This window comes from Isoptericola sp. Y541 (assembly GCF_059445465.1).
Window position 1 is genome coordinate 227,521 of record NZ_JCAIUJ010000004.1, and the last position, 114,585, is coordinate 342,105.

A 114,585-nucleotide genomic window follows, 5' to 3' on the forward strand; every position below is an offset into this window, starting at 1 on the left:
GGCGTCGCGCTGATCAACATCGCGGTCTACCTCGTCGTGTGCCTGCCGCTGCTGCTGTTCCTCCCGCTGCTGATCGCGCTCCTCGTGGAGAAGAAGATCCCCGGGATCGGCTTCTTCCGCACCATGTTCTACACGCCGGTCGTCGCCTCGGCGGTCGTGGTCGGCCTCATCTGGAGCTGGCTGCTCGACGAGCGCGGCGCGATCAACGGCATCGCCCAGAACCTGGGCTTCATCACCGAGGCGATCCCGTTCCTCACCGATCGCTGGCTGCTGCTCTTCAGCGCCATCAGCCTGACGGTCTGGAAGGGCCTCGGCTACTACATGATCATCTACGTCTCGGCGCTCGGGAGCGTCCCGCGGGAGCTGCACGAGGCGGCGGCCATGGACGGCGCGGGCACGCGGCGCCGGTTCTGGGCGGTGACCGTGCCCAGCATCCGCAACACGATGTTCCTCATCGGCGTCCTCATCACGATCGGCGCGCTGCGGGTGTTCTCGGAGCTCTACGTGCTCGGCGGGTCGGGCGGCGGCCCCGGCGGCGAGGACGTGTCCGTCGTGATGCTGATCCAGATGTACACGCGCGGCTTCAACGGGAACCTCGGCTACGCGTCGTCCCTGTCGGTGCTGCTGTTCTTCATCACCCTGATCCCCCTGATCGTGACCGCACGCCTGCAGAAGAAGGCCGACTGATGGCAACGACGCTCGAGACCCCGAACGCACCGGCCCCGGCGCCCCGGCGGCGGCGCGCCCGCGGCGGCTTCGCCCCGGACTCCGTGGGCACCCGCGAGCTGATCGTGCGGTACGCCCTGCTGCTGGTCGTGCTCGTCATCACGGTCGGCCCCTTTCTGTGGCAGCTCTCCACCTCGCTCAAGGGCCCCGCGGACGACGTCTACAGCCGGACGCCGGATCTCATCCCCTCCGACCCGACGCTCGCCAACTACGTCGAGGCCGCCCAGACCGTGCCGATCCTGCGGTTCGCGCTCAACTCGGTGATCGTCGCCGCACTCGTCGTGCTCGGGAACGTCGTCGGCGCCACGATGGCGGGCTACGCGCTCGCACGCCTGAAGTTCCGGGGCCGCGGCCTCGTCGTGGGCGTCATCTTCGGCACGATGCTGCTGCCCGCGGAGGCGACGATCGTCGCCCAGTACCTCACCGTGCGCGACATGGGGCTGGCCGACACGCTCCTCGGCGCCGCGCTGCCCGGCATGGTCGGGATGATCAACATCCTCCTCATGCGGACCGCGTTCCTGTCCGTCCCGAAGGAGCTCGACGAGGCGGCGCTCGTCGACGGCGCGAACGTCTGGCAGCGCTTCTGGCGGATCGCGCTGCCGAACGTCAAGGGCATGATCGCCGTCATCGTGATCTTCGCGTTCGTCGCCGCGTGGGACGACTTCCTGTGGCCCCTGCTCGTGCTCTCGACCCCCGAGAACCTCACGCTCACCGTCGGCCTGCAGTACCTCGCCGGCGCCTTCTCCTCCAACCAGCGCGTGATCTCCGCCGGGACGATGATCGCCTTTTTCCCGGTCGTCCTGTTCTTCCTCCTGCTCCAGCGGCACTTCTTCCGAGGCGTCGCCGCTGGTGCCATCAAGGGCTGACGCCTGCCGTCCTCGCCGCGTGCCGACGACGGCGCGCGGCGGGGTGGTCCAGCCTGCCCCCCACCCAAGGAGAGGTATCCATGCACCCAGCTCGGAGCGCACCCCCGTTCTCCCGCAGGCCGGCCTCCGCGATGCTGCGGACCGTCCTCGCCCTCGGCCTCGCCGTCACCGGCGCCGGCCTCGTCGCCCCGCTCGCGTCCGGCGCCACGTCCGCCGACACGTCCGCCGACACGTCCGCCGACACGCCGGACGCCTCCACCAGCACCGTCGTCACGGCCCCTGACGGGGCGCAGTGGGCGATCGACGGCGACGACGTCGCCCGCGGCGCGGGGATGCTCGTGCGGTACACGCCCGACTACGGCTTCTCGACCTTCACGAACGCGTGGGGCGCGGAGGCTGTCGTCGTCGAGACCTCGACCCCGAACACCTACCGCGTGACCGAGGTGGGCTCCGCCGACACGGGCACGGGCGGCGACCACGACGTCCCGGCCGACGGGTTCGTGCTCAGCGCCGGCCCCGCCGACGAGGACGACGCGGAGCCCGATCCCGTCGAGTTCCTCACCGAGCACGTCGCCGTCGGCGACGAGCTGACGGTCACGCGCCCGACGGCGACCGACGCGAGCAGCGAGCTCAGCGTGGTCGACCCCACCCCCGAGACGAACCCCGAGGGCGCGGAGTTCCCCGGCTACCGGGGCGCCGAGCAGCTCGTCCGGTACACCCCGGCGTTCGGCGCGCAGACCGGCACCAACGCCTACGGCGACGAGCTGACCGTGCAGGACGGCGTCGTCACCGCGCTCGGCTCACAGAACTCCACGATCCCCGCCGACGGGTACGTGCTGAGCGGCAACGGCCTGGCCGCCGACTTCCTCACGGCCAACTCGATCCTCGGCGCCCGCGTCGAGATCACCGGCTCGACCGTGCGCATCCGCAGCGACGTCGGGGTCGTCCTGGACGGCGTCGCCGCGGGCGTCGAGGCCGCGCAGGAGACGGTGGAGTCCCGCTACGACGAGTACGTCGACGGCGACTTCGACTCCGCCCGGGCGAGCCTGGACCAGGCCTCCGACCTCCTCGACCAAGCCCGCGAGGCGCAGGACAGCGACGACCAGGTCGCCCTCTTCTACGCCGACGAGGCCGCCGAGGCGGCCCGCGCCGCGACGACCAGCTCGATGCCGAGCCGCGTCGCCCAGGCGCGCGGCGTCTGGTACCAGGCGTCCGAGACGACCCCCGAGCAGATCCGGGCCACGATCGCGGACATGACCGAGGCCGGCGTCAACGAGCTGTACCTCGAGGTCTTCTACGACGGCTACACCATCTACCCGAGCGACGTCGCCGTCGCCGCCGGGCTGCCGGCCCAGCGCCCGCAGTTCGAGGGCTTCGACCCGCTCGCCGCGTGGAAGGCCGCCGCCGACGACGCCGGGATCTCCCTGCACGGTTGGATCACCGGGCTCGGGGTGGGCAACGACGGCGACGCCGGTGTCGGCGCGATCGGCACCGCGCACCCCGACTGGCTGGCCCAGCCGCAGGACGCGGCGGACTCCGACGAGCCGACGCCGTCGGCCAACGGGTTCTACTGGCTCGACGTCGCCGACGACGAGGCGCGCACGTACCTGCTCGACGTGCTGGCGGAGATGGTCGAGCGCTACGACCTCGCCGGCATCGACCTCGACTACATGCGCTACCAGGAGGCCGAGGAGTGGACCGACACGTTCGGCTACTCCGACGAGTCGCGGGCAGCGTTTGAGGCCGAGCACGGCGTCGACCCCGTCACGCTCACGCCGGACAGCGAGCTCTGGGACACGTGGACGACGTTCGTCGAGGAGCTCGAGAACGCCATGGTGGCTGACGTCTACGACCGGGTGAAGTCCGTCGACGCGGGCGCCGTCGTCTCCGACGCCCCGGAGATGGGCAGCGAGGCCGCGAAGATCGACCAGTGGAGCGACGACCTCGACGTCGTGATCCCGCAGGCCTACTACACGACCAGCCTCGACGCGATCCGTGCCGACGTCGACCGGGTGACGACCGTCATGACCGGCGACCAGCTCGTCTACACCGGGCTCAGCTCGATGATCTCGCGGTTCGGCGCCGACGCGACGGTGGACCAGACCCAGGCCGCGGCCGACCTCGACGCGGGCACCGTGATCTTCTCGTGGGGCCAGGCCGGCTGGTCGCACGTCGCGGCGCTGTCCGCCGGGCCGTGGCGCGGCGAAGCCGTGTCGCCGGGAGAGCACCCCGTGGACGCGGCCCGGGCCGTGCTCGCCGACGCGCGGCAGAAGCTCGCCACCACGTACGTCGACCGTGGCGGCGTCCGGCGGGCCCAGGCGGTCTCGCTGCGGGCCCGCATCGCGGCGGCCGAGAAGCTGCTCGCGGGCGGCAAGGTCACCGACGGCGAGCTGCGCGGCGCCGGCGCCCTCCTCGCGACCCTCACGGAGGACGTCGCGCGCCAGGCGGACGCGGGCCGGATGGACTCCGGGGTCGCCGCGCGCCTCACTGAGGGCCTCGGCGACGCCGGGAGCTACCTGCAGTACGCGCAGCGGAGGCACATGCGATGAGGCACCGCCACGGTCACGCTCGAGCTCGCGGCCACCGGCCTGGTGCGGCTCGGCGCCCGCCTGACCAACGACTCACCATCCTGCACCTCACCCGCACCCCGAAGGAGTCCTGATGATCGACGCGTGGTGGCGACAGGCCGTCGTCTACCAGATCTATCCCCGCAGCTTCGCGGACGGGAACGGGGACGGCATCGGCGACCTCACCGGTATCCTGTCGCGCGTGCCGTACCTGACGTCGCTGGGGATCGACGCGGTCTGGCTCAGCCCGTTCTACCCGTCCGCCCTGGCCGACGGCGGCTACGACGTCGACGACTACCGGGACATCGACCCCCGGATCGGCACCCTGGAGCAGTTCGACGAGCTCGTCGGGCGGCTGCACGCGGCTGGCATCAAGGTCGTCGTGGACCTCGTGCCCAACCACTCGGGCAGCCGGCACGAGGCGTTCGTCGCGGCCCTGGCCGCCGAGCCCGGCTCCCCCGAGCGCGAGCTGTACCTCTTCCGCGACGGGCAGGGCGAGCACGGCGAGCTGCCGCCGGCCGACTGGAAGTCCCTCATGGGCGAGCCCGCGTGGACCCGGGTCGACGACGGCCAGTGGTACCTGCACCTGTTCACGCACGAGCAGCCCGACTGGAACTGGGCGAACCCCGCCGTGCACGAGGACTTCGAGAAGACGCTGCGGTTCTGGGGCGACCGGGGCGTCGACGGGTTCCGCGTGGACGTCGCGAACGCCCTGACCAAGCACCTCCCGGACGAGCTGCCCACACAGGCCGAGATCGACGCGCCGGGAACCTTCCCCGCCGGCGAGCACCCGCTGTGGGACCGCGACGACCTGCAGGACGTGTATGCCGAGTGGCGCACCGTCTTCGACACCTACGAGCCCCCGCTCATGGCCGTCGCGGAGGCGTGGGTCGCCCCCGAGCGCCGGGCGCTGTACACCACCGGGAAGGGGCTCGACCAGGCGTTCAACTTCGACCTGCTGCGCTCCCCGTGGGACCCCGAGAAGTTCCGTGCCGTGATCCGCGACAACCTCGAGCTCGCGGCCCAGACGGGCGCGCCGAGCACGTGGGTGCTGTCCAACCACGACGTCGTGCGGCACGCCACCCGCTACGGCCTCGTCGGCGAGGGCGACGAGAACGACTGGCTGCTCAGCGGGTGCACCTCGCCGGTCGAGGACCGCACGCTGGGACTGCGCCGGGCCCGCGCGGCGACGATGCTGATGCTCGCGCTGCCGGGGTCGTCGTACCTGTACCAGGGCGAGGAGCTCGGCCTGGCCGAGGTCGGCGACCTGGCGGACCACGAGCGGCAGGACCCGGTGTTCCACCGCAAGGGCGGGGCCGAGATCGGCCGCGACGGCTGCCGCGTGCCGCTGCCGTGGACCACGGAAGGTCCCTCGCTCGGGTTCGGCGACGCCGCGCCGCACCTGCCGCAGCCCGCCTGGTTCGCGGGCTACGCCGTCTCCGGCCAGGAGGAGGATGAGGCGTCGACGCTCGCCCTGTACCGCCGGGCGCTGCGGCTGCGCCGCAAGCTCCAGGCCGCGGAGCGGCTCGAGTGGCTCGACGCCCCCGAGTCCGTCGTGGCGTTCGCCCGCCCGGGCGGCTGGGCGTCGTTCACCCACTTCGGCGACGAGCCCGCCCAGCTGCCACCTGGGCGGGTGCTGCTCTCGAGCGACCCCGCCGCTACCGACACCGGCACCCTCGCGCCGAACACCACCGTGTGGCTCGAGCTGACCGGCGACGCGCCGTCGACCGGTGCCGATCGCACGAACCGCTGACCCGTCGAACGACAGGAAGTCCCCATGCAGATCGCCTGGCTCCCGCTCGACGAGCGCCCGGTCAACGTCCGGCTGGTGGCGGACGTCGCCGCCGTCGCCGGTGCCCGGGTCGTCGTCCCGCCCGCGAGCGCGCTGCCGCGCATGCGCGCCCCCGGCGACGTCGACGCCCTCGCGGCGTGGCTCCGCGAGGCCGGGGCGTCGCCCGACGTCGACGCGGTCGCCGTCTCGCTCGAGATGCTCCTGTACGGCGGGCTCATCGCCTCCCGCACCAGCACCGACGGCGCCGCCGCCACGCTGGCACGCCTCGACGTGCTGCGCGAGCTGCGGGCGCAGCGACCGGCCCGACCCGTGTCGGCCGTGACCGTCGTCATGCGGGCGAGCGACTCGTACCTCGCGGACGAGGAGCCCGCCTACTGGGCGCAGCACGGCCGCGACCTGCACGCCCTGGGCGCCGACCTGCACCGCCGGTTCCTCGCGGACCAGGCCCTGCCGGACGTCACGCCCCCGGGCGGCACGCCCTCGGCGCACGGCGGGGACGCGATCCCGGACGACGTCCGCCGGGACTTCCTGCTGCGCCGGCTGCGCAACCACACGGCCGGGCTCGCCGCGATCGGGCTCGCGGCCGAGGGCGTCGTCGAACCCCTGCTCGTCACGGCGGACGACACCGCCCTGCGCTCGGCGGGCTCGCTCGAACAGGTGTGGCTCGGCCAGTGGACGAGCGCGCTCGGCGCCGGGGACGCGATCCGCATGTACGCCGGCGCCGACGAGGTGGGCGCCGTCCTGGTCGCGCGCGCCTTGGGCGAGCTCGACCCGCGGCCCGTCGGTATCCGGGTCGTGTGCGCCGCCCCGGACGGCCTGGCCCGCACCCCCCTGTACGAGAACGCACCCGTAGGCCGCGGCGCCGACGCGCAGGTCCGCGCGTCGGGCAGCCACGTCGCCACGGGCGACCAGCGCGCGGACGCCGTGCTCGTGGTCCACGCCCCCGACCTGGCGCAGGGCGACTGGCGCCGCCGGGTCCCGGACCTCGACGCGCCGAACCTCGACGCACCGGATCACGACACGCCCGGCGGGGCCGCGCGAGCCACCCTGGACGCGGTGCGGGCAGCCCTCGACTCGGGCCTGGACGTCGGCCTCGCCGACGTCCGGTACGCCAACGGCGCCGACCCGGTGCTCCTCGAGCTGCTGCGCGAGGCGGACCTGCTCACCGAGATCGCGGCGTACGGCGGGTGGAACACCGCCGGGAACACGATCGGGTCGGTCGTCGCCGCGCTGCGGGCGACCGTCGTCGGGAAGCGTGCCGGCACGTTCGACGCCGAGGCCGCGCGGCGGCTCGTGGTGCACCGGGTGCTCGAGGACTGGGGGTACCAGGCCGTCGTCCGGACGGCGCTCGCCGCACGGTCCGACGTCGCCGCGCCCGAGCAGGACGAGCAGGCCGAGGCCCGGTACGTCGACCTCGTCCGCCACGAGCTCCAGGCCATGGCCGACGCCACGTTCCCGGGCGTGCGGCTCGAGTCCGTCCACCTGCCGTGGCACCGGACGTTCGAGGTCGACTTCGACGTGCGCCTGCCGCGGGCCGAGGGCCCACGAGGCGAGACGGGCACCAAGACGGGCACTAAGACGGGCACCGAGACGGACACCGCGTGACGCGGGTGGCGATCGGCGTCGACGTCGGCGGCACCAAGACCGCGGCCGCGGTGGTCGACGCGGCGGGCACGGTGCTCCGCTCCGCGGTCGTCGCGACGCCCGCGGAGCGCGGTGCGGAGGCGGTCGTCGGCGCCGCGGGCGCCCTCGCGCGCGACCTTGCCGCCTGGGCCGGCGAGCAGGGCGCCGACGTCGTGGGCTGCGGCGCGGGCGTCGCGGGCGTGGTCGACCGCCGCGGGGTGGTGACCTCGGCGACGGACAGCCTGCCCGGCTGGGTCGGGACGCCCGTCGCCGACCGCCTGCGCGACGCGACGGGCCTGCCGACGCGGGTCGTCAACGACGTGCACGCCCTCGCGCTCGGCGAGGCGCGCGTGGGGGCGGCGCGGGGCGCCGCGAGCGCCCTCGTGGTCGCTGTCGGGACCGGTGTCGGCGGCGCGTACGTCCGCGACGCGCAGCTGGTCGTGGGCCGCACCGGCACGGCCGGCTCCATCGGGCACCTGCCCGTCGGGCTCGGCGAGGGCCGGGCCTGCCCGTGCGGCGCGGCCGACCACCTCGAGGCCTACGCCTCGGGCCCGGCGATCGTGGCGCGCGTGCGCGAGCGCGGCGGGGATCCGCGCGACCTGCGCGACGTCGTGGCCGCCGCCCGGGCCGGCGACCCCGTGGCCGCTGCGGTGCTCGCCGAGGCGGGCACCCTGCTCGGGCTCGGCGTGGCCGGCCTGCTCAACGTCCTCGACGTCGACGTCGTGGTGCTCGGCGGCGGCGTCCTGCACGCGGGCGACCTGGTCACCGGCCCCCTCGAGCGCGCCGTCGCCGCCCACGCGCTCCCCGGCCCGGGCACCGCCACGATCACGGTCTCGACGAGCCTGGCGCACGGCAACGTCGTGGGCGCCGCGTCGCTCTGGACCGCCGACGGCCCGGCCGGCGAGGACGGTACGCGCTACGCGGCCCCACCTCCTATCCTCGCCTCATGACGCCCGACGCCGCCGTCCCGAGCGCGCCACGACGACCGAAGTACGTCGAGATCAAGGACTCGCTGCTGCGGACGTACATCGACGACAAGCCGGCGGGCAGCCCGCTGCCTCCCGAGCGCGCGCTCGCGCGGGACTTCGACGTCACCCGGCCGACGGTGCGGCGCGCGATCGACGAGCTCGAGTCGGACGGCATCGTCTATCGCGTCCAGGGCGGCGGCACGTACTCACTCGGCCCGTCGATCGCCAAGTCGCTCCGGCTGACGTCGTTCAGCGAGGACATCCGGGCCCGTGGGCGGGTGCCGAGCTCGGAGCTGCTCGACGTCAGCGTCCGGCCCGCCGGCGAGGCGTCCGGCCGGAGCCTGCGCGTGAGCCCCAGCGACCTCGTCACGGTCGTCTCGCGGCTGCGCAAGGCCGACGGCGAGCCGATGTGCATCGAGACGGGCACGCTCCCCGCGGACCGGGTCCCGGGGCTCGAGCAGCACGACCTCACCGGCTCGCTCTACGCGATCCTCGAGCAGGACTACGGCATCGTGGCGAGCCGCGCCGAGCAGACGATCGAGGCGACCGTGCTCGACGGCACGGCGGCGGACCTGCTCACCGTCGCGCCGTTCTCCGCGGCGCTCCGCGCCAGCCGCACGTCGTTCGACCTGCACGGGCGGCCCGTCGAGCATGCGGTCTCGACCTACCGGGCCGACCGCTACTCGCTGCGCTTCGCCGTCCGCCGCGACTAGCGCTGGGGCGCCATGGCTGTTCCGTGCTTGGATCGATCGACCCGACCGAATGATCGATGTGGAGCGTGCGATGGCGAATGACTCCTCCCCGTCCGAGCCGAGACGAGCGGTCGTCGCGGGGTGGAGCGGGTTCATCGGCCGGGCCGTCGTCGACGACCTCGCGCGGCGCGGGTACGACGTCGTCCGCGTGGGTCGCGCCGGCCCCGACGCCCCCTGGTCCGACACCGGCGCGCTGGCCCGCCTGGTCGACGGCGCCGACCTGCTGGTGAACCTGGCCGGCAAGAGCGTCGGGTGCCGGTACACCGACGCGAACCGGGCCGAGATCCTGCGCTCGCGCGTCGCGACCACGCGGGCGCTGCACGACGCCGTCTCCCGCGCGGCCCGGCCGCCCCGGCTGTGGCTCAACGCCAGCACCGCCACGATCTACCGGTATGCGCTCGACCGCCCGCAGACCGAGGACGGCGGCGAGCTGGGCGCGGGCTTCTCCGTCGACGTTGCGCGGAGCTGGGAGCACGAGCTCTTCGCGGGCGACCTGCCGGGCACCCGGCGGGTCGCGCTGCGCATGGCGATCGTGCTGGGCGGGCCGGCGTCCGACCTGCTCGCGCGCGTGGCGCGGCTCGGCGTGGGCGGGCCGCAGCTCGACGGCCAGTGGTTCCAGCACCGCCGCTACCGCGGCATCGGCGACTCCCCCACCGGCGGCCCGGTGCCGATGCACCGCAGCGGCGGCCGGCAGAAGTTCTCGTGGATCCACGTCGACGACGTGCTGGGCGCGGTGCGCTTCATCGACGACGACGCGTCCCTGTCCGGCCCGGTCAACCTCGCGGCGCCGCACCCCGTCGACAACCGGACCCTCATGGCGGAGCTGCGCCGCGCGGTCGGGATGCCGCTCGGGCTGCCTGCCCCGCGCTGGCTGCTGGAGCCCGCGCTGTGGGCGCTGCGCAACGAGTCCGAGCTGCTGCTCAAGAGCCGGTGGGTGCTGCCCGCGCGGCTCGAGGAGGCGGGGTTCACCTTCCGGTGGCCCGACCTCGGCCCGGCGCTCGACGACGCCGTGCGGGGCACGCGCGCGGGCACAGGTGTGGGCACAGGTAGAGGCGCGGGTGTAGGAACAATGGCGACAGCTCCGCACGCGAGGCCAGGAGGCCCCCGATGACACGTCCCGCGACACATCCCGCTGACCCGCCGACGGACGACGCCGCGTTCGCGCAACGCGTCCTCGACGACGGCCGCTATATGGTCCTCGCCTCGGCGGACGCCGAGGGCGTGCCGTGGCCGACCCCCGTCTGGTTTGCCCGCGAGGGCCGGGAGCTCGTGTGGGTCTCCCGGCCCGCGACCCGCCACTCGACCAACATCGGGGCGCGAGCCGCGGTGGGCGTCGTGGTCTTCGAGACCCCCGTGCCCGTCGACGGGCGGCCCCGCGCGGTGTACGCGGAGGCCGAGGCCGGCGAGGTGCCGGACGCCGACCGCGAGCGCTGCCTCGGCATCTTCGACCGCCGCTCCCGCGCCGAGGGCCTCGGCCCCTGGCCGGTCGAGCGCGTCGTCGCGCCCGCCGAGCTGCGGCTCTTCCACGCCGTCGTGTCGCGGTTCTTCGTGCTCGAGCCCGACCGCGACGTCCGCCGCGAGGTCGAGCTCGACGGGTAGCTGCCGGGCCGGCCGCCGCCGCTCACGCCGTCAGCGCGACGACGGCGACCGCGACCGCCAGCAGCACGTCGAGCACGCAGCAGAACTCCGCCAGCGACCGGCCGACCACGCGCCCGGTGCGGTGGTGGTACGCGTCCCACGCCGTGTGCCCAAGCAGCCCGACGGCGACGACCAGCCCGCCCGCGGTCACGTCCGCGCGGACGGCGAGCAGCGCGGCGGCCCCGAGCACGAGCATCGCCGCGGCCTGCAGCGGCAACGACCACGGCGGCCGGGCGTGGCCGAGCGCGAGCCCGAGGACCGCGAGCACCACGGCCAGCCCGATCATCCAGACCGTGGGGTCGAGGTCGGTGAGCTTGGCGAGGCCGATAAGCACGAACGTCACCCCGAACGCCGCCCACCCCGCGCCGGGCCGCCCCAGGGCGGCCGCCGCCAGGTAGACGAGCCCCGAGGCCGCGAGCACCGGGGCGACGTCGCGCGCGTCGGCGAGCCCGTACATCGTGCCGGCCGCGACCAGCACGCCCAGCGCCGCGGGCCACACCCTGGCGAACGTCGAGCGCCGGGCGTCCGCGGGCCTCGTCAGGCCGCGCGCCTGGTCCTGGGTCATGGTCGTCTCGCTCCCGAGTGACTGAACAGTGTGGTTGAACCGCGTGTGGTGAACCGCTGACGATCGAGTCGATAAACTGTACATTCGCGTTCGAGTTAGTGGAAGGGTCGGCCGATGACGACACCCACGCCCGCGACGGGCGACCTCCGGCCTGCGACCGCGCACGACGCCGGGGCCGTCGCGCACATCTGGCGCGAGGGCTGGGCGGACGCGCACCTCGGCCACGTCCCCGAGGCCCTCGTCTCCGCGCGCACCCCGGCGTCGTTCGACCGACGGGCCCGCGACCGCGTCGCGGACACCACCGTGGCGGTGCGCGACGGCGCCGTCGCCGGCTTCGTGATGGTCGCCGGCGACGAGGTGGACCAGCTCTACCTCGACCGCGCGGCGCGCGGCGGCGGCCTCGGCGGCGCGCTGCTGCGCCGCGCGGACATGTTGATCCGCGCGTCCGGGCATCGCCGCGCCTGGCTCGCCGTGGCGACGGGCAACGCCGCGGGACGCCGCTTCTACGAGCGGCAGGGGTGGGTCGACGAGGGCCGGTTCGCGCACCGGGCGCCCGTGCCCGGCGGGGCGGTCGAGGTGGACTGCCGCCGGTTCGTCAGCCCGGAACCCTCGGCCTGACGTTAACCTGGCCACCCCTGTCCGATATTGGAGGTGCCCGGTGGCCGCGACCCCGGCCCAGACCCCGCCCCAGACCCGGTCGAGCGAGCGGGCCGGTGGTGGCCCGGATCGCGCCAAGCGCGCCGACGCCGTCCGCAACATCGAGGCGATCGTCGACGCCGCCATCCGGTTGCTGGCCGTGGATCCCGACGCGAGCGTCAACGAGATCGCCAAGGCCGCCGGCGTCGGCCGGGTGACCCTCTACGGCCACTTCGACTCCCGGGCAGCCCTCGTGCGCGAGGTCGCCGACCGCGCCATCGCGCAGACCGAAGAGGCGCTGGCGCAGGTGGACCTCGAGGGCGACCCGCGCGACGCCCTCGGCCGCCTGTTGGTGGCCAGCTGGCACCTGACGCACCGGTTCGGGGCCCTCGTCGTCGCGGCCACCCAGGCGCTGCCGCCCGAGCAGATATACCGCGCCCACGAGGGACCCTTCGCCCGCGCGCGGAGCGTGCTCGAGCGCGGGCGAGCCGCCGGCGAGTTCCGCGACGACATGCCGCTCGACTGGCAGCTCAGCGCCGTCCAGGCGATCCTGCACGGCGCCTCCGCGGCCGTGCACCGCGGCGAGATCAGCGCCGACGACGCGCCGGTGCTCGTGCGCGACACGGCGCTCGGCGCCCTCTCCGCCTGACGCCACCCTCCCTGCCCCCGGCGGACGCATGAACCCCTTGTCGAACAGAGATGTTCGAGTTAACGTTACTTGGACACCCATGTTCGGGTTATCGAAGGGACCGCCATCATGACCGCGCCAGAGAAGACCGCATCGGAGCCCTCCGCCGCGCCCGACCCCCGGCGCTGGCGCATCCTCGGGCTGCTCGGAGTCGCCCAGCTGATGCTGATCGTCGACGTCACCGTCGTCGCGATCGCCCTGCCCGACATGGGCGCCGACCTCGGCCTCGACCGCGCCGGGCTGACCTGGGTGGCGAGCGTCTACGCGCTCGTGTTCGGCGGCCTGATGCTGCTGGGTGGCAAGGCGGCGGACGTCGTCGGCCCGCGACGCATCGTGCTCGTCGGCCTCGGGCTGTTCACCGCCGCCTCACTGCTCGCGGGGCTGTCGGGCAGCGCCGAGCTCCTCCTGGTCGCCCGCGCCCTGCAGGGCGTCGGCGCCGCGGCGATGTCCCCCGCGGCGCTGTCGGTCATCGTGCGCACGTTCAGCGGCGCCGAGCTCTCCCGCGCCCTCGGCGTGTGGTCGGGGCTCGGCGGTGCGGGCGCCGCCGTCGGCGTCCTCCTGGGCGGCGTCCTCACGTCGGGCCCAGGCTGGCCGTGGGTGTTCTACGTCAACGTCCCCGTCGGTGCCGCCCTGCTCCTCGCGCTGCTCCGCTGGGTGCGGCCGACGCCCGGGGCGGGCGGCCGGCTCGACGTGCTCGGGGCGGCCCTCGCCACCCTCGCGACCGGCTCCCTGGTGTACGGCCTGGTCGCCGCCGGCGACCAGGGCTGGCTCAGCCCGCACACGCTCGTCGCGGTCCTCGGCGGGCTCGTCGGGTACGCGCTGCTCGCGGTGCGCCTGCGGACCGCCGCCGCGCCGCTCCTCGACCCGGCGATGCTCGCGCGGCGACCGGTGCTGCGCGGCCTGGGACTGATCTTCGTCGCCACCGCGCTGATGATCTCGGTGTTCTTCCTCGGCTCGTTCACCCTGCAGCAGCTGCACGGCTACAGCCCGCTGGAGACGGGGCTGACCTTCCTCCCCGTCGCGGTCGCCACCATCCTGGGCTCGACCCTCGCCGGGCGGGCGCTCCCCCGCTGGGGCGTGCGCGTGGTCTCCGTGGTCGGACTGCTCGTCGCCGCGGCGGGTCTCGCCGCGGCCGCCGGGATCTTCTCGATGACGGTGCTCGTGGTGGGCATCAGCGTCGCCGGGTTCGGCGTCGGCGCCGTGTTCGTCGCCGCAGCCGGCAGCCTCTTCTCCGCCGTGGCGCCGCACGAGGCCGGCGTCGCCTCCGGCGCGCTCAGCACCTTCCACGAGTTCGGCGCCGCCACCGGCGTCTCCGCCGTCTCCAGCGTCGCCGCCGCGGCGCTGCTGGAGCCGGGGTTCGACGCCTTCGCCACCGGCTATTGGTTCGCCGCCGCCGTCGCCGTCGTGGCCGGCCTGCTCTCCTTGGCACCGCCCCGCGCTCCGGCGGAGTAGATCGCCTACCCTCGGGGGGTGCGAGTACGTGCGATCGACCTCGTGGACGTGCTCGTCTACCTCGTGGTGCTGGGCGCGTTCATCCAGCTCTTCCCCCAGGTCGTCTCCGAGTCGTTCCTGATGTCGCTGCTCACCGCGATCCTGCTCAAGGTCGTGCTCGAGCTCGTGGTGCGGGCGAAGGCGAGGGCCGTCGCCCGCATCCGAGCGGCCCAGACCCCCGCCGGCCGCGTCGTGAGCACAGTCGCTCTGTTGGTCGTGACCGCCGGCAGCAAGTTCCTGGTGCTCGAGCTGACCGACCTGGCGTTCGGCGACGCCGTCCAGCTCGGCGGGTTCTTCCAGGTGACCGGGCTGATCGTCGCCCTGATGCTCGCCCGCGCCGGGACGCGGTACGTCCTCGAGCGCAGCGATCGGCCGGAACCCGCAGCCTGAGAGAGGTCGCGGCCACGCAGGTATGTGTGGGACTCGCTAGCGTCGGCTCATGTTCGACGACTTCCGACTGGAACAGGTCACGCTGAGCGAGGTCACTCTGCGCGTGCGCCACGGCGGTGAGGGCACGCCGGTGGTCCTGCTGCACGGGCACCCCCGGACCCACACCACGTGGCACGACGTCGCCCCTCGGCTCGCGCGGGAGCACACCGTGGTGTGCCCCGACCTGCGGGGCTACGGGGAATCGACGCTGCCCCCGGACACCCCCGACCACGCGCAGTCCAGCAAGCGGGCCATGGCTCGGGACGTGGTCGAGCTGATGGACACCCTGGGCCACGACCGGTTCGCCGTGGTGGGTCACGACCGCGGCGCCCTGGTTGCCTTCCGCACCGCCATGGACCACCCCGGAAGGGTCACCCACCTGGTCGTCATGGACGGGCTGCCGGTCGTCGAGCACCTCGAGCGCGCCGACGCCCGCTTCGCCCTCGCCTGGTGGCACTGGTGGTTCCTCGCCCAGAGCGACAAGCCGGCGGAACGCGTGATCAACGCCGACCCGGACGGCTGGTACCGCACGCCGCCGCCCGAGGACGTCGGGCCGGAGAACCACGCCGACATCTGGGCAGCCCTGCAGAACCCCGCCGTGGTTCACGGCATGTGCGAGGACTACCGCGCGGGCCTCGGGATCGACCGTCGCCACGACGAGGCCGACCGCGACGCGGGGCGCCGTGTCGGCTGCCCGACGCTCCTGCTCGAGTCGGCCCACGACGACCTCGACATCCACGGCGATCCCGCCGCCATCTGGGAGCCGTGGCTCCAGCACCCGATCCAGCACCGCGTGATCGATTCCGGTCATCACCAGGCGGAGCAAGCACCCGAGCAGGTGGCCGACGCGCTGCTCGGGTTCCTCGGTCGCCGCCCCTGACCGAGGGTCAGCCACGCCTCGCCGCACTCTGTTCGGCGAGCTTCTGCAGGAACTTCGGGAACCGGCCCGCGCCGAAGTCGTAGTAGCGGGCCCACTGCGGCGTGATCGCGATGCGCGCCATCTGGTCGTACATCTCCCGGCAGGCCTGCTCGAACTGCGCGGCGGCCTCGTCGTCCATGCCCTTGCGGGACGCAGCGAGGTACTCCTCGGCCACGCCGTCGACGACCCGGATGTCGACGCGCCCGCGCACCGACAGCGACCGGGCCGCCGTCCCCGAGTCGCCGGCGTCGATGGTCAGCGCGGCCTCCGGGCGAGCCGCCAGCGCGGCGACCTTGGGCGCCGTCGGGTGTGTGGCGATCACGAACTGCCCGCCGGTCCAGAAGAAGCCGACCGGCACCACCCGGGGCGTGCCGTCCTGCGCGACGTAGGCGACGTGCGCGGCCGAGGGCGAGTCGAGCAGCTCCCCCGCCGCGGCCAGCTCGCTGTCGATCTCGTGCTGATCCATGACTGCGTCCTCTCCGTCGGGTCGGCGCCGGTCGCCGCTCCCGTCCCTGGGACGGAGCCGCCCGCGCGTTCTCGACATCGTTCTCGACATCGAACCGCATCCACGACGTCCCCACCCACGGCGCAGTGCGCGTTGAATGGGGCCATGACCGGGCGCCGCGCAGGCGCCGACCGCGAGCACATGGAAGGCAACGACATGACGACACTGGCCATCATCGGCGCGGGCCCCGGGCTGGGGCTGTCCGTCGCCCGACGCTTCGGCCGCGAGGGCTTCTCCGTCGCGCTCGTCGCGCGGAACGCCGCGAAGCTCGACGACCTCGTCGCCCGGCTGCACGACGACGGAATCACCGCCGCCGGGTTCGTCGCCGACGCGCGCGAACGCGCGGGCCTGACGGACGCCCTCGATCGGGCGGCCGTCGAGCTCGGCCCCGTCGAGGTGCTGCAGTACAGCCCCGTCCCCGCACGCGAGTTCATGAAGCCCGTGCTCGACACCACGGCCGACGACCTCGCCGGCCCGCTCGAGATGTCCGTGCTCGGCCCCGTCGCCGCCGTGCAGCGCGTGCTGCCCGGCATGCGCGAGCTCGGCCGCGGCACCGTCCTCTTCCCCAACGGCGGCAGCGCCGTGCGCCCGCGCGGCACCCTCACCGGCACGTCCATCGCCTTCGCCGGCGAGAGCGCCTACGCCCAGCTGCTGCACGACGCGCTCAAGCCCGAAGGGATCCACGTCGCCCAGCTGATCATCCCGCTCGGCATCGGCGGTGGGGAGCCCGACCACGACCCCGACGTCCTCGCCGACCGGCTGTGGGGCCTGCACGTCGAGCGGGGCGAGTTCCGCACCTTCGTGCGGCCGCTGGAGTGATCTGCCGGGTGCTCAGCCCAGCTGGTCAGCGGGGCGCAGCAGGATCTCGATGACGACCAGGTGGCGCGAGCCCGCGAGGGCGAACGCGAGACCTCGGCGACCTCCTCTTGCTGCACGGTGGCGGCGTCATAACCCCGCTGCACGGCCTGGCGGGCTCACCCGGGGCACGGACGAGATGTGGATCGTCTCGTCGGGTACCGAAATCGTTGATACTCCGCGGTCCCGCCGAGCCAGCCGACGGCGCCCGCCAGCGTGGATTCAGTCGGGCAGCGCCGACTCCGCCGAGGTAGTCCCGACTAGCTCCAGCAGCGCCGACTCTCGAAGCTCGCGTTCGGGGTCGGCCTTGCCGTCGACGAATGCGAGACCTTCCTCCTGCAACACCTCGACAGGGTCCCGGTCGTCGTCCGTGTCCGTCCATACGAAGCCCGGCGAGACGGAGCCGTCGCCCTTGAGGACGCGGTAGCCGTTCGCGCACTGCGGGCACTGCGGGCACTGCGGGCACTGCGGGCACTGCGGGCACTGCGGCAAATGATTGCCCACCGCTTGCGGAGCAGTGCCGACGGCGGCCGCTAGGCTCCCGTAGGTAGTCCAGCGCCCCCTCGGGTAGCTCCTCCAGGATCGCGTGCAGCCCCGACCAGTCGTACCGCGTGCCCGCGCTGGGCTTCTCCCCCGTGAACTGCGCCCGCACGTCGTCCAGGTGGCGACCGTCGGCAAGGCGCCAGAACTTCCAACCGTTGGTCGCCCACCCGCGGAGCGCCCTAGCGGCGCCGGAAGGCGATGAGTACAGCTGACCGTCGACTGCGATCAGCCCGTCGGCGCGGATCACGGCATCGTGGCTCTGCCACTCGCCGGGGCGTGGCGTGATCGGCGTGTTCGGCTCCAGCAGTCCTGCCGCGATCAGGTGCTTGAGCTCGACCCAGTCCTTCGCTTTCGCCTGCGGGTCGACGACCTCGCCCTGATGGCCCTCCGGCGTCGGCCACACTGCCAGGAGCACGCGGGTCAGCTCCGCGGTGCGGGCGTCGATCGCCGCCTCGTCCCAGTCCCGGTCCACGGCATCGAGGATGAGGCGGCCCGTCATGTTGATCGTGTTGTGCTTCAGGAACGCGGTGCGCTTCTGCACCCACCCGGAGTTGGAGACCTTTGGGTTGAGCCGGTCCGTCAGGAGAGTCAGGTTGCCGAGCCGGTGGACGTGCGCAGCACGCTCCTGCTCGGCCTCGACTCCGTCGACCGGCCAGTGCTCAGTCCACTTCTGCGGAAGGACGTGCTCGATCGGGTATCCCGTCCGGCCGAGCTGTGGTTGCTTGGTCTCCGCGCGGTACTGGTCCTCGATCGCCTCCAGGAGCATGCGGAGCCGTGCCCTGCGGAAGTGCCGGTACACCGGCTCGATCGCGAGCGCTCTGCGAACCTCGTCGTCTCCTGGCCAGTAGGTGCTTGTGACGTTCAGCCGTGTCAGGTGTGCGACGACACGTTCCGCAAGCTCCTCCGCAGGGTCTGCCGAGTGGATCTTGATGACCTCGGCAACGACGCGCCCCAGGTCGGAGTTCGTCAGTCGCAGGAGGATACGTCGGATGACCCAGCTCTCGGCCGCCTCCACCACCTCGTCGATGGCTGCGGCGCTGAGTCGGCGAGACGGGTCGTTCACCCAGATGAGCAACGGCTTGAGCACCTCGATGCCGTTGGCGCTCATGCGATAGAAGGCCAACTCGACCCGGTCGAGCTGGCGATTGGGGTCCTGGGCGGCGAGCGTCCACGACTCGTACTGGAGCGCCTGCCCCTTGATGGTCGGCAGCAGGTCCGCCATCGTCTGCCCCGACTCGTGCTCGACGTAGTGCTTGAACCGAGTGAAGGTGGACTGCGGGCTGATCTCCTCGCCGGTCCGCGCGACGAGCCACTGGTTCATGAAGAGCGAGCTACGTCCGATGAGGTAGCGCCCGACGCTGACGTCCTTTTCCCAGAACTTGGACTCGAACGGCCAGTCCTCGCTGTAGGCCTTGCCAGTGTCACCACCTTCGCTCCGCAGCCGCTGGAAGACGTAGTTGCGGATCCGGTCCGCAGCCGTCAGCGGAGTGCCTCGGGCGTTGAGGGTCTCGAAGATCTTCTGCGAGTTCTCCGCCGCCGTCAGGTCGATCGTGACGAGCTGTAGCCCACGGGTCAGCACCGTGGCCAGCGCATCTGCACGAAGTGCGAACTGCGCATCCTCCGGGTCACCGAGCCACTGATGGACCTTGCTCGCAAAGTATTGGTGCGCACGTGCCAGCTTGGACTCGGCGTGCTTCAGGTCGCCGTACGCAATCGGGGCATCGGCCGACATGACCTCGTCAAAGGCCCCACGGTCACGGTTGGCGTGCCGGAGCTTCAAGCCGCTCTGGCCCTGCTGGACGTAGATCGGGTCATTGTGCGTCAGCCGCTGCAGCTGCGCCGACAACACCTCCGAGCGGGCGTCATCGAGCACGGTCCCCGCGGCGTCCATCACGAGCTGGAGCGTCGTCAGGCGCTGCTGTCCATCGATCACGTCCCGCGCGGCGATCGTCCCGGTCGCGCTCTCCTGTGCCTGCACGACGATCGCACCGAGGAAGTGCGTCACGTTCAGGTACGGCTGACCGAGCCGCAACTCGGCCACCCGACGGACGTCCTGCCACAGCGGCTCCCACTGCTCCGCCTCGTCCCACACGTACGGGCGCTGGAAGAGCGGGATCGCGAAGTGTTGCGGAAGGCCGAAGATCTCCATCGGTGTCCGGACGAAAGTCTCCACGGGCACCATCTTGCCGCGGTACTCGCAGAAGCGCCCGGGAGGATGGCGCGGACAGGTGATGCCATCGCGTGCCGCCCGCGGTCCCTGCTTCAATGCTGGCCTTCACGAGCTTTCAACACGTCGGCGGGCCTTCATACGACTCGGTAGCTGTCACCCCGTGCAGTGACTCGGCCTACATGTTCGAGCCGCGCGACCGCTTGGTCCGTGATGCGCCGCACCTCCGCTGTGGTCTTCCAGCCGAAGAAGCGTGCGACCTCGCGTGCGATCTGATCTCGTTCGCCCACGACGGCGTCTCTCACGACGTGAAGAATCACAATCTGAACCTCCTGCGACGGCACCTGGCTTGGCTTACGCGTCGAGGCAGAATCGGCAGGGTATCGAGGTTCAGTGAGCACTTCGCCCCGAACTGTAATGAACCCGTCGGACTCAAGGGCAACCCCCACCCCCCTGATCCTGACGCCGTCGATCGCACGTCGCACGTTGTCCTCAATCAGCGAACCGATCCTGCCAATACCCCAATCACTACGGAGGCGATCGAACGCCACAGAAATGTGCATGGGTGCTTCGACCGCAAGGAGACGTTGAAAATAGACGCGCATGGCAGGACGCGCTTCGACTGCGCCGGGCTCGTACCGGCTACGGGCCGGCTCGGTGAAGATCATGTACGGACGACCCCAGTCGGGCGGTGCGTCAAGGTCAACTTCGTCGAACTCGGGGACCCGTGCTTGCGGTCGGACAAGGCTGGTCGGCATGCCAGCGTCAGAGGTGGCCTGCTCAATTGCTGAGCGCAGCCGTTGGATTTGTTCAGCGCGTTCACGTGCCCAGCTGATGCCCCAGATCCTGTGGATCCGCCATCCGAGGCGCGTCAGGACCTCTTCGCGGAGGCGGTCACGGTCGCGGGCGACCTTCGAGGAATGATAGGCAGCACCATCGCACTCGACGCCAAGGACGTAGCGGCCCGGCTCCAGCGGGTGCCGCACACCGATGTCGATGCGATATCCAGCGGTGCCGACCTGAGGGACAGGCTCGTAGCCAAGGGCGATGATCTCGCGGATGACGTCTTCTTCGAACGGACTCTCGGCGTCCCCGAGACTGTCTGTGAGGTCAACGGCGAGTGCAGGCATACCACGCTGGGCGAAGTCGATGTAGCGGGCAAGTGCGCTGACGCCGGTGTTAGTGGATGCAAGCTGACCCGGGTGGAAGGAACTGATGACTTCAACACGCTGCCGAGCCCGTGTGATGGCGACGTTCAGCCGGCGCCACCCGCCCTCCCGATTGAGGGGTCCGAAGTTGGTCGTCATCTTGCCGTGCTCATCGGGCCCATAGCCGATAGAGAAGAGGATGACGTCGCGTTCGTCTCCCTGGACGCTTTCCAGGTTCTTGATGAAGAATCCGTCGAGACGATCATGGGAGTTAAGCAGGTCCGCCAGCACGGGGCTGCCGACCGATGTTCGCTCCATCGCGGCGAAGATCGCATCTTCCTGGGCGGACGAAAAGGTGACGACCCCGAGGGAGAGGTTGGGGTGCTCCGTAGCATGGAAGAGAATGCGTTCAACGACTTTATCCGCCTCGGCAGGGTTGTCGCGCGACGTGCCACGACGGTAGGTTCCGTCGACAACGATGGACTCGATGCCGACGTCGGCGCCTTGTTCGCGGGCGCTTGGGAATGTGAAAAGCTCGCCCTTGTAGAAGCGGTAGTTGGAGAATGCGATGAGGCTCTCGTGCGCGCTGCGGTAGTGCCACGTGAGGGGCAGCGATGGGAGTGCGCCGGCCGCCTTGCATTGGTCGAGCACGGACTGGAAGATGTCGGGATCGTCTTCATCGTCGCTCTCTTCATCCTGCAGGCCACTGGTGAAGAAGCTGGTCGGAGGCAGCTGCTTGACGTCGCCGGCGACGATCAACTGGTTGCCGCGGTAGATGCAGTTGACGGCGTCGGACGGCAGGACCTGGGATGCTTCGTCGAAGATGACGACGTCGAACCGCATGCCGGCCGGCAGATACTGCGAGACGGCGAGCGGGCTCATCATGAAGCAGGGCTTGAGCTCTTGGGCAACCTCGGCGGCCTCGCCTAGTACCGTGCGGATCGGCTTATGGCGGGTCTTGAGGTTGGCCTGACGCTGGATGAGCTGTGCGCCTCTGCTCGCCGTCGACTTGGGGCGCCGCGCGTTGCATGCCGCAACGACCTTGTTGTGGGCCTCGTGGACGAGGCGCTGGTCGAGTTCACGGAAACGCTCCACGAGCGCATTGCGGTCATCCGCACGTAGCCGACTCAAACGGTTGTCGGCCGCAACCGTGGCGTCGACCCAGGCCTCGAGGACTGCGCGTTCGATCGCGTCCTGGACGTCGCCGGCGGCGGCCTGTTCAGAGGAGAGCTCCTCGACCAGCGGTGCGCAGCCGTAGTCACGGAACCACTCGCTCCAGCGCTCGTAGGCGGCCCAGTGCGGAATGTCGCGAGTCGCGGTGTGGGCGAGCTCGGCGAGGTATTCGTGAGCCTGGTCGAGGTCACGGTCGAGGTCGGTCCGTAGCTCGGTGACGCGACCGCTGGTGAAGTTGGCCAGGAGCGACTGAATGGCCTGTGCCCAGGTTTCGACGACCGAAGCGAGCTCAACCGAGCCGATCGACGGTGCCCACAGCCGTTCGGCGACGCCCCGAGGGACACTGCCGTGGAGGTATTCGCGGACGGCATCGGCCCAGTCGAGGGCATGCTCGAGGCGGGACCACTCGGTGGCGAACGCGTCGTAGCCGGGGCCAAGTGCGGCAGCGTCGTCGTCGTAGCGGTCGAGGATGGTCGCTGTTGTGCGGGCGATCTCACCCGCCGCCGTCAGAGCTTTGCGGGCCTCGTCGATAGTGAGATCGCGTTGCGCGGCCACCGCCGCTCGTTCGACGGCGGCGGTCGATTCACCGTCGGTGTCCGACAGCTGGAGGGCCGCTTCCGCAACGTCGTGCGGCGTCTGTCGTGCGGCATGGTCCCGGGACTCTTCTCCCCACGCAGCCGCGAGTGTGTGCCACACCGTGAGCCGGGCGTCGAGACGTTCAGCGATGCCGACGAGGTGGGGATCGGGGTTACCGGTGGTGCTGAGCTGGCGCGCGAGGGCATCGGCGTTGAGGTCTTCCCCCACGATCCGCAGGGCTCGTTCTGCGATCTCGATCGCGGCGCTGACTCGTGAGAAATCGGTCTCGGCACGCCGGTAGTAGCCGCCCAGTCGCGCGGCATGATCGGCCTCGGCTCGAGTGAGGGTGGTCTCCGACTGCTGCCAGGAGATCGCATCGGGCAAGGCGGAAATGGCTTGTTTGTCGGCCTTGCCTCGCACGGTGATGGACTTCAGCAGGCGTCGGTCGGCACGTGCGGCACTCGACCAGCGGTGGATGCCGACATGCGTCTGGGTGAGGCGAGTGTGGAGCGCCCGTAGATCGGTCGACAACGCCGAGGCAGAGAACTCGGCGCGGGTGGCGTTCTCCCAGGCGCGAACGAGATCGACGAGTCTGCCGAGGATGTCGGCGGACTCGTGAACCGAGGTAGTGAGCGCTGGGTTGAACCAGGCGGCCTCGGGAAGTGTCGTCTGCATAGCGAGGCGCGCGAGCGCGACAAGGTCGACGATGCGAGTGATGGTGAGCCGGTCGGGGTCGACCCCGAGGAGGTAGGCGAGGCGGCGGCCGTCCTCGGTGATCGCGGCGAGCGTGACCGGGGCTCCGAGCGCCGCGTCAACCGCTCCGCGAAGCTGGGACGCGGTCGTGTCCGGCGTCGGGCGCCAGAGGTCGTTGGGTGCCTCAAGTACGTCCAGATACATCACATCGTCGGGCTTCAGCTCCGTCCATCCCGGCCCGACGGACCGCTCGATGACGGCTGTCGCTCTGGCGTGCTGCTCGACAAGTTCGTGCGCATCACGCAGACGCTGTCTGACGATCCCGAGGTCGTCCGTCGTCAGATGGGAGACCTGACTGGCTGCGGACCGTTCTTCAAGCAGTTGCAGGAGGAGGACGCGGTCACTTGCCGCGGCCGTAGTGCCGGGCATGGACACTTCGAGGTCGTCGTCGACCGCGCGAGATCGCGTGGCAAGAGCCCTGGCCGCGTCGGCGGCCTGGGAGGCGAGCTTGCGTAGTTGATCGGCGTCACCGGGGTCGGCATACTGCGTGAGCCCGCGCCACAGGAAGTCGTCACCACGCTCGACGGGGGCCCATGCGCGGCCGAGAGCCGCGGCGCCATTGCGCATCTCGGCGAGGTCGTCCGCCGTCAGTGCGCCCCACTGCTGCCCCGCCGGAAGGCGGAAGCCGCTCATCCGATGAGCGAGCGCGATGCGACCCAGCGCCCAGTGAATGCTGCGTCCGACGCTTGGCCGCACCTCGTTCAACGCATTGGCGTAGTCGCTGAGCTCGTGTCGGGTGCGCTCGAGCTCCTTGGCCTCGATCGACGACAGCGCCGCACCGGCGCGTACGCGCTCCTGGAGTGCTCTACCCATGGTCTGCGCGAACTGCTTGCGGGTAGTGGCGCTGCTGTGCAGCTCCAGAAGGAACGGGCCGAGACCCACGTCGCTGAGCCGGTTGCGGACGACGTCGAGCGCGGCCGCCTTCTCACTGACGAACAGGATGGAGCGCCCGCTTGCCATGAGTTCGGCGATCATGTTCGCGATGGTCTGGCTCTTGCCAGTCCCAGGGGGTCCATCCATGACGAAGCTGCGGCCGTCGCGGGCGGCGAGGATGCACTTGCGCTGGGATCCATCAGCGTCCATCACGTTGTGGAGCAACTCGGGCGGCGCAGCGTTGTCGAGCTCATCGTCGCTGATCGGATCGAACACGAACGAGTTGGCAGAAGGGGAGTCGGGACCGAGCGCAACGAGCTGGACGAGGCTGCTGGCGACTACCTCGTCGTGGTGCTCACGCAGGTCCTGGTAGATGGCTTCCTTGTGGAAGCTGAAGGTCGTGAGAACGAGTCGCTGGTGGACCTCCCAGGAGGCGAAGGCCGCGACTCGCCCGCGTACTGCCGCGAGAACGGTGTCGACGTTCAGGTCGTCGGGATCAACGGCGTCGAGCGTGAGCCCGAAGTCGTTCTCCAGCTTGAGGGCGAGAACCGGGTTGAGGACGACGTCGTCCTCGGTCCTGGTGAGTGCGTACGGCATGTCGGCTGCAGTCCGGCGCAGACGCACGGGGGCGAGAAGGATCGGGCTGATCACCTCCTTGCCGTCCTGCGGGTCGACCCAGGCGAGCATGCCGATGCCGAGGTAGAGGGTCCAGATGCCGCGGTCAGCGAAGGTCTGCTGGCTGTGCTGGTCGAGTCGCCGAAGGCTGGACTTGAGCTCGGTCTCGTTCTTGCCCGTGACGGTGAGTTCGCGTCGCGCGCCGCTGGTTCGTTCGTCGTCCAGGGCAACGCGCACGTCGCCCTGTTCCGTCATCCGGAGAGCTTCGCCCGGATGGGGGACAACGATCTCAAGTGACGCCGACTTGGTGTGCTTGAAGTACAGGAGTCGCTGCCGGCGGTCGAGGGTGACAAGCTCCCGGCGCCAGGTCTCAAGCTGACGTTCGAGCCGTTTGCCGAGCTCGGTGTTGACGGCCGACGCCGACCTGTTCGTCATGGATCGATCCTTGATCGTTCGGGCAACATTCGCACGGCCATGGTGAGCAGCACCTGGATGTCGTCATCGGCAAGTCCGGGGAGGAGATTGAGCAGACGCTCGCGGGGGCCCGTGCCGGGCGGCTCCTGGGGCGGCAGGTCAGATTCCGTCGCCGACTCGACGTCGAGGGTTTCGGGGGTGGTGTCCAGGTGGTCGAGGCCGAGGGGCAGCGGCTCGGCGTGGACGATGTATAGAGCCTGGGTGCACCTGGTCATCGCGGAGTAGAGAGTTCGGCGTCCGTCGTCTGATCCACCGACGATGGCGGCTGGCTCTACGACGACGACGGCGTCGAACTCGAGGCCCTTGGCGAGTCGTGACGGCACCATGCTGCATGCGTGGGCGAAGTCGCCATCGCGACCGTCACCGATCTGTCCCTTGCCCCGGACGGTCTGCAGGATCTCGTCGTAGTGAGCGTCGGGTACCACGATGCCGACGGACATCTCGAGGGCGCGCGCCTGATCGGCAGTTGCCAGGACAGCCTCGGCGAGTGCGAAAGGTTCCGCACGGACGACCTGCGGCACGATCCGTCCCGCGCGGATGGACCTCGGGGCCTGCAGCTCGGACGAGATCAGCGGAAGCTGGCGCGCCGCGAGGTCGAGTGCCGAGCTCGGCACCCGATAGCCGATCGACAGGGTCTCAATCGTCGGCTCGGCGTCATTGAGATGCCGGCAAACCTGGACCCAGTTGTCTTTGGCCCACGTCGTGCGGGCCTGCGCCAGATCGCCGAGGAGTGTCATCGAACCGGTAGGGCATCGGCGCGCGAGGGCGCGCGCTTGCATGGGTGAGAGGTCTTGGGCCTCGTCGACCACGACGTGGCCGTATGTGACCGGTGGACCGTCGAGCATGGCGGCGAGCTCGTCGAGGCAATACAGGTCCGCTTCGGTCCAGCGCTCATCGGCGACACTCAACGAAGTCTCGCGAGACAGCGCCGCGCGTTCATCGGCGGTCAGGATGCCGTTCGCGGCATCGACGAGCCATGAGCGGGTGGCGTAGAGCGTTCGCAGAAACTCTTCAGGGCTGAAGGTGGGCCAGAGCCGGTCCAGCGCGTTCTGGAATGCCGAGAGGCGCCTGATCGTCGAGTCACTGGCCACAGCTGGCCGCCTTCGGCGCCGTTGTTCGGCGATGTAGGCGTCGTGGATGGCCTGCCCGAGAGTTTCTCTGAGCACCGACCGTGCGCCGTTGTGCGGAAGCGCTCGGCCGCGGACATCGTCTACGAGAGCCATGACCTGGTCGGCGGGGAGGGTGACACGATCCGCTCCGACCGCCAGCTCGAGGTCCTCGTGGGGGGCACCGATGCGTTGACGCAGGGCATTGGCAAGGACTGTGGCGACACGATCGGAGCCCTTCACCGCCTCTGCCAGCGGGGAATCGGGGGTACTGGCTCGGGCGTCCCCCGCGTAGAGGTCTGGAAGTCGGACCTGCAGGACGTCGTTCACGCCGAGCAGTGGCAGCACGCCGCTGATATAGCTGAGCAGCGTGGTCGACGGAGCGACGACGAGCATGCCGCTCTCACGCAGTGCGACGTTGTTGTACGCGAGCCATGCCGCACGGTGGAGGCCGACGACTGTCTTGCCGGTACCAGGCCCACCCTGGACCACGAGCAGCTTGTCCATTGGTGCGCGGATCACGGCGAACTGCTCAGCTTGGATGGTGGCGACCACGTCTCGCATCGCGCCGTCGCGCGAACGTTCCAGCTCGGAGAGCAGCGCATCGCTGATCGCTGGCGCCCCTATGGCGTTCCCCGCGCCCGGCCCGAAGACCTCATCGACCAGTCTGACAATCCGTCGGTCCTCTTCGACGAAGGTCCGCTTGAGCGTCAGCCCGTGCGGCTCGGCCGTAGATGCCTCGTAGAAGGGCGCTGCGGCCGGCGCGTGCCAACTGATGACCTTGAGGTTCTTCTGTTCGTCATAGACGCGTCGCCGGCCGATGTACAAGGAAGCGTCCGCGGCATCGGCGCGACCGAAGATCAGCGCTCCGGTGCCCTTGGACTGCCGCAGAATCTCGAGAGCGCGCCGTAGGGCCCGGGCGGATGCGCGATCACCCGGGACGGCCGCCGCGATGCTCGACTCGGCGTCGGCCAACCCGCGCTCCAGCAGGTCGTAGGAGCTGTCGAGGTACGCCTGCTCATCCGCGTGCGCGGGATGCACCACGGTCATGTCTGCTCCTTGTCGCCTCACAGGTCGCGCAACTGCTTCTCGCGCCACGCGTACGGACGCTGGTAGTCCGTGACGAGTACCAGCTTGTCATCGAGAACGCTCTTCAGTGTGTGGTGTTGCTCTGCCACGATCACTCCTCATCCTCGATGCTTGGTCGTCTCGTTTCTACCTGGCCCCTACCTAGTCGGCTCAGAGCGCTTCGAACGGCACATCCCTCGCCCAGCGCGTGAGGAGGACCGCTAGATCCTTGATGTTCTGCGTGCGGGACCCCGGCGCTTCGCTGGTTCGCGCCTCGAACAGGCCTGTCCCCCACCAATCGTCCCCGATGGGAATGCCCATCCGGCCCGACAGGCCGCCCATGAGCTTCCGCATCCTCCGGTCGCCCGCAGGCGAGACGACAGGGACACCGGTCCGATCTTCTACCGCGACGTCGTGGTACGCGCCTGCGAGGCCGCGAACGATCGTGGGGGACGAGAGCAGACTGTGCCCGCGGAGTTCCGATGGCGCCCGCTCCCTGTCGGCAATCCGGCGGAGGTCCTCGAACTCCTCGCTCAGCGCGTCGAGGAAAGCGGTCGCAGCTGTCAGGATGGCGGTCTCATCAGCGTCCCTCTCCCGTTTGGCCGTCATCGTCCGTCCCAGACCGAGCGCAACCGCGGCGACGACATCTGTCACGTTCTTCCCTGAGATCCAGTTCTCGTTACGGCCCCGGACTGTGTCCGACTCGAGCTCCACATGGTCCTTGAGAAGGGGATGATCCTCGATCAGTGCTTGAGCGACCCTGTTGATGACCTTGCGACGGTCGAAGGATGCCGTCAGCGACTTCGTGATCCCCTTGGCGTTCGTCGCGATGTCGTGGAAGTACTGCTTGTGGTCGTCGAGGGTCACGCCCTCGAGTACTTCGACCGTCACGTACTCGGTCCGGAGCCGCTCTCGTTCCTGATTGAGTCGCGCGATCACCTCCGCGGCCTCGGCGCTCTTCGCCGCCTCTCCGCGGTCGTCGGCCTGCAGTTTGACCTCGCGCGCCCGCCGGGACTCGTCGGCGACACGCTTCGCCGTCATCGCCCAGCCGAGGATGCGATGCTGGCCGTCGAGGATCTGCAGCTCCGATTCCGAATTGTGCGGCAGGCGGAGGATCCCGAAGTCGACGCCTGAGACCGTGGACTGCACCTCGAAGTCCTCCGAGAGTGGGTACGTGGTGTCCAGGAGCAGCGGCGGGGTCGCCCACTTGGCGTTGATGCGCCAATAATCCGAGAAGTCCGAGGCACGCTTCGGACTGACTTTGCGATTGCCCTCAAAGGGCTCACCGGGGTCGGGTAGGGGCAAGTGGGTCGGGATCAGATAGATCGGCAGCGCGACGACGAACAGGCTCTTCCCCGCCCGGATGTAACGCTGGGCCAGCAGCTCCTTCCGGTCGTCGTATCCGCTGAGGTTGAACTCGCGCATCGTCATGCCACCGCTCCCCACATCGCTTTTCCGATCTCATCCTCGAGCGCCACTGGCGATCGCTCGGTCCGCCGCACCGGCGTACAGGGGGACTCGTGTAGCCGTGGCGTGTCGGGGTCGACGTCGTGACGGCCGTCGAGATAGTCCTTCAGCCCGAGCGACCGCGCCGGCTCCCCGAGCTCTGTCATCGTCTTCTTCTCGATCTGACGGATCCGTTCACGGGTCAGGCCGACAGCGGCGCCGATCTCCTCCAGCGTCTTCGGCTCACGACCCGACAGACCGAATCGCATAGCGATGATGCGCGCTTCACGATCGGTCAAGGTATCGAGCAACTGCGCGGTCTGGTCCCGCATCAGGTTCGACGACACGAGCTCGCATGCGCTCATGTCCTCCTCGTCCACGAGAAGGTCCCCGAACTCCACCCAGTCCGCCGACTCCCCGAGCGTTCGTCGCCCGGTGGGTGCGAGTGCCGAAAGGGACAGCACTGGCTGGCGATAGCCCCTGAGACGCTCCACGTCGCCGGTCGACATGTCGAGCACGGCAGCCACGGCTTCGGAGGAAGGCGCACGTCCGAGGGCATCCCGCAACTCCCACTCGACCTTCGCGATCCTGTCCATGCTCTCCACCACGTGTACAGGGATGCGAATGATCCGTCCCCGGTCCGCGAGCCCGCGTGTGATGGACTGCCGGATCCACCACGTCGCGTAGGTGGAGAACTTGTTCCCCCTCGTGTAATCGAACCCTTCGACCGCCCGGATCAGACCGACGTTGCCGTCCTGGATGAGGTCGAGGAAAGGCATCCCCCGGCCGGCGAAGTGCTTGGCGATGGAGACGACGAGGCGCAGGTTCGCCCTGATGAGATGGTCTCTCGCCCGGCAACCGTCGCCCGCTATCCATCGGAGGTCGCGGTACAGCCGTCGCTCGTCCGCCGACGATCTCGTCCTGTCCCAACCGGCGAATTCCCGGAACACGCGATCCTTCGCGTACAAGCCTGCCTCGATCCGCGTCGCGAGTTCGATCTCCTCGTCGGCACTCAGGAGCGTGACCTTACCGATCTGCTTGAGGTAGTCCTTGACAGGGTCGACGGTCGCGCCGGCTGAACTGATCTGCGGACGCGGCTCATCATCACCCTGCCCGACGTCACCATCGTCGAAGACGACGTCCCAGATCACGGGGTACCCGTCTCCGCGACGGACCGCGCTCGGCACGACATTGCGGGGCGCGCTCTGCACGCGAGATGCGGCGGTGTTCGCCGGCGGCTCCTGGGGCGTGACACGGCCGCCGTCTGCGGTGCCCGAAACGGTTGTCGCGACCGGTGCTCCATCGCCCAGCTGACGCAGACCCCCGAGCGCGGTCTGGGGAAGCTCGAACAGAGTCTCGACGACGGGTGCCGACTTCTCCCACGACGGCTTCGCGAGCGCTCCCCGCGCCATCCCCTGTGGCTCGTCGACAGCGGCATCGGTAGCCTCGCGCCAACGTCCGAGCGCGTCGGCGATGGCGCGGACGTCCTGACGACGAGCTCGAGGACTCCGGGCGTCGCGGTTATCCCACGCCCCGGAGTCCCAGAGATGGTCAGGGACGGGTCCACGCGTGCGCTGCCCGACTGTCGACAGGAATGCCCCGAATCTCTCCGCGGAGGAGCCGCTGGCGGCCAGGGAGTCGTCACTCATCTCTATCACCTGAGCGGCGAAGAACTCAGCCACGCCCTTCAGGAAGGTGACCGAACCCGTCAGGCTGGTGGCCCGGAGCTCCGAGGCTGTGATCGCGCCCTCTGCGACGTCCTGCAGGTCGTCGAATGCGTCGAAGAGCAGGTCGAAGAAGTCCGTGGCCACGGAGAGGATCGCGTCCTCGCAGTACCGATCGGCTACGGCGGCCGTCGCCGTCGCGAGACCCAGTGCCACTCGGACGATGGCGACGACCTGGGCGAGAGACAGGACCGCACTCGAAGCGGAGGTGACCCGATCCGTCTCGCGCTCCACCAGTCCCGACAACGAAGCATGTTCCTCGATGAGTCGTAGCACCGCGCGATTGACCGGATCGGATCGGTCGAAGGCTGCCGTGACGGACCGGGTGATCCCCTTGGCGTTGCGGGCGATGTCGAAGAACCACTGCTTGTGGTCCTCGAGCGACGTCGCGTCGAGGACCTCGACGGTCACCTGCTCCTCCCAGAGCCGGGTGCGCAGCGGCTCGAGCGCGCGCATGGCGTCCATGGCGGCATTCGCGGTACCGAGGTCACCGCCTGCGGCCGCGGCACGGTAGCGCTCGGCGACGACCTTCGACCTGTCCGCGAGGTCACGCAGTAGCAGGGCCCACCCGAGGACACGGTGCTGACCGTCGAGGATCTGCAGCCCGGTCTCGTCCGGGGTCGGCAGCCGGAGCCTTCCTGCCTCGAGCCCTCTGGCCGGGAACTGCACGTTGAACCAACGCCCGAGATCCTCCGAGGTGTCCAGAAGCAGGGGCGGGGCAGCCCATTTCCGGTTCTCGTTCCAGTAGCGGCCGAATTCCCGCGCGCGCTTCGGATCGACGAGCCGGTTTCCCTCCCATCGCAAACCCGCGTCGGGAATCGGGACGACGTCAGGGATGGTCGAGATGGGCAACGCGAAGACGTACAGGTAACCGTTGGCGCGGCGGCTGCGCTGCGCGATGACTTCAGTGGCGGACATGCACCATCCCGACGAACGACCAGTTGGTGCCGCGACAGTACGTCCCACCACCGACATTCCTGAGGTGGCCGCAGGCTACGACATCGCGAAGTCAGTAACCGACGACGAGGACGCCTTGCAGGTCGAGCCGGATGCCAGGGCTCGAGCGCAGGTCGTCGAGTTCCCGGAGCACGGGATCGATAACGGTGGTCCCCTTGTATGTGACGGGAACCGCGAGAACAAGCCAGTCCACTGGTGGGGAGGCCGCGGCGGCGAGCAGCGCGAAGAGCGCTCCGTGGTTCGCGGCTGCCCGGCCTGCCTGGATGCTCACTGCCGTTCCTGACGAGTGGGTGAAATCCAGTTCCTTCGCGGCCAGGGTCCCGCCGGCGTCGGCGGAGAACCCTCCGGAACGTAATCCGTGCTCCACGACGGCGCACACCTCAGCGCGCCGGATCCCGCCGCGGGCGTCGCGACGGGACCCCATCGCGACAGCCCTGGACTCCAGATATCCGACGACGTCGGTGACGTTACCGGGTACGGGTCCGGCGGTGAGGTCGAAGCTGAGTAGATGCGACACGGGCAGAGCTTCGCATACTCCGGAGCGCGCTCATGTCAGGCGTCGAAGGCACTCAGGACTTCTCGACCCAGCGCCTTCCCGAGCGGGATCGGAACAGCGTTACCGATCTGTCGCGCTATCGCGGCCTTCGATCCGACGAACTTGTAGTCGTCGTCGAATCCCTGGATGCGCGCCGCTTCGAAATGCGTGATCGCCCGGTTCTGAGTCGGGTGGAGGTACCGCCCCTTCTCGGGCTTGAAGAACTCGGTACGGATCGTCACCGAGGGCTTCTCCCAGACAAGGCGCCCCATGACGTCCCCCGAGCCCGTGCGGTGCTTGCGCCAGCAGGGAGCCTTGAGCTCCTCAGGGAGATCGAACCGCCCACCCCCGTAGGGGATCACACGGAACCGCTCGAGCGAGAGGTCGGTGTACGTCCGCCCGACGTGCAGGTCCGACGCCTTGAAGGCACCCGGCATCGTGCGCCCGAACCGCTCGACGGTTCCCGGCGGTAGGTCGAGTTCGGCCGCGTGGCGAGGAACCACTTGGCGGCCGTCCCCCTCGAACGCATCGCGGACGGTCCGATACGTCTCGGGAATGTGCGTGGCACGCGGCATCGCCACGGCCGAGGCGTCCTTGTGCCGCCCGAGTACGACGACGCGCTTGCGCACCTGGGCCGCGCCGTGGTCGGCGGCGTTGAGCACGCGGGCTTCGAACTCGTAGTCCTCGAGCGCGCCACCGGTGGCGAACGCGTCGGTGAACACGGAGAACTGCGGTGACTTGAGGAACGCCGGGACGTTCTCCATCACGAAGTACTGCGGGCGAGCACGACGGACGGTCTCGGCGTAATAGCGCCAGAGCAGGTTGCGCTCGTCGTCGACGTCCTGCTTGCCGAGGGTGGAGAACCCCTGGCAGGGCGGCCCTCCGACCACGACGTCGACCTCGGGCACATCTTCCTGCTCGAGCCAGGTCTGGATGGGGCCGCAGTGGACGACGTCGCCGTAGTTCGCCTGGTAGGTCGCCGCCGCCTCCGGTTCGAGCTCGACCGCACGAACAGTCCGAAACAGGGACGATGCCGAGTGCATCCCGGCGGTCAGGCCACCTGCCCCCGCGAACAGGTCGAGTACGCGCAGGTCACGCTCGTCGGACACGGCGTGGTCGGCTGCGACGTCGGCGCGGGAGGATACAGGGGTGGCCACGCGACGGAACACTATCGGGCCAGCACACGTGTTCGATACCCGGCGCGCCGGCGAGGAGATCGACGTGCCTCACATCGCACCGGAACGCCCGTCGACGACGCCCCAAGTGTCGGCCCGGACGTCCCGCCAGGCCCGCAAGGACACCGTGCCGGAACTCGCGCTCCGGCGGGAGCTCCACCGCCGCGGGCTGCGATACCGCGTCGAGTACCCGGTCCCCGGTAGACCCCGGCGTCGCATGGACATCGCTTTCACCCGGGTGAAGATCGCGGTGTTCGTCGATGGCTGTTTCTGGCACGCCTGCCCGGTCCACGGGACCTCGCCTCGGTCGAACGGCATCTGGTGGGCGGAGAAGCTGACCCGCAACATCGCGCGGGATCGAGACACCGATGCCCATCTCGCGGGCCTGGGATGGACCGTCGTCCGCGCGTGGGAGCACGAGGTTCCCGTGGACGTCGCCGACCGGCTCGAGGCACTCGTCCGCCACGGCCCGAACGTGTTCAATCGGGCGCATGCCGCGGACCGGGAGCATCCGACACCGCGTCCCGAACGATGACGGAGGCCGCAGGTGCCCACACTCCACGACGACCGCGCCCGGTGGGTCACGCAGCTCTGCTCGGAGACGCTCACTCCCCTCGGCGACCGACACCGCCACCTCGCGGGCATGGTCCGTACCGACCTGGGGCCGACGACGGTGGTCGCGTCACACCTCGCCGTGCGTGCGGCCGAATGGGTGACGCAGAGCGGCGACCTGCGCGACGTCGCCGACCGCGTGGTCGCGACGCACGTGCTGCGCCCGGAGTACGCCGGGCGTCGCGAGGTCGACGAGTTCGTGGCCGCCGTGGAGTCCGCCGTCGCGGGCCGGGGTCTCGGGGGCACGGATCGCTGGGATCTCCCGACGCACTCCCGGACGCTCGCAGAACTCTGTTGCACCCATGGAGATCCGCGTTGGTCGTCCGACGATCTACGACGGTTGCTGGTGCGCCACTGGAACGTGGTCGACCCGCAGGGCGTCGAGTACCTCGTCGGTCTGGGACGGGACCCGCTCCAGGGGTTGCGCACGCTGCCGGAGAAGATGGACGACCTCCCAGACGGCCTCCCTCGGGCGATGATCGCGCAGTGCTTCGTGAACGACGAGGTCCATCGGCGACGTGAGACGGCGATGTCCGCGCAGCACCTCGACGGTGTGGAGCACCTCCGTCGACTCGCCGTGGACCTGCACACGCTGGGACCCACCATGACGATCTTGCGGAACACGGTCGAGGACACGGCCTACACGGTCGCGGCCCGGCGCGCGGCATCGGAAGCACTCGAGTTCGTCCGGGCACACCACCGGGCGCTCGGTACGGCGCTGAAGGACCTGACGATCCACGAATGCGATCGCCTGGACGCGGATCCCGAGACCCATTTCCGACGCGCATGCATGGACGCTTTCGCGGACCGTGACTGCTACTTCGGCGACATCGGGCGGCTCCGGAGCTACCACGGCACCTTCGGGGTCCTGCCGTGGTGGCAGATCCCGGCAGACGACGAGAGCGTCGGCGAGCTGTCGGAGCTCCTGGCGACCGGTAGCGCGCAGTTCGAATTCTCTCTGGACGAGGAGGAGTTCGAGGTGTCCCTGGCCGTCGGCCCGGCGGGCGGCGGGCTCTGCTACCAGTTCGTCTTCGAGCTGTGGCGCTCGGTGTCGGCGTGCGAACTTCTCCACCTCGGGCTCGTGCGGTCGGTGGGGATCGATGTCGACGTGCAGCGCGGCGACGGTGTCGAACGATTGGGATCGACGTGGCTCACCGTCCCGTCGGGACTCGCCGAGCGCCTGGTGGACCTCGCCACGATGGCGCTCCGCGCACACACGGGGCAGGAGGCCGAGGGCTACGCCGACTACCGAGAGGTCTACACCGCCCTCGAGGTCGACCTGCTCGAACCGCGGAACCAGACCTGGTCACGCCTCGGTGGGCAGCGGTTGGTGGAGGTCCCGCGGTTCACCTACTGACCTTGCACGTGGACGACCGTCCCGGCTCCGGCCGGGCACCCGGCACTATGCCCCCTTTTCACCCGTTCCGCGGTGGGCGGCAACCGGTCCCCGCCATACGATGAGTGCCACTGTTCGCCGCGGCATCGGACGAAGCGCGGCGGGGTGACGCCGTCCCCGACCTGGAGCACCACACCGATGACATCGACCGCTGTACCCACGTCGGACGCGGGCGCCCCGCGCCGCAAGCTCATCGAGGTGTCGCTCCCGCTGGAGGACATCAACCGGGAGTCGGCGCGGGAGAAGTCGATCCGGCACGGCCATCCGTCGACGCTGCACCTGTGGTGGGCTCGGCGCCCGCTCGCCTCGGCGCGTGCGGTGCTGTTCGCGCAGCTCGTCGACGACCCGTCGTCCCACCCGGACCGGTTCCCGGACGAGGCGTCGCAGAAGGCGGAGCGGGAGCGGCTGCACGACATCATCCGGCGGCTGGTGGTGTGGGAGAACGTCGGCGACGAGAAGCTCCTCGCCGAGGCGCACGCCGAGATCCTGGCGTCGACCGACGGCAACCCGCCGGCGATCCTCGACCCTTTCGCCGGCGGCGGCACCATCCCGCTGGAGGCACAGCGGCTGGGCCTGGAGGCGCACGCGAGCGACCTCAACCCGGTGGCCGTGCTCATCAACAAGGCGCTCATCGAGATCCCGCCGAAGTTCGCCGGCCGCAAGCCGGTGTTCCCCGGCGCCGCCGAGGAGCGCATGGGCGACTGGCCGCGCGCCACCGGCCTTGCCGAGGACGTCCGCCGGTACGGCGCGTGGATGCGCGACCGCGCGCAGGAGCGCATCGGCCACCTCTACCCGAAGGCGACCATCACCGACGAGAAGTCCGGGACGTCCACCGAGGCGACCGTCATCGCATGGATCTGGGCACGCACCGTCACCTGCCCCAACCCCGCCTGCGGCATCGAGATGCCCCTCGTGCGGTCCTGGTGGCTGGGCAAGAAGAAGGGCAAGGAGGCGTACGTCGTGCCGACCGTGGTGGACGACGCCGATACCCCGACCAGACGCCGGGTCGAGTTCTCCATCGGTAACGACAAGGCCAAAGCGCCATCGCCGACCGACGACGGCACGGTCGGCCGCACAGGTGCTAACTGCGTTGCTTGCGCGACCGCGGTCCCACTCGAGTACGTCCGGGCCGAGAGCCGCGCGAAGCGTATGGGCGCGGAACTGATGGCCGTCGTCGCGGAAGGCAACCGATCGCGTGCGTACGTGGCGCCGACTGCTGCTCATCTGAGTGCTGCCGCGGTCACGAAGCCCATGTCCGTCCCGCAGGGAGAGATCTTCGACTGGCCCGGGCGGATCAACGTGTTCCGCTACGGGATGACCCAGTGGGCGGACCTGTTCACGAATCGACAGCTCACCGCGCTCACGACGTTCAGCGACCTCGTCGGTGAGGCGCGCGAGCGGGTGCTGGCCGACGCCGTCGCCGCGGGCCTCCCACACGGCACCCGTCTCGCCGACGGCGGCACCGACGCCGAGGCCTACGCCGACGCCGTCGCCACCTACCTGGCCTTTTCACTGTCCAAGCTTGCGGACCGCGGCTCATCGATCGTTACTTGGTTCCTTGGCCGTGAGTCGACTCGCAACACCTTCGCGCGCCAGGCGATCCCCATGACCTGGGATTTCGTCGAGCCCAATCAGTTCGCGGAGGGCACTGGAAGTTGGCACGGGGCCGTCAAGTGGACGACCGAAGCACTCGATGGTGTCGAGACCCGGGGACAAGTCGCTTGCGTTGAGCAGGCCGATGCATCGACCCGGAGCTATGCGAACGTTGTCGTGTCGACGGACCCGCCCTACTACGACAACATCGGGTACTCCGATCTCTCGGACTTCTTCTACGTCTGGCTCCGCCGCTCGCTCCGAACGATCCACCCGGGTGTCTTCTCGACGATGCTCGTGCCGAAGGCCGAGGAACTCGTCGCGAACCCCTACCGGCACAATGGGAGGGAAGGCGCGGCCAAGTTCTTCGAGGACGGGTTCGAGAACGTCTTCGCACGGGCCCGGGAGTCGGCATCGGACGACTATCCGATCACGGTCTACTACGCCTTCAAGCAGCAGGAGCTCGAGTCCGAGGGCGTCGCCTCGACGGGCTGGGCCACCCTCCTCGAAGGCATGATCCGGTCGGGATGGACGATCACCGCTACCTGGCCGATGCGTACCGAGCTCGGCAACCGCATGATCGCCTCGGGCACCAACGCCCTCGCGTCGTCCATCGTCCTGTCCCTGCGTCCTCGCCACGCGACCGCGTCGGCGACGAGCCGCCGCGGGTTCCTCACCGCGCTGAAGGCAGAGCTCCCGCAGGCCCTTACGGAGATGCAGCAGGGCGCGATCGCGCCGGTCGACCTTGCGCAGTCGACCATCGGCCCGGGCATGGCGATCTTCTCCCGGTACAGCCAGGTACTGGAGAACGACGGCAAGCCCATGACTGTCAAGACGGCGCTCGCGCTCATCAACCAGGTGCTCGACGAGGTGCTCGCGGAGAACGACGGCGACCTCGACACCGACAGCCGGTTCTGCCTGAAGTGGTACCTGCAGTACGGCTGGGCGGTCGCGCCCTACGGCGAGGCCGACGTGCTCGCCAAGGCCACCAACACGTCGGTGGACGGCCTCCGCTCGGCGGGGGTGCTGACCTCGGGTGAGGGCAAGGTGCGACTCGTGCGGCCCGCGGACCTCCCGATGTCGTGGAACCCGGCACTCGACGACCGCATCTCGGTGTGGGAGGTCACGTGCCACCTGGCGCGGGTGCTCTCGGACGAGCAGGGCGGCATCGAGCCGACCGCACGCCTGCTGGCCGCCGTCCGCGACCGCGGCGACGTCGACCTCGAGGCCGTCCAGCTCCTCGCGTACCGGCTGTACGAGCTCACGCAGGACAAGCGTCCCGAGGACGCCCGCCTCTTCAACGCCCTCGGTGGAGCATGGGCCGAGCTCACCTCGGCCGCCGACACCATCGCCCCGGACGCGAACGTCCAGGACGAGTTCGACCTCGGAGACGACAACTGATGCCCACCGTGAGCAACCGCGAGTACGTCGGCCGCGCCCTCGAGATCCTCGCCGGGGCCCTCGACCCGTTCATCGAGCGCGTCGTCGCGCCGCACCTCCCCGACGGTGTCACCGACTGGGCGCGCGTCGTCGAGGCCAAGGACGCCGAGGCCGGCAAGAGTCTCGGCACCTACGAGCGCACCGATCCGCAGGTCCAGTTCCGGATCATCACCGAGCGCATGGGAGCGCTCGGCTTCCTGTTCACCAAGGCGCTGTCCCGCACCGAACAGGGCTATGCCGGCGAACTCCGCCAGATCCGCAACGACTGGGCGCACAACAAGTCGCTCACTGGCGACCAGGCGCGGCGCGCCCTGGAAACCGTCGAGCTCCTGCTCCGCCCCACCGGCGCCGTTCGCGAAGCCGACGAGGTCCGCTCGATGCGCCGCGAGGTCGAACGCGCAGAGTTCGAGAAGGCGACCCGTCGCACCACCCGGTCGGCCTCCACCACCGTCAACACCGCGGACACCGAACTTCCCTCGTGGCGCGACGTCCTCACGCCGCACGACGACGTCGCGAGCGGCGACTTCGCGTCGTCCGAGTTCGCGGCCGACCTCTACCGCGTCGCGGTGAAGGACACCGGCGGCAAGGCCGACGAGCCGTCGACGGAGTACTCCGACGCGATCGAGTTCTTCCGCCGCACCTACCTCACGGACGGCCTGCGCGAGCTCCTGCGCCGCTCGGCCGCGCGCCTGGCTGGCGACACCAACGCCGACGCGGTCATCAACCTCCAGACCACGTTCGGCGGCGGCAAGACCCACTCCATGCTCGCGGTCTGGCACCTGTTCTCCGGCCGGCCGCTCAGCGAGTTCCCGCAGGAGGTCCAGGACGTGCTCCACGGCCACCACGAGGGCGTCGTCGGCACGCCGGTGAAACGGGTGACCATCGTCGGCAACGAGATCTCGCCCGGCCAGCCGACGGCCAAGCCCGATGGCACCGTCGTCCACACGCTGTGGGGAGAGATCGCCTGGCAGCTCGGCCACGAGGCCGGCGACGGCACCGCCGGGTACGCGTACGTGGCCGAGGCCGACCGCACCGGGACCAACCCCGGCGGTGCCCTCCGCGACCTCTTCACCGCGTTCGGCCCGGCGGTGATCCTCGTCGACGAGTGGGTGTCCTACGCACGCCAGCTCAACACCCCGCGCATCCTGCCCGACGGCAGCCGCGCGCCGCTGCCCGGCGGCGACTTCGACACCCAGTTCACGTTCGCCCAGTCGCTCACGCAGGCCGCGGCCGCCGTGCCCGGCATCCTTCTGCTCGTCTCCGTGCCGGCCAGCACGCGACTCTCTGACGGCGCCGCCGGCGACGAGGACACGGCGTCCGAGGCGTCCGACCTCGAGGTCGGCGGCGACTTCGGCCACGAAGCCCTCGCCCGCCTCGACAACATCGTCCGCCGCGTCGCCTACCAGTGGGCGCCCGCCGCCCGCGACGAGTCCTACGAGATCGTCCGCCGGCGCCTCTTCCGGCAGCCCACCGCGGATCAGGCCAAGCTCATCGCAGCCGCCGCCCGCCGGTTCCGCGAGTTCTACCAGCGCAACACCGGCGAGTTCCCCACCGAGGTGACCGAGCAGGCGTACGAGGCCCGCATCCGTGCCTCGTACCCGGTGCACCCCGAGCTGCTCGATCGGCTCTACGCCGAGTGGTCGACGCTCGAGAAGTTCCAGCGCACCCGCGGCGTCCTGCGCCTCATGAGCGCCGTGGTCCACCAGCTCTGGGTCTCCGAGGACAGGTCGCCGCTCGTCATCCCCGGCACCGTCCCGCTCGACTCCGCAGCCGTCCGGCGGGAGCTCGTCCAGTACCTCCCACATGGCTGGGACGCCGTCGTCCAGAACGACATCGACGGCGATGAGTCCGTCGCACGTCGCATCGACCGCGAGCGCCCCAACCTCGGCAACCGGTCCATGACCGTGCGCGCCGCTCGCACGGTCCTCATGGAGTCCGCGCCGACGGTCGCCACCACCCACAAGGGTGTGGACCGCAAGCGGCTCGTGCTCGGGCTCGCCCTGCCCGGCGACGTCGTCGGCAACATCGGGTCGGCGCTCGGCGCGCTGCAGGACGCGTCGTCGTACTTCTACACCGGCGACGGTCGGTTCTGGTACGACACCCAGCCCTCGCTGAACCGCACCGCCGCCGAGCGCGCGCGCCACCTCGACACCGCCCGGGTGTGGGAGGAGGTCGTCGCGCGACTGCGCCGGACCTCTCCCAAGAACACCGTCGAGTTCGCCGGTGTCGTCGTCGCGCCCACCTCGACCGGCGACGTGCCGGACGAGGACGCCGTGCGACTCGTGATCCTGCACCCGGAGCACACGCACAACGGCAAGGACACGAGCAGCGCCGGCAGCCGCTTCGCGCTCGAGCTCCTGCAGAAGCGCGGCAGCGCGCAACGCACGATGCCGAACATGCTCGTCATGCTCGCCCCCGATGCCACGCGGTGGAAGGAGCTGGAGTCCACCGCACGCTCCTATCTGGCGTGGAGTTCGATCCTCGCGGAGAAGGCGCGGCTCGACCTCACCCAGACCAACGAGGCCCAGGCGCTGCGGCAGGTCGAGTCCACCAACCGCACGGTCGACGACCAGATCCTCAACACCTGGATCTGGGGACTGCACGCCACCCAGCCGGACCCGGGCGCACCGTTCGGCGTCGGGCAGCAGAAATGCGACGGGCAGGCGCGCCACGGGCTCGCCCAGCGGACCGGCGCCAGGTTCGTCAAGGAGGACCTGCTGCGTGTCGACGTCGCGCCCGCTCTCGTGCGGATCGACGTCAACGAGTTCCTGCTGGCCCGGTGGAATACGGGCAAGATCCGATTCGGCGAGCTGTGGGAGTGCTACGCCCGCTACCCGTACATGCCGCGCCTTCGGGACCGACACGTTCTCGTCAAGGCCGCGCACGACGCGCTGTTCGACGCCGGGTTCACCGCGCAGGGCTTCGCCCTCGCCGAGTCGTACGACGAGACCTCCGGCAAGTTCGGCGGGCTCGCCGTGCCGATCGAGGACGTCGAGTTCCGCACGATCACGGACGACACCCTGCTCGTGAAGCCCGACCTCGCCGTCGCGCAGCGGCGGGCCGACGAAGCGGCGAAGGCCGCGGAGTCCGTCCCGGGCGGCGGATCGTTCGCTGCCGGAGCGAGCGAAACCGGAATGGCCACCCCTGCCGTCGGCTCCGGACCGGCCGGCCCGGCGCCGGTCGCGCCGCAGGTCGTCAAGAACGTCCGGTACTCGGCGAAGGTGGAGCTCGACGGGTCGGCCGACCTGTCGTCGGCGCTGCGGAACGTCGTCGACGAGGTCCTGCTGCACCTCCAGCAGGCCGGACCCGATCTCCTCGACGTCACGCTCGACATCCGGGCGGAGAAGAGCGACGGGTTCGAGCAGCAGACCGTGCGGGTGGTCGCCGAGAACTCGCGGCAGCTGAAGTTCACCGTGACGAGGTTCGAGGACGCCTGATGGTCGTTGCCGGTCCGCAGCCCGTCTCGTCACGACGGGTCGACCCTGACCCGTCGATCACGTCCGCGATCGGCCGGCACCACTCGCTTGCCACGGCCGTCGCCGATCTCGTCGACAACTCGATCGACGCCGGCGCCCGCAACGTGCTCGTGCGGTTCGTCCTCGCGGACGGAGTGCCTCGCGGCCTGGAGGTGATCGACGACGGTCGCGGCATGGACACCGCGGCCATCGACGACGCGATGACCTACGCCCGCAAGCGGGCCTACGGGCAGACCGACCTCGGACACTTCGGGATCGGGCTCAAGGCTGCATCTCTCAGCCAGGCGGACGCGCTCTACGTGTGGTCGCGGCGGTACGGTGCGCCGGCGGTCGGGCGGCGGATCCTCCGGTCGACCATCGACTCCGGGCCCGTGGTCGACTCCTATGACGCGGAAGACGCCCAGGAGCGTCTGCAAGGCACCGAGGTCGATTTCTCCCTCGACACCGGCACCGTCGTCGAGTGGGCAGACGTCCGGACGTTCCTACGCAGCGCCGACCGCGAGGAGCACCGCCGCTGGCTCGAGGACCAGGTCGACCGGCTGCTCTTCCACCTCGGCCTCGTGTTGCACCGCATCGTCGCGCGCGGCGACGTCCGGATCACGATCGAGGAGTACGACGTCGACTTCGGCGCCGGCGCTCCGCGCGTCGTCGAACCGCTCGACCCGTTCGGCTACGACCGCACCCCCATCTCCGGCTTCCCCATCGAGCTGAGGGCCGTCCTCCCCGACGGAATCGCCCGTGCCACCGCGCACGTCTGGCCGGAGCCAGAACGCAACAAAGTCGGTTTCACCCTCGACGGCAAGGGCCCGCTGGACTCCCAGGGCCTCTATGTGTACCGCCGCGACCGGCTGCTCCACGCCGGCGGCTGGGTCGACCTCACGCGACGCTCCCGCGAGCTCGAGTTCGCTCGGGTCGCCCTCGACATCACGCCCGAGACCGAACACCACGTCACCATCAACCCGGAGAAGACGGGCGTCGTCCTCGACGCGACCCTCAAGGATGCGATCCTCACGGCACGTGCGGCCGACGGCACGTCGTTCGCCGACTTCCGGCGCGCCGCCGAGACCGGGGCGAAGGAAGCGCGCAAGCGCCAGGCCCGACCGGTCAGGGTGATCGAACCCCGTGGCGGTCTCCCCGGCGACGTCCTCGACGCCTTCGCCGAGGCGGCCGAGTTCGACCTCGACGAGCCCGCCGTCGAGATCCGCTGGAGCACCCTCCCCGAGGACCGGTTCTTCAAGGTCGACCGGGATGCCGGAGCGCTCGTCCTCAACGTGCGGTACCGCACCGCCGTCGTCGGGCAGCGCAGCCTGCGCCGGGACGACGCACCGCTAGTCAAGAGTCTGCTGCACCTACTGGTCAACGAGCATTTCGCCGGTGCGTACCAAGGGGCGAGCGCCCGCCGGTACGAGGCCACTTGGCAGTCCATCCTGGTGGCCGCGGCGAAGGCGCAGGGCGAACAACTCGACGGAGGCGACGAGGCATGACCGAGGCGGACGACAGGCTGAGCCCGGAATCTTTGGAGCACTACTTCAGGCTCGGGAAGACCTCCACCCACACCCTGACGACCGCGCCCCGTTGCATCCTGCGCATCGACCCGCGCGGCGAGCGACTCACCCTCCGGACCCCGTACGACGGGACCGAACCCGCGCTCAAGGGGTTCCGGCACGTCGAGGTCGACGTCATCGACGACGACGACGAGACGTGGTCGACCCTCAGCGTCGACGCGACCGAGATGCACTACGAGGCGTACAGCCTGCTGTTCTCGGTCACCGAGACGATGCGCGGGGGCGCCAACTTCGCCTCGGCCGCCAACTCCGCCGTCACCAATCTGAAGTCACTCCTCGCCGCCCGGCAGCGCCTCAGCGAATCGCAGCAGCTCGGACTGGTCGGAGAGCTGCTTGCCCTTACCGCGCTGCTCGACCGCGCACCGGAGTCCGAGGTGCTCGACTGGTGGCTCGGGCCCGCCGCAGAGCAGCACGACTACGCGTTCGCCGACTTCGACGCCGAGGTCAAGACGACCCTGTCCGAGCGTCGCCGGCACATGATCTCCGGGACCGGGCAGCTACGGCCCAACCCTGGCCGTCCGCTCTGGCTCGTGTCGATCCAGCTCACCCGCGCCGGCGGGGGCGACGGGCCCTCGCTGACGAGTCTCGTCGCCGGGCTCTACGACCGGCTCGCCGACCGTTACCGTTTCGCTGAGGCACTCCACGGGCTCGGCTGGCGCGACGAGGACGCCGACCTCTACGAGGCCTCCTACATGCTCCGCAGTGCACCCACTGCCTACGAGGTGGATGACGACTTCCCCGCCGTCACCGATGCGCGGCTGTCCGCCGCTGTCCCGCGCGCCGACCTCGTCGCCGACCTCTCGTACAGGATCGACGTCACCGACCTCACGCCGGGCATTCCTGGTGCACCGCTCCGCATGTTCCTCGAGCCGAAGGACTCCGACAGATGAACGACGCCATCACCGACGCCGTCGTCCGCACAATGCGCAGCATGGACGGCTTCCCGCCCGTGCCGTTGCTCGACGAGGTCCTCCACCACCTGCGGCGATCCGGGGAGACACTGACCGAGGCCGAGCTGGTCGAGGTCGTGACTGCGAGCAACCCCAACGACAAGGCCCGGCTCGCGTTCCACAGCCAGCTCATCCGCTGGGACGCCGCCGACGGGGAGGGTTGGACCGAGGGTACCGAGCCGTCGACAATCGTCCGCCGCGACGTGGTGTTCCGGTTGCTCGGCCTGAGCGGCGATGCGCGGGCCGCGGTCGACGACGCCTTCCCCCTCGACCTCGGCGCAGTCATCATCGCCGACAAGCCCGCCGACTGGGACCCCTGGTACACGGACGAGCTCGCCGCCGATCACGGCTTCTACTGGACCGGATACCGGCGCGTCCTCGAGCGCAAGATGAGTGGCGAGGCCGTCCAGGAGCTAGACCGTGTCACTCGCGAGGTCGTCCGCCGGCTCGCCGACCCCACCCGCAAAGAGCCCTACCAGTCCAAGGGGCTCGTCGTCGGGCATGTGCAGTCGGGCAAGACCGCGAACTTCACAGGAGTGCTCGCCAAGGCCGCCGACGCCGGCTACCGGCTCGTCATTGTCCTCACCGGCACCATCGAGCTCCTTCGCGGGCAGACCCAGCGACGCCTCGACATGGAACTCGTCGGCGAGGAGAACATCCTCGGCGGGCGGGTCAAGAGCGACCCCGACCAGGTCAAGGACATCGACTACGCCGGTACAGGCGACCGGGACTGGCAGGACGGCAAGTTCCTCCGGTACGGGAAGTACCCCCACGACTTCGGGCGCCCCGCCATCCGGCGCCTCACCAACGCTGCCGGCGACTATCGCAGTCTCAAGAACGGCCTGGGCTACCTGGACTTCCGGTCCGAACGCCTTCCCGACCCCGCCAAGAGGCTCTACGACCCCGCGAACCTCTACAGCTCGGACATCCGGCTCGCCGTCGTCAAAAAGAACTCGACAGTCCTCAAGAAGCTCGTCGCCGACCTCAGGGCGATCCGCGCCGACCTCACCGAGATCCCGACGCTGATCATCGACGACGAGGCCGACCAGGCGACGATCAACACGAAGGACCCGCGCAAGGACAGCCCCGAACGGCGTGAGCGGACAGCGATCAACAAGCTCATCGCCGAGCTGCTCGGCGAGTTGCCTCGCGCCCAGTACATCGGATACACCGCGACGCCTTTCGCCAACGTGTTCGTCGACCCTGATGACGTCGACGACGTGTTCCCCAAGGACTTCATCGTCAGCCTCGACCCGCCCGCCGCATACATGGGCGGACGCCAGTTCCACGACCTCGACCGTGACGTCGACGACGAACCCGGTGGCGTCGCCGACTCGAACGAAGCCGCCTTCGTCCGCGGGCTGTACGCAGACCTGGACAACGACGACGCCCTGCGCCGCGAGGAGATCCGCAACGCACTCGACGCGTACGTCCTCAGCGGGGCACTGAAGCTCTACCGGAAGTCCCAGGGCTACGACAGCGACTACCGACACCACACCATGCTGGTGCACGAGTCCGTCCGGCAGGCCGATCACGCCGAACTCGCTGCCACTGTCGAGGACGTGTGGCTCCGCGCCGGCTATTCCTCGCCGGACGGGATGCGGCGACTGTGGGAGCTGTGGACGGGCGACTTCCAGCCCGTCCAGGAGGCTCGGGCTCCAGAGGCACCAGCTCCTCCCGACTTCAGGACGCTGCGACCCTTCGTCGGCCAGGCCACCAGCCGGATCCGGGCGGGGCTGCGTCCCGTCATCGTGGTCAACGGTGCCGCCGAGAGGGACTACGTCCAGGAGGATCTCGACTTCCAAGGCGGTGACGTCTGGAAGATCCTCGTCGGCGGCGCCAAGCTCAGCCGCGGGTTCACCGTCGAGGGCCTGACCACTACCTACTACACGCGGCGTACCACCGCTGCCGACACCCTGATGCAGATGGGCCGCTGGTTCGGGTACCGGCCGGGCTATGCGGATCTCGTGCGGCTCTACATCGGTCGCAACGTGCCCGGCCCGCGGAAGGGCACCACGGTCGATCTGTACAAGGCGTTCGAGGCGATCGTGCGGGACGAAGAAGACTTCCGCGAGCAGCTCCGCCAGTACCAGGGCTTCGACGACGACGGGAAGCCCAAGGTCCGTCCGATCGATGTGCCGCCTCTCGTTTTCCAGAGTCTGCCGTGGCTGACCCCGACGGGCCGGAACAAGATGTACAACGCCGAGCTCGCGACGATGGGAGTCGGTGGGAAGACACAGGACTTCCCGAAACTTCCCGAGCCCAACGAGGCTGTCAACGAGCGCCACTTCGCAGCGGTCCACGCTCTTCTCGACGCGGTTCCCGTGAGGGAGGCCGAGATCGGCACACCGGGTTGTGGCGAGTTCTTCGCAGCGGAGATCGCGCAGGTCAGCGACGGGCGGCGCCGTGTCGAGTCGATCGCGGATGCTCCGTACCGGGCTCGCTATGGCATCGTCTCGGCCGAAGCGATGATCGAGGTACTCCAGAAGTTCACCTGGCACAAGACGTACTCGTTACGCCCGACCATCTCCTTCATGGAGGAGTCGATCACGAATGGAACGCTCAAGGATTGGGCCGTGATCGTGCCAGACCTTGCCCGCACACACCGAGCTACCGGGAGCAGCGGCCCAGTGACCATGCGGTTCGACGGCTACGGTATCGATGTGCTGACCCGCATGAGGCGCGTGCGCGAAGGGAATCCATTCTCCGGAAGCTCCAGGAGACAGCGAGCATCCATCGAGACGGTCTCACGCGGACTTCTGGCACCTGACGTCACAGGATCTGACAAGATCGCAGCGGAACTCGACAAACCGCGCTATCAACACATCCGCGACGATCTCATGAGAGGCGTCGACACGCGTGGCGCCATGCTCCTGACATTCGCTCGGGACAACGACGGCAAGGACATCCTCTTCGACACGTCGACGTCGCGTGGAATTGCAACGCTCTTCTCGCTATCGATGCCATACAAATCGTCGCCGAGCGGGCGGATCGGATTCCAAGCCCGCAAGCGCGGCGCGGGGGTCACCATCGATATCACGTAGTGCCCGTCGGATGCGAACATATGCGCCGCGTGGAGCTCTCTGACGAACCAGACCTCTGGGCAGAGAGTCGATAAATCTTGGCGGGCCACGGCCTCAGGAAGTCTCAGGACTTCACGGACGGCCTATCACCGAACATCGTGCCAGTCATTGTGTCGCGTCTGCCGACCGGACCGCGTCAGGCGGTGTCTCCTATGTCGTACCGGTAGCTCAACGCGGTCAACGCCCGTTCTTCGATCAACCACGGCCGCGTCACGACCAACTCGCCGCCAGTCGCGACAGGCGGCTCGCACGACCGATCGAGACTGATCCGTCGAACGATCGCGAGAGCGTTGTTCGGGTACTGAACTCGGTGCAGCTCGACCTCGTTCTTCGTCAGGACAACGGCTTCACCGCTGGTCGTGGTGCCCTTCACCTCGATGTACAGCCGCTCGTCGTCACGCCGACAGTCAAGGTCGTACGAGTCCACAGCTCCGACATCGGCTACTTGATAACCGAGCGCCTCGAATTGTTCGATGGCCACGCGGACTGCCCGCTCCTCGATCGCGCGGCGCTCAGCGGCCGAAGTGAGCAGAGCTCGACGAGGTGGCCGTCCAGCTGCTTCATCAGCCAACGCTTCGGCGTCAACGACGTCTGCAGATTCACTTGTGCCATCCCAGACATAGCCAACCATCGCATAGGCGAAGTCGCCTCGTCGATCAGTTCGGATGTCACTTCCCGACGTTGCGCGCGCTCTGAGATACGCCTCGGCGCCAGTCCCGGGAGTCATCACATTCACTCCCCCGGGATCGGCGTAGACCGTGCACACCAGTTCACCGATGACGGCACTCATGGCCGTTCGCGACGCGACCTTCTTCAACGGCCGATTGACCGGACGCAGCGAATCAGCAACGTCAGCGCCGAACACCACCCTGAGGGTCGCGTCGACGACGGCTGCCGTCGCGCTGTACCCGGCGCGAGCAGGCACAGCGGCTTCTGCGTCCCGCAACCACTCGAATGTCATCACCACGGCGCTTACGCTACTGCGAGGTGCTCAATGTGAGGCGAGGCGGCGTTCCAGAATTCACCCGCGGTCGCGCACGGGTGTTCATCGCTCCGGGTGGGCGGCTGCCCCAGCGCTCTGCAGTGCACACCTCGATGCCGGCCGAGCGCAGTTCAGTCGTTCATCACTCGCGGGAGCCAGCCATGCCAGTGAAGCCCACCCTCCTGTTCCTGCACGGCGTCGGGTCCGGGGACCAGGAGGACGGATGGAAAGCCGCCCTGGAGGCGACGATGGCCGACTTGGGTACCCCGGCCTGCATGGGGTGACGGTGATCGCCCCGAAGTACCCGAACGCGTTGCACGGCGTGGACGAAGACGAACCTCTGCCCGCCCTGACGGTGAAGGCCCTGACCGGGGATGCGGCCAAGCAGAACCGTCGCGACTTCGAGCGTCGCGAGTGGGCGGTCGAAGTCATGCTCGGGCAGCATGACCCCGGTGCTGCATGGTTCGGCGGCGACCCGATCGCCGGGGCGTCTCTCAGGCTCTCGAAGTTCCGGCAGGCCTCGAACTACCTCAAGGCTTCACGTCCGTGCCCACGTCCTGAACACGATCCTCGCGAAGGTGCCGCGCTCGGGTCGGCTCGTCGTCGTGGGCCACAGCCTGGGATCGGTCATCGCCGCGGGCCTGCTGCGCCGGCTGCCCGTCGACGTCGAGGTGGTGGGCATGGTGACCATCGGCAGCCTGCTGTCCAGCTCGCTCTTCCACGTCGACGGGGTGCGGGAGGCACTGAAGGAGCCCCCCGACGAACCTGGGTTGGTGGGTCAGCTTCTGGCATCCTGCGGACCCGGTGACGACCCACCGGGGCGTCTCGTCGGTCTTGCCGTGGATAACCGACTACCGCGTCGACGCGCGGGTGGACCACCGCGTGCACGACGCCGCGACCTACCTCTCGAGCGAGTCGGTGGCGCGTGCAATCGGCAACGCCCTGCACGGGTCGTTGTCCAAGGAGTTCGCCGTCACAAAACCCGGCGTCGACGTCGCGGTCGACACCCCCGAGACCCTCATGCTCCTGGAGTTGCGGTACGCATTCCTCGTCGAGACCAAGCTCGACGGTGCCCGGAAGGTCCGCTACGCCGAGGCGCGGCGCCATGTGCAGTCCACGGCGGTCGACGCGATGGTCGCACGCAGGGAGCAGGAGGACAGGCCGCTCCCTCGCGCCGTGGCCGAGCTGGCGGTCGACCTCGCGACTCCGCCTCGGTCGCGCCGGAGCCGGAGCGGCTCCTCCAACTGTCGAAGGAGGAGAGCGTCATCCCGCTGATCGGCATCATGACGACGAATATCGTCCAGCCCATCGAGATCAACGTTTCCGTCGCGGTCAGGGTGGAGGCGCTCGAGGACCTGACCATCGAGATGGGTCTGGGGAGACAGTTCGCTCGCGACCTGGTCGCTGCCGAAGGGACTGCGGACAGGGCACTCTCGGGCGACGGCACGAACTGGATCAAGTGGGCCGCCGTCGGCCTCGGAGCAGCATCTCTCGTCGTCGCCACCGGAGGGCTCGTTCTCGCTGCCGCCCCCGGGGTGGCGGGAGCGGCAGCCATCACCAGCGCGCTCGCAGCGTTCGGCCCCGGCGGGATGGTCGGGGGGTTGCTGACTGCCGGTGCACTCGTCGGCGCCGGCGGCGGGGTGGCCGCGGGCCTCGCGAGCCCCGCGACCACGGCCGAAGCTGTCGAGGCCTTCGTGTCGACGCAGCTCACCGCCGCGATTCTGCGGAAGAGGCAGGGTTTGGACAAGGACCTGTCCACCTGGGAGAACCTCGCCGAGACGGGGATCGCGCTCCGCCGCGATCTCGCCCGCCTCAAGCCGATCTCGGACGAGGGCGCGCCGGCGCTCAAGGAACTCGAGCGCAAACTCACGGCGATCGATCGCGCGCTGACCTACCTGGCCACGGTCGAGCTCGGCCCGGACGCACCGGACGTCCCGGATGCCGCCAAGGTCCCGCTGCCCAGCTCCTCGAGCGTGCTACCGAGGCGTTCCGCTCGGTCGACCTCGACGGCGACGGGATCCCGGACAAGCCCCGCGCCCGCTCCGCCGTCGAGGACGCCGGCTCGACCATCAAAGGTGCCGCGGCCGGTGCTGCCGAGGCTGTGGGCTCCCTGCTCCGACGTCGACGAGCCGAAGATCCGTCGCCCGACGAGCCTGCCTCCGGGCTCGAGCGCGAACCGGAGGATGCAGCCGCGCAGTAGACCTTGAGCGAGCGGGGGAGGGGAGGCAAATGTTACGGACCGGCGCTCCTCTCGTCGCGACTCCGCCCGGCGCGCAACGCCGGCCGTGGTCCCCTAACGTTTCCGCATGACGCCCGGGCACCTCTTCGTGGTCAACGGTCGGCTCGACGCGCTGAGCGCCGACGCCGTCGTCATCCCCACGGACGCATGGTTCGCCGTCGGGAACTCGTGGCGCAGTTCCGCCGGCCTCGGGCTAGAAGACACCTGGGACGACCTACGACCCGAGGACTGGGCCCGCGGCGCCGCACTGCCCGCGCGTCAGAAGCCTGCAGGCGACTCCGTGCCCCGGGTGTGGTTCCTCGATGTCGTCGCGGGCTCGCCGTCCGAGGTGGGCCAAACGGCACGTCGCGTCGTCGAAGCGATCGTCGAGCACTCGGGCGAGATCCTGGTCCGGTCCGCGAACTCAGCGGGTCGCGACCTGCCCCTCATCGCGATGCCCGTCGTCGGGACAGGCGGCGGAGGCCTCGGTCGGCAACGAGGACAGGTCATCACTGCGCTGGTTTCCACCCTGCGCGGCGCCGCAGACCGGCTCGGCGTCGATGTCGCCCTCGTCGCCTCAGAGCGTTCTGATTACGCGGTCCTGCAGCACCGGCGTCGAGACACAGGGCCCCCCGTGCCCCTGGCCGCCGCCGCGATCGCCGAAGAGCTGGGGCAGCGCGTCCGTCGAGGCGAGGTTGCGTTGTTCTTCGGTGCCGGTGTAAGCATCGCGGCGGGCCTCCCGTCGTGGAGCGGGCTTCTGGCGGAGCTCGTCCGTGGTCTCGGCCTGAACGAGCTCAAGGACAAGATCGACAGGCTCGGGCCTCTCGAGCAGGCGGAGCTCGTCCAGGTCACCCTGGCGCACGCCCGACAGGCCGATCCAGCGGGCTCCGAGGCGGAGCTCGGCCGACACGTGGCCGACATCATCGCGAACGGCACGGCACGGCCGAGCCTCGCCCATGCCCTGCTCGCGAGCCTCCAGGTGCGAGAGGCAGTGACCACCAACTACGACCGGCTGTACGAGTCTGCCGTCGCGGCGGCCCGCGGGACGGAGGTCGACCCCGCCATCGACGTCCTTCCATGGGCCAGAACCTCGAGCGAGCGCCCCTGGCTGCTCAAGATGCATGGCGACATCAAGCACCCCGAGTCGATCGTCCTGTCACGGAGCTCGTTCGTGCATTACGACAGCCGCTGGAAGCCGGTCGGCTCGCTCGTGCAGTCGCTCATGCTCACCAAGCACCTCCTCGTCGTCGGAGCATCAATGACTGACGACAACCTGATCCGGTTCGCCTACGAGGTGGCCGGCCTCCGGGAGTCGATCGACACGACCGATCGCAGCCGTCCGGACATCGGCACCGTGATCAGCCTCGCCGTCGACGACGCGTTCAGCCGGCTGTGGGAGGGCCGGTTCAGGGTCGTGGTCCCCCAGCTGGATGTCGACGGCGGTGCTCCGGAACCCGCACCGCGTGGCGAAGAGACCACAGACGATCGCCAGCAGCGAGGGGATCTCGAACGGCGACAGGCCGCCCGCGCGCTCGCGGTCTTCCTCGACACCGTGGCGATGTACGCCGTCCGCGAGTCGCCCTACCTCCTGGACCACCGCTACACCCACGGACGCGACAACGAGACGGCGCGGCTCGTCGACGACGTCAACGCAGTCGCCGATCGGGCGAGGTCACTTGACTCCGACGCCGCCTGGCGCCGGCTCGTAGATGCTCTCGAGGCGTTCGGGGCTCGGGGTCACTAGGGGAACTGCCATCCTCGTCCTCGCCCTCGCGTCGATGCTCTGCCCATAGCGGGCGTCTTGCGAACCGTCGCAGGCCCAAGCCCTCGGCCTGCCGGTCCAGCGCTGGTCGCTCGAAATGCCGCGATCTGGCTTCGGTGCGCCCGCCTCAATGCGTACCGCTCGAACACCCACAGACTTGGGCGCGACTGGTCGCCTTACCCCGGTCCAGAGCGGGTACCCGTAGCGCAGCCGCCGAGATCACCCGCCTGAAACCGTCACACCAAGCGGGCGTGTGCGAGGCTCCCAGTGAGGCCACCTTCGTTCGAAGGAGTGATCGATGGAGATCGGAGAGTCGCTGGTCGGCGCGTACCTACGCCACGTTCGCGGGTGCCACACCGTCGCGTACAACGCCTACCTCCCGGACCAGCAGGGAGAGATCGATGTCATCGGAATCGCCGGCGCTGGCGACGAGCAGTCCGTCTGGATCGCCGAGGTGGCCATCCATCTGGATGACCTGAACTATGGCGGGAACGCCAAGTCCGTCGAGACGGTCCGGCGGAAGGTCGACCGAGGGCTCCAGTACGCCCGCAACGTCTACGAGGACGACTCCCCCACGGTGGAGTTCTGGTCCCCCAAAGTGCCTCCCGGCATCGTCCAGGGACTCGAGCAGTTCGAGGACTTCGCGCTCGTGATCAACCATGAGTTCACACGGCGGGTCAACGAGCTGGCTGTCATCGCATCCCAGTCCACCAAGCAGTACGGCGACGACGGCTTCCGATTCCTGCAGGTACTCACGCACCTGGTCGGCGACAAGCCCCAATTCACCGTGCCGCCAGAAGTGCCAGCTCGCTAGCTCGTCCGGCGCGAACGCTCACGACTTCTGGCCGACATCTGTTCCTGGGGGGATTCCCTACTCCCGTGGGCAGACGCCTCGGCCCATGATTCGGTGCCGAGGGCGATCAAGATTTCCGTCGTGGTCGCCTCGATCAGTGCGCCGAGGGCGCTCTGGGCGACTCTGCCAGAACGAGTCTGCGGCCCCGGCATCCGCCAGCCGATGACGTCGCGCACTCGGGGTCGGCGGCTCACTCGCTTGCGCCGCTCGTGCTCATGACGGCCATCGCAGCGTGACAACCGCGCCTCAGGGAGGCAACAGCCGTCGAAGACATTCGCCAGCAACCTCCCCGCGCCACGGAAGAGCCACACGATCCCTCGTCCGACGTACACGACGACGCTGATGAGATCGAGCGCTTCCGCCACCTTGGGCGATGCCGCGCCCCATCGCGCGGAAGGGCCGCCACACCTGATACCAGAAACCTCGTCGTGATCTGCCCGGTTCGGTCATGGCCGGAGGACGCCACTCAACCCGGTCGCGCAGCCAGTCATGAGCCAAGGGAAATCATTGCCACGGATGCCGTCATGTTGGTTGGATGTTGACAGCCGCCGAACAAGGGAGTTCGTCATGCCGCAGCTGTCCCGCCGCCAGGTCCTCGCGATGGTGCCCGCGGGGGCGTTCGTCGCGATCGCGGCGCCGTTGCGCGCCCGCGCCGACGCGCCGTCGGACCACGCACGCCTGCTGGCGAACGCGCGCGGGATCTACGCGGGCACGGCGGAGTCGAACACCCGCCCCGAGTCGGCGGCCAAGCTCAAGGCCGTCCACGACTCAGCGCGCTCCCACCTCGCCGGCCTGGACGCCGCCGGCCCGGGCGAGCTGTTCGCGGGCGTCACGTTGGGCACGAGCGACCCGAACCTCGCCACCTCGTTCCTCCGGCTGTACGAGATCGCCCTGGCGACCTGCACCCCGGGCTACGCGTCCGACCTGGTGGGGAACGCCGCCGTCCAGCGTCGTGTGCTCGACGGACTCGAGTGGCTCCACGCCCGCTACTACGGCGACCAGGACGCCGGCTACTACGGCAACTGGTTCCACTGGGAGATCGGCATCCCCGCGAGCGTCAGCAAGACGTTCGCGCTCCTGGCCGACCTGGCCGCGGCGGAACGGCCGGACCTCGTGCCGACGTACGTCGCCTCGATGGACGCGTACCTGCGCAACGGGAAGGACGGCGACGTCGACCTCGACTCCCGCTTCCACACCGGCGCGAACCTCGCCGACATCACGACCAACCGCGTGCTGCAGGGCGCGCTCACCGGCGACGACGCCCGCGTGTCCAAGGCGATCGCCGACCAGTCCACCGTGTTCACGACGATCGACCCGTACGACATCCGGCACGGCAACACCGACGGCTATTACGCCGACGGCTCGTTCATCCAGCACGACTCGGTGGCCTACACCGGCTCGTACGGGCGCACCCTGCTGACCCGCGTCGTCCAGACCGTCAAGCTGCTCGACGGCACCGCCGCGGCCCCCGGGACCGAGCTGCCCGACGTCGTCCACGGCTGGGTCCGCGACGGGTTCGCGCCCGTCATCGTCGACGGCTGGATGATGGAGATCGTCAAGGGCCGCGCCGTGTCGCGGACCGGCACCGGGTACGCCGACGTCGCCACGGTCCTCGAGGCCGCCGTCGACCTCACCGCCTACACGAGCGGCGCCAACGCGACCGCCCTGGGCGGGTACGTCCGCCACCTGGCGACGGCGTCCCCCACGCCGCCCGACCCCGCCCGGTTCGTCTCGCCGATCAGCGTCGTCCGCTACGCCGACCTCCTCGCGGACACAAGCGCGCCCGCGGCGGACCTGAACCCGCCCGAGCGCTCGGTCGCCTTCAACGCGATGGACCGCACCGTGCACCGCCGTCCCGGGTACACGTTCGCGCTGGCGCGCAGCTCGGACCGGATCAGCAGGTACGAGTACATGAGCGGCGAGAACCTCATGCCGTGGTTCCAGGGCGACGGCACGTTCTACCTCTACCTCGCCGGCCAGGACCACACGCAGGCATTCGGCGTCGACTTCTTCACCACCGTCTCGCCCTACCGCCTGCCCGGCACCACCGTGCCGGTCGAGGAGCGGCGCACCGTCCCCGAGATGTACGGGCAGCCCTGGTACGAGAACCCCGGCCACCCGCTCGGGTTCACGTCGTCGTCCGAGTCGCAGAACACGTATGTCTACTTCCCGCGCGGCACCAACTCGTTCTCCGGCGGCGTGACGCTCGGCACGCTCGGCGCCGCGGGCATGGTGCTGTCCGACGACGTCCCGTACGTCGACGCTCAGGCCGGCGTCCTGCCCGCCGACTTCGTCGTCTACGCGAACGCCCGCGCGGTGAAGTCATGGTTCCTGCTCGACGACGAGGTCGTCGTGCTGGCGGCCGGGATCGGGGACCCGCACGGCCGCAACGTCGTCACGACGCTGGACTCCCGCATCGCCGCGCCCGACGACGGCGTCGTCGTGACCGGCGGCCGCCGCGACGGTCGCCCCTGGTCACCGAACGAAGGGTCGCTGAACGAGGGGTCGCCGCACGACGGCCCGGTACGGCTCGAGTGGCTGCGGTGGCACAACCCGGGGCAGGGTGTTGCCGTCGGTTACGCCCTGCTCGATTCCGCGCCGGTGCGCGTGACACTCGGGGACGTGACGCGCAGCCGCCGCGTGATCCGCACGTCGAACCCCGACACAGCGGCGACGAAGCGGGTGTTCACGGCCGCGGTCGAGCACGGGCGCCGCCGCGCCGAGCTCGCCTACGCCATCGTGCCCGGCGCCACCCAGGAGCAGCTCGCGGCCTACGGGCGCCGCGGCCCGCTCATCGTGCTCGCGAACGACGAGCGCGTGCAGGCCGTGCGGCACTCCGGCCTCGGGCTCACGGCCGCGAACGTGTTCGAAGACCGCGGGGCCCAGGTGCGGAACCTGGCGATCGACGGCCCCGCGTCGGTCCTCGTGCGCGAGGACGACGACGGCGGCACGTCCGTGGCGCTGTCGGACCCGACGATGCGGCGCGACGCCGTCGCGGTGACGATCCGCGGCCAACACCTCGACGTCGTCGAGGCGGGCGTCGGCGTCGAGGTGCGCCGGGTGCCGGGCGGCACCGAGGTGCGTGCCCGCACGCACGAGGCCTACGGCGCGAGCTTCACCGCGACGCTGCGCCGGCGCTGACGACTCTCGCCACCCGCACCCGAGCGGTGCGCACGGCCCGCGGGCCGAACACCCACGGCACGGGCCGCACCCCTGGGGGTGCGGCCCGTGCCGGCTTCACGAGGCGCGTCCGCGCCGTCGGGGCGCTAGATGATGCTGCGCCCCTCGGCCTTCGCCGCGCGCAGCTCGCGGTAGAACGCTCTGACGATCACGAAGAGCACGCCGACCACGACGACCGGCCATACGAGCACGTACAACGTCAGCAGGAACGTCATGAGATCCCCTCTCCTGCCGCGACGGGCTCGCCCCGTCGCGGCTCGTCGACCGGACGGCTCACGGCCGCCGGCTCCTCGTCGAAGTCACCGGTGCGCTCCTTGATGAGGGCGAAGTCGAACCGATCCTTGCTCAGCATCGTCAGGGCGACGCAGACCAGCGTGCTGGCCGCGTAGGCCACGAGCGACCCCGACAGCACCGGGTAGGTGTGCAGGAACCCGATCGCGAAGGGAGCGGCCGCCACCGTGGCGACCGTCCCGACGACGAGCGCGACCCGCTTGCCGAAGAAGCCGAAGGCCATCAGGCCGAGAACGACCCCGACGCCGAGGGTGGACAGGACGTCCGAGGCGATGCCCAGCCCGCCGGACAGGTCGACCCACTCGAAACGCACCGGCAGGAAGGTCGCGAGGCCCGCGACGACCGCGATGCTGAAGGCGGCGTTCGTGACCCGGTCCCAGTAGAAGCTCGCGATGACGGGGAACACGAGGGCACCCCACATCGCACCGACGAACACGAGCAGGTCCAGGATGTTGAACTTGGCCCCGGCGAACCCGATCCCCGCCGCGATCGCGACGACCATCGTGATCCGGCCGATGAGGATCATCGTGCGCGGGTTGGCACGCTTCTTGCCCGCGACGTTCTGGCCGTAGACGTCCGCCATGATGATCGACGAGAGCGCCGTGAGGTCGGAGTCGGCCGTCGAGGAGAGCGAGCCGATGATCATCACGAAGAACAGGCACAGGAGCGCCGGGTTCAGATAGGTCGCGGCCATCTGCGGGATGAGGTTGTTGACGTCGCCGTCGAGGGGCTGGACGCCCGCGTACAGGGCGATGACGCCGAGCATCCCGACACCGATGATCGTCGCGCCGTAACCGAACGTCGCCGTGACGAAGGTCTTCTTGATGAGGTCCTCACGGACCGCGAAGAGGCGCTGGGCGATGGTCTGGTTGCCGATGGCGTAGGCCAGCACGGCCGCGATGTACGGGGCCCCCTGGTTGAAGAACGCGTCCGACGAGAAGAAGTCCCCCTGCTGGGGCGTGAGGTTCGCCGCCCCGGTCTCGAACAGGCCGGGCCCGCCGGCCGCGAAGAACACGACCGGGATGATGACCACGACGGCGCCCAGCAGGGCCACCACCTGCGCGAAGTCGGTGAGGACCGACGCCCGGAAGCCGGACCACAGCGTGTACAGGAGCACGCCGGCCGCGATGGCGACGATCCCCTGCGTGAAGGTGTAGGGCGTGAGCATGCCGACCAGGGCCCCGCCGGCGATCAGGTTGGACGTGAGGCTGATGACGCTGCCGAGCACGTTGGACCCCGCGAGCATGAGCTGGCTCGAGCGCCCGTGGCGGGCGAACATCACCTCGGCGATCGTGTGCGCGCGCGGCGCCACCGCGCGGATCCTGCGCCCGAACGGGTAGATGAGCAGGATCATCAGCGCGCCCCACAGCCCGTAGTGGATGGGGCCCGAGACGCCGTAGGTGTAGCCGGAGGTGGCGGAGGCGTACATCGACGACGCCCAGATCCAGGTGGCGGTCATGGACGCGGCGGAGATGCCGAACCCGATCTTTCCGCCGCCGGTCATGTAGCCGTCCGCGTTCTCCTTCTTCCGGCTGATACGGACCGACATGTAGAAGCTGCCGCCGAAGAACAGCAGGAAGATGAGGATCACGACGGATCCAGGAAGTTGTTGCAGGTCGCTCAAGGCGTTCTCACTCTCTCGTCAGGGAACCGGAAAGCTGGTGCAGGTCCGGGTGAGACGGGTGCAGCGGGAACGGCAGCTAGGCGGGCGGGACCCGTCGGGGGCAGACGGGGCGGCATGCACAAGGTCGTGCGTACCGTGCCGGCCAGGTCGACAGGGTCGACAGCGTCGACAGCACAGAGCTCCTTCCGTTCGTCAGCGGCGCCGGCCGCGGCGCATGGCGATGCGACGCGGCCGAGGCGTTCGTGCGCCGACACACGACCGGGCCGGCGAGGCGGTGACGGGACCATGGGGGCTCGCGCCAGGGGCGCGCCGACGCGACGTTGGCGTCAGGATTCCTCCGGGTGCGGCGCGACGCGCCGGCGACCAGGTCCGTCGGTCATGGTTATACCACAAAAGGGCCATGCGCAGCCCGTGCCTCCCCCTCGGCGAGAAGGCCCTGGCCTGCACGAAGACTCTGATGACCGGTGCCGGCCCTTGTAGGCGATGATGTGAGCGTGACGGATAAGGGGAGCGCAGCGTGCAGGTCCTGACCCGGCGCGAGCTGAACCGGGCGACACTGGCGCGCCAGCTGCTGCTGGCCCGCGAGGACTGCGCGCCGCTGAGCGTGGTGGAGCACCTCGGCAGGCCACTGCCGGACGGCGGGGTGGTTCGGCCCCCGCGAACTGAGCCCGCTGCTGCAGTCGACATCGACTGAGGTGTGCAACGCCGTGCGGCGCGCAGCGCTCCTGGACCGACTGGACGTTGTCATCGAGGGGACACGATGGCGTCACCCGCCTACGGCGACCGGCTGCTCCAGTCGTGGCCAAGGCCGACTACGACCGACTGCACATCGTCTCGGTCGAGACCGACCGCGAGACCGCCGGCAAGCGCGCCGTGGAGCGATGGTGGCAGGGCCGGAACGAAGACTCGGAGATGGGCGGGCGGCTCGTCCTTCCCGAGACGATCGACCACGCCTACACCGCGGGGCGAGAGCGCAGCGTCTGCCGCGCCAACGCCCGCGCACGGGCGACCACGATCCGATCGGGTGGGACGGCCGTCGAGCACGTCACGATCGCCGAATAGGTGCTGCTGTGGGTCCGCACGCGGAGCAATTGAATGAGGTGGTGAACGTCGCCTGCCCGAAGGCATGCCACGTCACGTGCTTGAAGCCCGCGGGGAATCTGGGGCCGCGAGGCAACGCGATGTCGGGCGCAAGCGGGATCTCGTCACTCAGCCCGATGCACCAGCGCGCTCGACAGACACATCGTCGCGGCCGGCTTGACCGCCGTCGCGCTCGCCAGCGACGCAACGGCGGGATCGAGCCGGGCAGAAAAGCGGCCCGGACCTGCGGAAACTCGCAGATCCGGGCCTCTGACCAGGCGATCGGCCGATAACCGATGTGCCCCGGTGACTACAGGTTGATCATGTGCCCCACGAGGCCGTGGATGGACTCCTGGACGGACTCGGACAGCGTCGGGTGCGTGTGCACGTTGCGCGCGACCTCGTCGGCGGTGAGGTCCCACTTCTGCGCGAGCGTGAGCTCGGGCAGCATCTCGGAGACGTCCGGGCCGATCATGTGGGCACCGAGCAGCTCGTTGTACTTGGCGTCGGCCACGATCTTGACGAAGCCGGTGGTGTCGCCGAGGCCGTGCGCCTTGCCGTTGGCCATGAAGGGGAACGAGGCGACCTTGACGTCGTAGCCCTCGTCCTTGGCCTGGGCCTCGGTGAGGCCGAACGACGCGACCTGCGGGGAGCAGAACGTGGCGCGCGGCATCATCCGGTAGTCGCCCAGCGTCATGGTCTCGGCGCCGCCGATGGTCTCGGCCGCGACGACGCCCTGCGCCTCCGCGACGTGCGCCAGCATGAGCTTGGCGGTGACGTCGCCGATGGCGTAGATGTGCGGCACGTTGGTGCGCATGTGGTCGTCGATGCCGATGGCGCCGCACTCGGTGAGCTGCACGCCGGTGTTCTCGAGGCCGAAGTTCTCGACGTTGGGCGCGAAGCCGACGGCGGACAGGACCTTGTCGACGACGATCTCGCCGGGCTTGTCGTCCTTGACACCCTTGTAGGAGACGGTGACCGACGAGCCGTCGTCCTTGATCGTCTGGACGGCGGTGGAGGTGAGGAGCTTGACGCCCAGCTTCTTGTACTGCTTGGCGATCTCCTTGGAGACGTCCGCGTCCTCGTTCGGCAGCGCACGGTCGAGGAACTCGATGATCGTGACGTCCACGCCGTAGTTCTTCAGGACGTAGGCGAACTCCATGCCGATGGCGCCGGCGCCGACGATGGCGATCGACTTCGGCAGCTCGCGCGTCATGATCTGCTTCTCGTAGGTCACGACGTTCTCGCTGAGCTCGACGCCGGGCAGCAGCTTGACCTTGGAGCCCGTCGCGATGATCGCGTTGTCGAACGTCACGGTCTCGGTGCCGCCGGCGTTGAGCGTCACCTCGATCGTGTTCGCGTCGCGGAACGTACCGCGGCCGTCGTACTCGGTGATCTTGTTCTTCTTCATGAGGAAGTGGACGCCCTTGGTGCGGCCGTCCGCGACCACACGGGACCGGTCGAACGCCTTGCCGAAGTCGAACGTCACGTCACCGGACATGCCGAAGAAGTCGGCCTGGTGGTTGAAGATGTGGGCGAGCTCCGCGTTGCGTAGGAGGGCCTTGGAGGGGATGCAGCCCACGTTGAGGCAGACACCACCCCAGTACTTCTCCTCGATGATCGCGACGGACTTGCCGAGCTGGGCCGCACGGATCGCGGCGACATAGCCGCCGGGGCCAGCCCCGAGGAGGACGACGTCGTAGTGGGAAGCCATGGGTCCAGCCTATTCGCGCGCGCGACCGGCCGCGGCGTGACGTCCGTCGCACCTGACCGGCAGCAGCTTCACCGCGGCATCCTCACCGCACCGAGTCCACTCCCTGGTTCGCCAGCTCGTCCGCGCGCTCGTTCCCCGGGTCGCCGGCGTGCCCCTTGACCCACACCCACCGGACGTCGTGCTCGGCGACCTCCGCGTCGAGGGCCTGCCACAGGTCCACGTTCTTCACGGGCTTCTTCGCCGAGGTCTGCCAGCCGTTGCGCTTCCAGCCCGCGATCCACGTCTTCATGCCGTTCATCACGTACGACGAGTCCACGTGGATCACCACCGTGCTGGGCCGCGTGAGGGTCCGGAGCGCCTCGACGACGGCCGTGAGCTCCATCCGGTTGTTCGTCGTGACGGTCTCGCCGCCGAAGAGCTCCTTGGTGTGCTCGCCGAAGCGCAGCAGCGCCCCCCAGCCGCCGAGGCCCGGGTTGCCCTTGCAGGCCCCGTCGGTCCACATCTCCACCACGGGTTGCGTCTGCGTCACGGCGCAACCCTAGCTTCGCCCGTGGTCAGCGGGGGTACGCGGCACCGTTGAAGGTGACCCGCAGCGAGTACAGCGAGGTGCCCGCCGTGATGTAGAGGTGATTCCGCTTGTGCCCGCCGAAGGTGAGGTTCGCTACCGACTCGGGCAGGAGCAGCTTGCCGATCAGGTCGCCGTCGGGAGCGAAGCAGTGCACGCCGTCCCAGGCGGCGACCCAGATCCGGCCCTCGGTATCGAGGCGCATCCCGTCGAAGCGGCCGGCGTCGCACGTGGCGTGGATCGCGCCGCCGGTCAGGCGCCCGTCGTCCGTGACGTCGAAGACGCGGATGTGGCTCGGGTCCTGACGGGTGTCGACGACGAACAGCCGCTGCTCGTCCGGCGAGAACGCCAGCCCGTTGGGCCGGACGAAGTCGTCCGCGACGACGGTGACCTCCCCGTCGACGGGGTCGATGCGGAACACGTAGCAGTCGCCGCCGAAGTCCGACTCACCGGCATTGCCCTCGTAGTCCCCGGTGATCCCGTAGGTGGGGTCGGTGAACCACACCGAACCGTCCGCACGCACCACGACGTCGTTCGGGCTGTTCAGCCGCTTGCCGCGGTAGCTGTCCGCGAGGACCGTCACCGAGCCGTCGTGCTCGGTACGCGTCACGCGCCGGTTGCCCTGCTCGCAGGTGACGAGGCGTCCCTGGCGGTCCACGGTGTTCCCGTTGGCGTATCCGGAGCCGTGCCGCAGGACGCCAACGGCGCCCGTCGTCTCGTCATAGCGAAGCAGCCGGTCGTTTGGGATGTCGCTGAAGACGAGGTACTGCCCGCCCGCGAAGTACGCGGGGCCCTCGGTCTTCCGCGCGTCGGAGAAGTGACGCTGGACGACGAAGTCGCCATCGCATCCAGCGAACCGCTCGTCCAGCGCGACCAACTCGGTAGGAATCGCCTCAGAAGTAGACACCGTTCGGAGATTAGCCTCAGCGACCGATTCCTGTACAGCCGGTGCCATCGGTATAGTCCCTACCATGGATGACGTCGACCGGGAGCTCCTGAAGCTGCTGCAGCAGGACGCGGGCATGCCGTACACAGCGCTGGGCAAGGCCGTGGGGCTCTCCGCCGGGGCGGCTCACGACCGTGTGCGCAAGTCTCGAGAACGCGGGGTGATCCGCCGGACGACCATCGAGATCGACCCCAGTGCCGTCGGCCGCGGCGTGCTCGCCTTTGTCATGGTCGACGCGAACGCCTGGATGGGCGAACCGTCCACGCGCGAGGCGCTGGCCCGGATCGCGGAGATCGAGGAGGCGCACATCGTCGCCGGAGCGGCCTCGGTCCTCGTGAAGGTGCGCACCGCGTCCACCGAAGAGCTGCAGCAGGCGCTGCGCCGGATCTTCGGCGTCGACGGCGTCACCGGGACCGACGCGATCGTGGTGCTGGAGACGTTCTTCGAGCGCCCCATCCACATCTGACCGCACCCGCTCCGAGGAGTGTCAGAGGGCTCGGCGTAGCGTGATCGGTGACGTCGGCCAACCACCTGGGTCACCCGGAGGAACGGTATGAAGTTCGGATTCGTCAGCAGCTTCGGCACCTCGGCGCAGCACGTCCGCCTCGCGCGCGAGTGCGAGGAGCACGGCTGGGACGGGTTCTTCTCCTGGGACGCGATCAGCATGGGCGACTGGGGCGGTGAGGCGCTCACCGCGTGGGACCCGTTCGCGGTGCTCGCGGGTGCCGCCACGGTGACCGAGCGGATCACGCTCGGTGCCATGGTCTTCGCCGTGCCGCGGCACCGGGCGTGGGAGCTGGCGCAGCGCGCCCTGACGGTCGACCACCTCTCGGGCGGCCGCCTGGTGCTGCCCGTGGGCGTCGGCGTGCTCGACGACCGCGGGTTCACGTCCGTCCCGGGGCAGAAGACAGCCCTGCGCGAGCGTGCCGGGATCCTCGACGAGACGCTCGGGTGGCTGGAGCGGTCGTGGTCGGGAGAGGAGTTCGAGGCCGACGGCGAGCACGTGCGCAACGGGCCGTTCCAGTTCGCCACTCCCCCGGTGCACGGCCGCATCCCCGTGTGGCCGGTCGGGGTCTGGGACGCGAAGCGCCCCCCGATCAAGAACCTGCGCCGCACGCTGCGCTGGGACGGCATCGTCGTGCAGGCGCGCGGCGAGACGCCGGAGGAGGCCGAGGCCGGGCCGGACGCGGTCCGCGAGCTGACGGCCTGGATCGCCGAGCAGCGCGGGGCGGACACCGGCCAGGACGCAGTGCCGTTCGACGTCGTGGCGTCCGGGCTGCTCTCCCCGGACCCGGGCGAGGCGAGGGACCAGGCACGCGCGATGGCGGACGCCGGCGCCACCTGGTGGATCGACTCGTGGTGGGACCCGGCCGAGGCGACGCCCGAGCGCCTGCTCGAGCGGGTAAGGCAGGGCCCACCGGCCTTGTAGCGGGCGCGCAAGGGGTGCCTGGGGCACGCGCCTGAGCGGGCGAAGCGTGCCGCAGAGTCCCGCTCACACCGTGTCGGCGTACGCCTGGTCCGCGTGCCGGGCGCGGGCGGCCTCGATGTCGGGGACGTGCTGCTCGGCCCAGGCCCGCACGGCGCGGAGCGGGACGAGGAGGGAGCCCCCCAGCGGCGTCAGGGCGTACTCGACCCGGGGCGGGTTCTCGGCGAACTCGTGCCGGCTGATCAGGCCGTCGACCTCGAGGGAGCGGAGGGTCTCGGTCAGGACCTTCGGGGTGATCCCCTGGATGTGCGCCTTGAGGTCGGTGAAGCGGCGGGGGCCGTCCGCCAGGGCGTTGACGACGAACACGGTCCAGCGCGCGCCGATCCGGTGGAGCACGGTCCGGCTCGGGCAGGTCGCCGCCATCACGTTGTACGCCTTGCCCATGGGTGCTCCCAGTTCCGTTGAAGGTACCGGTATCAATTCCATACCGTGATCCCGATCCTACGAGAGGGAGTGACGGGCATGGAACGGATCCTGGTCATCGGCGGTGCACGGGCGTTAGGGGCCGCAGTCGCACGGCGTGCGGTGAAGGACGGGTACGACGTGGTGATCGGCGCACGTGATCTGGCTGCCGCCGAGGCGCTTGCGGCCGAGATCGACGCGACCGCGGTGCGCATCGACCTGCAGGACGAGGCGACGATCGCCGCTGCGGCGGCACGGCTCGCGGACGGGATCGACCACATCGTGTCGACCGGTTCGGCGCCGCACGACGTGCGGGCTGTCGAGCTGGATCACGACAACCTGGTGGCCGCGTTCTCGGCAAAGGTGATCGGGCCGATGCTGGTTGCCAAGCACTTCGCGCCGGTGCTGCGGCCGAACGGGTCGATCGTGCTGTTCTCCGGGGTCGTCGGCTGGCGGCCGGGGCCGGGCTCGCTGGTCAAGGGGACGACCAACGGGGCGGTCGAGTACCTCGCCCGGCACCTCGCCGCCGACCTCGCCCCGGTGCGGGTCAACGCCGTCTCGCCCGGCGTCGTCGACTCGGGCGCCTGGGACCGGCTGGGCGCGGGCAAGGCCGCCTTGCTGAGCAAGAGTGCCGCCGGAACGCTGGTCGGCCGGCACGGCGAGCCCGACGACGTCGTCGACACGGTGATGTGGCTGCTGCGCGCGGGCTTCGTCTCCGGCGAGACGATCCACCTCGAGGGCGGGGCCCGCCACAAGACCGGCTGATCGGGACCGGTCGTCGCAAGATGTAACGCGCCGGACGGCATCGAGGGGCAGTCAGCCCCCGGAGCGCGCGGGCTCGATCGGGACGTTCGGCAGGTGCTTGGCCGGCAGGGTCTTGGGCCGCCACGACGCCCGCTGCGTCTCGAACGCGGTGATGTCAGCCTCGTTCGTCAGAGTGAGGCCGATGTCGTCGAGGCCCTCCAGGAGACGCCAGCGCGTGTAGTCGTCGATCTGGAACGGCACGGTGACGTCGTCGGCGTGCGCCGTGCGCGCCTCGAGGTCCACGGTCACCTCGGTGCCCGGCTTCGTCTCGAGGATCTTCCAGAGGATCTCGATGTCCTCCTGCGCGACGATGCCGGCCACCAGGCCCTGCTTGCCCGAGTTACCGCGGAAGATGTCCGCGAAGCGCGGGGCGAGCACGACCCGGAAGCCGTAGTCCTTGAGCGCCCAGACGGCGTGCTCGCGCGAGGACCCGGTGCCGAAGTCCTGGCCCGCGACGAGCACGGAACCGGCCTTGTACGCGTCCTGGTTGAGCACGAAGGACGGGTCGCCGCGCCACGCCGCGAACAGGGCGTCCTCGAAGCCCGTACGCGTCACGCGCTTGAGGTAGACGGCGGGGATGATCTGGTCGGTATCGACGTTGCTGCGGCGCAGCGGCACCCCGACGCCGGTGTGGGTGGTGAACTTGTCCATGGGGGTTCTCCTCGAAAACTCGGGGTGCTCAGACGAACGACGGGGCGGACAGCGGCGTCAGGGGGCTGCCGTCGAACGTCGTGAGGTCGACGTCGGTGTCGAGCTCGAGGTCGGACACCGACGACAGGGTGCCTCGGATAGCGGTGGCCGCGGCGACGAGCGGCGAGACCAGGTGCGTGCGCCCGCCCTTGCCCTGCCTGCCCTCGAAGTTGCGGTTCGACGTGGACGCCGCCCGCTCACCGGGGGCGAGCTGGTCGGGGTTCATGCCCAGGCACATCGAGCACCCGGCGTTGCGCCACTCGGCGCCGAATTCCTTGAAGATCACGTCGAGGCCCTCGGCCTCGGCCTGCAGCCGCACGCGCGCCGAGGCCGGGACGACGAGCACGCGCACGTCCTCAGCCTTCTCCCGGCCCTGGACCACCTTGGCCACCGAGCGCAGGTCCTCGATGCGGCCGTTGGTGCACGAGCCGATGAAGACCGTGTCGACCTTCACGTCGCGCAGCGGGAGGCCCGCCTCCAGGCCCATGTACTCCAGCGCGCGCTCGGCGGCGACGCGCTCGTCCGCGTCCGCGATCTCGGACGGGACGGGCACCGACGCCGACAGCGGCAGGCCCTGGCCCGGGTTGGTGCCCCAGGTGACGAAGGGCTCGAGGTCGGCCGCCTCGAGCACGACCTCCGCGTCGAACTGGGCGTCGTCGTCGCTGCGCAGCGTCGACCAGTACTCCACCGCGGCGTCCCAGTCCTCGCCCTCGGGCGCGTGCGGGCGGCCCTTGAGGTAGTCGAAAGTCGTCTCGTCGGGCGCGATCATGCCCGCTCGGGCGCCGGCCTCGATGGACATGTTGCAGATGGTCATCCGCGCCTCCATCGAGAGCGTGCGGATGGCCTCGCCGCGGTACTCGAGCACGTAGCCCTGACCGCCGCCGGTGCCGATCTTGGCGATGATCGCCAGGATGATGTCCTTGCTGGTAGCGCCCGGCGGCAGCTCGCCGTTGACGGTGATCGCCATCGTCTTGAACGGTGAGAGCGGCAGCGTCTGCGTGGCGAGCACGTGCTCGACCTCGGAGGTGCCGATGCCGAAGGCCAGCGCCCCGAAGGCGCCGTGCGTGGACGTGTGCGAGTCGCCGCACACCACGGTGAGGCCGGGCATGGTCAGGCCGAGCTGCGGGCCCACCTGGTGCACGATGCCCTGGTCGGCGTCGCCCAGGGAGTGGATCCGGACGCCGAACTCCTTGGCGTTGTTGCGCAGCGTGTCGATCTGCGTGCGGCTCGTGAGGTCCGCGATCGGCAGGTCGATGTCGAGCGTGGGCGTGTTGTGGTCCTCGGTCGCGATCGTGAGATCCGGGCGACGGACCGGGCGACCGGCGAGGCGCAGGCCCTCGAACGCCTGCGGGCTCGTCACCTCGTGCACGAGGTGCAGATCGATGTAGAGGAGGTCCGGAGCCCCGTCGCTGCCACGGCGCACCAGGTGCGCCTCCCAGACCTTCTCTGCCAGCGTGCCGGCCATCATGTGCTCCTCGTCCGCCGCGTCCCCGCGGCCTTCGTGCGTTGCGTGCGTCCCTGTCGAGACCGCCACCGGTCCGGCCGTGAGACAGTTCCATCCCGTGAGATGCAGTCTTCGACTTGCAATCTCAGTGGCTGAGACGTCAATATCGTCCTATGGACGATACTAGCGGAGTCGGCGTACTCGACAAGGCCGCGTCCGTACTGGGCGCGCTCGAGGCAGGTCCCGCCACCCTCGCGCAGCTGGTCTCCTCGACCGGACTCGCCCGGCCCACGGCCCACCGACTGGCCGTCGCGCTCGAGCACCACCGGCTCGTCGGGCGCGACATGCAGGGCAGGTTCGTGCTCGGACCGCGCCTCAACGAGCTCGCGACGGCTGCCGGCGAGGACCGGCTTCTCGCCGCGGCCAACCCCGTGCTCACCGCGCTGCGCGACCACACCGGCGAGAGCGCCCAGCTCTACCGCCGCCAGGGGGACCATCGCGTCTGCGTGGCCGCCGCCGAGCGACCGGTCGGCCTGCGCGACTCGATCCCCGTCGGCGCCACGCTCACGATGCACGCGGGCTCCGCGGCGCAGATCCTGCTGGCGTGGGAGGAGCCCGACCGCCTGCACCGCGGGCTGCGGGAGGCCGTGTTCACCGCGACCATCCTGTCCGGCGTCCGCCGGCGCGGCTGGGCGCAGTCGGTCTCCGAGCGCGAGCTGGGCGTCGCGTCCGTGTCGGCGCCCGTCCGCGGGCCCTCCGGCCGGATCGTGGCGTCCGTCTCCGTGTCGGGCCCCGTCGAGCGCCTCACCCGGCAGCCGGGCCGCCTGCATTCCGCGGCCGTCATCTCGGCCGCCAACCGGCTCACCGAGGTGCTGCGCCGCGCAGGTGAGTGACCCGAGCACCCCGTCGGCACCTCGCCGACTACAGGCCCGGCGTCGCCCGACACGGCGCGCCGGGCCCGGTGCTGTCCGGCGTCGGCCCAGGTCAGTACGCTCCTGGCTGACGGGGCAACTCTGCCCTGCGACCCGAGAGGCGTGAGGACCTGATGCCCGCGAAGGCCAAGACCCTGCTGATCTGGATCGTCGTGATCTTCCTGATCTACGCGATCGTGACAAGCCCTGACCGTGCGGCGAACATCGTCACCTCGATCTGGGAGTTCATCTCCAGCGCGTTCTCGGGCTTCGGGCAGTTCTTCTCGAGCCTGACCGACTGACCCACGGCACCGGAACACGACGTGGTCACCGACAGGTCCCGCCCCAGCGAGACGATCCGCACGCACCGCCACCTCCGCCGGTACGTCCTGCCGAACGAGGTGGTGGTGGTCGCGACGCGCCGCCACTGGGCCCGGCTGCTCGAACCCATCGCCACCACCGGCGCGGCGTTCCTGCTGATCGGCACGATCGTCATGACGACCCCGGTCGAGGTGCGCGGCACCGTCCAGTGGCTGTGGGTGGCATGGTTCGTCGTCGCCGCCCGCCTGGCGTGGCTCTGGCTGGAGTGGCGCTACGAGTGGTTCGTCGCCACGGACAGGCGCCTGCTGCTGCTGTACGGGCTGGTCGTGCACCGGGTGGCGATGATGCCGCTCAAGAAGGTCACGGACATGGGGTTCTCCCGCAGCCCAGTGGGTCAGATGATCGGCTACGGCCGCTTCGACATGGAGTCCGCCGGCCAGGACCAGGCGCTGCGCACCATCAAGTACGTGCCGCACCCCGACGCCACGTACCGCACGCTCTGCGACACGATCTTCATGCCCGAGGACGACATCGGCGGCGCCGGTCCCTCGGCGGGGGCGCGCCCCCCGGCGACCTCCGGGCCGACCGTCGTCCCGGGCCGCACGGACCCGGAGGGCCCGCGGCCCACGACGCAGCCCATCGCGGTGCAGCCGTCGCAGCCGGCACCGCCGGCGCCGCGCCCCCTGGAAGCGACACCTTCGTTCGGGGCGACGCCCGCCGCGTGGGAGCCGACCGGCCCCGGCGCGTCGTACAAGCCGCCCCGCAGCGACGGCGGCAACGTGCCCGACCCGTTCCTCTGAGCGCGCCTCCGGGCCTCGCCCCGCGGCGACCCAGGGAACGACGAAGGCCCGGTCCACGTGGACCGGGCCTCTGCTCTGTGTACCCCCAGCGGGATTTGAACCCGCGTTACCGCCGTGAGAGGGCGGCGTCCTAGGCCGCTAGACGATGGGGGCCAGGACCTGACCGGGACACGACGGCCCCGGCCGGACATGCCGTCCGCATATAAGGAAGCGGACGGCGTGCGTACCCCCAGCGGGATTTGAACCCGCGTTACCGCCGTGAGAGGGCGGCGTCCTAGGCCGCTAGACGATGGGGGCCTATGACTCGACGTCCCCATGAATCGTCATGGTCCGCCGTGCCGGTGAGAACTCCAACGCGCCGGCCCCCGTCTCCGAGGGTGACGCGCGACGAGCGCTGCGCTGGGGTACCAGGACTCGAACCTAGACTAAGTGGACCAGAACCACTCGTGCTGCCAATTACACCATACCCCAATGGGTCAAACCTTCCGGGCAAATACGACATTCAGCGACGCGCCCGCGTCAGGCCCAACGTCGGAAGACATTACCGGACGCGGCGCCGCTGGCCAAAACGGGCGCGGGTGCAGTACGTCACGCCCGGCGCCGCACCCGCCGCCGGTGGCATGGGAGCCTCCTGCATGCCGCCCAGCGCCGCCCCGCAGCCCTCGCCCGAGCTGTCCGCCGCCGGCCCCGATCCGCACTCGTCGGCGGACCGCGCGGCGTCTTTCGACGCCCTGGTGGCCACCCACCCGCTGCTCGCCGGCCGCGTCGACGTGGACCGGCCCTGCGTGACGCACGCCATCCGCGCGACGCGCCGCTGACGGCCCGCCCGCGGCGCTCCGCCCGCGGCGCACCCTCAGCGAGCACCGTCAGCGCGCGCCGGCCACCGCCGCGAGGCGGCGCGCGGGAGCGGGCAGCGCGGCCCCGTCGCGCCACACCACCCGCAGCCGGCGCGACAGGTCGAGCTGCGCGATCGGCACGGTCACGAGGTGCCCCGCGGCGACGTCGTCCGCGACGGTCAGGGCGGAGAGCACGGTGACGCCGTCGCCGTGCCGCACAGCCGTCTTGACGGCGACGGTGGATCCCAGGGCAGTGACCCGGGCGGGCAGCCGCACGCCCGCCTGGCCGAGCGCCTCCTCGAGCACGTCGCGGGTGCCGGAGCCGGGCTCGCGCAGCACGAGGCGGCCTGTGACGAGCTCCGCCGGGCCCACCGACCGCCGTCGCGCCCAGGGGTGCCCCGGCGCCACGACGGCCACGAGCTCGTCCTGCGCGACGGTCCGCGAGCGCAGCCCTCGCCGCACCGTGGGGCTCTCCACGAACCCGAGCACTGCGTCCCCGCCGAGCACCAGCTCCATCACCTCGCGGGAGTTGCGCACGACGAGCTCCACGTCCGGGGCCGCGCCGCCCTGCTCCCGCTCCCTGCGCGCGAACGCCGCCAGCCAGCGGGGCGCCAGGTACTCGGCGACCGTGAGGCTTGCCGCCACGCGCAGGCCGGCCACCGGCGCCGAGCGCAGCGCGGCCGCCGCGGCCTCGAACCGGTCCACGGCGTGCACGACGTCGCGCGCCGCCTCGGCCACCCGGCTCCCGACGGCGGTGAGCCCGGTGCCGCGCGGGCCGCGCTCGAGGAGCTCCAGGCCGAGCCGGCGCTCGAGCCGGTGCAGCCCGGCGGACGCGGTCGGCTGCGAGACCCCCGCGGCGCGGGCGGCCGCGCTGATCGAGCCGTGCGCGTCGAGGGCGACCAGCAGCTCGAGGGCCGCGAGGGGAGGACGTTCAGCCATAGTGCGAGTCTATGGATGGATCGGCACCTGACGCTTCCGGGCGCCTGTCGCCGCCAGAGAGCCTGAAGGCGTGACGACCACTCCCCCCGCGACCACCACCGCGCGTCTCGTGCCCGGCGTCGCGCTCGCCGCCGCCGCGACCGGGCTGCTGCTGGCCGCCAGCCGGCTGCTCGCCCCGGCGACCGGGGGCGCCGTCTCCCCGCTGGTCCTGGCCCTCCTGGCGGGCGCCGTGCTCGGCTCGGTGCTGGGCCGCGTCGTACCCCGCGGCGGCCGGGCGGCGCGGTTCTCCGCGCGCGTCGCCCCCGGCACGGACTGGACGGCACGCACGGTGCTGCGGGCCGGCGTGGTGCTGCTCGGGCTGCAGCTCTCGATCCCCGACGTCCTCGCGCTCGGCTGGCGCGGGATCGCGGTGGTGGTCGTGACGGTGGCGGGGACGTTCGCGGCGATCCTCGCGCTCGGGCGGGTGCTGCGGGTGCCCCGCGACACGGCGCTGCTCGTCGCCACCGGGTTCTCGATCTGCGGGGCGGCCGCCGTCTCGGCGATGACGAGCGTGCTCGAGCGCGACCCGCGCACGGGGACGGCCGCGCCCGCACGGCTCCGCGACGACGTCGCCGCGGCGCTCGCCCTCGTCACCGTCTACGGGACGCTCGCGATCGTCGCGCTGCCGCTGCTCGCCGACGGCCTGAACCTCACGGACCACCAGGCCGGGCTGTGGATCGGGGCGAGCGTGCAGGAGGTGGCGCAGGTCGTCGCGGCGGCGGGCACCGTGTCGGCCGCCGCGCTCGCCACCGCGACGGTCACCAAGCTGGCGCGCGTCGTGCTGCTTGCGCCCATCGTCGCCGGGACCGGCGCGGTGCTGGCCCGGCGCTCCGCCCTCACCGCGGCCAGGGCGAGCCACGGCACCGAGGACGCGCCCGCCGCCCGCCGCCCGGCGCCCGTGCCCGGCTTCGTGCTGGGCTTCCTCGCCGCACTGCTGGTGCGCAGCACCGGTCTGCTGCCCGAAGGCGTGGTCGACGCCGCCACGCAGGTCACGACGGTCCTCTTCGTGGCCGCGATGTTCGCCCTCGGGACCGGGGTGGACGTACCGCGCCTCGCCCGGACCGCGCGCCGGCCGCTGCTGCTGGGCGCCGCCGGGGCCGTCGTCGTCACGGGGATCGCGCTGACCGCGGTGCTCGTCCTCAACCCCTGACACCTGTCAGGACCAAGACACCGTATTCATGCTCCTGGCCCTGACAACTCGCGCGCGCCATGACTTGTCAGGGTCAGGGCACGCTATTCATGCTCCTGGCCCTGACAGGTCAGAGGCCGAGGGCCGCCGGCAGGGTCGCGAGCCCGGGTGCGGCTTGCCGTAGCCCAGCGTGTCGACGCCGAGGAGCACCGGAAGGCCGGCGAGCCCCGACGCGCGCAGCGTGCGCTCCTGCAGCTCCGTGGCCGCGTTGGTCACCACCCCCACCGCGACGCCGGCGGCGCGCAGCGCGTCGAGGGCCGGGCGGGCGTCGTCGAACGCCGTCACGACCGCTCGAACGTGCCCCAGAACAGCGCGCCCCAGGCGGCGAACGACGCCTCGGTGACGGGCTCGCCCCCGAAGGTCCGGTGCAGCAGGTCGGCCCGCAGCCGGCGCCGCGTGAGTGCGTCGGTCTCGTCGCGCGTGTAGCGCTTGTAGTGGCCGCCGGGTCCGCGTGCCAGTGCGCGAGCAGCTCGGGATAGCGGTCCACGGGCACGTGCGGCAGGTACGCCAACGGCGACCGTCGAGAGCGCCTTCGCGATCGCGCCCTTGGAGTCGACCAGCGTGTCGTCGACGTCGAGCAGGACGCCGTCGACCCGGGTTTCGACAGGCTCAACCAACCGAGGCGTGCTCAACCGCCGGGGTGCTCTCAACCATCGAGGCGCGCCAGGGCGGCGTCCACGCGCGCCAGCGTGCGCTCGCGCCCGAGCACCTCGAGCGACTCGAAGAGCGGCAGCCCGATCGTGCGGCCCGTGACCGCGACCCGGACCGGGGCCTGCGCCTTGCCCAGCTTGAGGCCGTGCTGCTCCCCCACCGCGGCGACGGTGTCCTTGAGCGGCTCCGCCTCCCACGGCTCGAGCGTCGCGAGCGCCGCGCGCACGTCGACGAGCAGCTCGGCGGCTCCGGGCTTCATGGCTTTGGACCACGACCGCTCGTCGTCGACGGGAGCGTCGAGGAAGAGGAAGTCGACGTTGTCGGTGATGTCCGCGAGCAGCACGACGCGCGACTGCGCCAGCGGCGCCACCTTCGCGAACGCCGCGGCGTCGTACTGCTCCTCGCTCCACGGCGCCTTCGGGGCGTGCAGCCACGGGTCGACGGCGGCGATGAAGTCCTCGACCGACATCGCCCGGATGTACTCGCCGTTGAACGACGCGAGCTTCTTGACGTCGAAGAATGCGGAGGCGCTGTTCACGTCCTCGATGCGGAACCGCTCGACGAGCTCGTCGAACGGGAGGATCTCCTCGTCGTTGCCGGGCGCCCAGCCGAGCAGCATGAGGTAGTTGACCATCGCCTCGGGCAGGTAGCCCTCCGCGAGGTAGTCCTCGAGCGCGACCTTGTCGCGGCGCTTGGAGAGCTTCTGGCGCTTCTCGTTGACGATGACGGGCAGGTGCGCCCACGTGGGCGCCTGCGCGCCGAGCGCCTCCCACAGCAGCTGCTGCTTGGGGGTGTTCGGCAGGTGCTCCTCGCCGCGGATGACGTGCGTGATGCCCTCGTCCAGGTCGTCGACGACGTTGGCGAGCAGGAAGACGGGCGAGCCGTCGCCGCGCGCGACGACGAAGTCCTCCATCGCGGAGTTCGGGAACGTCGGGTTGCCGCGGATGAGGTCCACGACCTGGGTCTCGCCCTCGTCGGGCGTGCGGAAGCGCAGCGCCCGGCCGGGCTCGTAGGCCAGGCCGCGGTCGCGGCAGAAACCGTCGTACCCGGACTGCGCGTTCCCGGTCCGTGCAGCGACGTCGTCCCGCGTGCAGTCGCAGTAGTACGCGCGGCCCGCCTCGAACAGGCGCGCCGACGCCTCGCGGTGCTTCGCCACGTTCTGCGACTGGAAGTACGGGCCCTCGAAGGTCGGGTCCTCGGCGTGCATGCCGAGGGCCGCGAGCGCGCTGAGGATGCCGTCGACCCACTCCGGCTTGTTGCGAGCCGCGTCGGTGTCCTCGATGCGGAGCACGAACGTGCCGCCCTGGTGCTTGGCCACCGCCCAGTTGAACAGCGCCGAGCGGGCACCGCCCACGTGGAACATGCCCGTCGGCGACGGGGCGAAGCGGACACGGACGGCGGAAGAGCCTGCAGCGGGGATCACGGGCCCAGCGTAGTTCGCCCGCGCCAACGGCCCGCATCAGGCCCCGACGCCAGGTCCGATTCCCGCCGGACGACGCGCGGGCCCCGCCCTAGCGTCGTGTGCATGACCAGCACCACGCACGTCATCGAGCCCGCCACCCGGCACGTCGCCGAGCATGTCACCCAGCACGTCACCATCGACCCGGCGATCCTCTACTTCGGCACGCCCGTCGTGCTGCTGAGCTCCACGAACGAGGACGGCACGACGAACCTCATGCCGATGTCGTCCGTCTTCTGGCTGGGCCGCAGCGCCGTGCTCGGCGTCGGCGCGCGCAGCCAGACGGCGCTCAACCTGCGCCGGCACCCGGAGCTGGTGATGAACCTCGCGTCGCCCGCCGTGGCCACCCACGTCGACCGGCTGGCCCTGACGACCGGGCGGGCCGACATCTCGCCGTGGAAGGCGCGGGCGGGCTACGTCCACGAGCCCGACAAGTTCGGCGCCGCGGGCCTGACCCCGCTCGACGCGGCGACCGTGCGCCCCCAGCGCGTCGCCGAGTGCCCGGTTCACCTGGAGGCGGTGGTCCGCGCGGTCCACCCCCTCGACGCGCGGCCGGGAGACGCCGCGGACGCCGCCCGGCTGCTCGCCGTCGAGGCCGAGGTGACCCGCGTCTGGGTCGACCCCGCGATCCGGCTCGCGGGCCACACGGACCGGATCGACCCGGACCTGTGGCGGCCGCTCGTCATGAGCTTCCAGCGGTTCTACGGCCTGGGCGACCAGGTGCACCCCTCCCGCCTGGCCGGCATCGACGAGGAGCGCTACCGCGAGCCCCGGACCACGACGCCGCGCTGACTCGCCGGCCGGGCGGTCACGCCCCGACGAAGGTCACGGTCTCGGTGAGGCCCGCGCGCCCGGTGCGCAGCGGGGGCACGCCGTCCTGCTCGAACCCCACCGAGACGCCGCAGAGCAGGACGTGCCGGTCGTCGGCGCCGACGACCTCGGCCACGGTCCGGCGGTACATGGTCCACATCACCTGGGGGCAGCTATGCACCCCCTCCGCCCGGAGCAGCAGCATGACGGTCTGCAGGTACATCCCCGCGTCGGCCCACTGCCCCGGGCCCATCGACCGGTCGAGGTAGCAGAAGAGCACGGCCGGCGCCCCGAACGCTCCCGAGTTCAGGGCGGCGATCTTCCGGGGCCGGTCCGGGTCGTCGCGCTCGATGCCCAGTGCCGCGTACCGCTGGGCAGCCGCGGCGGCGAACCGGTCCGCGTACGGAGCGGCCAGTCCGTCCGGGTACATCGGGTACTCCCGCGCGTCGCCCTGGTCGCCCGCGAGCGCCCGGGCGGTCGCGCGCCGCTTCAGCTCGGCGAGGGGCCCTCCGGTCACGACGTAGACGTGCCACGGCTGGAGGTTCCCGCTCGACGGCGCCCGGGTCGCCGCGGTCAGCACCCGCTGGAGCACCTCGCGGGGCACCGGCTCCGGGCTGAACGCCCGCACCGCCCGCCGGCTGTCCACGGCTTCGTACACGTCCACGCGTTCGTCCTCTCAGTCCTGGTCGGGGACCGCAGCCGCGAGCAGGGTCATCGCCGGACGGTCGCCCGGACGCGTGCCACCGCGAGCGCGACCACGGTCGCGAGATCGGGGTTCGGCAGGTCGTTCACCGGCCACCAGCGCACGTCGAGGGACTCGTCACTGACGGCGTGCCGGGCGCCGTCGGGCGCGACGGCGACGAACCGCACGTCCAGGTGGTGCGCCTGCCCGTCCGGCCCGCAGAACGGCACGGCGTGCTCGTCGAGGTGCACCGGCACGGGGTCGAAGGCGTCGAAGGCGTCGAAGGCCAGGTCGAGGTCCAGGTCGAGCCCGGACTCCTCGACCGCCTCGCGCCGGGCCGCCCCGAGCAGCGTGCGGTCCCCGGGCTCGAGGTGCCCGCCGAGCTGGAACCACCGGCGCGCCTTGGCGTGCAGGGTCAGCAGCACCTGTGTGCCGTCCGCCGAGAGCACGATCGTGGACGCCGTGAGGTGGTCCGGCCGGCAGGTCCGCAGCACGCCGTCCGGGTGCGCACGCAGGTGCGCGACGAACCGGTCGCGCAGCGCGCGCTGCCCCGCGTCCGCCGCCGGCATCTGCCGGAGCACCGCCAGGGCGTCGGCGGTCAAGCCCGGCACCTCAGTCGCGACGGAAGACGGGGTTGGACAGGACGCCGATGCCCTCGACCTCGCACTCGACGCGGTCGCCGTGGTCGATCCGGCCCACCCCCGCCGGCGTGCCGGTGAGGATGACGTCCCCGGGGAGCAGCGTCATCGCCTTGCTGATGTACGACACGAGGAACGGCACGTCGAAGACCATGTCCGACGTGCGGCCGTCCTGCTTGAGCTCGCCGTTGACGCGCGAACGCACGCCGACGTCATCGGGGTTCAGGTCGGTGTCGATCCACGGGCCCAGCGGGCAGGAGGTGTCGAAGCCCTTGGCTCGCGCCCACTGCCCGTCGGTGCGCTGCGCGTCGCGCGCGGTGACGTCGTTGGCCACGGTGTAGCCGAGCACGTAGGAGCGCCAGCTCTCCGGCTCCACGTCCTTGCACACCTTGGAGATCACGACGGCGAGCTCGGCCTCGTAGCTGACCTCGCGCGTGAACTCGGGCAGCACGACCGGGTCGTCGGGCCCGACGACGGCGGTGTTCGGCTTGAAGAACAGCAGCGGCGTGGCCGGCACCTCGCCGCCCATCTCCTTGGCGTGGTCGGCGTAGTTCTTGCCGACCGCCACGATCTTGGACCGCGGGATCACCGGGGCCAGCAGCCGGACGCCGTCGCCCAGCTCGATCCGCTCGCCCGTCGGCAGCGCCGTCATCGAGAGCGGGTCACCGCCCAGGACGGCGAGGAAGGTGCGGTCGCCCTCGTGCTGGACGATGGCGAAGCGGGGGTCGTCTCCGGTGGTGAATCTCGCGATGCGCACGCGCCCAGGGTACCGACCCGCTCAGTACGGTGCCGCAAGCCCCGCGACCATGGGGAAGTGCTTGACGTTGCAGGTGAGCAGTTCCGCGGCGGCCAGCTCGGCTGTGGCCGCGATGACGTAGTCGACCAGGTCGATCCCGGAGTGCGACCGCCGGTACCGCCGCGCCAGCTCGCCGGCGCGGTCGGCGATCTCCCGGTCGACGTCGATCCAGCCCACGGCGAGGAACAGGGCGCGCGTCCGTGCCTTCTCCGGCGAACGCATCCCACCCAGCAGCTCCGCCCGTGTCAGGACCGACGCCACGATCTGATGGCCGTCACGGCGTGCCGTCGCGAGAACGTCTCGCGCCTCGACCCTGCCGCGCAGATGGTCGATGAACACCGAGGTGTCGACGAGAACCGTCACGCCGCCGTCACCAGTCGGCGATCCGGTCGTGGCGAGCACCTCGCGCGACGTCGACGTACCTCGCGCCGTCGACGTCCTCGCCGTCCCATGTGCCGAAGCTCTCCTCGAGCGCACGCAGGAACTCGTCGGTGTCGGCCGCTCCGTAGACCTTGTCGACCGCCCGCCGCACCAGCTCGGCGAGACCGAGCCCGGACGCCCGCGACTCCGCGAGGAGCCGCGCGTACTGCGCGTCCTCGAGCGTGATCTGCGTGCGGTGGCTCATGATGTAAGCCTACATCCCACCCGTCAGGCGCGGGCGAGCACCTCGCCGTGCAGGATGGCGAACCAGCCGTCGGGCGCCTGCGCCCAGGCCTGCCAGTCCTGCGCGATCTGCTCGAGCGCGACGTCGTCCGCCAGGCCGGCGTCCTTGGCCTGGCCGGCGAAGTTGGACTCGACGCAGCGCTCCGCCCACAGCTCGCCCCACCACTGCCGGTCGGTCGGCGTCGCGTAGCACCAGGACGACGCGGACGGCACGATCCCGTCCAGCCCGGCCTGCTGCACCCACGACATGAGGCGCCGGCCAGCATCGGGCTCGAAGCCGTAGGCGTGCGTGACCTCGTGGTACAGCTCGTTCCACTCGGTGAGGCCCGGGGACTCGGGGTACCAGGCCATCGCCGCGTAGTCGGCGTCGCGCACCGCGACGAGCCCACCCGGCTTGGCGACGCGCTTCATCTCGCGCAGCGCCGCGACCGGGTCGGACAGGTGCTGCAACAGCTGGTGGGCGTACACCACGTCGAACGCGTCGTCGGCGAACGGCAGCTCGTAGGCGTTCGCCTGCTCGAACCGCACGTTGCCGTAGCCGAGGGCCCCGGCGTGCTCGCGGGCCGCCTCGAGCACCTTGGAGCTCGCGTCGACTCCCACCACCTCGCCGCCGGCGATGATCCGGCCCAGGTCGGCGGTCACCGTGCCCGGCCCGCAGCCGACGTCCAGCAGGGACATGTCGTCGCGCAGGTGGGGCACCAGGAAGCCCGCCGAGTTCTGGGCGGTGCGGCTGCGGTGCGAGCGCAGCACGGACTCGTGGTGCCCGTGCGTGTACGACTCGGACTCCTTGCTCGGCACGGTGTGGTGCGTGCTCGGCGCCTCGATCGCGTCGTTGAGGTCGGCACCGGCCGGTTCAGGGGTCTCCTCGGGGCCGGGCTCCGTGCGCAGGTCGCTCATGGTCCTACCGTAGTGACCACCTGGCCTCCTGGCCGCGGGGTTCTCACGCTGCGGGACGACGCGCGCCACGCGCGGTGGCATCATCACGCCATGGGCGCGGCCACCGGCACGACGACGCCGCGCCTGCGCGCGGGGCTGAACCGGCTGGGCGGCGGCCCCGGGCGGGTGCCCGGCATCGACGTGGCCCGCGGGATCGCGGTGCTGGGCATGTTCACCGCGCACGTCGGGCTGACGACGCCGGAGGCCGGCCCGGCGTGGTGGCTGCTCGACCTGTCGCACGGCCGCTCGTCCATCCTGTTCGCCCTCGTGGCGGGCATCTCCGTGGCCATCGTCTCGGGCGGCCCACAGCCCCTGGACGGCGACCCGCTGCGCCGGGCCCGCACCCGCCTGCTCGTGCGCGCCGTGCTGCTGCTCGCGCTGGTCGCGCTGCTCGACCTGCTGGGCACCCGCGTGCTGCTGATCCTCGGCTTCTACGCGTGCTACTTCGTGCTCGCACTGCCCTTCCTGCGGTGGGGCCCGCGCCGGCTCGCGGTGCTGGCCGTGGCCGTCGCCCTCGTCGGCCCGGTGCTCGCGTACTGGGGGCCGGAGGTGCTCGCGCGGGCTGGCCTGCGCCTGCCGCGCGACGGGTCGGGCGCCGTGACGGACTTCGTGCTGACCGGGCACTACCCGGCGATCGTCTGGATGGCATACGCGCTGGCCGGGATGGCGATCGGCCGGTGCGACCTGCGCTCGCCGCGGCTGCGCACCGGGCTGCTCGTCGGCGGGCTTGCCGCCTGGTCGGTGTTCTCGCTGCTCTCGGGGTGGCTCGTCGGGGCCGCCGGCGGCCAGGAGGCGATCGTGGCGCAGCGCGACGCCGCATCGTCCGTCACCGGGGCTGCCTTCGCCTGGGACGACGCCTGGCCGGATGCGGCGGGCCTGCTCCTGGCAGGCCCGCACGACGACACGACCTTCGAGGCGCTCGCCTCGGGCGGGTTCGCGGTCGCCGTGGTGGGGCTGTGCCTGCACGTCGGGCGGGTCGGCCGGTGGGTGCTCGCGCCGCTCGCCGCGGTGGGGTCGATGGCACTGACCGTCTACTCGCTGCAGATCGTCGCGATCTGGCGGTGGGACCTGCTGGGGGCCACGAGCAACGGCCCGCTGGTCGTCCTGGTGGCGGTCACGCTGGTCGCGGCGACGGCGTGGCGGTTCCTGCTCGGTCGGGGGCCGCTCGAACGGCTGATGGGGCGGGTCGCCGACCGCGCCGCCGACCTCACGCCGCCCGCTCCGCCTCCCGATCGATCGTGAACCCGGCGGCGTGCTCCGCCAGAGCGGCGAGCACGTCGGCCGCGTCGAAGGTCTCTCCCGGCGCGACGGCGCCGGAGGCGCGGAACCGCCCGTCCAGGAGCCGCACCACGCCCTCCACGACGACCGGGGCGGAGACGGCGTAGATGTCCCGGCCCGCGGCGCTGAGGCGGCGCGTGGCGGTGCCGCGTCGCACGGCGACGTCCACGACGAACCGCTGCGCCGACCGGCCGTCCTCGTCGGCCGCGGACGGCGACGGTGTCGACTCGTCCCGCAGCTCGTCGAGGGAGGCAGAGCTCAGGTACGAGGTGAGCTCCCCGACCTCGAGGTGACGCGTGATGGTCACGACCTCCGAGAACGGCAGCTGCACGACCGGCTGCTGGCCCAGGGGCGCCGGGAACGACCACGTGCCGGTCGGCGCCGGGTTCGCGAGCGGCACCAGGGCGCCGTCGCGGACCACCAGCCGGGTCGCGGTGTTCCGCTCCCCCGTGACGCGGGTCCCGGCGGTAGGCCACCAGTGGTCGAGCCCGACGGCGACCTCGACGGCGTCCGCGCCGGGCTCGCCGTCGAGCGCGGCGGTGACGAGCAGGTCGGCCAGCCCGCCGTAGAAGGCCATGGCGGGCACGACGGCCACGCCGGCGGCGCGGGCGGGGGTGTCGAGCTCCCTGTAGACCTGCTGCACCGACGGCTGCTCGGCGGTGACGTCCAGGTAGTGCGCCCCGGCGGCCACGGCCGCGCGAGCCAGCGGCAGGGCGGTGTCCAGGAACGGTCCGGCGCAGTTCACCACCACCCCCACGCCCTCGAGAGCGCGCTGCAGGAGCTCGGGGTCGTCCACGCCGACCACCCGCCGCTCGAGGTCGGGGTGGCGGGCAGCGGCGGCCGCGAGCCGGGCGCCGCTGCGCCCGGCGAGCACGGGCGTCAGCCCGCGCGCCACCAGCTCGTCGACGACGAAGCCCCCCGTGTGCCCCGCCGCGCCGTAGACCATCACTCGCTGAGTTGCCTGCATGGCTCGATCCTGGTCGCCGCGCCGGCCGGCGACGAGCGTCCTGAACGACATCGTGCGTACGGTTTCGGACATGCCCCGAATCGCCCTCGCCCTGCACGGCTCGGCGATGCTGTACGAGGTGGCGATCGCGGCGGAGATCCTCGGGGTCGACCGCCCCGAGCTCGCGCCACGCGGCGCCTGGTACGACTTCGTGGTCTGCACCCCCGATGGCGAGACCCACCCGTGGCTGCCGGGCGCGCCGAGCGCCCCGTACTCCGAGCTGTCCCGCGTCGACCGCGTCGTCGTCCCCTCCACCGACGACCCCGACGCCGACCCGGACCAGCGCCTGGTCGACGCGCTCCGCGAGGCGCACGGCCGGGGCGTCGCGATCGCGTCGTTGTGCACCGGCGCCTTCGTGCTGGCGGCCGCCGGGCTCCTGGACGGCCGCACCGTGACCACGCACTGGATGCACGCCGACGACCTCGCCCGCCGCTACCCGCGGGTCGACGTGCGCGCGGACGTCCTCTACACGGACGACGGCGACGTGCTCACCTCCGCCGGCAAGACCGCCGCGCTCGACCTCTGCCTGCACCTCGTGCGCCGCGACCTCGGCGCCACGGCCGCCAACGGACTCGCGCGACGGCTCGTCGTCCCGTCCCACCGCAGCGGCGGCCAGGCGCAGTTCATCACCGCGCCGGCGGAGCCGCGGGCAGGCGCCGGGCTCGAGCCGGCCCTCGGGTGGGCCCGCGCCCGGCTCGACCGCCCGCTGACCGTGCGCGACCTCGCCGGGCGCGCCGGGCTCAGCACCCGCCAGCTCGCCCGCCGGATGCACGCGGAGCTCGGGACCGGGCCGCTGGACTGGCTGCACCAGCAGCGCCTCGCGCGGGCCCAGGAGCTCCTCGAGCGCACCGACGCCTCCGTGGAGCAGGTCGCTGTCAGCTCCGGCCTGGGTACCGCCGCCACGCTCCGGCGCCACTTCCACCGCGCGGTGGGCGTCACCCCCACGGCCTACCGGGCGACGTTCCGGGGCGCCTGATCCATCGGCAGGGCCAGGCTCCCCGGGCGATCGGCCGCGCCGGGTCACCGCGTCGAAGCCGAGGCGTACGCCTCGATGCCGTCCACCACGTCGCCGTCGGGCAGGGCCCGCGGGCGCTACCCGGAACGCTGACCGCCGCCTGGACGCCCCGTGGACGGGACAGGTCGTCGGTCGGCATGATCGCGGGCGTGACGACTACTGAAGACCTGGTCCTGGCCGCCGCGCGGAACAACGCCGCGTGGTGCGCCACCGTGAGCCGCACGCACGGGTGCGCCGGGAAGGCGGGGCCACAGGCGTGGGCGAGCCCCACCCGCACGCCGGGTCTGTACCCGGACGCCGTCACCCTCGTGCCGGGGGCCGACGCGGGCGCACTGCTCGCCCGGATCGACACCCGGTCGCCAGGCGCCTCCGTCAAGGACAGCTTCGCCGACCTCGACCTCACCCCGACCGCGCCGGGCACCCGGTTCGAGGTCGCGTTCGAGGTCGCGTTCGAGGCGAGCTGGATCCATCGGCCGGCCGCGACCGCGCCCGAGGCCGCGACGCCCGACATCACCTGGGCCGCTGTTCGTGACGCCGCCACGCTGCACGCGTGGGCGGGCGCCTGGGACGACGGCGCGGGGTACGCCGGGACCTTCCGCCCGGGGCTCCTGGCAGATCCGGGCACGACGGTCCTCGCCGGCCGCACCGGGACGGGCGAGGTCGTCGCAGGGGCGGTCGCGACGCGCACGGACGGCGTCGTCGGGCTCTCGAACGTCTTCGCCGTCCCCGGGGCAGGCGGGACTGCCTGGCCCGGAGTGCTGGACGCCGTGTCCCGCGCTTTTCCCGGCGTCCCGGTGGTGGGCTACGAGAGCGGCGAGGACCTCGAGGCCGCGCTGCCGCACGGCTTCGAGGCGGTCGGGTCGCTGCGCGTCTGGATCGCGACTACAGGGTGACGGTGCCCGCGATGGCCGTGACCGCGGCGCCTGCGACCCACACCGCGCCGTCGTCGTCCCGGCGCACGTACACCCGCCCGCGGCGGCCGAGCGCGGTGCCCTGCGAGGCGACGTACGACGCGGGCAGCACGTCCCCCGCGAGCCACTGGCCCAGCCCGGCGTTGAGGCTGCCAGTCACCGGGTCCTCGACGACGCTTCCCCGTTCGCCGTAGAACGCCCGGACCTCGACGGCGACGTCCGCGCCCTGCGGCCACGACCCGACGACGCCGATTTTGAGGTCGCCGAGCGCGCTCGGGTCCGGCTCGATGGCGAGCACCGCGTCGGCGTCACGCAGCCGTACCCCGACCCATCCCGGGCCGTTGTCGATCCACTCGGCGGCCACGACGTCGGCCGTGGTGACCCGAAGCGCCCTGGCGATCCGTGCGAGGTCCTCCGGAGTGACCGGGCCGGACCGGAGCAGCGGGGGCGCCGCGAAGGCGAGCCGGTCACCGTCGCGCCGGACGGTCACGAGCCCGACCCCGCACTCCTGCACCACCTGCCCGGCGCTGCGCGGCACGCCGCCGGCCTCGAGCCAGGCGTGGGCCGTGCCGAGCGTCGGGTGGCCCGCGAACGGCAGCTCACCGCCCGGCGTCCAGATCCGCACGCGGTAGTCGGCGGCGCGTCCGTCGGGCGTGTCCGTCGGGGCGAGCAGGAACGTCGTCTCCGACAGGTTGGTCCAGCGCGCGAAGGCGGCCATCTGCTCGTCGGCGAGGTCGTCGGCGTCGTGCACCACGGCCACGGGGTTGCCCGTGAGCGGGCCGGTGGCGAAGACGTCGACCTGACGGAACGGATGGCGGAAGGGATGCGTGTGCGGCACGCGCCACACCGTAGTGGCCGCGCGGGCCGCCGGGGCGACCGTCCCGCGCTCGTACCCTGGTGGGGTGCGCCCCCTCACCCTCGACGACCCCGCGGCCGCGCCGGCCGCCGGCACGGTCGTGCCCGCCGCCGAGTGGGGGCCGCGCGCCGCCGCGCACGCCGAGCGGGCGGACGCCCTGACCGCCGTGTGGCGCGACGCCCGCGACCGCGGCGAGAAGCACGCCATCGAGGACTTCCTGTTCACCTACTACCCCACGCGGGCGAGCCACCTGCGCCGGTGGCACCCCGGCCCGGGCGCGGTGCTCGAGGGCGCCGACGAGCACGCCGTCCGGCGCTGGTACCGCGAGGTTGCGCTGCCGGGCGGCGGCGCCGGCGCGACGCTCGACGTCGACGCCTTCCTCGCCGACCGCGGCGACACCGTCCGCTACGTGCGCGCGCTGGTCGGGGCCACGGCCGCGCGCCCCGGCACGTTCGGCTGCTTCGGCCTGCACGAGTGGGCGATGGTCTACCGCGACCGTGAGGCGGGGCGCGACCACCGGCACCCGCTCCCCCTGCGGCTCGGGCACGACGGCACCGACGCGGTCGTCGAGTCGCACCGCATCGCGTGCTCGCACTTCGACGCGTACCGCTTCTTCACGCCCGAGTCGCGCGAGCGCAACCAGCTGCGGCCCACCCGCGAGCGCCAGCCCGCGATGGAGCAGCCGGGCTGCCTGCACGCGGGCATGGACCTCTACAAGTGGGCCACCAAGCTGGGGCCGGCCGTGCCCGGCGAGCTGCTGCTCGACGCGTTCGAGCTCGCCCGCGACATCCGGTACACCGACATGGCCGCCGCGCCCTACGACGTCTCGGCGTACGGCATCGAGGCCGTGCCGATCGAGACGCCGGAGGGCAAGGCCGAGTACGTGCGCCGCCAGCGCGGGTTCACCGCGCGTGGCCAGGAGCTGCGCGCCCGACTCGTCGAGGTCTGCGACTCACTCCTGCCCCGGGAGTGACGTCGTTCGCCGCCTTCCCCCTGTCGGTTGACGACGTCGTACGACGGCGGTGACCGCGCGCGGTCCGCAGCTCCGGCACGATGGGGGCGTGACGACGGTGGCGGCGATGACGAGCGGTGACTGGTATCAGGACGGTCCGGAGCTCGCCCGACTTCGAGACCGGTGCGCTCGGACACTTGACGGACTGCGGCTGGCCGCGCCGGCGGACCGGGCACAGCGCGACGAGATCTTGCGTGAGCTGCTCGGTCATCTCGGCGACCGGGCAGAGGTTGTGCCGAGCTTCCGGTGCAGCTATGGGTTCAACGTGTCGATCGGCGCCGACGCTTTCGTCAACGCCGATGCCTTCTTCATGGACGACGCCCCGATCGTCATCGGGCCCCATGCGCGCCTCGGGCCCTCGGTGCAGCTCATGACAGCGTTGCACCCGGTCGAGGACCACGAGATGCGACGCGCAGGTTGGGAGCGCGCGCTCGGGATCGAGGTCGGCGAGAACGCCTGGCTCGGGGCGGGCGTCATCGTCGGGCCAGGGGTCCGCATCGGCAGGGACACCGTCGTCGGCGCCGGGAGCGTCGTGCTCAAGGACCTTCCGGAGCGGGTCGTCGCCGCCGGGAGCCCTGCCACGGTCGTCCGGCGAACCTAGGATCTCCGCGGCGGCCACTATCCGGCGTCGCGCGACAGCCAGCGCTACGAGCCACCCCAACGGGACGAACATCGCGACGTTCCCCAGCACGTTGAACACGCCGAAGGCGTGGTCACCGACGAGCCCCGCACGGATCGAGCTCCCCGCGCAGGTTCGCGGCCCCGGCGCCCTCCCAGGAGCCGGGCATCGTCACCGCGAGGACTCCAAGGACCGACGCCCCCGCAGGGGAAGGCCGTCAGAGGAAGACCGTCAGTGGGAGGCCATCCCGCTGACCATCGCGCGCCAGGTCACCGGCCCGACGACGCCGTCCACGTCGACGCCGAACGCGGCCAGCGCGGACTGGAACTCCCGCACCGCGGTCTCGGTCTTCGCACCGAAGACGCCGTCCACCAGGAGATCGAACGCGCCTCGGGTGTCGAGCTCGGACTGCGCACCCCGCACGGCGTGGCCGCGGCTGCCCTGCCGCACGGTGACGATGATCGCGCCCCAGGTGAGCGGGCCGACGACGCCGTCCACCTCGAGGCCGAAGTCGCGCTGCGAGGCGCGCACGGCCGCCTCGGTGAGCGAGCCGAAGGACTGGTCGACCTCCAGGTCGTGGCCGTGCTCGTTGAGCAGGTGCTGCAGCGTGCCGACGGGGTGGAACTTGTCACCCGGGCGGACGATCGGCCACGGGTCGAGAGCTCGGTCGGTCGTGACGGACATCGTCGTCTCCTTCGCGGGGCCGGGCGGGGCGGATCGTCGCCCGGGGGGCCCGACATCCTCGCCCGGAGGGAGCGGACGCGACCCGCCCAGATACGTCGACGGGGTCAGGCCCCGGCGCGGCGCGCCCGCAGCGCGGCCTGCGCGTTGCGGTTGGTGCAGGCGGTGGAGCAGTACCGCCGCGACCGGTTACGCGACAGGTCGAGCACGAGGCCGTCGCAGTCCGCGTCGGCGCAGACCGTGAGGCGGGAGTGCTCGCCGGCGCGGACGACGTCGATCATCGCCATGGCGGTCTCGACGGCGATGCGGTCGTCGAGCGGCGCGTCGGCGGCGACCGCGTGCACGTGCCAGTCCTGCCCCGTGTGCCGCACGAGCCGGGGCCGCGCCCCGGAACGCTCGAGCAGGTCGTTGACCATCGCGGCCGCGTCGTCGCGGCCTGCGAGCAGCAGCCGTCGCAGGCGCGGCGCCAGCGCCCGCACCCGGGCCAGCTCGGCCTCGGTGCCGTCGTGCCGGCCCGTGTAGCCCTGCCGCGTGAAGAACGCGTCGAGGTCGGCCACCGTCGTGAGCGTGCGCGGCGGCTCCTCCGCGTTGACGAGGTCGACGGCAGCCCGCAGCGAGATCACCGTGTCATGTGCGAAGACCACGTTGACACGTTATCCCACGATGTCTAGCGTCATGGGTCATGAGCACTGTGGCGCATGACGTGACCGCACCGCCCCGGTGGGGCTCCGGCCTCGCCCTCGCGGTCGCGTCCGCAGTGAGCTTCAGCCTGTCGGGGCCGCTCGCCGCCGGGCTCTTCGGGACCGGGTGGAGCCCGGGCGCCGTCGTCCTCGTGCGCGTCGCGATCGGCGCGCTCGTCGTGCTCCCGTTCGGCGTCGCTGCCCTGCGCGGCGACTGGCGCCCCGTGCGACGCAACATGCGGCTGCTGCTCGCGTACGGCGCGCTCGGGGTCGCGGCCACGCAGTTCTGCTACTTCGCCGCCGTGCAGCACATGCAGGTGGGCCCGGCGCTGCTGATCGAGTACTCCTCGCCCGCTGCCGTGGTCGCCTGGCTGTGGCTGCGGCACGGGCAGCGCCCCGGCCGCACGACGCTCGCCGGCATCGCGCTCGCCGCCGCCGGCCTCGTGCTGGTCCTCGACCTCACCGGCACGCGGCTCGACCCCGCCGGCGTGGCCTGGGCGCTCGGCGCGATGGTCGGGGTCTCGGCCTACTTCCTCCTCAACGCCCGCGGGGGCACCGGTCTGCCCCCGCTGAGCCTCGCGGCGGGCGGGCTCGTCGTGGGCGCCGTCGTGCTGGGGCTGCTCGCCGCGGTCGGCGTCATGCCCGTCACCGCCACGGCGGACCCGGTGGCGCTGGCGGGCGCGGTCGCGCCCGTGTGGGCGGTGCTCGGGACGCTCGGGGTGGTGACCGCGGGCGTCGCCTACGTCACGGGGGTGGGTGCCGGGCGGCGGCTCGGCGCGCGGCCGGCGTCGTTCGTGGGGCTGCTCGAGGTGCTCAGCGCCGTGGTCTTCGCCTGGCTCCTGCTCGACGAGCTGCCGCGACCCGTCCAGCTCGCCGGCGGGCTGCTCGTGCTGGCCGGCGTGGTCGTCGTCCAGCAGGGCGAGACCGCCACGCGGCGCAGGGCGCCGGACGCCGCGGCGGCAGTCGACGCCGCGCGCCCGTCCGCCTGAACCCTCCGCGAATTCTGTGGGCCCCGGGCGCCCCCGGTGCGAGGATGCGGCCATGTCCCACGTCCTGGCCTCCGCGCCGACCGAGCGCGTCGTCGTGCCCGAGCGGGTGCGCCTCCTCGCCGCCGGGGACGAGATCGTGCCCGTCTGGCACAACGAGCTCGGGGGCCTCACGTTCCGCCTGACCCGGCACGACGACGGATCCGACGCCAGGTCGGGAGTCAGTTCGGGAAGCACCGAGCGCTACGTCAAGTGGGTGCCGGCCGGCACCCCCGAGCTCGACCTCGACGCCGAGGTCGAGCGCCTTGCCTGGGCCGGCCCCTACACCCCCGTCCCCCGCGTGCTCGAGACCGGCGAGGACGCCGCCGGGCGCTGGCTCGTCACGGCCGGCATCGCGGGCCGCTCGGCCGTCGACCTGCGGTGGCTCGCCCACCCCGAGACGGCCGCCCGGGCGATCGGCGCCGGCCTGCGCGCCCTGCACGACACGCTCCCGGTCGACGACTGCCCGTTCTCGTGGGGCGTCGCCGACCGCGTCGCCCGCATGAAGCCCGCCGCCCGCGCGCAGGTCGGCGACGTGCCCGACGACGACCGGATCGTCGTGTGCCACGGCGACCCGTGCGCCCCCAACACGCTGCTGGACGACGGCGGCCGCTGGACCGCGCACGTCGACCTCGACGCCCTCGGCGTCGCCGACCGCTGGGCCGACCTCGCCGTCGCTAGCTACAGCCTGGAGTGGAACTACGGCGACGGCTACGAGCCGGCGTTCTTCGACGCGTACGGGATCGCCCCCGACGCCGAGCGCATCGCCTTCTACCGGCGGCTGTGGGACCTGGGCTGAGCGCCCTACTGAGCGCCCCTGCCCGGTCCCCGCGTACGGGAGAACCCGTACGCGCGGTCGCCGAGATCACGGCGAGATGACGCGGTTCCCCTGATGTGCAGGGCTGGACGACGTTCTAGCGTCGAATTTGTCCAGCTTCCTCACGAACGGGAGAGCAACGATGCGACTGCGTTCAACCCTCCTCGCCGCGGCCGTGGGTGCCGTGGCGGTCCTCGCGCCGGTGGCAGTGGCGCCGACGGCGTCCGCGCACGGTTGGGTCACCAACCCACCCAGCCGGCAGGACCACTGCGCGAAGGGAACCACCCCCTTCGACTGCGGTGACATCAAGTACGAGCCGCACAGCGTCGAGGGAGCCAAGGGCTCCATGGAGTGCTCGGGCGGCAACTCGCGCTTCGGGATCCTCGACGACGACAGCCTGGCCTGGCCTCGCACCGAGGTCGGGTCGAGCGAGACGTTCCGGTGGCAGCTCACCGTGCGGCACGCCACGTCCACCTGGGAGTACTTCGTCGACGGGGTGCTGCACCGCACGTTCGACGACGGCGGCGCGCAGCCCGAGGAGATCGTCGAGCACACGGTCGACAACCTGCCCGCCGGCAACCACACCATCTTGGCCCGGTGGAACGTCGCCGACACGGCCAACGCGTTCTACGCCTGCGTGGACGTGACCGTCAGCTAGCCGATCAGGTCGACGGCTCGGGACGGCCCGTCGTCCCGAGCCGTCGTCCCCGATCCACCGGTTGGCGTGGCCTGGAAGAATGGCCCGACCATGACTTCCCCGACCTCGACCACCTCGCCCCCCTCCGACGCCGCCCCGGCCCCGCGCCCCGCCGGCACGCTCCTGCCGTACCTGCCCGCGCCGACGGGAGGTACCCCGGATCCCGACGTCCTCTTCGAGGGCTTCGGCGAGTGGGCGACGGGCACGGGTCGCCCGCTGTACCCGCACCAGGAGGAGGCGCTGCTCGAGCTGATGACGGGCTCGCACGTCGTGCTGGCGACCCCGACCGGCTCCGGCAAGTCGATGGTCGCGATGGGCGCCCAGTTCGCCGCCCTCGCCGCGCGCCGCTCGGGGCTCGGCGGGCGCACCTACTACACCGCGCCGCTGAAGGCGCTGGTGAGCGAGAAGTTCTTCGACCTCGTCGCCGCCTTCGGATCTCGCAACGTCGGGATGATGACCGGCGACTCCGCGGTCAACGCCGACGCCCCGATCATCTGCTGCACCGCGGAGATCCTGGCCAACCTCGCGCTGCGCCGCGGGCCCGACGCCGCCCCCGGCGCCGACGGCGCGCTGGCCGACGACGCGATCGCCCAGGTCGTCATGGACGAGTTCCACTTCTACGGCGACCGGCAGCGCGGCTGGGCGTGGCAGGTGCCGCTGCTGGAGCTGCCGCACACGCAGTTCCTGCTGATGTCCGGCACCCTCGGCGACACCACGCGCCTGCGGGCGGACCTCGCGGAGAGCAGCGGCCGCCCCGTCGCGGAGGTCGCGGGCGCCGAGCGCCCCGTGCCCCTCACGTTCTCCTACGTCGTCGAGCCGCTCACCGACGTCATCGCCGAGCTGGTCACGACCCACCGCGCCCCGGTCTACGTCGTGCACTTCACGCAGAAGGACGCCGTCGAGCGCGCGCAGGCGCTGCTGTCCACGACCGTCGCCTCCAAGGAGGAGAAGGCCACCATCGCCGCCGAGATCGGCGCGTTCCGGTTCGGCACCGGGTTCGGCAAGACGCTGAGCAAGTTCCTGCGTGCGGGTATCGGCGTGCACCACGCGGGCATGCTGCCCAAGTACCGGCGGCTCGTGGAGCGGCTCACCCAGCGCGGCCTGCTCAAGGTGGTCTGCGGCACGGACACCCTCGGCGTGGGCATCAACGTGCCCATCCGCACGGTGCTCATGACGTCGCTGGTGAAGTTCGACGGCGAGCGCATGCGCCACCTCACCGCCCGCGAGTTCCACCAGATCTCCGGCCGGGCCGGCCGCGCCGGCTTCGACACCGTGGGCGAGGTGATCGTCATGGCGCCCGAGCACGTCATCGAGAACCGCAAGATACTCGCCAAGGCAGGCGACGACCCCAAGAAGATCAAGAAGGTGGTGCGCAAGAAGGCGCCCTCGGGGTCCGTCAACTGGACCGACGCCACCTTCGAGCGGCTGCGCGACGCGGAGCCCGAGCCCCTGTCCAGCCAGTTCCACGTCAACCACGCCATGGTGCTCAACGTGCTCGCGCGGGCTTCGACCCTTCGACAGGCTCAGGACGGCGCAGGCTCGACAAGCGGGGCCTCGACCGACCCGGTCGAGGCCATGCGGCACCTGCTCACCGAGAACCACGACACCGACGCGCAGCGGTCGGCGCACGTGCGCCAGACCTTCCGCATCTACCGGTCCCTGCGCATCGCCGGCGTCGTGGAGAAGGTCCGCGTGCCCGACCCGACGCGTCCCGCCGGGTACCGCCCCAGCGTGCGCCTCGTCGTCGACCTCCCGCGCGACTTCGCGCTCAACGCGCCCCTGTCGCCGTTCGCCCTCGCCGCGATGGACCTGCTCGACGTCGAGAGCCCCACGCATGTGCTCGACGTCGTGTCCGTCATCGAGGCCACGCTCGACGACCCGCGCCAGATCCTCTACGCCCAGCAGAACAAGGCGAAGGGCGAGGCCGTCGCGGCGATGAAGGCCGAGGGCATGGAGTACGAGGAGCGCATGGAGGCGCTCGAGGACGTCACCTGGCCGCGCCCGCTGGCCGACCTGCTCGAGCCCGCGTTCGCCACCTACAAGCGGTCCAACCCGTGGGTGGCCGACGCCGAGCTGGCGCCCAAGTCCGTGGTGCGCGACATGCTCGAGCAGGCGATGACGTTCACCGAGCTCGTCAGCATCTACGGCCTGGAGCGCACGGAGGGCGTGGTGCTGCGCTACCTCGCCGACGCGTACCGCGCGCTGCGCCAGGTGGTGCCCGAGGAGCACCGCACCGAGGAGGTGCACGAGGTGGTCGAGTGGCTCGGCGAGCTGGTGCGCGGCGTCGACTCGTCCCTGCTCGACGAGTGGGAGCGGCTGCAGAACCCGGTGGACGACGACGCGGACACGATGATCGAGGGCGAGCTGGCGGAGGTCGGGGCCGAGGCGCCCGCACGCCCGGTCACCGGCAACCCGCGCGCGTTCCGCCGGCTGGTGCGCAACGCGACGTTCCGCCGGGTCGAGCTGGCCGCCCGCGAGGACTACCACGCGCTCGGGGCGCTCGACGGCAGCCACGGCTGGGACGGCGACGCCTGGGCCGCCGCCCTGGACCCCCTGTTCGACGCGCAGGGCGACGACGCGATCGGGATCGGCCCGGCGGCCCGATCCGCGGCGCTCCTGACGATCGTCGAACCCGGGGCCGAGCTGCCCGGCGGCGCCACGGCCACCACGCCCGACGGCGTCGAGCACGCCGAGGTGCCCGCGGGGACCTGGTGGGTGCGCCAGGTGCTGGACGACGCGGACGGCGACCACGACTGGGCGATCACGGCGCTCGTCGACCTCGCCGCCAGCGACGAGGCCGGCTCGGTCGCGCTCACGGTCGTCGACGTCGGGCGGTTCTGAGCCGGTCGCCGCCCGGTTGCGGGCAGGGCGCGCCCGCCGTCTGATCGAGTGAGGGCGTCGACCCCGACGCGCCTCGACGGCAGGAGCCCGGCATGGACAACTCGACCACCGTCTGGATCATCGTCGCCATCGTCGTGGTGCTGCTCCTCGTGCTGCTCGCGTGGTCGCTGGTGCGCCGGTCCCGCGCGGCGGCCGAGCGGCGGCGCACGGCCCAGCGCAAGGAGGCGGCGGAGCTGCGCCGCACGGCGGAGCACGATCGCATCGCCGTGCAGGAGCGTGAGGCCTCGGCCTCGACCCTCGACGCGGAGGCGCAGACGTCGCAGGCGGAGGCCGACCGGAAGGCGGCCGAGGCCGCGCGGCTGCAGGAGCAGGCGCGGGGCCGGGAAGCCAGCCTCGACGAGCACCGGGCCGAGATCGACGAGCGGCTGCGCCGCGCGGACGAGCTGGACCCCGAGGGGACGGCGACCCCCGACCAGCCGGACGCCGGCCAGCAAAGCACCCCGCGGCGCGGGGCGGACGCACCCGCGGACACGCCGCGCGAGGGCGGCGAGGGCGGCGATCCCGGGGCCCACCGCGCCTGACGGCGGCCCGCTCAGCCCAGGTGGACGAGCCCCTGGACGAGGGTCGCGACACCCCCGACGTACGCGAGGACGATCAGTCCGCGGCGGACGGTGGCGGCGGGGACGCGCGGCGCCAGCAGGTCACCGATGACGAGGCCCGCGACGATCGCGCCGAGCACGACCGCCCACTGCCAGACGGCGAAGGGCGGGAACGACGCGTCCGTGAGCACCAGCTTGGCGACGAGGGCGGCCGCGGCGTTGGTGGCGAAGAAGGGCTGGGCCGTGGCGGCGAACCGGCGCGGGTCCCAGCCGGTGAGCACGGAGTAGATCGCGACCGGCGGGCCCCCGATGCCGGCCGCCACGCTCCCGACCCCGCTCGCGATCCCCGTGACGACCAGAGGCCCGCGCGCCACCGCGCGCACCGGGTGCCGGCCGTCGCGACGGAGGCGGGTCGTGACGACGGCAAGCGTCATCGCGACGACGACGACGGCCCCGACGGTGACCTCGAGCGCCGCGCGCCCTGCGTCCCTCAGCAGCAGCGCGGCGGGCACCATCACCACCACCGACGTCCCGGCGAGCCACGCATACCGGCGCCAGTCCACGTCACGCGCCACCCGGCCCAGGATGAGCGTGGACGCGATCGCGCCCGAGAGGTTGACGAACAGCACGCCCTCCAGCGGGCCCACGATGAGCACGATGAACGGCCCCGCGACGAGCCCGAAGCCCATACCCGTGACCCGCTGGAGCGACCCGCCCACGAGGATCGCGAGGACGAGGAGGGCGAGCACCTCACCACGGTACGCGGTCGCGGCCGCACCGATGAGTGCGCGTGCCGCCCGACCAGGACGAGCCGTGGCCGTCGAACCTGCGGGTCGACCTCGCGCCGGTGCCCGGCGACACCCAGGTCGTCATCCGCGAGGTGCCGCACCCCGCCGGGAGCGTCGAGCTGGGGCGCGAGTCGTGGCGGAAGAAGTTCCCTCGCCTCGAGCACGCCCTCGCCGGACGGTGCGCGCGGGCCACGAGGGCACGGCAGAATCGCCGGCGTGGCGAAGAAGGGCAGGCAGGCCTCGCACGGCACCCCGGCGGTGACCGCCCTGGAGATGGCTGGGGTGGACTACACCGTGCACGCCTACGACCACGACCCCACCTCGGACCTCAGCTACGGGCTCGAGGCCGCACAGGCGCTCGGCCTCGACCCCGCGATCGTCCTCAAGACCCTGCTGGCCGACGTCGACGGCACCCTCGTAGTCGGCATCGTGCCCGTGGAGCGCACGCTCGACCTCAAGGCGCTCGCCCGCGCGGTCGGCGGTAAGCGTGCCGCGATGACGGATCCCGCCGCGGCGCAGCGTGCCACCGGCTACGTGGTGGGCGGCATCTCGCCGCTCGGCCAGAAGAGGCGGCACGCCACCGTGCTCGACGAGTCCGCCTCCGGCCACGACGTCGTGTACGTCTCGGGCGGGCGCCGCGGCCTCGACGTCTCCCTCGCGCCCGCGGACCTGCTGCGGCTCACCGACGGAGTGCTGGCGCCGATCGCCCGCGGCTGACCGCCCACCGACGTCCTCGACCGCGCTCTGCGCACCGGCGACCGTCGTGAGCTCGGCGCACCTGCCGGTGTGCCGACCTGCCCGGCGGCTGTCGTCGTCGAGGTCCGTCAGAGCCCGGGCGCTGCCGTCGATCGACGGAGGATGAGCTCCGGTGGCGGGTCACCGATGAACGTGTCCGCGACCTGTACCTGGCCGTCAAGCCGGTCGATCAGCATACGTGCGGCGGCAAGGCCGAGCTCGAAGAGAGGCATCCTCACCGTCGTCAGGGCGACCGGTAGGTGCGCCACGAACCAGGGATCGTGGATGGCGACCACCGAGAGGTCGTGGGGGACGGCGACACCCGCATCACGGAGGGTACTCAACACACCGGCGGCCGTGACCGCATTGGCCACGACGACGGCCGTCAGGCTCGGTTTACGGAGCAGGTCGTCTGTCGCCGCAGCGCCCTTGGATGCCGTCCATCCTGCGGGGATCACGGAGGCGTGCAGGCCGTGCTGTTCAAGAGTGCGGCGGTACCCGCGCTCGCGGCGGACCGAGCTCGGCGATCGCGCCGGTCCGCCGACGAACGCGATGCGTTCGTGGCCGAGGCTCACGAGATGCTCCGTGGCCAGCGCACCCGCTGCGCGGTCGTCCAACGACACGGCGGGCGCTGCCGTGCTGACCTCTGAGTTCACGAGGACGGCGGGGACCGTGCTGGCGATCTGCTCGACCAGGCGGTCGCCGGGGCCGTATCCCGTCTGCAGGATGACCCCGTCGAGGCGGCCGCGCGCCACGAAGGAGCGGAGCTGGCCGTTGTTGGTCGCGAGGTCCTCAGCGTCGGCGAGCAGGGTGACGTAACCGGCCTCGGCGCACCGGCTCTGCGCCCCCTTGAGCACGGCGACGTTGATGGGGCTGTCCAGGTCGTGCATCACCAGACCGATGGCGCCTGCGCGAGCCCCGCGCAACGAACGGGCGACGCTGTTGGGGGTGTACCCGAGATCGCGGGCGGCCTGGACGATCCGGCGCCGAGTCTCGTCACGCACGTGCACGGTCGGATCCTCGTTGAGGACGCGGGATGCCGTCGGAGCCGCAACCCCCGCCTTTTGCGCCACTTCACGGAGCGTTGCAGTGCGCGTCATCCCGTGCCGCCGGGCGCGGTGATGATCTCCACCGCCCCACCATACCGGTGATCAAAAGGCGAGGTTTGACGCGTCGAGTCATTGCAGTTACGGTGCCGTAAATCGATTACCTAGCCGCAATGGAGGGGGCAGACGTGAAGACTGGCCTGCGTCAGAATTCAGCTTCGTACGACGTCGTCGTGATCGGAGGGGGTCCCGGCGGCCTCTCCGCTGCGATCGCGGCCGGGCGGTCCGGCGCCCGGACTCTGATCGTCGAGCGCACCGCAGCGCTAGGGGGCGCCGCCGCGTCCGGTCTCGGGATCCTCGGCTACCTCGACCGCTCCGGCGAGCAGGCACTGGGCGGAATCGCACAGGAGCTGATCGACCGCCTGATGCTCGTCGGTGGCTCGCCCGGGCATTTCCGTTGCCCGGTCCACAACTCGATCACTCCCGTGTCACCCGATCTGGTCAAGATCGTTGCCGTGCAACTCTGCGAGGAAGCGGGGGTGGACGTCCTCTTCGACAACGAGCTCCTTGACGTCGAGGTAGACCAGGCCGGTGAGATCCGGGCGGTGACCGTTTTCGGGAAGCTGACGCGGACACGGATCGAAGCGAAGGTCGTCATCGACGGCACGGGGGACGGCGACGTGGCCTACCTCGCCGGTGTGCCCTTCTCGGCCGGCCAGGACGGCTCGGGGACGATGCAGCCCAGCACGCTGATGTTCACGGTGACAGGCCACGACCTCGAGCGGTTCTGGACGTTCCTCGATGAGCATCCCCACGAGATGGGCATCAAGGAGGACTACGCGGCGGGCTACGACGTCGACTTCCTCCGCCGCACCCGCGGTCACTGCTTCATCGGGCTGACCGACCTCGTGGCGGGGGCGCGCGAGCGAGGCGACCTCACAGTCCCGCGCAATCAGTTCATCTACATCAGCACGGCGTCCGAGCGCCTGCTCGCCATCAACACCTCGCGGGTGACCAGGATCGACGCCAGCGACCCGGTCGAGCTCTCAGGCGGCCTGCAGAGCGGGTACAAGCAGGTTCTGCAGATCGTCGAGTTCATGCGGACCGTCCCCGGTTTTGAGCACATCGAGATCTCCCAGATCGCCCCCGCCCTCGGGGTCCGCGAGACTCGCCACTTCGCCGGAGAGCAGCGGCTCACCATGGACAGCCTCTACGACCCCGAGACGGCCGAGACGGCCGTCGCGCAGTCGGCCTACAACATCGACATCCATTCCGGCACCGGGGAGGGCATCGACCTGACGGTCGTCGAGAAGCCGTTCGGCATCCCCTACGGCTGCCTGGTGCCGCAGGAGGTCGACGGTCTGCTGCTGAGCGGCCGCACCATCTCGCTGGACTCCACGGTGTTCGCCTCGGCCCGGGTCATGGGAACGTGCCTGGCGATCGGCGAAGCCGCCGGGACCGCCGCAGCCATCGCCGTGAGCGAAGAGATCACGGTGCGCGATGTCGATGTCGCAGATCTGCGCTCTCGGCTGCTCGCCAACGGCGGCATCCTGCCCGCGGCCGATTCAGTACGAGAGCGTGCCGAGGCGACCCTGAGCGATCGGGTCTGACGCGAAGCGAGAAGTACGTCGATGTCACGAAGGAGTGAATGGATGAGTCAACAACGTGAGGACGCCGCCGCGCGAGACAAGAGGTCTCGCTCCCGGATGACGTTGGCCAGCACGGTGGGCACGGTTCTGGAGTGGTACGACTTCAACCTGTACGGGCTGGCGGCCGCCCTGGTGTTCGGGCCGTTGATGTTCGGCAACTCGTCGGTCTCGGGAACGCTGGCATCGTTCGCTACGCTCGGCGTCGGCTTCCTGGCGCGTCCGATCGGTGGGCTGGTGCTCGGCAACCTCGGGGACCGGATCGGCCGGAAGCCTGTGCTCATGGCCAGCTTCATCACGATGGGTATCAGCTCGGCCCTCATCGGCTGTCTCCCGACCTACGACCAAGTGGGGATGCTGGCCCCGGTGCTTCTCGTCACGTTGCGAGTCGTCTCCGGATTTGCGGTGGGAGGCGAGTTCGCCGGCGCTGCTCTGCTCACGATCGAGAGCGCACCGGCCAGTCAGCGCGGTCTTCGCGGGGCGTTGCCGTCGATGGGGACCGGCGCCGGGTTCGTCCTCGCGACCGTGGTCTTCGCGGTGTTCTCCATGCTGCCCGACGAGACCTTCCTCAGCTGGGGCTGGCGCGTCCCGTTCCTGGCCGGTATCGCGCTGGCCGTCTTCGGCGCGATCGTCCGGAGCCGGCTGGAGGACACCCCAGAGTTCACAGGTGCCCAGGCCGCCGACAAGGTCGTTCACTTCCCGTTGGGACGTGTCGTCCGGGAGTATCGCGGTTCAATCCTGCGGATCATCGGCGTCACCATGGGAGTCAGCGTCTGGGGCTACCTGATCCAGACCTTCGTCCTGTCCTACGGGACGACGGACCTCGGGATCGACAAGTCCGCCCTGCTGTGGGCCATTGGCTTCGCCGCCGGCCTGGAGATCCTCACGATCCCGTTCTGGGGCTGGCTCTCCGACCGCATCGGGAGGCGAAAGGTCATGGTCGCCGGCGTGGCGTTGACGATCCTCTACGTGTTCCCCTTCTTCGCGCTCCTGCACACGGGAAGCACGCCATTGGTATGGCTGGCCATCATCATCGGGCTGCCGATCCTCAAGGACATGATCTTTGGGCCGATGGCCGCCCTCGTCGCCGAGATGTTCGACTCCGGTGTCCGTTACAGCGGCGTCAGCGCAGGCCGAGAGATCGGAACGGCAATCTTCGGTGGGACAGCGCCGCTGATCGGCACGGCGCTCATCGCGGCGGCGTCCGGGCAGGTCTGGCTGCTGGGGATCTACATCGTGCTCGCGCTGGCCGTCACGGGTGTCGCGGTGGTCGTAGGCAGTGACAACTCCGACAAGGAGCTCTCCGACATCGGGGCCCAGCCGGCGAGCACGCCCCTGGACTCTGTCGCACTTCCGTGAGTCCGGGTGCCAGTGGCTGAGCCCTCTCTCCACACCCCAGCGCGTCCCTCTTCGTGGCCGCGACGGTCGCCCCGGTGGCACGGTGGCCCGGGTCGATCTTCCGGTCCCGGACGAGCCGGACCCGCTCGGGCAGGAAGGCGTAGCTACGGGCCGACGCCGGGGACCGTCCACATTGATGGCAGCGGTTGATGCAGGTTGATCCCTCTCGCCGCCGGGGCCTCAGTGCTGGTACGTCGGGAAGCGGGCGTCGCTCGGCACGATGTCCTTGCCCAGCGGCAGCAGCGAGATCGGGATCATCTTGAGGTTCGCGATCGCGAGCGGGATGCCGATGATCGTGATCGCCTGCGCGATCGCGGTGGTGATGTGCCCGATGGTGAGCCAGATCCCCGCGAAGACGATCCAGATGATGTTGCCCAGCACCGACCACCCGCCGGCCCCCGGCTTGTCGACCACGGTGCGGCCGAACGGCCACAGCGCGTAGCCCGCGATGCGGAACGACGCGATGCCCCACGGGATGGCGACGATCGTGATGCAGCACAGGATTCCCGCCGCGGCATAGCCGAGCGCGAGCCAGAAGCCGCCGAACACGAGCCAGATGATGTTGAGCAGTGCTTTCACGCCACCATCCTCGCTGCTCGCACGCCGCCCGCACCACCCGGGACTCCCCCGACCGGACCCTGAGATCCGGGTGCCAGCCGGGTGCCGTCCGCGTGCCAGGGAGCCGCTCCTCACTCCGTAGGATGGGCCGCATGCCCAGCTGTCCCGGGATCCCCGCGCGTCTCGCCGCCGTCCACGCCCGCGTGGCCGCGGCCGCCCGCGACGCCGGTCGTGACCCCCGCGAGGTCCGCGTGCAGCTGGCCACCAAGACCCAGGACGCCGAGACGCTGCTCGCCGGCGTGCACGCAGCCCTCGACCACGCCGCCGAGACCGGCGACGACCGGCCGGTGCTGATCGGCGAGAACCGCGTGCAGGAGCTCGTCGCCAAGGCGCCGGCGCTGGCCGGGCTCGTCGTCGCCGGGCGGGTCGAGGCACACCTCATCGGCCACCTGCAGAAGAACAAGGTCAACCAGGTGCTCACCGCGGCCTCCGCCGTCGACTCCGTGGACTCCGCCGCCCTCGCCCGGGCGCTGTCCACCCGGTGCGAGCGCGACGGCCGCACGCTCGACGTCATGGTGCAGGTCAACGTGTCCGGCGAGGACACCAAGACCGGGGTGGGCCCCGACGACGCCGCGGCACTCGCCACCGAGATCGCCGCCCTCCCCGGCCTGCGCCTCACGGGGTTCATGACCATCGGCGCCCGCTCGGACGACGACGAGCTCGTCCGGGCCGGCTTCGCCCGCCTGCGCCGAATCCGCGACGACGTCCTCGCGAGCGGCGCGCCCGGCACCGTCACGGCCCACGAGCTCTCCATGGGCATGACCGGCGACCTCGAGCTCGCCGTCGCCGAGGGCGCGACGATCGTCCGCGTCGGCACCGCCGTCTTCGGCGCCCGCCCCGCCGCGAGGTAGTCCCGAATTCCGCGAGGTAGTTCGAAATCTCGCGAGGTAGTTCCGCGCTCGCGACGAGCGCAAATACCTCGCCCGGCGTTGAACTACCTCGCGAGATTTCGAACTACCTCGCGAAATTCGGGACTACCTCGGCGGGGCGCCGCCCAGGAGCGCGAGGGCGCCGCGGACGCCGCCGGCCTCGGTGAGCGTGCCCCGGGCGGCGGGCTCGTCGACCCCCGCCAGGAGCATGACGAGCGCCACCTGCACCTCGCCGCCCGCGTCGGCGAGGACGGGCGCGCAGACCTCGGGCGTCAGGCCGGACGCCTGGCTGAGCAGCCGCACGAGGCGCGCGCGCAGCTTCGCGTTGGTGGCACGGACGTCGACCATGAGGTTGGAGTACGTCTTGCCGAGCTGCACCATGGTGGCCGTCGAGAACGTGTTGAGCACGATCTTCTGCGCGCTGGCGGCCTTCATGCGCGTGGACCCGGTGACGGCCTCGGGCCCGGTGTCCAGCAGGATCGCGACGTCGACGCCGTCCGCGAGGGACGCCGTCGGGTTGGCGCTCACCAGGGCGGTGCGGGCGCCGCGCTCCCGCGCGAGATCCAGCGCCCCGCCGACGTACGGGGTGCGGCCGCTCGCCGCGAGCCCGACGACCAGGTCGCGGCGCCCCACGTGGTCCAGGTCGCGCCGCCCCGCCTCGACGTCGTCCTCGGCACCCTCGACGGAGAGGGTCATTGCGTCGGAGCCGCCGGCCAGGTGGGCGTCGAACCACTCGGGCCCGACGCCGTAGGTGGGCATCAGCTCGACGGCGTCGAGCACCCCGAGCCGCCCGGACGTGCCCGCCCCCGCATAGTGCACCCGCCCGCCGGCGCGGATCGCCGCCACCGCGAGCTCCACCGCCTGCGTGACCCGGAACCGTTCGGCGCGCACGACGCTCGCGACGCCCGCGTCCTCGTCGAGGATGAGCCGCACGACGTCGGCCGCGGGCAGCAGGTCGATGTCCGTGGTGCGCGGGTTGCGTTCCTCCGTGGGCGAGGTCATACGGGCCACGGCGAGCAAGTCGCCGTCCCCGGGCAGGCCGTCATCGGTCATCGGTTGCTTCCTCTCGGAGAGGTCAGGGGGCTCGGCGTCGTCGTGTGGCTCGGTGTCGTGAGGTGGCTCGGCGAGGTCGTCAGCACGAGGCGACGCACGGGTGCCCGGACGGCGGGCGCGGGCAGCGGCGTGGGCGGGGTCAACGACCCGAGAACCACGGGCCGCCGCGCGCCGGTGGCCTGCCGCCGGTGCGGCCCGGCGGCCGTGCCCGGCACGCCGTGGACGCCGAGGAAGCCCAGCAGCGCGAACAGGTAGGCCTCCTTGCCGTCTGCGGGCAGGCCCAGCTCGTCGGCGGTGACGAGCGCCGTCGTGGCCGGCAGCAGAGCCTGCAGCCGCTCGCGCAGCACGGGGTTGCGCGCGCCGCCGCCGGAGATCACGACCCGGTCCACGCCGCCGGCGGGGACCTGCTCCGCGAGCGACCTCGCGACGGTGGCCGCCGTGAGCTCGGTCAGCGTGGCGACGAGGTCGGCCGTGCTCAGGTCGTCGGCCCGCACGCCCGCGGCGGCGAGCCGTGTCGTGACGTACTCGCCGTCATAGAGCTCGCGGCCCGTGGACCGCGGTACGGGCAGGTCGTAGTACGGGTCGGCGAGGAGCGCCTCCAGCGCCGCGCCGTGTACCCGGCCCTGCGCCGCGAGCGCGCCGTCGGCGTCGAAGGGCCGCCCGGTGAGGCGCTGCACCGCGTGGTCGATCAGGCAGTTGCCGGGGCCGGTGTCCCAGGCGAGCACGGGTGTGTCGTGCGCGCCGACGATCGTCACGTTGGCGATGCCGCCCACGTTGAGCGCCGCCGTGTGCCGCGCCCCGTCCGCCGGGTCGTGACCCAGCCACAGCGCGTCGAGGATGCTGACGAGCGGGGCCCCCTGACCGCCGGCCGCGACGTCGGCCACGCGGAAGTCGCTCACCACCGGGCGGCGGGACCGCTCCGCCACCCACGCCGGGTTGCCGAGCTGCAGCGTGCCGCGCGTCCGCCCGGCCACCACCCAGTGGTGCAGCGTCTGGCCGTGCGACGCGACGAGGTCGGCGTCTCCCCCGGCCAGGTCGTCGACGGCGCGCCGGGCCGCGGCGCCGAGCTCCTGCCCGACGAGCGTGTCGAGCTGGCAGACCTCGCCCATGTCGACGGCGGCGGGCGGCAGCGCGGCGAGGATCCGCCGGCGCAGCTGGTCGGGCCACGGGTACTCCGTGTGGCCGAGCGGGCGCAGGTGCAGGGTGCCGTCCGCCCGCAGGTCGAGGTCGGCGGCCGCCGCGTCGATGGCGTCGACGCTGGTACCGGACGAGATGCCGATGACGATCATCGCCCCGCCTCCCCGTCGACGGCGTCGTCGGACCCCGCGAGCAGGGCCGCGGCCGCCTCGGCGTTCGCGCGGCCGGTGCCGCAGGCGAGAACGGCCGCGGGCGCGCCGCCGGGCAGCGTGGCCAGCCAGCGCGCTCCGGCGTCCGGTACGCCGGTGTGCACCACCACCAGGTCGGGCCGCACCTTCTGCAGCTCGGCGAGCCGGGAGTATTCGGCGCCGCCGGGCACCGGCTCGCGCGTCACGCCGACCACCGGCGAGGCCGCGGCCGCGCCGCCGACGAGCACGCCGTGCGCGCCCTCCTGCAGCTCCGTGAGCAGCGCGGCGAAGCCCGCGTCGTCGAGCGCCGGGTGCAGCACGGCGCCGGGCCACCGCTCGGCGACGGCGTGCTGCACGTGCTGGGCGGTGCGGCCGGCGGCGTGGTCGAGCCGCAGCCGCAGGTCCACGACATGAGGCTCGACGACAGGAGGCTCGGCGACAGGAGGCTCGACGACAGGAAGCTCGACGACATGGCGCGCGCCGGCGATCGCCACCGTGCCCGCCTCGCCCACCGCGCGCACGGCCTGCCGGGCGACGCGTTCCCCCACCGCGGCGAGCGCCTCCTGCGCGCGCCGCGCGGACTCCGGCCCCGGCGTCACCCCGGTCCGCTCGCGCCGGGCGCGGAGCCGGCGCACGAGCTCGTCCGTGCGCCGCCGGGAGGCGGCGAGCCGCTCGAGGCTCACGCGCCCGTCGGCGACGGCGGCGACGAGGGCCGCGACCGCGGAGCGGAACAGCGACGCGTCGTCGCGGTCCGACGTCGTGCCGAGGCACAGCAGGTCGGCCCCGCCCTCGACGGCGCGCACCGCCGCCTCGCCCACGTCCGCGCCGTCGGAGACGGCGCGCATGTCCAGGGCGTCCGTGATGACGGGCCCGGCGAAGCCGAGCTCGCGGGCGAGGGCGGCCACCGCCGGCTCGAGGGAGGCGGGCGCGGGGCCCAGGGCGGGCACCACCACGTGCGCCGTCATGAGCGTGTCGAGGGCGGGCCCCGCGCCTCCGTCCCCGCCGTCGTTCGGGAAGCCGGCGACGAACGGCACGAGGTCGCGGCGACGCAGGGTGTCGAGGTCGGCGTCGACGACGGGCAGCTCGAGGTGCGAGTCAGTGGTCGTGGACCCGTGCCCGGGGAAGTGCTTGGCGCACGTCCCGGCGCCGCCGCGGTGCAGCCCGCGCGCGAACGCGACGCCGTGCCGGGCCACCGCGCTCGGGTCGCCTCCGAAGGCGCGCACGCCGATCACCGGGTTCTCCGGCGTGTCGACGTCGAGCACCGGGGCCAGGTCGAGGTCGACGCCCGCCGCGGTGAGGAGCCGGCCCAGCGCCTCCCCGGCGTCGCCCGTCAGGCGCTCGTCGTCGACGACGCCGAGCGCGGCGGCGCCGGGCAGGGACGACCCCGCGGCGGCCTCGAGCCGCGAGACGTCCCCGCCCTCCTCGTCCGTCGCGACCAGCAGGTCGGGCGAGAGCGCGTGCAGCTGCGCCGTGAGGGCGGCCGTCGTCGCCAGGTCGGGCGTGTTGCCGGCGAAGAGCACGACCCCGGCCAGCCCGTCGCGCACGGCGCCGGCGAGCCACGGCGGCGGGGTGGTCCCCGTGAAGCCGGGCAGCAGCACGCCGTGCACCGCCCGCTCGACCTCGTCGGACGCGCTCACCCCTTCACCGCCCCGGCGGTCAGCCCGGACGCGAGGCGCCGCTGGACGATGATGAAGAAGATCATCACCGGCAACGTGATGATCGTGGAGGCGGCCATGATCGCGCCCCAGTCGTTGGAGTGCTGGCCGAAGAACGACCGCAGCCCGATGGCCACGGTGTAGTTCTGGGTCTCGCCCCCGAGCAGCGTCATCGCGAAGACGAACTCGTTCCACGCCGTGATGAAGCTGAAGATGCTCGTGGCCACCAGCCCCGGCGCCACGAGCGGGAGCAGGATCGAGCGGAACATCCGGCCCCAGGTGGCGCCGTCCAGATAGGCGGCCTCCTCGAGCTCGACCGGCACGGCCGCGACGAACCCGCGCAGCATCCAGATGCCGAACGGCAGCGCGAGCGCCACGTACACGACGACGAGGCCCACGAGGCTGCCCAGCAGCTGCAGGTCGCGCACCTGCACGAACAGCGGGATGACCAGCGCCTCCAGGGGCACCATCTGCACGATGAGCACCAGCATCAGCACCTGGGTGCGGAGCTTGAACCGGAACCGCGCGACGGCCACCGACGCGAGCAGCGCCAGCACCGACGACGCGACCACCGTGGCGAGCGCCACCACCAGCGAGTTGCGCAGGAAGACGTCGAACCCGCCGTCGGTCAGCACGAACCGGAAGTGGTCGAGGGTCGGCTCCGCCGGCACGAAGGACGCGCCGCGGCCGGCCTTCGCGTCGAACGCGCTCACGAGCATCCAGTACGCCGGGAAGAGCGTGAACACGAGCAGGAGCGTCACCGCCACGCCCTTGCCCATCTGGACCGCGCGCGGCGGTCGTCGGGACCCGCGCCGGACGGCGGGCGCGCGGCCGGCGTCCTGCCGGGGCGGTCTCGTCGCGACGCTCACAGCTCCTCCTCCTTCAGGATCGTCCGCACGTACGCGACGGTGATGCCGAGCAGCAGCAGGGTGAGCAGCACGGCGATCGCCGAACCGAAGCCGTACCGGTTCTGCCCGAACGACTCGACGTACGACCACACGCCGAGGTTGAGCACCTCGCGGTTGGTGCCCGCCCCGCCCGGCATGAGGTAGACCTGCGCGAAGACCTTGAAGTCCCAGATGGTCGACAGGATGATCACGACGGCGAAGATCTGCTTCAGCTGCGGCACGATCACAGAGAAGAAGCGGCGCCACGAGCCGGCCCCGTCGATCTCCGCCGCCTCGAGCAGCTCCTTCGGCACGCCCAGCAGGCCGGCCAGCACGGTGATCGCCACGAACGGGAAGCCGTGGTGCACCACGTTGAGCAGCACGATCGCGTAGAACGACCACCGGTCGGTGAACCAGTTGACGGGCTGGTCCTGCAGCCCGAGCACCTGCAGCACGTGGTTGAACACGCCCCGGTCGGCGTCGAAGATCCATACCCACACGTAGGTGCCGGTGACGGCGGGCATGGCCCAGGCGGCCATGATCGCGCTCGAGACGATCGTGCGCCACACCCGGCCCAGCGAGGCCAGGAGCACCGCGACCGCGGTGCCGAAGACGACGGTGCAGCCGACGGAGGCGATCGCGAACAGCACGGTGTTGGGCAGCACGACCTGCCACAGCTGGGCGGAGGTGAAGACCTCGACGTAGTTGGCCAGGCCGATCCAGTTCGGCTCGCCGGAGACGATCTCGCGCAGCCCGTAGTCCTGCAGGGAGAACAGGGTGACCTTGACCAGCGGCCACAGGAGAAGCACCGCCAGCACCAGCAGCGCCGGCGCGAGCAGCATCCATGGCCGGATACGGGCGATGACGGACTTGCCGACCGGACGGCGCCCGCCGCCCTCGGGCTGGTGCCCGGGGGCGGCGGGTGCCGCAACGGGGAGAGTGCTCGCCATCCGTCAGCTTCCGCCGTTGAGCAGCGAGGTCATCTCCTCGGCCGCCTTCTTGCTGGCGGTCGCCACGTCCTCCTCGCCGGAGAGGATCGACTGCATCATCGTTCCCGTCGTCGCCTTGGCCTGGACGGCGCCGAAGTGGGGTGAAACCGGCACGGACGCGCCGCCCTCGACGAACTGCTGCGCGAACGGCGCGACCAGCGGGTCGGTGCTCTGCAGCGTCTCGTCGAGCAACGACTTCTGGCCGGGGAAGTAGCCGGCCTGCTCGCCCCACTGCGTGGCGAACTCACCGGTCGTCATGAGCTCGACGAACTCGAAGGCGAGGTCCGGCTCCTCGGCCGTGGAGAACACGCTCAGGTGCGAGCCGCCCAGCACCGACGGCGACATGCCGCCGTCCTTGCCCGGGATCGGCACGGCCGCGAACTTGCCCTCCATGTCCGCGTTGGCCTCGACGATCGCGCCCGGCGTCCAGGAGCCCATGATCGCCATGCCCACGTCGCCCTGCGCGAACGCGTCGAGCACGTCGGTCTCCTTCCAGGTGGTGGCCCCGGCCGAGGAGTAGCCGTCCTTGGCCAGGCCCGTCCAGAAGCTCAGCCCCTCCTGCGCCTCCGGGCTGTCGAGGCCCGACGTCCAGGTGTCGCCGTCGAGCGTCGCGACCTCGCCCCCGGCGCCCCACATCCACGGGTACACCGTGAACTCGGCGTCGCCGGGCACCGCCACGGCGAGCTTGTCCGGGTACTTCGCCTTGACGGCCTTGGCGGCCGACTCGAGCTCCGCCCACGTGGTGGGCGGCTCCACTCCGGCCTCCTCGAAGATCTCCGTGTTGTACACGAGGGAGCGCACCCCCGCGTACCACGGCATGCCGTAGAGCTGCCCGTCGTAGGTGCCCGCCTCGACCAGGCCGTCCACCAGGTCGTCGCCCAGCCCGGCGTCCGCGACGTAGTCGTCCAGGGGCGCGAGCGCCCCGGCGTCGGCGAACTCGGGCGTCCAGGTGGTGCCGGTCTCCGCCACGTCGGGCGTGGTGCCGCCCGCGATCGCGGTGACGAACCGGTCGTGCGCGTCCGCCCACTCGACGAACTCGACGTTGAGGTCGGCCCCGGTCTGGTCCTTGAAGGCCGTGCCGACCTCGTCGAAGAAGGCGTCCGCGCTGGGGTTCGTGCCCTGCATGATCCACACGTCGAGGGTCTTGCCCTCGCCGCTGGCGCCGTCGCCCCCGTCGTCGTCCGAGCCGCCGCCACAGGCAGCGACGCCGAGCGCCACGAGCGCCGCCGTCGTCACCCCCACGGTCGTCCGGGTCCACATGTCTCGCCGCATCGTCATCCTCCCCTGGCGGCCCCCCGGGGCCGCCCCCTCGTACGCGGCACCGCCATTCTCACGGTCGTGCGCCGGCGTCCTCGCGGTCGTGTCGTCCCGACGTCCCCGTCGTCCGGCGTGACGTCGTCGTCTCGCTGTCGTAGTGATCGCTGGTGTGCGTGCGGCGACGCCCGGACTGAAAGGAAGTTCCGGGGAGTCGCCCTATGAGGGAGATTACTGACCCCGAGGCGATCACGAAAGCCCCCGCACACATTCGTGACAGGACGGTGACCTCGGGCCCGGGCGGTTCTGGCGGCTAGCGCGGGTCAGGGAACGCGGTTGATCCAGGCCGCGTTGCCGAACTTGGTCCGCACGAGATCCTCGGCGCGCTCGAGCTCCTCGGGTCGCAGCTGCGAGTCGGTGGTGCGGTACTGCGCCTTGAAGTGCGCCTCGAAGGCGTCGATGATCGCGTCGCGCGACATGCCGGTCTGCGAGCGCAGCGGGTCCACCCGCTTGTTCGCGCTGGTCGTGCCCTTGTCGGACAGCTTCTCCCGGCCGATCCGCAGCACCTCGAGCATCTTCGCGTTGTCGATGTCGTACGCCATCGTCATGTGGTGCAGCACCGCGCCGCCCGCGAACCGTTTCTGCGCGGACCCGGCGAGCTTGCCGGCCGGCGAAGCGACGTCGTTCAGGCCCGAGAAGCTAGCCTCGACGCCCACGTCCTGCAGGGCGCCGAGCACCCACGAGTCCAGGAACGCGTAGGACTGCTCGAAGGACAGGCCGTCGACCAGGGAGGCGGGCACCACCAGGGAGAACGTCACGCAGTTGCCCGCCTCCATGAACATCGCGCCGCCGCCGGAGATCCGGCGCACCACGGTCACCTCGTGCTCCCGCACCCCCACCGGGTCAACCTCGTTCTTCAGCGACTGGAACGAGCCGATGAAGACGGCCCGCTCGGTCCAGTCCCAGAACCGCAGCGTGGGGCCGCGGCGTCCCGCCGCCAGCTCCTCGGTGAGCACCTGATCGAGGGCCGCGAGCGTCGCCGGCGGCAGCGGGCCGGGGCGCAGCACCTCGAACGTGTGGTCGTCCCACGACGTGGCCATGCCCAGCGCCCGGCGCACCGCGACGGCCACCGCCCACGCGTCGAAGCCCATCATCGTCACGGGCCCGGCCAGTCGGCGGTCCTGCTCGGCGATGCGCAGCCCGTCGTCGACGGCCCGTGCGAGCTCGCTCGTGGACGCCTCCCGCGGCAGCCCGACCAGGGCCGAGTCGATCACCTCGAGCGCCTCGTCGGGCTCCAGAAAGAAGTCGCCACTGAGCCGGACGTCGGTCAGCAGCCCGTCGCGCGCCTCGAGGTCGACCGTCACGAGCTTGCCACCGGGAACCTTGTACTCACCATGCACCTCTCCACGGTAGCCGCGGCGAGGCCCCTCCGGACGCGGCGTCGGTCACACCGCGATGCCAGCGGGCGAGATTCCTTTCGTAAGGTGCCCGATCTTAGAAAATGACTGCCACACTGGGACGCGTGACCAGCCGGGACGCCCAGGACGCCGCCATCCCGCACGTCGTCGCCGTCGATGTCGGCGGCAGCGGCGCCAGGCTCGTGGCCGTGCCGCAGCAGCCCCACCTGCCGCATGCCACCACCGACGGCGCCCCGCTCACCCTCACCGGGCGCCCCGTGCGCATCACGGCGGACGGGAGCGACGCGGCCGACGTCGTCGCCGAGCTCGTCGCCGACCTGGCGCGGCAACGCCCCGGGCTCCGGGTCGCGGCGGCCGCCGCGTCCGTCACCGGCCTCCCCTCGCTCGTCCGCGACCCCGACGTCGTGCACGCCGCGCTCGCCGAGGGCCTCGGCGCCGACCGCACCGCCGTCGCCTCGGACGCACTCGCCGCGCACCTGGGCGCGCTGGGCGGGCGCCCCGGGGCCGTGGCGGCCGTAGGGACCGGCGCCATCGTGCTCGCCACCGACCTGCACCGGCGCTGGCACCGCGTGGACGGCTGGGGGCACCTGCTGGGCGACCTGGGCTCCGGCTCGTGGATCGGCGCGCGCGGGCTGCAGGCGGCGATCGCCGCGCACGACGGCCGCCCGGGCACCACCTCCCCCACCCTCCTGGCCGCGGCGCTGGAACGCTTCGGGCCGGTCGAGGGCTGGCCGGCCGCGCTCTACGGCCGCGCCGACCGCGCCCACGTCCTCGCGTCGTTCACCCCCGCCGTCGCCGACGCCGCCCGGGCCGGCGACCTGGTCGCGAACGCCGTCCTGCACGACGCCGGCACCCACCTCGCCGCGAGCATCGCCGCCGCGCTGCGGCCCGGTATCCCCCCGCTCGCCGCCGTGACCGGCGGCATCGCGGGCATCGGCGACGCCGTCACCACCCCGCTCAAGGCGCGCCTGGCCGCGCTGCGGCCCGACGTCCGCCTCGTCCTGGCCGACGGCAGCCCGCTCGACGGGGCGCTGCGCCTGGCCAGGTCGCTGCCCGACGGCGGGTTCGTCGAGCCGTATCAGCCCTGGCTCACCGTCCGGCCGTCCGACCTACCGTCCGTCCCACCGACCGCCGGCGCCCGGCGGGAAGGAGACCACCCCGCATGAACGGTGACGTTCTCGTCCGGCTCCGCCAGACGCTGCCCACGCTGCGCCCCGCCGAGGCCCGGATCGCCGAGGTGGTGCTCGACGACCCGCCCGGCGTGGTGGGTGCCACCATCACCGAGCTCGCCGCGCGCGCCGGGACGTCGCAGGCGACGGTCGTACGGTTCTGCCGCGCGGTCGGGTACGCCGGCTACCCCGAGTTCCGCATCGACCTCGCACAGGCGACGAGCCGCCGCGCCGTCGAGCTCGAGCGCTCCGGCATCGCCGAGGGCGAGATCAACCGGACCGACACCGCGACCGACGTCGTGTCCAAGATCGCCTTCCACGAGGCGCGGACGATCGAGGAGACCGCGCGCATGCTCGACCTCGACGCGCTCGAGCGGGCGGTCGAGGCCGTGGCCGCGGCGCCCCGCGTCGACGTGTACGGCGTCGGGTCCAGCGGCCTGACCGCGCAGGACCTCGCGCAGAAGCTCGCCCGCATCGGCATCGCCTGCTTCGCTCCCGTGGACGTGCACGGCCAGCTCCAGTCCGCGGCCCTGCTCGGCGAGGGCTGCGTCGCCGTCGCCGTCTCGCACACGGGCGCCACGATCGAGGCGCACCAGGCCCTCTCCCTGGCCCGGGACGCCGGCGCCACCACCGTGGCCGTGACCAACTTCCCCGCCTCGCCGCTGGCCGAGCTCGCGGACGTCGTCCTCTCGACGACGGCCCGCGAGACACAGTTCCGGTCCGGCGCCATGTCGAGCCGCATCGCCCAGCTCGCGGTGGTCGACTTCCTCTTCGTGCGCGTGGCCCAGCGCCGCTACGACGCGACCACCGCGGCACTCAAGGTCACGTACGACGCCGTGCAGGCGCACCGTCTGCCGACCAAGACCCGCTGAGCCGTCAGCGCGGCTCGATGCCAGCGTGCAGCAGGCCGTACACGTACGCGTCGATCAGCGACTCCCAGGCCGCCTCGATGACGTTCGGGCCGACGCCGACCGTCGACCACGAGTGCTGGCCGTCCGTGGTCTCCACCAGCACGCGAGTGGTCGCGTCCGTGCCCTGCTGGGCGTCGAGGATGCGCACCTTGAAGTCGATGAGCTCGAACTTCTCGATCTGGGGGTACGCACGCGCCAGCGCGCTGCGCAGCGCCTGGTCGAGGCCGTTGACGGGGCCGTTGCCCTCCCCCGTCGCCACGATGCGCTCGCCGCCGGCATGCAGCTTGACCGTGGCCTCCGCCACGGCGTCGGCGTCCCGGCTCGCGGCGTCGTGCTCCGCGCTGCCAGCGACCGTCTCGACGATGGTGCGCCAACTCTCGACCCGGAAGTACGACTGGCGTGCGCCCGTGAGCTCCTCGCGCAGCAGCAGCTCGAACGACGCGTCCGCCGCGTCGAACGTGTACCCCCGCGCCTCGGCGTCCTTGACCCGCGTCGTGACGCGGGTGAGCAGCTCGCCCTGCCCGCTGAGGTCGTAGCCCAGCTCGCGTCCCTTGAGCTCGATCGACGCCCGGCCCGCCATGTCCGACACGAGCATGCGCATGTCGTTGCCCACGGCGGTCGGGTCGATGTGCTGGTACAGGTCCGGGTCCACCTTGATGGCGCTGGCGTGCAGGCCGGCCTTGTGCGCGAAGGCGCTGGCACCCACGTACGGCTGACGCGCGTACGGCGAGATGTTGGTGATCTCGGCGACGGCGTGCGCGATGCGGGTGGCCTCCTCGAGGCCCTCGCCCGCCAGGGTGCGCAGGCCGTGCTTGAGCTCCAGGTTCGCGACGACGGTGACGAGGTCGACGTTGCCGGTGCGCTCGCCGTACCCGTTCACGGTGCCCTGCACATGCCCGCACCCGGCGGCCACCGCCGCCAGGGTGTTCGCGACGGCGCAGCCGGAGTCGTTGTGCGCGTGCACGCCGAGCAGGGGGTCGCCGGCGGCGGCGTCCAGCACGTGCGGCATCCCCAGGGACTCGCGCAGCTCGGTCACGACGTCCGTGACCCAGTGCGGCAGCATGCCGCCGTTGGTGTCGCACAGCGCCACGACCTCCGCGCCCGCGGCGAACGCGGCCTCCACCGCGGCGCGCGAGTACGCCGGGTCGGTCCGGTATCCGTCGAAGAAGTGCTCGGCGTCCACCACGACGCGCCGCCCCTCGCCCACCAGGAAGGCGACCGTGTCGCTGATCATCGCGAGGCCCTCGTCGCCCGTGGTGCGTAGCGCCCGCTCGACGTGGCGGACGTCGGACTTGGCCACGAGCGTCACGACCGTGGCCTCGGCGTCGAGGAGGGCCCGCACCTGCGGGTCGTCCCAGGCGCGGGTCCCGGCCTTGCGCGTGGCGCCGAAGGCCGCGAGGACGGCGTGCCTGAGGTCGAGCTCCTTGGCCGCACGGCGGAAGAACTCGGTGTCCTTGGGCACGGCGCCCGGCCAGCCGCCCTCGATGAAGCCCACACCGAGCTCGTCCAGCAGCGGCGCGATGGCCAGCTTGTCCGCCACCGAGAGGTTCATGCCCTCCTGCTGCGCGCCGTCGCGCAGGGTGGTGTCGTACACGTGGAACGGGGTGGCGGTCATGCGGGACTCCCCACGTCGGTGACGCGGCGGCCGGGGCGGCCGGGCATCGAGGAAATCTGGGCGATCAGGTCAACAAAAAAGACCCTCCGGGGGTACGGAAGGTCTGCGCGTCCGGTGGGGTGGGCCGGACGCGCTACAGAATGATGAGCGAGCGACGCTGGTGCGCGAGGCGTGTCATGGGCCACATGGTGCCACACCCGGCGGGGGACGTCACGGAGGTCCCACCGGGCGGACCGGGCGGTCCCGGGCGGAGCGGAACGCAGACGCCGACCCGGAGCGCCACAGGGCGCGGCGGACGATTCCGTGCTCGGCTGGGGGCAGGAGCACCGAGACCCTGCTGTACCGCGAGCGAGGAGATCGCATGAGCCACGATCAGCGCCCGGTCCCACCGCCGGACCAGCCGGAGCGGCCGCCCGGCGTGCTGCCGGGTGCCGGGTCCGGTCCGCGGCCGGAGGGCCCCGTGCCCCCGCGCGCGGTCCGGCCGAGGCTCGACGCGCCGCGGTTCTGGGCGGGCGCGGGCGCCACCGTACTGGTATGCGCGCTGCTCGGCCTGGCGGCCGAGGTCATCCTCGACGGCGTGCTGGGTCTGGACCTGCAGGCGCCCCCGGACCTGGTCGGCCTCGGGTCGCCGGAGACGTCGTGGGCACTGGCGGGTGCCATCTTCGCGTTGCTCGGGGCCGCTGTGCTGCACCTGCTGGTGCTGTCGGCGCCCCGTCCCCGCATGTTCTTCGGCTGGGTCGTGACGCTGGCGACGGTGATCCTGGCGGCCCTGCCGTTCACGGGCTCGCCGGCGCTCGCCACGGCCGCGGCCACCGCGGCCGTCTGGGTGCTGCTCGGCATCGCCGTCTGGTCGATGCTGACGCAGGTGCTGGGCCGCACCCTGGTCCGCAGCTGACCTACGACGGGTCCGACCAGGCCACGACGCGCTCTTGTGCATCGGGCTCGAGGTAGGCCAGCAGCGCCTCGCCCTCCGCCTCGGCCTCGGCGCGGGCGGCGTCGTCGACGTCCACGAGCGCGACCACCCGCAGGGTGGCCTGGTCGCCGTCGCGCTCGGCGGACCAGGTGCCGGCCACGCGCCCGTCGACCAGCACGGTGGGCAGCACGTCCGCGTTGCGGCGGTAGACCGTCGCGGCGTGGGCGGGGTCGACGACGCGGTCGCGCACGTCGTGCGCCACCAGCAGGTGGTCCCAGCGGGACAGGAAACGCACCGGGGACGGCACGTCCCCGGGCACGACCTCGGCGTCGGCCAGGTCGAGCAGCGCACGCCCGTCGGGCGCCTCGTAGGCGCGCAGCTTGAGGAGCGCGAGCGCGCGCTTCATCGCGCCGACGCCCCGCACGCCGAGCCCGCGCGCGATGTCCGCGAGGGACGCCGGGCCGAACGCGCCCAGGTAGGTCGCGACCGCCCGGGCGCGCGCCTCGTCCGGGGCGAACGTGGGCAGCGGGTGCGGCAGCACGTCGGCCAGCCAGCGGGCGCCGGCCATGTAGCGCACGGCCACGTGCGAGCCCCACAGGCCGCTCGGCGGCACGTGCACGAGGCCGCCGCCCGCGCTCGCTAGCCGCCACCAGGCGCGGCTCACGCCGCCCGGGATCGCGGCGACGGCGTCGACGCCCGGGTACCGCTCGGCGGCGAACGCCTCCACCTCGTCGAGCGTGCGCGGCTCGGCGCAGTACGCGCGCACGACGGCGTTGAGACCCACGAGGTCGACGCCGGCGCGCCTGGCGCTCGCCCGCCACGCGGCGAGCCGCTGCTCGGCCGAGACCGCGTCGAGGAGGGGCCAGTCCGCGCTCGACACCAGGTGCAGCGTCGACCGCATCACGGTCGCCTTCACCACCGAGCCGGAGGTCAGCGCCTCTTCGAGCCCGGCGATCGTCTGCCGTGCCCGGCGCGACCAGAGCGCGACGTACGGCATGTTGGCGTGCTGGGCCTGCAGCCCGCCCACCCGCCCGACGACGGTGGGGACGTCGTCGTCGGAGCGGGCGAGCAGCTGCTGGC

The 114,585-nt window shown here is 71.4% G+C and carries 100 protein-coding genes and 3 tRNA genes (2 of these 103 cut by a window edge); 56 read left to right on the plus strand and 47 right to left on the minus strand.

Features of this window, described 5'->3' with window-relative positions:
• From AC1C2V_RS11270 to AC1C2V_RS11310, 9 genes are all read left to right on the plus strand, one after another.
• On the plus strand, window positions 1-687 hold the 3' portion of the coding sequence (locus AC1C2V_RS11270) for a carbohydrate ABC transporter permease (protein WP_495389703.1). 300 nt of this gene lie to the left of the window's left edge; 687 of the gene's 987 nt are visible here — the last part of the coding sequence; its start codon lies off the left edge, out of view; it ends in the stop codon at window positions 685-687.
• Window positions 687-1,592 carry a carbohydrate ABC transporter permease gene (locus AC1C2V_RS11275; protein ID WP_495389704.1) on the plus strand — a complete coding sequence of 302 codons (906 nt, stop codon included), beginning with the start codon at window positions 687-689 and terminating at the stop codon, window positions 1,590-1,592. Before AC1C2V_RS11270 ends, AC1C2V_RS11275 begins: the two co-directional genes overlap by 1 nt.
• 80 nt (window positions 1,593-1,672) lie before the next feature.
• Entirely contained in the window at window positions 1,673-4,141 is a 2,469-nt protein-coding gene (locus AC1C2V_RS11280; protein ID WP_495389705.1) for a glycoside hydrolase family 10-like protein, read from the plus strand.
• A gap of 112 nt (window positions 4,142-4,253) precedes the next feature.
• On the plus strand, window positions 4,254-5,912 hold the full coding sequence (locus tag AC1C2V_RS11285; RefSeq protein ID WP_495389706.1) for a glycoside hydrolase family 13 protein: 1,659 nt from the start codon (window positions 4,254-4,256) through the stop codon (window positions 5,910-5,912).
• A 24-nt stretch (window positions 5,913-5,936) separates the two neighbouring features.
• Window positions 5,937-7,556, plus strand: coding sequence for a DUF4127 family protein (locus AC1C2V_RS11290; RefSeq protein ID WP_495389707.1), 1,620 nt, complete (start codon window positions 5,937-5,939; stop codon window positions 7,554-7,556).
• Window positions 7,553-8,524 (plus strand): ROK family protein, encoded by a 972-nt coding sequence (locus AC1C2V_RS11295; RefSeq protein ID WP_495389708.1) that lies wholly within the window; start codon window positions 7,553-7,555, stop codon window positions 8,522-8,524. The genes AC1C2V_RS11290 and AC1C2V_RS11295 overlap by 4 nt, the downstream gene beginning before the upstream one ends.
• Complete coding sequence (locus AC1C2V_RS11300) at window positions 8,521-9,255, plus strand: GntR family transcriptional regulator (protein WP_495389709.1); 735 nt, start codon at window positions 8,521-8,523, stop codon at window positions 9,253-9,255. Before AC1C2V_RS11295 ends, AC1C2V_RS11300 begins: the two co-directional genes overlap by 4 nt.
• 70 nt (window positions 9,256-9,325) lie before the next feature.
• Complete coding sequence (locus AC1C2V_RS11305; protein ID WP_495389710.1) at window positions 9,326-10,405, plus strand: epimerase; 1,080 nt, start codon at window positions 9,326-9,328, stop codon at window positions 10,403-10,405.
• A complete protein-coding gene (locus AC1C2V_RS11310; RefSeq protein WP_495389711.1) occupies window positions 10,402-10,893 on the plus strand; it encodes a pyridoxamine 5'-phosphate oxidase family protein in 492 nt (163 codons plus the stop codon). The genes AC1C2V_RS11305 and AC1C2V_RS11310 overlap by 4 nt, the downstream gene beginning before the upstream one ends.
• Window positions 10,894-10,915: 22 nt before the next feature.
• On the opposite strand, the gene AC1C2V_RS11315 is transcribed toward AC1C2V_RS11310, so the two are convergent.
• Window positions 10,916-11,497: a hypothetical protein gene (locus AC1C2V_RS11315; RefSeq protein WP_495389712.1), complete on the minus strand. Its 582-nt coding sequence runs from the start codon at window positions 11,495-11,497 to the stop codon at window positions 10,916-10,918.
• A gap of 114 nt (window positions 11,498-11,611) precedes the next feature.
• Between AC1C2V_RS11315 and AC1C2V_RS11320 the strand changes: the two genes are divergently transcribed.
• From AC1C2V_RS11320 to AC1C2V_RS11340, 5 genes are all read left to right on the plus strand, one after another.
• Window positions 11,612-12,115, plus strand: a complete 504-nt coding sequence (locus AC1C2V_RS11320; RefSeq protein WP_495389713.1) for a GNAT family N-acetyltransferase — start codon at window positions 11,612-11,614, stop codon at window positions 12,113-12,115.
• Between the two features lie 40 nt (window positions 12,116-12,155).
• A complete protein-coding gene (locus tag AC1C2V_RS11325) occupies window positions 12,156-12,782 on the plus strand; it encodes a TetR/AcrR family transcriptional regulator (RefSeq protein WP_495389714.1) in 627 nt (208 codons plus the stop codon).
• 108 nt (window positions 12,783-12,890) lie between these two features.
• A complete protein-coding gene (locus AC1C2V_RS11330; protein ID WP_495389715.1) occupies window positions 12,891-14,273 on the plus strand; it encodes an MFS transporter in 1,383 nt (460 codons plus the stop codon).
• An 18-nt stretch (window positions 14,274-14,291) separates the two neighbouring features.
• Window positions 14,292-14,702, plus strand: a complete 411-nt coding sequence (locus tag AC1C2V_RS11335) for a hypothetical protein (protein WP_495389716.1) — start codon at window positions 14,292-14,294, stop codon at window positions 14,700-14,702.
• Between the two features lie 49 nt (window positions 14,703-14,751).
• On the plus strand, window positions 14,752-15,621 hold the full coding sequence (locus tag AC1C2V_RS11340) for an alpha/beta fold hydrolase (RefSeq protein ID WP_495389717.1): 870 nt from the start codon (window positions 14,752-14,754) through the stop codon (window positions 15,619-15,621).
• Between the two features lie 7 nt (window positions 15,622-15,628).
• Here AC1C2V_RS11340 and AC1C2V_RS11345 read toward each other — a convergent pair whose 3' ends face one another.
• The gene (locus tag AC1C2V_RS11345) at window positions 15,629-16,126 is read right to left on the minus strand and encodes a pyridoxamine 5'-phosphate oxidase family protein (protein WP_495389718.1); all 498 of its coding nucleotides are present in this window, start codon (window positions 16,124-16,126) and stop codon (window positions 15,629-15,631) included.
• Between the two features lie 144 nt (window positions 16,127-16,270).
• On the opposite strand from AC1C2V_RS11345, the gene AC1C2V_RS11350 reads away from it, so the two are divergent.
• Window positions 16,271-16,984, plus strand: a complete 714-nt coding sequence (locus tag AC1C2V_RS11350; RefSeq protein ID WP_495389719.1) for an SDR family NAD(P)-dependent oxidoreductase — start codon at window positions 16,271-16,273, stop codon at window positions 16,982-16,984.
• 25 nt (window positions 16,985-17,009) lie between these two features.
• On the opposite strand, the gene AC1C2V_RS11355 is transcribed toward AC1C2V_RS11350, so the two are convergent.
• The 7 genes from AC1C2V_RS11355 to AC1C2V_RS11385 form a co-directional block, all read right to left on the minus strand.
• The gene (locus AC1C2V_RS11355) at window positions 17,010-19,736 is read right to left on the minus strand and encodes a DUF4357 domain-containing protein (protein ID WP_495389720.1); all 2,727 of its coding nucleotides are present in this window, start codon (window positions 19,734-19,736) and stop codon (window positions 17,010-17,012) included.
• Between the two features lie 131 nt (window positions 19,737-19,867).
• A complete protein-coding gene (locus AC1C2V_RS11360) occupies window positions 19,868-25,303 on the minus strand; it encodes a PDDEXK-like endonuclease domain-containing protein (RefSeq protein WP_495389721.1) in 5,436 nt (1,811 codons plus the stop codon).
• The gene (locus AC1C2V_RS11365; protein WP_495389722.1) at window positions 25,300-27,498 is read right to left on the minus strand and encodes a HelD family protein; all 2,199 of its coding nucleotides are present in this window, start codon (window positions 27,496-27,498) and stop codon (window positions 25,300-25,302) included. The genes AC1C2V_RS11360 and AC1C2V_RS11365 overlap by 4 nt, the downstream gene beginning before the upstream one ends.
• Window positions 27,499-27,687: 189 nt before the next feature.
• Window positions 27,688-28,947: a DNA sulfur modification protein DndB gene (locus tag AC1C2V_RS11370; RefSeq protein ID WP_495389723.1), complete on the minus strand. Its 1,260-nt coding sequence runs from the start codon at window positions 28,945-28,947 to the stop codon at window positions 27,688-27,690.
• Entirely contained in the window at window positions 28,944-31,604 is a 2,661-nt protein-coding gene (locus tag AC1C2V_RS11375; protein ID WP_495389724.1) for a sigma-70 family RNA polymerase sigma factor, read from the minus strand. Before AC1C2V_RS11375 ends, AC1C2V_RS11370 begins: the two co-directional genes overlap by 4 nt.
• A gap of 91 nt (window positions 31,605-31,695) precedes the next feature.
• Entirely contained in the window at window positions 31,696-32,160 is a 465-nt protein-coding gene (locus AC1C2V_RS11380; RefSeq protein ID WP_495389725.1) for a hypothetical protein, read from the minus strand.
• 35 nt (window positions 32,161-32,195) lie between these two features.
• Complete coding sequence (locus tag AC1C2V_RS11385; RefSeq protein WP_495389726.1) at window positions 32,196-33,335, minus strand: DNA cytosine methyltransferase; 1,140 nt, start codon at window positions 33,333-33,335, stop codon at window positions 32,196-32,198.
• Here AC1C2V_RS11385 and AC1C2V_RS11390 point away from each other — a divergent pair.
• From AC1C2V_RS11390 to AC1C2V_RS11420, 7 genes are all read left to right on the plus strand, one after another.
• Window positions 33,328-33,888 (plus strand): very short patch repair endonuclease, encoded by a 561-nt coding sequence (locus AC1C2V_RS11390; protein WP_495389727.1) that lies wholly within the window; start codon window positions 33,328-33,330, stop codon window positions 33,886-33,888. The genes AC1C2V_RS11385 and AC1C2V_RS11390 overlap by 8 nt on opposite strands.
• 12 nt (window positions 33,889-33,900) lie before the next feature.
• Window positions 33,901-35,322 carry a hypothetical protein gene (locus tag AC1C2V_RS11395; protein ID WP_495389728.1) on the plus strand — a complete coding sequence of 474 codons (1,422 nt, stop codon included), beginning with the start codon at window positions 33,901-33,903 and terminating at the stop codon, window positions 35,320-35,322.
• 177 nt (window positions 35,323-35,499) lie between these two features.
• Entirely contained in the window at window positions 35,500-38,355 is a 2,856-nt protein-coding gene (locus AC1C2V_RS11400; protein ID WP_495389729.1) for a DUF1156 domain-containing protein, read from the plus strand.
• Window positions 38,355-41,831 carry a Swt1 family HEPN domain-containing protein gene (locus AC1C2V_RS11405; RefSeq protein WP_495389730.1) on the plus strand — a complete coding sequence of 1,159 codons (3,477 nt, stop codon included), beginning with the start codon at window positions 38,355-38,357 and terminating at the stop codon, window positions 41,829-41,831. Before AC1C2V_RS11400 ends, AC1C2V_RS11405 begins: the two co-directional genes overlap by 1 nt.
• On the plus strand, window positions 41,831-43,354 hold the full coding sequence (locus AC1C2V_RS11410) for an ATP-binding protein (RefSeq protein WP_495389731.1): 1,524 nt from the start codon (window positions 41,831-41,833) through the stop codon (window positions 43,352-43,354). Before AC1C2V_RS11405 ends, AC1C2V_RS11410 begins: the two co-directional genes overlap by 1 nt.
• Window positions 43,351-44,325, plus strand: a complete 975-nt coding sequence (locus tag AC1C2V_RS11415; protein WP_495389732.1) for a PD-(D/E)XK motif protein — start codon at window positions 43,351-43,353, stop codon at window positions 44,323-44,325. Before AC1C2V_RS11410 ends, AC1C2V_RS11415 begins: the two co-directional genes overlap by 4 nt.
• Window positions 44,322-47,429: a Z1 domain-containing protein gene (locus AC1C2V_RS11420; protein ID WP_495389733.1), complete on the plus strand. Its 3,108-nt coding sequence runs from the start codon at window positions 44,322-44,324 to the stop codon at window positions 47,427-47,429. Before AC1C2V_RS11415 ends, AC1C2V_RS11420 begins: the two co-directional genes overlap by 4 nt.
• Window positions 47,430-47,604: 175 nt before the next feature.
• Here the strand turns inward: AC1C2V_RS11420 and AC1C2V_RS11425 are convergent, their stop codons facing one another.
• Window positions 47,605-48,429, minus strand: coding sequence for a protein NO VEIN domain-containing protein (locus AC1C2V_RS11425; RefSeq protein WP_495389831.1), 825 nt, complete (start codon window positions 48,427-48,429; stop codon window positions 47,605-47,607).
• Between the two features lie 182 nt (window positions 48,430-48,611).
• Between AC1C2V_RS11425 and AC1C2V_RS11430 the strand changes: the two genes are divergently transcribed.
• From AC1C2V_RS11430 to AC1C2V_RS11455, 6 genes are all read left to right on the plus strand, one after another.
• A complete protein-coding gene (locus AC1C2V_RS11430; RefSeq protein ID WP_495389734.1) occupies window positions 48,612-48,734 on the plus strand; it encodes a hypothetical protein in 123 nt (40 codons plus the stop codon).
• Window positions 48,735-49,254: 520 nt separating this feature from the next.
• Window positions 49,255-49,725, plus strand: a complete 471-nt coding sequence (locus AC1C2V_RS11435; protein WP_495389735.1) for a hypothetical protein — start codon at window positions 49,255-49,257, stop codon at window positions 49,723-49,725.
• 8 nt (window positions 49,726-49,733) lie between these two features.
• Window positions 49,734-50,657 carry a hypothetical protein gene (locus AC1C2V_RS11440; protein WP_495389736.1) on the plus strand — a complete coding sequence of 308 codons (924 nt, stop codon included), beginning with the start codon at window positions 49,734-49,736 and terminating at the stop codon, window positions 50,655-50,657.
• 99 nt (window positions 50,658-50,756) lie between these two features.
• Window positions 50,757-52,412 (plus strand): SIR2 family protein, encoded by a 1,656-nt coding sequence (locus AC1C2V_RS11445; protein WP_495389737.1) that lies wholly within the window; start codon window positions 50,757-50,759, stop codon window positions 52,410-52,412.
• Window positions 52,413-52,728: 316 nt separating this feature from the next.
• Entirely contained in the window at window positions 52,729-53,244 is a 516-nt protein-coding gene (locus AC1C2V_RS11450) for a hypothetical protein (protein ID WP_495389738.1), read from the plus strand.
• Between the two features lie 606 nt (window positions 53,245-53,850).
• Window positions 53,851-56,424 carry a polysaccharide lyase family 8 super-sandwich domain-containing protein gene (locus AC1C2V_RS11455; protein WP_495389739.1) on the plus strand — a complete coding sequence of 858 codons (2,574 nt, stop codon included), beginning with the start codon at window positions 53,851-53,853 and terminating at the stop codon, window positions 56,422-56,424.
• A gap of 125 nt (window positions 56,425-56,549) precedes the next feature.
• On the opposite strand, the gene AC1C2V_RS11460 is transcribed toward AC1C2V_RS11455, so the two are convergent.
• A complete protein-coding gene (locus AC1C2V_RS11460) occupies window positions 56,550-56,678 on the minus strand; it encodes a putative transporter small subunit (RefSeq protein ID WP_495389740.1) in 129 nt (42 codons plus the stop codon).
• Window positions 56,675-58,303 (minus strand): sodium:solute symporter family transporter, encoded by a 1,629-nt coding sequence (locus AC1C2V_RS11465; RefSeq protein ID WP_495389832.1) that lies wholly within the window; start codon window positions 58,301-58,303, stop codon window positions 56,675-56,677. The genes AC1C2V_RS11460 and AC1C2V_RS11465 overlap by 4 nt, the downstream gene beginning before the upstream one ends.
• A 592-nt stretch (window positions 58,304-58,895) precedes the next feature.
• Between AC1C2V_RS11465 and AC1C2V_RS11470 the strand changes: the two genes are divergently transcribed.
• Together AC1C2V_RS11470 and AC1C2V_RS11475 are read left to right on the plus strand one after the other, a co-directional pair.
• On the plus strand, window positions 58,896-59,072 hold the full coding sequence (locus tag AC1C2V_RS11470; protein WP_495389741.1) for a hypothetical protein: 177 nt from the start codon (window positions 58,896-58,898) through the stop codon (window positions 59,070-59,072).
• Window positions 59,073-59,176: 104 nt separating this feature from the next.
• The gene (locus AC1C2V_RS11475) at window positions 59,177-59,440 is read left to right on the plus strand and encodes a hypothetical protein (protein ID WP_495389742.1); all 264 of its coding nucleotides are present in this window, start codon (window positions 59,177-59,179) and stop codon (window positions 59,438-59,440) included.
• A gap of 328 nt (window positions 59,441-59,768) precedes the next feature.
• On the opposite strand, the gene lpdA is transcribed toward AC1C2V_RS11475, so the two are convergent.
• The 3 genes from lpdA to AC1C2V_RS11490 form a co-directional block, all read right to left on the minus strand.
• Window positions 59,769-61,172 carry a dihydrolipoyl dehydrogenase gene (lpdA, locus tag AC1C2V_RS11480; RefSeq protein ID WP_495389743.1) on the minus strand — a complete coding sequence of 468 codons (1,404 nt, stop codon included), beginning with the start codon at window positions 61,170-61,172 and terminating at the stop codon, window positions 59,769-59,771.
• Window positions 61,173-61,254: 82 nt separating this feature from the next.
• Window positions 61,255-61,701, minus strand: a complete 447-nt coding sequence (gene rnhA, locus AC1C2V_RS11485) for a ribonuclease HI (protein WP_495389744.1) — start codon at window positions 61,699-61,701, stop codon at window positions 61,255-61,257.
• A 25-nt stretch (window positions 61,702-61,726) separates the two neighbouring features.
• Window positions 61,727-62,644: an SMP-30/gluconolactonase/LRE family protein gene (locus tag AC1C2V_RS11490; protein ID WP_495389745.1), complete on the minus strand. Its 918-nt coding sequence runs from the start codon at window positions 62,642-62,644 to the stop codon at window positions 61,727-61,729.
• Between the two features lie 64 nt (window positions 62,645-62,708).
• Between AC1C2V_RS11490 and AC1C2V_RS11495 the strand changes: the two genes are divergently transcribed.
• Both AC1C2V_RS11495 and AC1C2V_RS11500 read left to right on the plus strand, forming a co-directional pair.
• Window positions 62,709-63,149, plus strand: coding sequence for an Lrp/AsnC family transcriptional regulator (locus AC1C2V_RS11495; RefSeq protein ID WP_495389746.1), 441 nt, complete (start codon window positions 62,709-62,711; stop codon window positions 63,147-63,149).
• Window positions 63,150-63,236: 87 nt separating this feature from the next.
• Window positions 63,237-64,112, plus strand: a complete 876-nt coding sequence (locus AC1C2V_RS11500) for an LLM class flavin-dependent oxidoreductase (protein ID WP_495389747.1) — start codon at window positions 63,237-63,239, stop codon at window positions 64,110-64,112.
• A 63-nt stretch (window positions 64,113-64,175) separates the two neighbouring features.
• Here AC1C2V_RS11500 and AC1C2V_RS11505 read toward each other — a convergent pair whose 3' ends face one another.
• On the minus strand, window positions 64,176-64,553 hold the full coding sequence (locus tag AC1C2V_RS11505; RefSeq protein WP_495389748.1) for a winged helix-turn-helix transcriptional regulator: 378 nt from the start codon (window positions 64,551-64,553) through the stop codon (window positions 64,176-64,178).
• Between the two features lie 78 nt (window positions 64,554-64,631).
• On the opposite strand from AC1C2V_RS11505, the gene AC1C2V_RS11510 reads away from it, so the two are divergent.
• Entirely contained in the window at window positions 64,632-65,336 is a 705-nt protein-coding gene (locus AC1C2V_RS11510; RefSeq protein WP_495389749.1) for an SDR family oxidoreductase, read from the plus strand.
• Window positions 65,337-65,387: 51 nt separating this feature from the next.
• On the opposite strand, the gene leuD is transcribed toward AC1C2V_RS11510, so the two are convergent.
• Window positions 65,388-66,026 (minus strand): 3-isopropylmalate dehydratase small subunit, encoded by a 639-nt coding sequence (leuD, locus tag AC1C2V_RS11515; RefSeq protein WP_495389750.1) that lies wholly within the window; start codon window positions 66,024-66,026, stop codon window positions 65,388-65,390.
• Window positions 66,027-66,054: 28 nt separating this feature from the next.
• Window positions 66,055-67,530, minus strand: coding sequence for a 3-isopropylmalate dehydratase large subunit (leuC, locus tag AC1C2V_RS11520; RefSeq protein ID WP_495389833.1), 1,476 nt, complete (start codon window positions 67,528-67,530; stop codon window positions 66,055-66,057).
• Window positions 67,531-67,682: 152 nt separating this feature from the next.
• Here leuC and AC1C2V_RS11525 point away from each other — a divergent pair, with 152 nt between their 5' ends.
• The 3 genes from AC1C2V_RS11525 (at window position 67,683) to AC1C2V_RS11535 (ending at window position 69,541) form a co-directional block, all read left to right on the plus strand.
• Window positions 67,683-68,402 carry an IclR family transcriptional regulator gene (locus tag AC1C2V_RS11525; RefSeq protein ID WP_495389751.1) on the plus strand — a complete coding sequence of 240 codons (720 nt, stop codon included), beginning with the start codon at window positions 67,683-67,685 and terminating at the stop codon, window positions 68,400-68,402.
• A 152-nt stretch (window positions 68,403-68,554) separates the two neighbouring features.
• Complete coding sequence (locus AC1C2V_RS11530; RefSeq protein WP_495389752.1) at window positions 68,555-68,722, plus strand: hypothetical protein; 168 nt, start codon at window positions 68,555-68,557, stop codon at window positions 68,720-68,722.
• Window positions 68,723-68,743: 21 nt separating this feature from the next.
• Entirely contained in the window at window positions 68,744-69,541 is a 798-nt protein-coding gene (locus AC1C2V_RS11535) for a PH domain-containing protein (RefSeq protein ID WP_495389753.1), read from the plus strand.
• 80 nt (window positions 69,542-69,621) lie between these two features.
• On the opposite strand, the gene AC1C2V_RS11540 is transcribed toward AC1C2V_RS11535, so the two are convergent.
• The 3 genes from AC1C2V_RS11540 to AC1C2V_RS11550 form a co-directional block, all read right to left on the minus strand.
• Window positions 69,622-69,694 (minus strand) — tRNA-Glu (locus AC1C2V_RS11540).
• Between the two features lie 71 nt (window positions 69,695-69,765).
• A tRNA-Glu gene (locus AC1C2V_RS11545) sits at window positions 69,766-69,838 on the minus strand.
• Between the two features lie 102 nt (window positions 69,839-69,940).
• Window positions 69,941-70,012, minus strand: a tRNA-Gln gene (locus AC1C2V_RS11550).
• A gap of 107 nt (window positions 70,013-70,119) precedes the next feature.
• Between AC1C2V_RS11550 and AC1C2V_RS11555 the strand changes: the two genes are divergently transcribed.
• Window positions 70,120-70,359, plus strand: coding sequence for a hypothetical protein (locus AC1C2V_RS11555; protein WP_495389754.1), 240 nt, complete (start codon window positions 70,120-70,122; stop codon window positions 70,357-70,359).
• A 48-nt stretch (window positions 70,360-70,407) separates the two neighbouring features.
• On the opposite strand, the gene AC1C2V_RS11560 is transcribed toward AC1C2V_RS11555, so the two are convergent.
• Window positions 70,408-71,316: a LysR substrate-binding domain-containing protein gene (locus AC1C2V_RS11560; RefSeq protein WP_495389755.1), complete on the minus strand. Its 909-nt coding sequence runs from the start codon at window positions 71,314-71,316 to the stop codon at window positions 70,408-70,410.
• A 70-nt stretch (window positions 71,317-71,386) separates the two neighbouring features.
• Between AC1C2V_RS11560 and AC1C2V_RS11565 the strand changes: the two genes are divergently transcribed.
• Window positions 71,387-72,505, plus strand: a complete 1,119-nt coding sequence (locus tag AC1C2V_RS11565) for a YeiH family protein (RefSeq protein ID WP_495389756.1) — start codon at window positions 71,387-71,389, stop codon at window positions 72,503-72,505.
• An 87-nt stretch (window positions 72,506-72,592) separates the two neighbouring features.
• Here AC1C2V_RS11565 and AC1C2V_RS11570 read toward each other — a convergent pair whose 3' ends face one another.
• From AC1C2V_RS11570 to gltX, 3 genes are read right to left on the minus strand one after another with little or no spacing between them, the layout of a single operon-like run.
• Entirely contained in the window at window positions 72,593-72,829 is a 237-nt protein-coding gene (locus tag AC1C2V_RS11570) for an HAD family hydrolase (RefSeq protein WP_495389757.1), read from the minus strand.
• Window positions 72,826-73,176, minus strand: a complete 351-nt coding sequence (locus AC1C2V_RS11575; protein WP_495389758.1) for a hypothetical protein — start codon at window positions 73,174-73,176, stop codon at window positions 72,826-72,828. Before AC1C2V_RS11575 ends, AC1C2V_RS11570 begins: the two co-directional genes overlap by 4 nt.
• Before the next feature lie 14 nt (window positions 73,177-73,190).
• The gene (gene gltX / locus AC1C2V_RS11580) at window positions 73,191-74,618 is read right to left on the minus strand and encodes a glutamate--tRNA ligase (RefSeq protein ID WP_495389759.1); all 1,428 of its coding nucleotides are present in this window, start codon (window positions 74,616-74,618) and stop codon (window positions 73,191-73,193) included.
• A gap of 102 nt (window positions 74,619-74,720) precedes the next feature.
• Between gltX and AC1C2V_RS11585 the strand changes: the two genes are divergently transcribed.
• Window positions 74,721-75,446 carry a flavin reductase family protein gene (locus tag AC1C2V_RS11585; protein WP_495389760.1) on the plus strand — a complete coding sequence of 242 codons (726 nt, stop codon included), beginning with the start codon at window positions 74,721-74,723 and terminating at the stop codon, window positions 75,444-75,446.
• Window positions 75,447-75,462: 16 nt separating this feature from the next.
• On the opposite strand, the gene AC1C2V_RS11590 is transcribed toward AC1C2V_RS11585, so the two are convergent.
• Genes AC1C2V_RS11590 through AC1C2V_RS11615 form a run of 6 tightly spaced genes read right to left on the minus strand, consistent with a single transcriptional unit; the run spans window position 75,463 to window position 79,140 of the window.
• Complete coding sequence (locus tag AC1C2V_RS11590) at window positions 75,463-76,128, minus strand: nitroreductase (protein ID WP_495389761.1); 666 nt, start codon at window positions 76,126-76,128, stop codon at window positions 75,463-75,465.
• 47 nt (window positions 76,129-76,175) lie between these two features.
• Window positions 76,176-76,757 carry an NUDIX hydrolase gene (locus AC1C2V_RS11595; protein ID WP_495389762.1) on the minus strand — a complete coding sequence of 194 codons (582 nt, stop codon included), beginning with the start codon at window positions 76,755-76,757 and terminating at the stop codon, window positions 76,176-76,178.
• Between the two features lies 1 nt (window position 76,758).
• On the minus strand, window positions 76,759-77,541 hold the full coding sequence (locus tag AC1C2V_RS11600) for a fumarylacetoacetate hydrolase family protein (protein WP_495389763.1): 783 nt from the start codon (window positions 77,539-77,541) through the stop codon (window positions 76,759-76,761).
• Window positions 77,542-77,562: 21 nt separating this feature from the next.
• The gene (locus tag AC1C2V_RS11605) at window positions 77,563-77,943 is read right to left on the minus strand and encodes a type II toxin-antitoxin system VapC family toxin (RefSeq protein ID WP_495389764.1); all 381 of its coding nucleotides are present in this window, start codon (window positions 77,941-77,943) and stop codon (window positions 77,563-77,565) included.
• Window positions 77,944-77,950: 7 nt separating this feature from the next.
• Entirely contained in the window at window positions 77,951-78,205 is a 255-nt protein-coding gene (locus AC1C2V_RS11610) for a hypothetical protein (protein ID WP_495389765.1), read from the minus strand.
• A 23-nt stretch (window positions 78,206-78,228) separates the two neighbouring features.
• A complete protein-coding gene (locus AC1C2V_RS11615; RefSeq protein WP_495389766.1) occupies window positions 78,229-79,140 on the minus strand; it encodes a methyltransferase domain-containing protein in 912 nt (303 codons plus the stop codon).
• Window positions 79,141-79,230: 90 nt separating this feature from the next.
• On the opposite strand from AC1C2V_RS11615, the gene AC1C2V_RS11620 reads away from it, so the two are divergent.
• On the plus strand, window positions 79,231-80,421 hold the full coding sequence (locus tag AC1C2V_RS11620) for a heparan-alpha-glucosaminide N-acetyltransferase domain-containing protein (RefSeq protein ID WP_495389767.1): 1,191 nt from the start codon (window positions 79,231-79,233) through the stop codon (window positions 80,419-80,421).
• Here AC1C2V_RS11620 and AC1C2V_RS11625 read toward each other — a convergent pair.
• A complete protein-coding gene (locus AC1C2V_RS11625) occupies window positions 80,387-81,424 on the minus strand; it encodes a saccharopine dehydrogenase family protein (RefSeq protein WP_495389768.1) in 1,038 nt (345 codons plus the stop codon). The two genes, AC1C2V_RS11620 and AC1C2V_RS11625, sit on opposite strands and share 35 nt — an antisense overlap.
• A gap of 70 nt (window positions 81,425-81,494) precedes the next feature.
• Here AC1C2V_RS11625 and AC1C2V_RS11630 point away from each other — a divergent pair, with 70 nt between their 5' ends.
• Together AC1C2V_RS11630 and AC1C2V_RS11635 are read left to right on the plus strand one after the other, a co-directional pair.
• Entirely contained in the window at window positions 81,495-82,439 is a 945-nt protein-coding gene (locus tag AC1C2V_RS11630) for a GlxA family transcriptional regulator (protein WP_495389769.1), read from the plus strand.
• A gap of 188 nt (window positions 82,440-82,627) precedes the next feature.
• Window positions 82,628-83,371, plus strand: coding sequence for a hypothetical protein (locus AC1C2V_RS11635; RefSeq protein ID WP_495389770.1), 744 nt, complete (start codon window positions 82,628-82,630; stop codon window positions 83,369-83,371).
• Here AC1C2V_RS11635 and AC1C2V_RS11640 read toward each other — a convergent pair.
• Entirely contained in the window at window positions 83,361-84,227 is an 867-nt protein-coding gene (locus AC1C2V_RS11640; protein WP_495389771.1) for a PhzF family phenazine biosynthesis protein, read from the minus strand. The genes AC1C2V_RS11635 and AC1C2V_RS11640 overlap by 11 nt on opposite strands.
• Window positions 84,228-84,291: 64 nt before the next feature.
• Between AC1C2V_RS11640 and AC1C2V_RS11645 the strand changes: the two genes are divergently transcribed.
• Together AC1C2V_RS11645 and AC1C2V_RS11650 are read left to right on the plus strand one after the other, a co-directional pair.
• Window positions 84,292-85,218 (plus strand): 3-methyladenine DNA glycosylase, encoded by a 927-nt coding sequence (locus AC1C2V_RS11645; RefSeq protein ID WP_495389772.1) that lies wholly within the window; start codon window positions 84,292-84,294, stop codon window positions 85,216-85,218.
• Window positions 85,219-85,306: 88 nt separating this feature from the next.
• Window positions 85,307-85,858, plus strand: a complete 552-nt coding sequence (locus AC1C2V_RS11650; RefSeq protein WP_495389773.1) for a sugar O-acetyltransferase — start codon at window positions 85,307-85,309, stop codon at window positions 85,856-85,858.
• A gap of 249 nt (window positions 85,859-86,107) precedes the next feature.
• Here the strand turns inward: AC1C2V_RS11650 and AC1C2V_RS11655 are convergent, their stop codons facing one another.
• Window positions 86,108-86,560 carry a peptidoglycan-binding domain-containing protein gene (locus AC1C2V_RS11655; RefSeq protein WP_495389774.1) on the minus strand — a complete coding sequence of 151 codons (453 nt, stop codon included), beginning with the start codon at window positions 86,558-86,560 and terminating at the stop codon, window positions 86,108-86,110.
• Between the two features lie 104 nt (window positions 86,561-86,664).
• On the minus strand, window positions 86,665-87,201 hold the full coding sequence (locus AC1C2V_RS11660) for a CGNR zinc finger domain-containing protein (protein WP_495389775.1): 537 nt from the start codon (window positions 87,199-87,201) through the stop codon (window positions 86,665-86,667).
• Window positions 87,202-87,239: 38 nt separating this feature from the next.
• Between AC1C2V_RS11660 and AC1C2V_RS11665 the strand changes: the two genes are divergently transcribed.
• The 5 genes from AC1C2V_RS11665 to AC1C2V_RS11685 all read left to right on the plus strand — a co-directional run bounded on the left by AC1C2V_RS11665 (window position 87,240) and on the right by AC1C2V_RS11685 (window position 93,198).
• Window positions 87,240-88,226, plus strand: coding sequence for an EamA family transporter (locus AC1C2V_RS11665; RefSeq protein ID WP_495389776.1), 987 nt, complete (start codon window positions 87,240-87,242; stop codon window positions 88,224-88,226).
• 52 nt (window positions 88,227-88,278) lie between these two features.
• Complete coding sequence (locus AC1C2V_RS11670; protein WP_495389777.1) at window positions 88,279-89,061, plus strand: phosphotransferase; 783 nt, start codon at window positions 88,279-88,281, stop codon at window positions 89,059-89,061.
• A 160-nt stretch (window positions 89,062-89,221) separates the two neighbouring features.
• Entirely contained in the window at window positions 89,222-89,737 is a 516-nt protein-coding gene (locus tag AC1C2V_RS11675) for a lytic polysaccharide monooxygenase auxiliary activity family 9 protein (RefSeq protein WP_495389778.1), read from the plus strand.
• A gap of 90 nt (window positions 89,738-89,827) precedes the next feature.
• Entirely contained in the window at window positions 89,828-92,617 is a 2,790-nt protein-coding gene (locus tag AC1C2V_RS11680) for a DEAD/DEAH box helicase (RefSeq protein ID WP_495389779.1), read from the plus strand.
• 92 nt (window positions 92,618-92,709) lie between these two features.
• Window positions 92,710-93,198: a hypothetical protein gene (locus tag AC1C2V_RS11685; protein WP_495389780.1), complete on the plus strand. Its 489-nt coding sequence runs from the start codon at window positions 92,710-92,712 to the stop codon at window positions 93,196-93,198.
• Window positions 93,199-93,209: 11 nt separating this feature from the next.
• Here the strand turns inward: AC1C2V_RS11685 and AC1C2V_RS11690 are convergent, their stop codons facing one another.
• Window positions 93,210-93,965: a sulfite exporter TauE/SafE family protein gene (locus AC1C2V_RS11690; protein ID WP_495389781.1), complete on the minus strand. Its 756-nt coding sequence runs from the start codon at window positions 93,963-93,965 to the stop codon at window positions 93,210-93,212.
• Window positions 93,966-94,220: 255 nt separating this feature from the next.
• Between AC1C2V_RS11690 and ybaK the strand changes: the two genes are divergently transcribed.
• Window positions 94,221-94,721: a Cys-tRNA(Pro) deacylase gene (ybaK, locus tag AC1C2V_RS11695; protein WP_495389782.1), complete on the plus strand. Its 501-nt coding sequence runs from the start codon at window positions 94,221-94,223 to the stop codon at window positions 94,719-94,721.
• Window positions 94,722-94,828: 107 nt separating this feature from the next.
• On the opposite strand, the gene AC1C2V_RS11700 is transcribed toward ybaK, so the two are convergent.
• Window positions 94,829-95,839, minus strand: coding sequence for a LacI family DNA-binding transcriptional regulator (locus tag AC1C2V_RS11700; RefSeq protein WP_495389783.1), 1,011 nt, complete (start codon window positions 95,837-95,839; stop codon window positions 94,829-94,831).
• A gap of 134 nt (window positions 95,840-95,973) precedes the next feature.
• On the opposite strand from AC1C2V_RS11700, the gene AC1C2V_RS11705 reads away from it, so the two are divergent.
• Together AC1C2V_RS11705 and AC1C2V_RS11710 are read left to right on the plus strand one after the other, a co-directional pair.
• Window positions 95,974-97,395, plus strand: a complete 1,422-nt coding sequence (locus AC1C2V_RS11705; RefSeq protein ID WP_495389784.1) for an FAD-dependent oxidoreductase — start codon at window positions 95,974-95,976, stop codon at window positions 97,393-97,395.
• A gap of 42 nt (window positions 97,396-97,437) precedes the next feature.
• Window positions 97,438-98,790: an MFS transporter gene (locus AC1C2V_RS11710; RefSeq protein ID WP_495389785.1), complete on the plus strand. Its 1,353-nt coding sequence runs from the start codon at window positions 97,438-97,440 to the stop codon at window positions 98,788-98,790.
• A 219-nt stretch (window positions 98,791-99,009) separates the two neighbouring features.
• Here the strand turns inward: AC1C2V_RS11710 and AC1C2V_RS11715 are convergent, their stop codons facing one another.
• Window positions 99,010-99,408 (minus strand): YccF domain-containing protein, encoded by a 399-nt coding sequence (locus tag AC1C2V_RS11715; RefSeq protein ID WP_495389786.1) that lies wholly within the window; start codon window positions 99,406-99,408, stop codon window positions 99,010-99,012.
• 131 nt (window positions 99,409-99,539) lie between these two features.
• Here AC1C2V_RS11715 and AC1C2V_RS11720 point away from each other — a divergent pair, with 131 nt between their 5' ends.
• On the plus strand, window positions 99,540-100,298 hold the full coding sequence (locus AC1C2V_RS11720; protein WP_495389787.1) for a YggS family pyridoxal phosphate-dependent enzyme: 759 nt from the start codon (window positions 99,540-99,542) through the stop codon (window positions 100,296-100,298).
• Window positions 100,299-100,421: 123 nt separating this feature from the next.
• Here AC1C2V_RS11720 and AC1C2V_RS11725 read toward each other — a convergent pair whose 3' ends face one another.
• The 7 genes from AC1C2V_RS11725 to lplB all read right to left on the minus strand — a co-directional run bounded on the left by AC1C2V_RS11725 (window position 100,422) and on the right by lplB (window position 108,879).
• Window positions 100,422-101,369, minus strand: a complete 948-nt coding sequence (locus AC1C2V_RS11725; RefSeq protein ID WP_495389788.1) for an N-acetylmuramic acid 6-phosphate etherase — start codon at window positions 101,367-101,369, stop codon at window positions 100,422-100,424.
• Window positions 101,366-102,658 (minus strand): anhydro-N-acetylmuramic acid kinase, encoded by a 1,293-nt coding sequence (locus AC1C2V_RS11730; RefSeq protein WP_495389789.1) that lies wholly within the window; start codon window positions 102,656-102,658, stop codon window positions 101,366-101,368. Before AC1C2V_RS11730 ends, AC1C2V_RS11725 begins: the two co-directional genes overlap by 4 nt.
• On the minus strand, window positions 102,655-104,331 hold the full coding sequence (locus AC1C2V_RS11735; protein WP_495389790.1) for a glycoside hydrolase family 3 N-terminal domain-containing protein: 1,677 nt from the start codon (window positions 104,329-104,331) through the stop codon (window positions 102,655-102,657). Before AC1C2V_RS11735 ends, AC1C2V_RS11730 begins: the two co-directional genes overlap by 4 nt.
• Complete coding sequence (locus AC1C2V_RS11740) at window positions 104,328-105,128, minus strand: carbohydrate ABC transporter permease (protein ID WP_495389834.1); 801 nt, start codon at window positions 105,126-105,128, stop codon at window positions 104,328-104,330. Before AC1C2V_RS11740 ends, AC1C2V_RS11735 begins: the two co-directional genes overlap by 4 nt.
• An 86-nt stretch (window positions 105,129-105,214) precedes the next feature.
• Window positions 105,215-106,186 carry a carbohydrate ABC transporter permease gene (locus tag AC1C2V_RS11745; RefSeq protein WP_495389791.1) on the minus strand — a complete coding sequence of 324 codons (972 nt, stop codon included), beginning with the start codon at window positions 106,184-106,186 and terminating at the stop codon, window positions 105,215-105,217.
• Between the two features lie 3 nt (window positions 106,187-106,189).
• Window positions 106,190-107,497: a sugar ABC transporter substrate-binding protein gene (locus AC1C2V_RS11750; RefSeq protein WP_495389792.1), complete on the minus strand. Its 1,308-nt coding sequence runs from the start codon at window positions 107,495-107,497 to the stop codon at window positions 106,190-106,192.
• Window positions 107,498-107,802: 305 nt separating this feature from the next.
• On the minus strand, window positions 107,803-108,879 hold the full coding sequence (gene lplB, locus AC1C2V_RS11755; protein ID WP_495389793.1) for a lipoate-protein ligase small subunit: 1,077 nt from the start codon (window positions 108,877-108,879) through the stop codon (window positions 107,803-107,805).
• A gap of 122 nt (window positions 108,880-109,001) precedes the next feature.
• Between lplB and AC1C2V_RS11760 the strand changes: the two genes are divergently transcribed.
• Together AC1C2V_RS11760 and AC1C2V_RS11765 are read left to right on the plus strand one after the other, a co-directional pair.
• A complete protein-coding gene (locus AC1C2V_RS11760; protein ID WP_495389794.1) occupies window positions 109,002-110,063 on the plus strand; it encodes an N-acetylglucosamine kinase in 1,062 nt (353 codons plus the stop codon).
• Window positions 110,060-110,938: a MurR/RpiR family transcriptional regulator gene (locus tag AC1C2V_RS11765; RefSeq protein WP_495389795.1), complete on the plus strand. Its 879-nt coding sequence runs from the start codon at window positions 110,060-110,062 to the stop codon at window positions 110,936-110,938. The genes AC1C2V_RS11760 and AC1C2V_RS11765 overlap by 4 nt, the downstream gene beginning before the upstream one ends.
• Window positions 110,939-110,942: 4 nt before the next feature.
• Here AC1C2V_RS11765 and cimA read toward each other — a convergent pair whose 3' ends face one another.
• Entirely contained in the window at window positions 110,943-112,592 is a 1,650-nt protein-coding gene (gene cimA, locus AC1C2V_RS11770) for a citramalate synthase (protein WP_495389796.1), read from the minus strand.
• Between the two features lie 361 nt (window positions 112,593-112,953).
• Between cimA and AC1C2V_RS11775 the strand changes: the two genes are divergently transcribed.
• On the plus strand, window positions 112,954-113,487 hold the full coding sequence (locus tag AC1C2V_RS11775; protein ID WP_495389797.1) for a DUF6069 family protein: 534 nt from the start codon (window positions 112,954-112,956) through the stop codon (window positions 113,485-113,487).
• 1 nt (window position 113,488) lies between these two features.
• Here AC1C2V_RS11775 and AC1C2V_RS11780 read toward each other — a convergent pair whose 3' ends face one another.
• Window positions 113,489-114,585, minus strand: the 3' portion of a protein-coding gene (locus AC1C2V_RS11780; RefSeq protein ID WP_495389798.1) for a winged helix DNA-binding domain-containing protein. It continues 49 nt past the right edge of the window; the window shows 1,097 of its 1,146 coding nt (coding positions 50-1,146); its start codon lies off the right edge, out of view; it ends in the stop codon at window positions 113,489-113,491.

Bases quoted from the DNA above. Each gene is read 5' to 3' on its own strand.
- AC1C2V_RS11275 (WP_495389704.1), top strand. From the start codon at position 687: ATGGCAACGACGCTCGAGACCCCGAACGCACCGGCCCCGGCGCCCCGG.
- AC1C2V_RS11280 (WP_495389705.1), top strand. From the start codon at position 1,673: ATGCACCCAGCTCGGAGCGCACCCCCGTTCTCCCGCAGGCCGGCCTCC.
- AC1C2V_RS11285 (WP_495389706.1), top strand. From the start codon at position 4,254: ATGATCGACGCGTGGTGGCGACAGGCCGTCGTCTACCAGATCTATCCC.
- AC1C2V_RS11290 (WP_495389707.1), top strand. From the start codon at position 5,937: ATGCAGATCGCCTGGCTCCCGCTCGACGAGCGCCCGGTCAACGTCCGG.
- AC1C2V_RS11300 (WP_495389709.1), top strand. From the start codon at position 8,521: ATGACGCCCGACGCCGCCGTCCCGAGCGCGCCACGACGACCGAAGTAC.
- AC1C2V_RS11305 (WP_495389710.1), top strand. From the start codon at position 9,326: ATGGCGAATGACTCCTCCCCGTCCGAGCCGAGACGAGCGGTCGTCGCG.
- AC1C2V_RS11310 (WP_495389711.1), top strand. From the start codon at position 10,402: ATGACACGTCCCGCGACACATCCCGCTGACCCGCCGACGGACGACGCC.
- AC1C2V_RS11315 (WP_495389712.1), bottom strand. From the start codon at position 11,497: ATGACCCAGGACCAGGCGCGCGGCCTGACGAGGCCCGCGGACGCCCGG.
- AC1C2V_RS11320 (WP_495389713.1), top strand. From the start codon at position 11,612: ATGACGACACCCACGCCCGCGACGGGCGACCTCCGGCCTGCGACCGCG.
- AC1C2V_RS11330 (WP_495389715.1), top strand. From the start codon at position 12,891: ATGACCGCGCCAGAGAAGACCGCATCGGAGCCCTCCGCCGCGCCCGAC.
- AC1C2V_RS11340 (WP_495389717.1), top strand. From the start codon at position 14,752: ATGTTCGACGACTTCCGACTGGAACAGGTCACGCTGAGCGAGGTCACT.
- AC1C2V_RS11345 (WP_495389718.1), bottom strand. From the start codon at position 16,126: ATGGATCAGCACGAGATCGACAGCGAGCTGGCCGCGGCGGGGGAGCTG.
- AC1C2V_RS11350 (WP_495389719.1), top strand. From the start codon at position 16,271: ATGACCGGGCGCCGCGCAGGCGCCGACCGCGAGCACATGGAAGGCAAC.
- AC1C2V_RS11360 (WP_495389721.1), bottom strand. From the start codon at position 25,303: ATGACGAACAGGTCGGCGTCGGCCGTCAACACCGAGCTCGGCAAACGG.
- AC1C2V_RS11365 (WP_495389722.1), bottom strand. From the start codon at position 27,498: ATGACCGTGGTGCATCCCGCGCACGCGGATGAGCAGGCGTACCTCGAC.
- AC1C2V_RS11370 (WP_495389723.1), bottom strand. From the start codon at position 28,947: ATGACGATGCGCGAGTTCAACCTCAGCGGATACGACGACCGGAAGGAG.
- AC1C2V_RS11375 (WP_495389724.1), bottom strand. From the start codon at position 31,604: ATGTCCGCCACTGAAGTCATCGCGCAGCGCAGCCGCCGCGCCAACGGT.
- AC1C2V_RS11400 (WP_495389729.1), top strand. From the start codon at position 35,500: ATGACATCGACCGCTGTACCCACGTCGGACGCGGGCGCCCCGCGCCGC.
- AC1C2V_RS11405 (WP_495389730.1), top strand. From the start codon at position 38,355: ATGCCCACCGTGAGCAACCGCGAGTACGTCGGCCGCGCCCTCGAGATC.
- AC1C2V_RS11410 (WP_495389731.1), top strand. From the start codon at position 41,831: ATGGTCGTTGCCGGTCCGCAGCCCGTCTCGTCACGACGGGTCGACCCT.
- AC1C2V_RS11415 (WP_495389732.1), top strand. From the start codon at position 43,351: ATGACCGAGGCGGACGACAGGCTGAGCCCGGAATCTTTGGAGCACTAC.
- AC1C2V_RS11420 (WP_495389733.1), top strand. From the start codon at position 44,322: ATGAACGACGCCATCACCGACGCCGTCGTCCGCACAATGCGCAGCATG.
- AC1C2V_RS11425 (WP_495389831.1), bottom strand. From the start codon at position 48,429: ATGACATTCGAGTGGTTGCGGGACGCAGAAGCCGCTGTGCCTGCTCGC.
- AC1C2V_RS11430 (WP_495389734.1), top strand. From the start codon at position 48,612: ATGCCAGTGAAGCCCACCCTCCTGTTCCTGCACGGCGTCGGGTCCGGG.
- AC1C2V_RS11440 (WP_495389736.1), top strand. From the start codon at position 49,734: ATGACGACGAATATCGTCCAGCCCATCGAGATCAACGTTTCCGTCGCG.
- AC1C2V_RS11445 (WP_495389737.1), top strand. From the start codon at position 50,757: ATGACGCCCGGGCACCTCTTCGTGGTCAACGGTCGGCTCGACGCGCTG.
- AC1C2V_RS11450 (WP_495389738.1), top strand. From the start codon at position 52,729: ATGGAGATCGGAGAGTCGCTGGTCGGCGCGTACCTACGCCACGTTCGC.
- AC1C2V_RS11455 (WP_495389739.1), top strand. From the start codon at position 53,851: ATGCCGCAGCTGTCCCGCCGCCAGGTCCTCGCGATGGTGCCCGCGGGG.
- AC1C2V_RS11460 (WP_495389740.1), bottom strand. From the start codon at position 56,678: ATGACGTTCCTGCTGACGTTGTACGTGCTCGTATGGCCGGTCGTCGTG.
- AC1C2V_RS11465 (WP_495389832.1), bottom strand. From the start codon at position 58,303: ATGTCGGTCCGTATCAGCCGGAAGAAGGAGAACGCGGACGGCTACATG.
- lpdA (WP_495389743.1), bottom strand. From the start codon at position 61,172: ATGGCTTCCCACTACGACGTCGTCCTCCTCGGGGCTGGCCCCGGCGGC.
- AC1C2V_RS11495 (WP_495389746.1), top strand. From the start codon at position 62,709: ATGGATGACGTCGACCGGGAGCTCCTGAAGCTGCTGCAGCAGGACGCG.
- AC1C2V_RS11500 (WP_495389747.1), top strand. From the start codon at position 63,237: ATGAAGTTCGGATTCGTCAGCAGCTTCGGCACCTCGGCGCAGCACGTC.
- AC1C2V_RS11505 (WP_495389748.1), bottom strand. From the start codon at position 64,553: ATGGGCAAGGCGTACAACGTGATGGCGGCGACCTGCCCGAGCCGGACC.
- AC1C2V_RS11510 (WP_495389749.1), top strand. From the start codon at position 64,632: ATGGAACGGATCCTGGTCATCGGCGGTGCACGGGCGTTAGGGGCCGCA.
- leuD (WP_495389750.1), bottom strand. From the start codon at position 66,026: ATGGACAAGTTCACCACCCACACCGGCGTCGGGGTGCCGCTGCGCCGC.
- leuC (WP_495389833.1), bottom strand. From the start codon at position 67,530: ATGGCCGGCACGCTGGCAGAGAAGGTCTGGGAGGCGCACCTGGTGCGC.
- AC1C2V_RS11525 (WP_495389751.1), top strand. From the start codon at position 67,683: ATGGACGATACTAGCGGAGTCGGCGTACTCGACAAGGCCGCGTCCGTA.
- AC1C2V_RS11530 (WP_495389752.1), top strand. From the start codon at position 68,555: ATGCCCGCGAAGGCCAAGACCCTGCTGATCTGGATCGTCGTGATCTTC.
- AC1C2V_RS11560 (WP_495389755.1), bottom strand. From the start codon at position 71,316: ATGGCTGAACGTCCTCCCCTCGCGGCCCTCGAGCTGCTGGTCGCCCTC.
- AC1C2V_RS11585 (WP_495389760.1), top strand. From the start codon at position 74,721: ATGACCAGCACCACGCACGTCATCGAGCCCGCCACCCGGCACGTCGCC.
- AC1C2V_RS11610 (WP_495389765.1), bottom strand. From the start codon at position 78,205: ATGAGCCACCGCACGCAGATCACGCTCGAGGACGCGCAGTACGCGCGG.
- AC1C2V_RS11615 (WP_495389766.1), bottom strand. From the start codon at position 79,140: ATGAGCGACCTGCGCACGGAGCCCGGCCCCGAGGAGACCCCTGAACCG.
- AC1C2V_RS11620 (WP_495389767.1), top strand. From the start codon at position 79,231: ATGGGCGCGGCCACCGGCACGACGACGCCGCGCCTGCGCGCGGGGCTG.
- AC1C2V_RS11625 (WP_495389768.1), bottom strand. From the start codon at position 81,424: ATGCAGGCAACTCAGCGAGTGATGGTCTACGGCGCGGCGGGGCACACG.
- AC1C2V_RS11630 (WP_495389769.1), top strand. From the start codon at position 81,495: ATGCCCCGAATCGCCCTCGCCCTGCACGGCTCGGCGATGCTGTACGAG.
- AC1C2V_RS11655 (WP_495389774.1), bottom strand. From the start codon at position 86,560: ATGTCCGTCACGACCGACCGAGCTCTCGACCCGTGGCCGATCGTCCGC.
- AC1C2V_RS11665 (WP_495389776.1), top strand. From the start codon at position 87,240: ATGAGCACTGTGGCGCATGACGTGACCGCACCGCCCCGGTGGGGCTCC.
- AC1C2V_RS11670 (WP_495389777.1), top strand. From the start codon at position 88,279: ATGTCCCACGTCCTGGCCTCCGCGCCGACCGAGCGCGTCGTCGTGCCC.
- AC1C2V_RS11675 (WP_495389778.1), top strand. From the start codon at position 89,222: ATGCGACTGCGTTCAACCCTCCTCGCCGCGGCCGTGGGTGCCGTGGCG.
- AC1C2V_RS11680 (WP_495389779.1), top strand. From the start codon at position 89,828: ATGACTTCCCCGACCTCGACCACCTCGCCCCCCTCCGACGCCGCCCCG.
- AC1C2V_RS11685 (WP_495389780.1), top strand. From the start codon at position 92,710: ATGGACAACTCGACCACCGTCTGGATCATCGTCGCCATCGTCGTGGTG.
- AC1C2V_RS11700 (WP_495389783.1), bottom strand. From the start codon at position 95,839: ATGACGCGCACTGCAACGCTCCGTGAAGTGGCGCAAAAGGCGGGGGTT.
- AC1C2V_RS11710 (WP_495389785.1), top strand. From the start codon at position 97,438: ATGAGTCAACAACGTGAGGACGCCGCCGCGCGAGACAAGAGGTCTCGC.
- AC1C2V_RS11720 (WP_495389787.1), top strand. From the start codon at position 99,540: ATGCCCAGCTGTCCCGGGATCCCCGCGCGTCTCGCCGCCGTCCACGCC.
- AC1C2V_RS11725 (WP_495389788.1), bottom strand. From the start codon at position 101,369: ATGACCGATGACGGCCTGCCCGGGGACGGCGACTTGCTCGCCGTGGCC.
- AC1C2V_RS11730 (WP_495389789.1), bottom strand. From the start codon at position 102,658: ATGATCGTCATCGGCATCTCGTCCGGTACCAGCGTCGACGCCATCGAC.
- AC1C2V_RS11740 (WP_495389834.1), bottom strand. From the start codon at position 105,128: ATGGGCAAGGGCGTGGCGGTGACGCTCCTGCTCGTGTTCACGCTCTTC.
- AC1C2V_RS11745 (WP_495389791.1), bottom strand. From the start codon at position 106,186: ATGGCGAGCACTCTCCCCGTTGCGGCACCCGCCGCCCCCGGGCACCAG.
- AC1C2V_RS11750 (WP_495389792.1), bottom strand. From the start codon at position 107,497: ATGCGGCGAGACATGTGGACCCGGACGACCGTGGGGGTGACGACGGCG.
- AC1C2V_RS11765 (WP_495389795.1), top strand. From the start codon at position 110,060: ATGAACGGTGACGTTCTCGTCCGGCTCCGCCAGACGCTGCCCACGCTG.
- cimA (WP_495389796.1), bottom strand. From the start codon at position 112,592: ATGACCGCCACCCCGTTCCACGTGTACGACACCACCCTGCGCGACGGC.
- AC1C2V_RS11775 (WP_495389797.1), top strand. From the start codon at position 112,954: ATGAGCCACGATCAGCGCCCGGTCCCACCGCCGGACCAGCCGGAGCGG.